The sequence below is a fragment of the Pseudomonas sp. 01L34 genome (assembly GCF_056400265.1).
In genome coordinates this window covers 858,148-972,010 of sequence record NZ_JBFTSX010000001.1, presented here as the reverse complement: position 1 = coordinate 972,010, position 113,863 = coordinate 858,148, and the positions used below count along the sequence as shown (strand labels likewise).

Here is a 113,863-nt window from a genome sequence, read left to right as displayed (position 1 = left end):
CATCTTCGAGGAGCCCAGCGAGTTCAATTTCTTCGAGCTGGTCGCCACCGAAAAACAGGTGCTGGGTGCACTCGCCTATAACGGGGAGTTCGCAGACGTGATCGCCTTTATCGCCGACGGTCGGCTGGACATCACGCCGCTGATAACCGGGCGTATTCAGCTGGAACAGATTGTCGGGCAGGGCTTTGAGCAATTGGTTAACAACAAGGAGCACAACGTGAAAATCATCGTGTCACCCGCTCGAATCCGAGACGCCTCAGAAAGCGATTGACGCGAACCGAGCCTGAACATTCCTGCCAAATTCGGGGCAGGTAATGTTCAGGCAACGTGTGGCCCACCTTTTCAGAGCTGCACCCGCCGCAGCCTGCCGCTCAACGGGACGACGGTGTTGTCTGGCATGGGCAGTGGCCGGCCGGTCAAACCCATGCCTTCGCTCACCAGTACCGCATCCTCCAGCAGACACAAGTTGGAAGGGGTATCCAGGTCGCGGGCGAGCACGGCGACCTGGGCGGTTTGCAGATTGCAGCTCAGCAGTCGCCCGGTAAAACGGGTAAAGCCGCCGTGCAGCGGTTCGCCGTTCCAGTCGGGTGGCAAGGGTTGCTGCAGGCGATCGCAGAGTTCCAGCACCAACACGTTGCCCTTCGGACACAGCGCCAGTCCGGTGGGCAGTTGCAGGCCGCGAATCAGGAGCTCGATTTGCCCACTGTCAGGCCAGACCCGAATCACCTGGCCGGCCTTCTCGGCGAAGTCGACGCCCTTGCGCGTCGGGTCGCCCTGCAACTCTCCGGAAAACAGACTGATCAGCACTGCGTCGGTCGCCGGTTCGTACACCAGGGTCACCGGGACGGCTTCCTGGCCCTGGTCCAGTTCGGGCAACCGGACCAGCACGCGTTCGTCCTGTCCGCTGGCGAATTCCACCAACTGATTGGTATCGGGCTTGACCGCCAGCCAACTGCGGCGGGTCGGGTGGTAACACAGCGCATTCAGATTGCCACGGCTGTGAAACACCGGTTCGGGCGGTGTGAATTGCAGGTCCAGCAGTTTGGAACCCTCGACGTAATCGGTCTGGCTGACCAGACAGCGCCCGTCACCGCAGGCGATGTCCGACAGCCCCATGATTTCATCGCGCAGCATGCGGGCCTGCATGTTCATGGCGCGAAAACCTTGCGCCAGTATCTCGCCGGGCAGATAGGCGCCGGGCTTGTGCGGATCCGGTCGCAGTCGACTGATACGACCGCTGAAGGGCTGCTCCGGCAGGCCCGAGCCGGCTTCGGTCAACAGCAGGCTGCCATCGGCCTGCACGCAAATGCCCCGAGGGTTCAGCAGGCCTTCGGCGATGATGGTGCTCGGGCACAGGGTTTCGCTGGGCCGCGCAGGGATATTAATGGGAATGGGCATAGGGCTCTCTCCATGAATAACGGATGGATGCGGTTACTGCGGCGGTTGCCACGGTTCACCGGAGAGATAAGCCCGGAGCAGCGCCCGCTGGCAGGGCGACATCGAGCGCACCACAGGCATGAACAGCGTGGTGCCTTTGTACGCATCCGAAGTTCGGGCGAGGATGGGGTTCTTGGCGCCCATGACCGCGTCGGGCTGATTGAGCGGGATGTAGCGCGACATGGCGGGGAAGGCCAGGTAGTGAAAGCGCAGGACGTTCGGGTACATCAGCTCCCAGGTGATGTGGGTGCCCGCGGGGATGCCGAAGTCGGTCTGTGCGTATTTGCGAAAGCTGGTGAAGTAGCCACTGCTTGGAAGGCCATTGGCTGTGTAGGTCAAGGCGACAAAACCCGCCTGGGCGGCAGAACCCGCTTTGACGGTGACCGGGAAACTGATCGCGAGCTGGCCAGGGTTAACGGTCAGCGATGCAGGAAAATCGAGGAAATCCCAGTATTGCGGTTCATCGTACACAGCAGGAGCAGCAGCCTGCAGGTCGATTTCGGTGGCTTTGGGGACCGGACCGCCCAAGTACCTGACCTGCAAGGTGATCGACAGGCCATTGGGGTAGTCCTCCAGATACACGTTGCGCTGATCGGCATACACCCGATAGGTCGATTCGGTGGCTTGCAACGTGGTACCGGCGACCTTGCCGGGCGCGTTGATCGCCAGGGCGGCGGTCTGCACTGCCTGTAGCTGGTTGGCGGTCAGGGGCAGGTCGACGATGCCGCCATACACGTAGTAGTCGAATAGAAAGCGGTTGGTCGGGTCCAGGGTGGCCAGTTCAGTGGTGCCTGCGGTGATGGTGACGGGGCCGTAGTTCGCGTTCGGTCCGATAGGGCTGGTGATATCGTCCCTGACGGCCCTGAAGGTTTGCTTCGGAATGACGTTCACCATGTCGATGCTCAGGTAACCGTTGCCGCCCAGGTCGGCATAGCCGGCATTCCCCGTACTCTGGTTGACCAGTTGCCGGCCCGGCTGGCAGTTCAGCGGCTCGTCGGCGAAGGCCGGGGCCAGTGTACCGATGACCCTGCCGATGCTCGGGTTGGGGGTGTATCGGCCGGCGGCATAATCGGCGTCCAGTTGTTCCGTGGTCATCGTGGGGCACATTTCGAACATGACGAAACGCAGGACAATGCCGGTCGCACCCGGTGCCTGGATGATCGAGCGCAGGCCACTGCTGTTCTGGTTCCAGCTGACGATGCTGCTCAAAGGGAAGGTCAGTTGAAACGTACCGCTGGCGTGGAAAGATCCCGGCGCATCCATTTTCGCGGGCAACAGCACACGTCCCGCCACGTCGAAACTGCTGCACACGGTATTACTGCGAATCAGCAACTGGATGTCGCTGTTACCACCAATCTGCAGGCCGCCGACGAATATCTGGGTGGTCGTTGAGGAGGTGGGGTCCAGGTCCACCATCATCGGGCCGGAGACGGGGCCTTGTCCGGTCACCGGATCCACCGAGCCGAGCAGATAAACCGGCTGGCCCACCATGTCGCCGGTGGTGCTGATGCTGCCCGGATTGCCCTGGGAACTGATCAAGGCGTTCTGCATGTCGACGACATGCTGCCCATAGTGATTCCAGCCGCCAGCGGTGTAGTAGTCGCCGTCGGGCGCGTTGATCATGTTGTTCAGCTGATCGTCGGTATAAGACTGAGCAGTCGGTGCCAGGGTCGAGGTGGTCAGGTCGAAGAGCGGCCATTCCTCATTGCCGTCGTAAGGAATGGTGGGGGAGTTGTTTGGCAGGCTGACGTCCGTGCGGATGCCGCCCCAGAAGTTCAGGCGTGGTCCATTGAGAATGCTCATGATCTATTCCTCGTCCTTGGTGGTTTTGCCGACAGGCGCGTTGGCGAATTTGAACATGTAGGAGAAATCGGCCTTGTAGGGACTTTTGACCGGTGTCGCCATGGAGTGGCAATTCATGCAGCTGCTGTTGGGCTGGATGTAGCTCTCCATGGTGACGTTGGCCGAGAGCGACGGGGTCGGCTGGCCCAGTGGATTGCTGGGGTTGTCCGGCATCAGCGGGCGCTGGGTGGTGATGAGTTGGTAGTACTTCAGCACGCTTCTTTGCAGGCCCGGGTCGGTGCGGTAATTGGTGTTGACGGCGTTGGTGATCTCGGCAATCGGGGTGACCCGGTTCAGCGGGTTCGGGGTCTGGAACGTGGTGCCGGGCTTGGGCACGCAGACCAGTTTTGTACCCTGAGTCTGCCAGTCGCAGGGTGACTGGTTGAGGGTGATGGCCGGGGCCGCGGGGTTGAAGTAGGAGTAGGTCATGCCGGCTGTTGGCTGATCGACCCATTGGCCATGCACCAACTCCTTGGGCGGAACGTTATCGATCTGCTCGAAGGTCGACCAGATCCACTGCGGATAGCCGTTGACCTTGGTGATGATGTGCAGGCCCACCAGGCCCAGGTAGGCCTCGGTGACACCGGTGCGTTGGCCCTGGTCGTTGAACGTGGGCACGCGCGCCAGCATGGTCAGGTAGCGGCTGGCGTTGTCACTGGTCGTGAGGATGCGCCAGCTCGACTTGACCTCGATGACCCCGTTGGGAAAGTTAATGTTGTTGGCTTTGGAAACGACATCGGCGTTATAGAAGCTGTTGTTGACGATGTAGTCGTAGGACGTCTCGTTGGCCGAAATGTCGTAGTAGGTCGGGTTACCGGCCTGGTCGATCAGCCAGCCGCCGACAGCCTGATCCACGGCATTCACCTGGGTGCTGTTCTTCAGCGCGGCGATGTTGATGATGCCCAGGCTTTTGGCGGTCTGCGGGGTGTTCCACGGGCCAGGATCTGCCCCCTTCGGCAGGAAGATTTCCTCCACGGTCTTGTAGGTTTGCCAAACGGTGTAGCCGGGGTCCCCAGGCTGTTTGGCGCAGTCGGGATCACCTCGTTGCCCATCCTGTGCGGGCCAGTTCAAAGCGATGAACATCTGCCAGCTGTATTGATCGAACTGGTCCTGACTGGCGGTGGCGACCGGCGCGGTGCTGGGGGGTTGGCAACTCAGGTTACTGGCCTGCGTCGACGGCATGGCCTGTTCTCGGGCCAGGGCCTGCTCCAGGATCAAGGCCGGCAGACTGGCCAGGCCCACTAACATCACGCAGAAACGGAATGTGGTTTTCATGGCGATCCTTCATCGTTATTCAGGGTTTGCGTTGCATGAGCTTGTTCCACTGCGCTTTTTGGCCGTTGCTCTGTGACGCCGGTGGTTCGAACAATTGGCAGGGCGGTGGATTCGCCGGGCACATGGCGGCCACTTGCGCCCAGGTCTGGGCCGGGTCCGGTTTGGCGATGCGGAAGTTGGTGTAGTTCTGGCTGACGATGGGGGCGTTGGCGACGCTGGCATCACCGGAGAAATAGAACGATTGCGGATGCCGGTAGGGCGGTTGTCCCGTGACGTTCTTGTAGAAGGCGTAGCCGAACAGGATCGGGCCTTGTGGCGAGTCGACATCCAGGGCATAGGCTTGCACGCTGCCATTGAGGTTCTGGCTGCGCGCGGCACTGTAGGGCAGGTGCTTGATGAAATCCTGCCGTGGTGGGTGGTTCATCGGCGAGAACATGCAGCAGGCCGGCATGTCCTTGGGACGGTCCTGGGGATAGGTCAGGAAGTAGGCCTTGTTGCCCAGCGACACGAAGGAGCAGGTGTAGTTGTTGTTCTTGATCGGGAAGATCGGCAGGCAGTATTTCTCGTAGTGTTCCATCATCGCGCCGAAGCCGTCGCCATCCGGCGGGATGTAGGCGGTGTCGTAGTAACTGGTGCCGCGAGAGACGGTGTAGTCCGCCGGGGTCAGGGTGGTGGGTGGATTGCTGTAGGGCGGCGGGTTTTTCTCGTAGTTGTGCATCACCCGGTACATGGTCCAGTCGCTGATCCAGTAGGCCGGGAAAAACGGATCGGAAGGCTCGCCCACGGAACGCTTGGCGATGCAGTTGCCGTTCTTTTCGTTACACCCCAGGTTGTTGTGCACCCCCATGCTGAAGTAGATGGCCTCGCTGTCCTGGGCGAAAACAGGCGGGCTGAGCAGCAGGATCAGCAGCAACAACCGGTCCAAGATGATTTTCATGGGACACCTCCTGTGAAGTGCCGGGTGGCGGACTCGCCACCCGGTAATCCGGCGTGAAACGTCAAAGGTCGTTGTAGTCGCTCATGGAGAGTTTCCTGGGTGGGAAGTTGAGTTTCACCAGGCGTTTGGCCCACAGCTGCAGCACGGCGCGGCGGCTTTGCGACAGGTCTCGGGTGATCGGCATGGCCAGGGTGCTTTCGTCCTGGTTGTCCTTGTTGATCAATATGAGTAACTGGTCGACGGCGCCCTCCACCCGCGTGCGTGAATCAAGGGGCATGTACTTGTTCATGATGGGGTAGAGGTAATAGAACGACTGCAGCACCTTTGGAAAGATGAACGTGTTCCATATTTCTTCCGGAGCTTGCGTGGAGGTGCACATGCCGTTCCAGGTGTCGATGAAGTCCTGTTGCAACTTCATGTCCAGCGGCAGGACCCGCAGCGGGGCAAGGAAGTCGACGTAGGCCTCGGAGAGCGGGAAGCTGAAGGGGATGGTCGGATCCTTATCGCCTTCCTTCACGAAGAAGCGCAGGGTGGGGAAGCCTGGCGCGACTGCCTTGCAGCCTATCTGAGCGATACCTTGGGCGTTGGTGGTGATGACGGCATAGGTGTAATTGACGGAGTTGCCCTTCTCGTCGTTCAGCGTACCGGTGCGACCGATGGGCTTGTCCAGGGTCAGGCAGGGGCGCAGGTTCACCGCGACCGGTTTACCGGAAACAGTGAGGAACTCTTGATAACCGACTGGGGTTCCAGAAGGTTCAGGCACGTCCTGCAGGTCCGTCAGTCGGCGGCCGCTGCCAGTGCTGCGGTAGAGGCCGACCGAGGGTGCGTCGGTGAACTGCGGCAGACCGGCCGTGTTCTTGCTGCGGTCCGCCGGGTTGTCGTAGAACAGCGTGAAGTCGGCGGCGTTGCTGAATGCCAGGTAGTAGTCGCTGCTGGTCACCATGTAGGGGTTGTTGTACTCGGCCACCCACAGTGTCGTGTTGGCGGCCGGCTGGCCATTGTTCTGCACCATGATGGTCAGCTTCTTGTAGTCGCCGACGTCGATGAAGCTGCCGCTTTCGATCACCTCGGCGGTCCATGTCTGCTGGGTGGCGGCGACGGTCTGGGGAGCGCTGTACAGGCCCAACCGACGTAGAATCAGGGGACCGGATTCCAATACACCCTTGGTATAGTCATCGAGGGGAACATCGAGGATACCCGAGCGCTGGTTGAAGGCCGACTGCCGATAGTCCGCGAAGTTCAAGATGACCGCCGGCTTGAATGTTCCATCCTTCTCGGCACCCAAATGGTAGGTACCGGCATTGAATTTTTCCGGGACGGGGATATCAGCCGTGGCATCCACGGGATAGCTCGGAAAGGTATTGCCCAGGTCAAGTGACAGGGTGTAGTCGTTGATCTGTGCCGAAATCACCCCCAACTTGACTTGTTGTGTCTCCTGGGAATACAGCTGGCTCATCGACACCGCCTTATTGGCCACCAGTCGCCTTCCGGCGGGCGCGGTGGGGTATTCACCGGCGAACCACAGCCCCAGGACCGCCGAGGTGCGGCTGTAGGCAGGATTGAAGAAAATCTCGTTGACGTTGTCCAAGCCCTTTCTGTAGAGGTCACGCACTTTCGCCATGACGTTCGGGTTGTTGGAACGGGTGTCGAGGTGCTGTGGGTAATCGTTGAATATCCCGTTCTTGTCATAGCAGGTCAGGTAGACGCAAAAGCGGAACATCAGGCCCTGTGCCCCTTGCTGCTCCATCTGCTGCTTCAGGTTGGCCAGCAGGGACGAGTTGCCGAGCGCCCATTCCAGATTCTCCTTGGGGAAGCAGGTCTGCCAGGTGGTGCTGACGTTCACCAGGCCACCCAGGGCTCCCCAACTGAAGTTCAGGAAACGGTCCATCATCCGGTACTTGCGGTTGAGGGTCAGGCCGCAGTTCGCGTCCCCTAACACCAGTTTGTCGAAGTACAGCGCCGTGAAGGTGTTCTGCCATGGGCTGATATCCACGAAGCGCGCCGCGGTCGGGGTATTGCTGCCCAGGGGGCTGCCGAGCAAGTGGTATTGCGCGCCGATCAGTGCATCCTTATCGATGTAGCTATTGGGCTGCACTTCGCCGCCGATAACGGTCGACTTGGTTTTCCCGTAGTTCACCAGGCCGCAACCGTTGTCGCCAAACAGATCCCATTCGGCGGGCATGTACGGGTCATGCTTCGGATTGATATTGTTTGGCACCTGCTGTACATAGGTCGGCATGCCAGCCATGTACTGCGTCGAGATGGCCCATGGCATCAGGGTGTCGGGAGCATTGTTCCGGTCGATGCCGAAGTGCGTCATGAACGACCAGTTGATGTCCGTGTTCACCGCGTCATACAGCGGGAACATGTCGTTGTTGTTGGCTGTTGGCGGGTTCCAGAACATCTGGCCGTTGAGGTAGATGCGGGGAAAATTCAATACGCTCATGTCGTGCTCTCCTTAGCGTTTCCACTGGGCGCGTTTCAGCGACCAGACAAAATCCAGTTTTTTGTAGCCGTTGAAGTCTTTGTCCGGCAGCGGTGTAGTGGGGTAGGTGAGACCGCCCTGGGTCGGGATGGCGAAATTGAAGTAACCGTCGGTCTTCGAGTAGGCGGCGGTGCCGTGGCAGGCCAGGCAGGATGAGGTGTCCTGGAACGCCGATTCCAGCTGCGAGTTCGCCAGCACCTGGGTCTTGGGTTGATATTCCACGCCGATCAACTCGTATTTCGACAGCGTCGGGTTGTTGGCCTGGAACTGCGTATTGACCGGTATGGCATCCGATGTCGGTCCGGTGCTGTTTGTCATCGGCCGGGGCGGGTGGCCCTTGGTCACGGTGTACTTTCTGTTGTTGACGTTCTCGAAGGTGGTCCAGACCCAGCTGGAGTCCAGTTTGTTGACCACATGCAAGCCACTCAACGCCGCATAGCCGACCCTGTAGTCGGTGCCCTGCTGGTAATAGGCCTGGGCGGTGTAGTAGCCGTCGTTCTCCAGCTTCTTCTTGTAGTCCATGTCCGCGCCGATCCACAGCCAGGCGGCTTTCAATTCCCAGGCCGTGGCGGGAAAGTTCAGGTTGCTCGTCAGGGCCTCCTGGCCATCTACGTTGTAGACATTGTTCTTGACGATGTAGTTATAAGTGTCCTGGGACATCAGCAGTTGAAAGCGCACGACTTGGCCTCGCTGTGCCTCAGGCACGACGGTACCGCCCATTTCCAGGCTCATCCCGTCGACCTGCTGCGTGGCATTGAGGTTGTGCAGCAGACGGTTCGCGTCCAGCCCCAGGGCCTTGGCTTGCTTGAGCACCTCGTCCGGCGGCTTCATGCGGCTGTCATACGAGCCAGGGTTGACGCCATTGGCCAGGTAGACCTGGTCGGAAGGCTTGAACGACTCCCACACGCGGTTGTAACCCTGGGCGTCGGGCTGGTTCAGGCAGACGAACCAGTTCCAGGCCATGGTCTCGGGGTGCTTGTTGAACGCCGTACGGGTCTGGTCGGCACTGATTCCAAATTGCAGGAAGTTGCTGCAGTTGAAGTTGTTGGTGTCCTGTGCCTGAGCCAAACCGGCCAAGGCACTCAGAACTGTTATAGAAATGGCTCGCCGCATGGAAGCTCCTTGGCATTGGCCGGGTCGGTGTGTGAATGCCCCAGGAAGTGTTCCAGGAGCAGTTGCTTCACGGCCGTGGCCGCAAGACGCTGGGGCAACGGCAGATCGCAATTGGTGATGAGCAGCGGGCCGGTTTTCTCGCTGTCGGGCAGGCGGCCATGGCTGCCACGGACCAGGCGGGTGTCCAGCGGAATCAGGTCCATGTAGTAGCGAAAGCCGAGCTTCTTCTGCAGCAGGCGGCGCGCCACTTTCAATTTCGGGAAGCGAATGGCCGGGTCGATGAACAGTTCCAGCGGGTCGTAGCCGGGCTTGCGATGGATGTCCACGGTGCGGGCAAAGTCAGGTGCCTTGCGATCGTCGAACCAGTAGTAGTAATCGAACCAGTAACCCGGCGCGGCCACGGTCACCAGCTCGCCGCTGCGCGGATGATCCAGTTGCCAGGCCCGTTGTTCGGCTTTATCCAGCACCTGCTCGATACCGGGCTGGCGCTGCAGCAGCGCTTTGACGCGAGGAATGTCTTGCGCCTGCTTCACGTAGATGTGCGCGACCTGATGATCGGCCACGGCAAAGGCCGCGCTGGCGCCAGGGTCGAGCAACTCCCAGGTCAGCGATTGGCGCACCTGCAACAAGCCTTCCGAGCGCAACAGCCGGTTAATCGATATGGATTGCTGTACCGCTTCGATCCCGTACTCGGACAACAGCATCACCGCCGCGCCTTGCTCCTGGGCAAAGGCCAGCAGGCGACCTACTTCACTGTCGATGGCCCGCACCTCGTCGGCAATCGACGGATGATCAGGGCCCAGTCGCTGCAGGCAATAGTCGAGATGCGGCAGGTAGACCAACTGCAGGTCCGGTCGATCGAGCTGGAATTCGGCGATGGCGCAGTCGACGATCCAGCGGCTCGATGCGATGCCGGCCGCCGGACCCCAGAAACCCGGAAACGGAAATTCACCGATCTGCTGCTCGATATGCTCATGCAACGAGGCCGGTGACGAATACAGGCCGAACATCTTGCGGCCATCGGCCGGGTAGTGCGGGCGTGGGGTGATGGCGGCGTCCACGTCCGCATACATGTTGTACCACCAGAACAGCTGGCTGCAGCGGAACCCGGGGAGCTCACGCTTGAGCGCCTGCCAGACCTTTTCTCCCTGGATCAGTGCGTTGGGTTGCAGCCAGAAACGCACTTCGGCCTGGTCGCGAAAATACCAGCCATTGCCCACGATGCCGTGTTCCGACGGCGACGCGCCGGTGAGGATCGAGGCCTGCACTGTAGAAGTGACCGCCGGAAACACGGGTTGCAGGCTGGCCATTTTCGCCGTTTTCAACAGGGCATTGATGTGCGGTGTCGCCGGCCCCAGCAGCGCCGGGGTCAGCCCGACCACGTTGATCAGCAGCAGCGCTTGGCGCGGATTTTCAGAGGGCATCGGCGTACGCCTCCCGCGTTTGGGATTGCAGCAATTGGCGTTGGCGCAGTTGCTCTTCGACCCAGTGCAGTTCCGCGGCGATCCCCTGCAGTTGGGCGTGCTCGGTGTCGGGCCGCAGTTGCGCGGGCAGCACGCCCCAGCTGTAGGTTTCCACTTCCAGCACGGGACGAAAATCCGCATGGTCTGCGAGATAGTCGAAAGTCTGCGACAGGGCGATCTGGCTGCCGCTGAGCTCAGGCAGCAGCAAGTGTTCGCTGAACAGCGGAATGTGGAAATGAATCCGCAGTTCGGGGTACTGCCCCAGGTTATTGGCGCAATCGTCGAGGGCGGCGGGCAGGTCGGCCCAGCCCGATAACCGCGCCTGTGCATCGCGGGCTTTGACTTGATGCAGGTAGGTGGTTTCGGCGAAGTCGCTCAAGGTCTTGAGCACGTGTTCGCGCCGGTTGTGGTCTTCAGCGGGCAGGTGACAAATCAGCGCGTTCGACAGCTGGATCTTGCCGACAGGCACTCGGGCCTGGCGCAGCTTTTCCAGCGACTGATAGCAGTGTTCGAAAACCACGGCCTGGTGGCAGACATCAAAACACAGCGCCAGATAGTCATGGTGCGGATCGCTGGCTTGGTAGCGGTGGAAGAAGGCGATGGCCTGGTCGGTGTTTTCCAGCACACAGTCCGGCTCCATCTCCAGGCAGAACACGATCTTCTTGCCCGTCTCCCGATGCAGCCTGGCCAGTGAAGCCGTGAGTTGGCGCAGCAGGTGTTCGGCACGCTGCTGTCGCCGCGGGTTCCAGTCGGCGGCATAGCCCAGCGGTACGGTGGAAATCACGCCTTGGGGGCAATCCGACGGCAGGGCGTGTGCCAGGATTCGGGCCAGATTCAGGCTGTACGCCAGCCGTTTCGGATCAGTCCAGTTGGGCAAATAGACGTCGGCTTTCACCGCGCCTTGATGAAATTGGCCATAGGGAAAGCCGTTAAGTGAAGTCAGCCGCAGCCCGCTGCGTTGCAGCAGGCTGAGGAAGTCCGCGCGAGCTGACGCCTGCTGTAGTTCGGCCGCGGCGAGGGCGCTGATCCACAGCCCACTGTCTTGCTCGTTCAGGCCGCGCAGGGTGCGCACACCCCGGAAATGCCATTCGATGGATGACCGTAGCCCGGCCAGGTCACGGGTCGGGTGCACATTGCTGCAATAACCGACCTGCGCGGCAGCCCAACCCGTGCCGGCACTCATTTGATCACCGGTTCCTGGCCACGCAGGGCAGAGTTCTCCTGCCACTGCCGACGCTGGTCGATGGGTAGCGGGGTGCTGACCAGGGTCTTGTCCAGTTGGCCGCTTTGGGCAAAAAAGTCCACGGGGTTGTGGAACAGCACCTGTTCGACCTGGCTTTCGCTGAAGCCGGCAGCCAGCATCGCTTCGCCCGTTTTCGGCACCTTGAGCGGGTCGCTGATGCCCCAGTCGGCAGCGCTGTTGACCACCATTTTCTCGGTGCCGTACTGCTGCAACAGGGCGACCATGCGCTGTTCCGACATCTTGGTGTTGGGGTAGATCGAATGGCCGCGCCAGCAGTCGCTGTCCAGCACCAGCGGCAGGGTCAGTTCGTTGAGGTGGTCGATGATCACCAGGTGCTCGGCAATCCCGACTTCGCGAATCACTGCCAGGGTGCGTTTGGTGCCACCGATCTTGTCGCGGTGCGGGGTGTGCACCAGCACCGGCAAATTGAATTGTCTGGCCAGCTCCAGCTGAGCGGCGAGGAAGCGATCTTCCTCCGGGGTGATGTCGTCGTAACCGATTTCGCCGACCGCCACGACGCCGTCTTTCACCAGGTAGCGCGGCAGAATCTCCAGCACTTCATTGGCCACCGACAGGTCATTGGCCTCCTTGGGGTTGAGGCCGATGGTGCAGAAATGATGAATGCCGAACATGCTGGCGCGAAAGCGCTCCCAGCCCAACAGAGTGTCGAAATAGTCGATGAAACTGCCGACGCTGGTCCTGGCCTGACCCTGCCAGAAGGCCGGTTCGATCACCCCCGTGATACCGGCGGCGGCCATGTTCTGGTAGTCATCGGTGGTGCGGCTGACCATATGAATATGCGGGTCGAAGTACTTGAGCATGGTAAATCCTCGTCAAGGAAAAGGAGTCGTTGAGTGTCAGTTCTGTGAGGTGCCGGCCAAGTACTCATGCCACTCAGGCGGCAAGCGTTGCTGCTGACTCAGGCCGGCCAGGCGCTGGTGTTGCGCCGGGCTGAGCAGGTCGAAGGCAATCACTCGGGGCAGCCCGGCGGACACCGTTCGTTCGGCGGCGAGCTGTTCGTCCAGCAGGTCGAGGGCCAGCTGGTTGAGGGTGACGCTGTGTCGTTGGGTCAGGCCGATCAGGCGTCGTATATCGAGCCCCATGCCCAGCGCCTTCAGCACCAGTTGATGGAAGGCCCGTTCGCTGTAATGGCGCGATGGATAAAGGGTGTCGAGCGCGAGGGCGGCGAACACCTGGCTGTTACTGGTACGCCCGGCCTGCAGCGCCAGTTCCACGCAAAGCCCGCGACTGTCGAGCCAGTCGAGGGCCTTCAGGGTGGCGATTTTTTCTTGATCGTCACCCCACAGGAACAGTTGGCGCAGCAACGGCAGTTGCCCTGCGAGGGGCTGTTGCTCCAGGACCTGAGCCAGCAACAATGCCCGCGCCAGTTGGACACTGCTCCAGTCGGGACTGTGGGGCAGCGATTGCTCCTTGAGGTTGCGCTTGCACTGGCTGCTGAACAGCGCCGCGGTATTGCCGTCCGGGCGTTGGGCAAGCTGCTCCTGGGCCTGGCGCCACCACTGCAGCTCGGTGTCATCGAGCTGTTGGGTGAGGGCCTGGTGTTGTTCGGCGAGGCAGTCGTGGCGTATTTCGAGAGCCGCCGATGGCGATGCAGTGACGTCCATGTTCATGTCGGTTTGATCCAGCGCTGGAAGTGTGGAAGCAGGAAAAACACCAGAACGCATAACAGGCTGCCCAGCGGCTGGTTGGCCACAGCCAGCACCAGGGCATCAAACAGTGGCAGAGCCGCCAGGCCAGCGCCGATAAAGGCACGGACTTGCCGTTGCTGCGGGTTGGCCAAGTGGTGCCAGTAATGCCAGCCCAGCCAGCCAAGCCAGAGCAGCAGCACCGGCCAGAACCAGGCGTTGTCGGAATAGATCGCCAGCGCCAGCGGGCTCAACATCAGCAGTAGAGGCAGGCGGCTGAGCAACTGGTTGTTGTGCTCCTGACGAGCCAGGTAGGTCAGGCCGCTGATGTAGACGCCAAGCAACATGGCGCACAGCCAGATCGGCTCCGGCGGCACCGCCAGGCTGGCCGCCGCCGTCAGGTAGAGGGCCGAGCGGCAGGCGCCCATCAGCCAGACGCTGTGGGCGTATTTCTTGTGCAGCACGTTGTAGCCGAGGATGCAGCCCACCAGCAGGGTGGCGCTTCCCAGCAACCAGTGCGGTTGATCGATCAACCGGCTCAGGCCCAGTACCGAGGCCGCAGCCAGTATCAGCAACAGCGCAGTAGCCAGCCCCACTTGCTGGCGGCTGACCAGGCCCAACGTGATCGGGCGCGGGTTGTGGTGCTGTTGGTCCCAGTCGGCGTCCAGCAGGTCGTTCAATAACATGCCGGCCAAATACAGCAACGACAGCGAGGCCAACAGCAGGATCCACACCAGCGACGACGGCGGCGCCAGGGCACCGGCGCTGCTGGCGAGCAGGGCGGCGGCCAAGGTGTTGGTCCACACGGTGGGCAGGTTGGATACCCGGCCGAGGGTCATCCAGGTTTTCAGGTTCAGCGGTGTCTGGCTCATTGCGCGCAGCCCTCGCTGAGGGTGAGCGCCGGATCGATGCGGGTCGACAGCCGTTGCAGCGCCTGTTCCATCCGCGCGGCATCGATCTCGTGCAGGTCCACCGACTCGCCGATCCGGCTGAGTATGGGGATGGAGAGTTGCCCGCCCAGGTGCTGGCGGAATTCCTCCAGACCGAGCAGAACCAGCGAGCGTCCCTGTGCATCTTTCAAGGTCAGTTCCGGCGGGCTCAGGCTGAAGCCGAGCTTGAGCAACAGGTTCAGCAGCCGTTCGGTGTCGGCATCGCTCAACAACCCCAGGGCATTGGCATAGAGCCCATCCAGGGCCATGCCCACCGCCACGGCTTCACCATGGCGCAGTCGGTGCTGGCTGAGGTTTTCCAGTTTGTGCGCGGCCCAATGCCCGTAATCCAGTGGCCGTCCGTTACCGCGCTCGAAGGGGTCGCCGGCACCGGTGATGTGTGCCAGGTGCAGTTCGGCGCAGCGGCGAATGGCATAGCGGCTGGCCGAGTGATCGAAGTGGGCGAGGGCGTCGGCCTGTTGTTCCATCCATTGGAAGAAGGCCTGGTCTTTGATCAGCGCCACTTTTACCGCCTCGGCCAGCCCGGCGATCTGGTCGCGGCGAGTCAGGCTGGTCAGCAGCTGGAAGTCGTTGATTACCGCGGTGGCGGGGTAGAAGGCGCCCAGCAGGTTCTTCTGGCCGAAGGCATTGATGCCGTTTTTCACCCCGATGCCGGCGTCGTTCTGCGCCAGCACGGTGCTCGGGATGCGGATCAGGCGAATGCCGCGGTGGAAGGTGGCGCAGGCGTAGCCCACCGCATCCAGCACCGCACCGCCGCCCAGGGCCAGCACATAGCAATGCCGGTCCAGCCCATGCTGCAGCATGTCGGTGTAAAGCTGCTGCAACACCTGTGAGTCCTTGCTCAGTTCGCCGGCCGGCACTGCAATCGGCGCGGCCTGCAAATGCAGGTCCGCCGCATGGGCGGCAAAGTAGGCGTCGATCTGTTCCAGCAGGTGCGGGGCGCTTTGCAGCAGTTGTTCATCGGCGAACACCAGCACCGTCACCGGGCCCCGGTGCTGTGGGGTGAGTCGTGCGGTGAGCTGGTGATGCAGACACGGATTGGACGGCTCGAACAGGTGATCGGTGAACACCACCGGGTAGTCGTAACGGACCTCGAAACGCCCGTGCAGGGAATGCTCGGCGTTTTGCTTGCGCAAGGTTTTGAACAGGCTGTACCCGGCGATAAACAGCCCGGGCAACACCATGCTGGCGAGCAGGGTCACCAGCAGCGCGTTCTGCTCGACGAGGTAGATGCCGATGGCGCTGTAGGCCAGTGCCAGACCGGCATTGGCCAGGGTGGTCACTAACACGAACGCGGGCAGCGGATAACGTTGCATCCCGGCGGCCACCACCGAGGTTTCGGCCAATACCGGCACGCCGCGCAGGCAGATCAACGACAGCGTGCCCAGCTTGTATGCCAGTTGCCCCGGCTGGCGCTGATGCAGGCCCAGGCGGCCGGACAGCAGCCGAAAATAGCCCGCCCCCAGCGCATACCCCAGCCCGGCCCCCAGGCACAGCCCCACGAAAATCACCAGGTAGCCGCCAACAGCGCCGAGCATGGCCACGGCCAGCAGCGCGACCATGCTCGAAGGCACCGGCAGCACCACGTCCAGCGCGAGCAGGGCAATCAGCAGCAATGCCAGGTTTAGTTTTTGGGTGGGAGTGGAAGGCTGGTACAGGTTGAGATGGGTCAGGAAGTCCTGGATCTGTTGTTCGAACAACAGAAAGCTGGCGATCACCAAGCCTGAGAAGCAAAGCAATGAAATCCAGAAATGACCGGCAGGCCCCCGTTGCGAGAACGCACGATACCCATGGCTGCGCTTCATCAAGCATCCCTCTTTATTTTTATGACTGATTCCGTGTCAGTAATTAAAAGCAGCGTCTGGTTGGTATTGGATCGATAGATTCTCTCGCCTGAGGGGCTGGTTTATGTACGGTTTGGTTACGCCTGTAGAGATAGTTCTGAACTTAGACGGTCGTGGTGTTTTTGCAAGGCGGCCTGATGGCGATCTGACTTTTTTCACCTGCGTGAACGCGACCCGTAGCAGCTGTCGAGCCTGCGAGGCTGCGTTCGGCGGCGCAGCCGTCGTGAATCCGGCTGACGTGGTTTGCCTGATGCACCGCGAGTTCTGGTTTTACGACTGCTGCGCAGCCGAACGCAGCCTCGCGAGCTCGACAGCTGCTACAAAAAAGCGCGTCGCGGCTATCGATGCATCTGAGTCGATGTTAAAAAATGTTATTTTAAAAAAATACTTCACATAATCTGTTCATTGATGGATTATCTGCTCAACCAGTGCCAAGCGATCGTAGCTGCCACTGTGTTGGGCGATCCGCTGGCCATGCCGCCGGTGCCCATCTCTACATCGCGGCCCGCCGCCTGCGCTTTACCGGCGTGGAACAGGCCGTTGCTTCCCTCAGGAGTACCCCATGAATAACAAGAATGTCGGTGTTGTCGGTCTGGGCGCGATGGGGTTGGGCATTGCCCGCTCACTGTTGCGCAGTGGTTTCAATGTGCATGCCTGTGATGTGCGTGCGCAGGTGACTGAACAGTTTGCCGGGGAGGGCGGCGTGGCGTGCTCTTCGCCCGCGCAGATGGCCGCGGCGTGCGACGTGATCATTACCGTGGTGGTGAACGCCGAGCAGACCGAAACCGTATTGTTTGGCGAGGGTGGCGCCGTCGCTGCGTTGCGCCCGGGCAGCCTGGTGATCGGTTGTGCCACCGTGGCCCCGACCTACGCTGTCGACCTGGGCCAGCGCCTGACCGCCCAGGGCTTGCTGTATCTGGATGCCCCGATCTCCGGTGGCGCAGCCAAGGCGGCTGCCGGTGAAATGACCATGATGACGTCCGGCCCGGCCGACGCTTACGCCAAGGCCGAAGCCGTCCTGGCCGGCATGGCCGGCAAGGTTTATCGCCTGGGCGACAGCCATGGCCTGGGTTCGAAGGTCAAGATCATCAACCAGTTGCTCGCCGGTGTGCACATCGCGGCCTCTGCCGAAGCCATGGCGCTGGGCCTGCGTGAAGGGGTCGATGCCGACGCGCTTTACGAAGTGATCACCCACAGCGCCGGTAATTCCTGGATGTTCGAAAACCGCGTGCCGCACATTCTCAAGGCTGATTACACGCCATTGTCCGCGGTGGATATTTTCGTCAAGGACCTGGGCCTGGTGCTGGATACCGCACGGGCCAGCAAATTCCCGCTGCCGCTGTCGGCCACCGCCCACCAGATGTTCATGCAGGCTTCCAGTGCCGGCTTCGGGCGTGAGGACGACTCGGCAGTAATCAAGATTTTCCCCGGCATCGAGTTGCCGACTGCCAAGACCGAGCCGGTTTGAGGAACACCCAATGAACACTACCCCTGCACGCCCATTGCTGGGCTGCATCGCCGACGATTTCACCGGTGCCACGGACCTGGCCAACATGCTGGTGCGCGGCGGTATGCGCACCGTGCAAAGCATTGGCATTCCGAGCAGCGAAGTGGCGGCCGGGCTCGATGCCGATGCGATCGTCATCGCCCTCAAGTCACGCACCATTCCAGTCGCCGAAGCGGTCGAGCAATCCCTTGCCGCGCTGGCCTGGTTGCGTGAGCAAGGCTGCGAGCAGATTTTCTTCAAGTACTGCTCGACGTTCGATTCCACCGCGGCCGGCAATATCGGCCAGGTCAGTGAAGCACTGCTGGCGGCGCTGGGCAGCGACTTCACCCTGGCGTGCCCTGCGTTCCCCGAGAATGGCCGGACGATCTTTCGCGGTCACTTGTTCGTCCAGGATCAACTGCTCAGCGAGTCGGGCATGCAGCATCACCCGCTGACGCCGATGACCGATGCCAACCTGGTGCGGGTGCTGCAGTCGCAGACCCGTCTGAACGTCGGCCTGTTGCGCTACGACACCATTGCCCAAGGCGCCGAAAAGGTACGCGGGCGCATCGCCGAACTGCGGGCTCAAGGTATCGGTATGGCGATTGCCGATGCCTTGTCGGACCAGGATCTGTACACCCTCGGCACGGCCTGTGCCGACTTGCCGTTGTTGACTGGCGGCTCGGGGCTGGCCCTGGGCTTGCCGGAAAACTTCCGTCGCGCCGGTAAATTGCGCGACCTCGATGCCTCGAAACTCCCGGCGGTGGCTGGCGGTGAAGTGGTGTTGGCCGGCAGCGCTTCGATCGCCACCAATGGCCAAGTCGCGGCCTGGCTCGAAGCCGGTCGACCCGCGTTGCGGATTGATCCGTTGGCCCTGGCGGCTGGCGAACCCGTGGTGGCCCAGGCTCTGGCCTTCGCCAAGAACAATGAACAACCCGTATTGATCTACGCCACCAGCGCACCGGACGAGGTCAAGGCAGTGCAGCAGCAGCTCGGCGTCGAACAGGCCGGCAGTCTGGTGGAAAACGCCTTTGGCGAAATTGCCCAAGGCTTGCGTCAGAGCGGCGTGCGGCGCTTCGTGATCGCCGGCGGTGAAACGTCGGGCGCGGTGGTTCAGGCGCTGGGCGTACAACTGCTGCAAATTGGCGCGCAGATTGATCCGGGTGTGCCGGCAACCGTCAGCAGCACCGATGAGCCTCTGGCCCTGGCGCTCAAGTCAGGCAACTTCGGTGGTCGGGATTTCTTCAGCAAAGCGCTGAAGCAACTGGCCCAGACCGGAGGTGCGCAATGAGTAATGAAAACGCCCTGCGCGAAGAAATCTGCGACGTTGGCCGCAGCCTGTATGAGCGCGGTTACACCGTCGGCAGCGCCGGCAATATCAGCGCACGGCTGGACGATGGCTGGCTGATCACGCCGACCGATGTCTGCCTCGGCCGCCTCGATCCGGCGACCATCGCCAAGGTCAATCTGGCTGGCGAATGGGTGTCTGGCGACAAGCCGTCGAAGACATTGGCGCTGCATCGCCAGGTCTACGACCGCAACCCGAGCGTCGGTGGCGTGGTGCATACCCATTCCACTCATCTGGTGGCGTTGACCCTGGCGGGAGTCTGGCAGCCGAACGACATCCTGCCGCCATTGACGCCGTATCAGGTGATGAAAGTCGGGCATATCCCGTTGATCAGCTACCAGCGTCCCGGCTCGCCAAAGGTGGCCGAACAGGTCGCACAACTGGCCAACAGTGTTCGCGGCGTGATGCTCGAACGGCTGGGGCCGGTGGTCTGGGAGAGTTCGGTGTCCAGAGCCAGCTATGCCCTGGAAGAGCTCGAAGAAACCGCGCGGTTGTGGCTGATGAGCAATCCCAAGCCCGAACCGCTCGATCAGGCAGCACTAGACGAGCTGCGAGCGGCTTTCGGTGTGCATTGGTAGTGCGCTGAAGTTTTTTAACACGAAAGACCGATAAAGCAGGCCCCGTTCGGGAGACGTGCAGCGACTCCCACGACCCCGGCTTGCCTGAAAAATACAATAACAAGAGGATATCCAGGCATGACTCACCTTCACTGCGGCATTTTCAGACCCGGTTGCAGCACCCTTGTGTTCACCCGGCGCGGAGGGCTTGTGGAATGAGCCCGTTAATCCTGATGGTTACCGCGGGGCTAGGGATCGCTCTGTTGTTGTTTCTGGTGCTCAAATACAAGTTCCAGCCGTTCGTGGCGTTGATGCTGGTGAGCATTCTGGTGGCGCTGGTGGCCGGGGTAAAACCGGCCGACCTGGTCGCCACCATCGAAGGCGGCATGGGCAAGACGTTGGGCCACATCGCGATCATCATTGCCCTGGGCGCGATGATCGGGCGGATCATCGAACTCTCCGGCGGTGCCGAGGCGCTGGCCAAGACGCTGATCAGCCGTTTCGGCAATCGACGCACGCCGCTGGCGTTGACGATTGCCGGGTTCATGGTCGGGGTGCCGGTGTTCTTCGAGGTCGGTGTGATCATCCTGATGCCGCTGGCCTATGGCGTCGCTCGCAGTGCGCGCAAGCCACTGTTGGTGTTTGCGTTGCCGATGTGTGCTGCGTTGCTGACCGTACACGCCTTCCTGCCGCCACACCCCGGCGCGGTGGCCGCTGCCAGTCAGTTGGGTGCCGACCTCGGTCGCGTGTTGATGTTCGGTCTGCCGATCACCGCGTTCCTCTGCTATGTCGGTTACCGCGTGGCCGGGCGCATGACCCGTCGGGTGTACCCGATGACCGACGATATCCGCGCCGAAGTCTATGGCCCGCATGTCACCAACGAAGACCTGGTCGCCTGGGCCAATGGCAACGGCAAGAGCGCTGAACGAGCTGCCGTGGCCGCGTCGCACATGGGCCTGGAAGAGTCCACCAGCGCTATCGTTTCCAAGTTGCCGCCAGCACCCGCGCCGGGTTTTGGCATGATCGTCAGCCTGATCGCGCTACCGATCATTCTGATTCTGCTGGGAACACTGTCCAACTCGTTGCTGCCTGCCGACTCGGTCCTGCGCGGCATCATGACCGTGCTCGGTGCGCCATTGGTGGCGCTGCTGATCGACACCTTGCTGTGTGCCTGGTTGCTGGGTTCGCGTCGGGGCTGGAGTCGTACTCAGGTGTCTGACGTGATCGGTTCGGCCTTGCCAGGTGTGGCCATGGTGATTCTGATTGCCGGTGCCGGCGGTGTGTTCGGCAAGGTGCTGGTGGACACCGGCATCGGTGCGGTGGTCTCCGATTTGTTGCGCACCACCGGTCTGCCGGTCCTCGCGCTGGGCTTTCTGCTGACCATGCTGTTGCGTGCGGTCCAGGGCTCGACCACGGTGGCGCTGGTGACCACCGCCGGCATCATCAGCCCGCTGATCGCGACCCTCAACCTCACGGCGAATCACATGGCGCTGCTGTGCCTGGCCATGGGCGGTGGCGGGTTGGCCATGTCCCATATCAACGACGCCGGTTACTGGATCTTCACCAAGCTGTCCGGGTTGAACGTGGCCGACGGCCTGCGTACCTGGACCGTGCTGACCACCTTGCTCGGCACGCTGGGTTTCGGTATTACCTTGCTGATCTGGCCGTTTGTCTAACCTTCTGTCCAAGGAGCTACCATGCCTCGTTTTGCTGCCAACCTCAGCATGCTCTACCCGGAACATGAGTTTCTGGATCGCTTTGCCGCCGCGGCCGCCGATGGTTTTGACGCGGTGGAGTACCTGTTCCCCTACGACTACAGCGCCCAGGAACTCAAACAACGCCTGAGCGACAACGGCCTGGTACAGGCGCTGTTCAACGCACCGCCCGGCGATTGGGCGGCGGGTGAGCGGGGCACGGTGTCGTTGCCGGGTCGGGAAAGTGAATTTCGCAGCGGTTTCGATCGCGCGCTGGAATACGCCGCCGTCCTGGGCAACTCACGCATCCATGTGATGGCCGGGCTGCTGCCGTCGGAAAACGATCGACCACGGCATCACGGCGCGTACCTGGAGAACCTGGCCTACGCCACCGCGCAGGCCGCCAAGGTCGGTGTCACCGTGCTGCTGGAACCGATCAACACGCGCGACATGCCGGGCTTTTTCCTCAACCGCCAGGATCAGGCCCAGGCCATCTGCAAGGAAGTGGGCGCCGGTAACCTGAAGGTTCAGTTCGATTGCTACCACTGCCAGATCGTCGAAGGTGACCTGGCGACTAAACTGCGTCGGGACTTCGCCGGCATCGGTCATATCCAGATCGCCGGCGTACCGGATCGACATGAGCCGGACCTGGGCGAAGTCAACTATCCCTATCTGTTCGAGTTGATCGACCAGTTGGGTTATGACGGCTGGGTAGGGTGCGAATACCGGCCCCGTGGCAACACGTCGGCCGGCTTGCAGTGGCTGCGGGACTGGAAGGCGCGCTAACGCCTTACAGGTTGTTATCGGAAGGCAACAGCAGTTCGACACCCTGCTTGCGGATGCTATCGGCCGCGGCAGGGGTCAGTGCGTCGTCGCTGAGGATGATGTCGAACTGCTCGAGCCCGGCGATCCGGTACATGCTGAACGTGCCGTACTTCGAACTGCTGGCCACCAGCACCACTTGCGAGGCCGATTGCATCGCGACTTGCTTGACCTCCACCTTCAGCGCCGACGGCGTGGTGAGGCCGCGACGCAAATCCCAGGAGCTGGTGGAAATGAAAGCGATATCGGTGACGATCTGACGCAAGGTGGCCACCGCCAGACCGCCCACGCACGATTGATTCGAATGATCCAGTTGCCCGCCGGTGTGAATCACCGTGACATGGGGCGCATCGATCAGCGCTTGGACAATCCCGAAGTCGTTGGTCACCACGGTCATTCCCGACAGCGCCTTGATGTACGGGACGATTTCCAGTGTGCTGGTCCCCGCATCCAGATAAACCGTCATATCGGCATGCAGTAGCCGCGCGGCCAGCTTGGCCATCGCCTGCTTCTGCGGCAACTCGACCACCGCCTTGAACTGATGACTGGGCTCGCTGTGGAGCTGGCTGGCGATTCGCACGCCGCCAGTGACCGAATAAGCACGGCCTTCCTGTTCAAGCAGCGCGATATCGCGGCGAATGGTCATGTGCGAGCAGTCGAACATTTCCATCAACTGATGAACGCTCAGCACCTGATGCTTGCGCAGCTGACGCAGCATCAATTCGCGGCGCTGTTCAGGAATCATCGGTGCGCCGCTTTCGGCGGCGATGTCCTTTTGACTAGGCATTCGGGCTCCAGAGTGAAGAAATCCGCCGACAAGGAAAGCGGTGCAAACATAGTAGCGAATCTACGGTAAAGGAACGAGCTGTTGCGGATCTCTGTTCTGGTGACGGCAGCCTCAATCCAGATCCCGGCGGATAGTGTCCAGGCGTTCGTCGAGCAATGGGGTGAGGAGGGCGTAGCACTGCGCCGGGGTGATGGACACGGTGGTTGTCCCGATCAGGCAGCGTTGCAGTTGTTCGAGCGCAGTGTGCAGCGAATGGGGAGCGTGCTTGAGCAAGCGTTCGTGCAGGTACTGCAATTGAATCAGCATTTCCAATGGGCAACTTCGATGGGCGGCGGCGCGTACCGACAGCCCGCGCAGTCGTCCCAGCTCTTCAAGTTCCCAGCAGCGCGCGGCGATGCTCGGGCGCGCCAGGCTGAGCGCACAGCGTTGCAGCTCGAGGTGCTGGATGGCGCCGAGCAGGTCCTGCAGCAATCGGCAATGGCCATCGAAATCCGCCGGGTCGCGGCGTAACGCGCTCCAAGCCTGGCACTGTGCGGAATACGGCCACTCCCTCCAGCGTTGGTCGAGCGCATGCCCCAATGCCTGGCAACGTTGTTGCGCCTCGCGGGTGACTTGTCCGCCGAGACCGCGATGCTGCTGTAGTCCTTGCAGCAGGTCGAGACCGAGCAACAGCGCCTGCCTTAGTCCCGTATCACCCTGTGGCAGACGGACTTGGCGGGATGGCCCATCGTCGAATGCTGTGGCGAGTGCTGGATTCATGGGCGGCTTCCGACGGTGAGCTGGTTGAGATAACGGGTCAGGTCGTGCAGCGCATTGGTTTGCGTGCTCTGTTCCTGCACCGCGCCATTGACCTGTTGCAACTGTTCGCTGAGGGCATGATTGGCTAGCTGATGCTCGCTGAGCGCCTGTTGCATGGCGCCGAGGTGTTGCAGATTGCTCTGGCTATGTTGCGCCAGGTCGTCGAGGTTGGCGGCGAGCTGCTCGCTCTGTTCACTCCCGGCGGCCAGCAGATCGCGGTGTTCCTTGACCTCGCCATCCACCTGGCGCACGGCCATGGCGATCGCCGTCGCGGCGCTGGTGATTTCGTGGGTCGCCCTGTCGGTGGCCTGGGCCAGGCTGCGGACCTCATCGGCGACCACGGCGAAACCGCGCCCGTGCTCGCCGGCACGGGCCGCCTCGATGGAGGCATTGAGCGCCAGCAACTGGGTCTGTTTGGCCAATGCCTGAATGCTGTTGACCGTGCTTTCCACGGCGGTCGTGCGCTGCAGCAACGCGTCCACGGTATGCGCGGTATTGCCCAGGCGGTGCTGAATGGCGCGCATGCTGTCGCCCACTGAGCGCGCCTCCAGGCAACCGGTTTCGCTCTGAGTGTGAGCGTTGGCGAAGGCTGCCAGCGCGCCCTTGGCCAAGGCATCGATGCTGTGCAGGGTCTGATCGATCTGTTCGCTGGCGGCGGCGATCATCGCGATACGTTGGCTCTGTTCCGCTCCTTGGTCGCGGGCCTGTTGGGCCATCTGCTCCAGGGCACGGCTGGCGAACTGTACTTCGCTGCGCAAGCGTTCGTTGTTGCGCAGTTGCAGGCTGGCGGCCACCAGCAGTGTCGCAGGGTCGGTATCCCGGGAGCTGCGCAGCAGTTGTGCCAGTTCCGTATCCCAGAATGTCTGCAGCTGGCGTTGATGACGCTCGCGAAGCTGCCAGGCGCATCCCAGGTACAGCACGCCAGGTATCAGGGCCAATGCGCTTGCGGGCTGTTCGGCCAGCGCGAGACCACAGGCGCCGAGGGCTAAACCGAGCGGTAGCCAGAAGCCGATCCTGCTGCGTTCGAGCAGGGCTCTGCCAGGTTCGAACAAGGCTTTGGCGAATGATGTGCCGGCCGGGTGCGATGTGCCGCCATCGCTGCGCAGATGAACGATGGCGTGACCCGGTGGGTGCATTCCTTGAGCGGACATGAGGATTTCCTTCTGATGCCGGGATGAAAGCAAAAACGGCGCACGCTCTCCTGCCGCAATGGGCAGGGGAGCGGACGCCGTTGTCCGAGATGTTTGCCAAACCATCGGTGTTGATGGCTCAAGCTTGAACAGAGCCCAAGCAAGTTGTTTGCCAGCCTTTGTGCTCGACAACGGATCAGCCTGTCACCCCTGCGATGGAAGGGAGGTGCATCCGATGGCTACAGGGCTGCGAAGGCAGAACAGGCGAGCAACGCACCAGTCGCGGGAATGGCAGAGCCGCCGTGCTCTGTTCTGGTTCGTGCCCATCCGCACCGGGCGCACACTTGGTAGCAGCTGCCGAGCCTGCGAGGCTGCGTTCGGCTGCGAAGCAGTCGTAAAACCAGAGCTCGCGATGCAGCCTCGCAAGCTCGACAGCTGCTACGGATCGCATTGCGGCTTACACAACGCGAGAAAATCCGGCATCGTTAGTTCATGAATTTCTGAACTAACTATTTGCTGCAGCCTATTCAATCGCTTGTCGCCCTAGCCTTAGGATTCGTCACACGGGACCGCAGCCATCAGAGCAGCGGCCCGCTGCAACTTCTTTCGACTGCCCAGTAACGCCAGCCCAGACAGCGGGTGGCCTGACGCAGCCGAGAGGAATGCATGAAGCTAGAAATTTTCCGCACGTTATGGGGCTATACCGCCAGCAAGGCTCAGGCCCTGGATGAACTGCTCGCCGCCGGCTTCGATGGCCTCGAAGCGCGCCTGCCACTGCAGGCCGATGAGCGTGGCGAGTTCGGCGCTTTCCTGCGCAGTAATCAAGTTCCCTACATCTGCACACTGTTCAGTGCCTACGATGTATTGCCCGACCAGAACGCCACGCCCACCCAACACTTGGCCGACATTGATCGCAAACTGGGCTGGGCCTCGGAGCTGACCCCACGTTTCGTCAATCTGCTGGCAGGCAACGACCGCTGGCCGCAGGCATTGCAGGTCGAATTTTTCGGCCAGGCCATGGAACTGGCCGCCAGGCATGGCGTGTTCTGCAGTTTCGAGACGCATCGCGCCCGTTCCCTTTACAGCCCTTGGGTGACCCTGGAGCTGATCCGCCAACTGCCGGGCCTGCGTTTCACCAGTGACGTCAGCCACTGGGTGGTGTGCTGTGAGCGACTGCTGGACGATCCGGCCGACGATCTTTCGGCTTTCGTCGAACGCGTGCATCACATCCAGGCGCGGGTCGGCTACGACCAAGGCCCGCAAGTCCCCCATCCCGCCGCACCGGAATATGCCCGTGAACTGGCGTTCCATCAGCGCCACTGGGAGGCCGTCTGGACCGCTCAGCGCGAACGTGGCTACCCGGTCAGCACCTTGACCCCGGAGTTCGGTGCCGACGGTTATCTGCACCACTTGCCCTTCACCAACATGCCGGTGGCCGACCTCTGGACCTTGAACCAGTGGATGGCTAGGACCGAGCGCGAACACTTCGACCGTTTCACCCGTGAAGGAGCCCGCCATGCGTAACACCTCGCCAACCCAAGCCAACTTCAACAGCATTCCGGTGGTGAACATCGCCGGGCTCTTCAGTATCGAACTGGAGCACCGCCTGGCCGTGGCCGAGCAACTGGGCCGCGCCGCCAGCGATGTGGGCTTTCTGTACATCACCGGGCACGGCATCGATCCGGCGCTGATCGAGGGCCTGCGCCAGGCGGCCAGGGATTATTTTGCGCAACCGCTGGACGCCAAGATGCGCCACTACATCGGCGCCTCGGAAAGCCACAAGGGCTTCGTGCCCGAAGGCGAGGAGGTGTATTCCAAGGGCAAGCCGGATCACAAAGAAGCGTTCGATATCGGCTTCGAAGTGCCAGCGGATGACCCGCTGTTCCTCAACCGTACACCGCTGCTGGGGCCGAACCACTGGCCCGACGTGCCGGGTTTCCAGAGCGCGGTACAGAACTACTATCAGGCGGTGTTCGCGCTAGGCCGCCGGCTGTTCGATGGCTTCGCCCTGGCCCTGGGGCTGGAGGAGGGGTACTTCGACGCGCTGGTGACTCGCCCACCCTCCAAGTTGCGGCTGATCCATTACCCCTTCGACGCCGATGTCGTCGACGCTCCGGGCATCGGCGCGCATACCGACTACGAGTGCTTCACCATCCTGCACGCCGATCAACCGGGGCTGGAGGTGCTCAATGATCAGGGGCAGTGGATTGACGCGCCGCCACTACCCGACGCGTTCGTGGTGAACATCGGCGACATGCTGGAAGTCATGACCGCGGGTGCCTTTGTGGCCACTGCCCACCGGGTGCGCAAGGTCGCGCAGGAGCGCTACAGCTTCCCGCTGTTCTACGCCTGCGACTATCACACGCTGATCAAGCCGCTGCCGGCCTTCGCCAGCGATACCCGGGAATACGAGGCGCTTGCGATTGGCGAGCACATGTGGAGCCAGGCCTTGCAGACCTACCAGTACCTGCGCAAACGCGTGGAGAACGGCGAGCTTGAGTTGCCGTCCCGGGCCCGAAAGCCATCGAGTTTCGGCCATCTGAAGAACACCACCTCTCATTCCTAAAAAAACAACCCACGGAGCTTCCCACCATGAAAAGCCACAACGCCCTGACCAAACTGAGCCTGCTCGCCGCCAGCCTGTTCTGCGCCAGCACCGCCTTCGCCAGCACCGCGACCCCCGGTGTATTGAAAGTCGGTATGGAAATCACTTACCCGCCATTCGAGTCCTACGACGCTGACAAGAATGTGGTCGGTTCCGATCCTGAGTTGGCCCACTCCCTGGCCAAGGCGATGAGCGTCAAGGCCAATTTCGTCGACACCAAGTTCCCCAATCTGATCAACGGCCTCAACGCCGGGCATTACGACGCGATCATTTCCGGCATGTACATCACCCCCGAGCGCCAGCTCCAGGCCCGCACTATCGCCTACGCCAATACCGGCGCGGCGATCATGGTGCCCAAGGGCAGTGAGTTGAGCCCGCAGGTTCCCGAGGACTTGTGCGGCCTGAAGATCGGCCTGGAGCAGGGCACCACCTGGGTCGCCAAGTTCAACCAGTTGTCCAGCGACTACTGCGTTCCGAACAACAAAGGCGCGATCACCGTCAACGAATACCCCTCGGCTCCCGAGGTGACGCAGGCGCTGCTGTCGAAGAACATCCAGGCCCAGGTGGAAATCGCCGGTGCCGCGCACATGATCGCCCAGCGCACCAACGGGCGGGTCGTGGTCAGCTCGCAGAAACTGGTTTACCCGCAGACCTTGGGCATCTACGTGAAGAAAGACGCCGAGGCAACCTATCAGGCGCTGGTCAAGGCCCTGGCTGACAGCAAAGCCAACGGCGAGTACGCCGCCATTCTCAAAAAATACGATCTGGAACCGGTCTCCGAGTAATGGCTGAAGCCGCGCCCTCGGTCGAGGGCGCGGCGAGCACGAGGTGTCTATGCAATTCGACTGGTCTTACTTTATTTCGCTGTTCTCCAAGACTGACTTCTGGGCGGCGAGTCTGACCGTCATCGAACTGAGCGCCCTGGCCTGGTTCCTGGGGATGTTGCTGGGCTTCGTCCTGGCGTCAGCCAAGCTGTCCGGCTCGCCCTGGCTGCGCCTGCCGGCGTCACTCTACGTCTGGTTCTTTCGCAGCATTCCGCTGCTGGTGCTGGTGGTCTTCATCTACAACCTGCCGCAGTTGCTGCCCGGTGCCGGGCCGGTGCTGTCGGTACCGTTCTATTCCGGCCTGTTGGCGCTGGTGGTCACTGAGGCCGCCTACATGGCCGAAATTCATCGTGGCGGGCTGATCTCGGTCGCCAAGGGCCAGAAGGAAGCCGGCCGCGCCCTGGGTATCGGCCTGCTCGGCCTGCAACGGCTGATTGTGATTCCCCAGGCCTTTCGTATCTCACTGCCGACCTTGATCAACGAATACATCACGGTGGTCAAACTGACCTCGTTGATCTCGGTGATTTCATTGACCGAACTGTTGACCGTCGGCCAGCGCCTGTATGCGCAGAACTTCCTGGTAATGGAAACCCTGGCGGCGGTGGGTGTGTACTACGTGCTGATCGTCACGCTGTTCGGCTTTGCCCTGCAGCGTCTGGAACGCTACCTGGACCTCAACCTGCGGACACCGCAAACCCTCGACAGCGCCTCGACACAAGCGCTGCGTGACAGCCTGGCGCCTGTGCTATCGAGCAAGCTCAAGCCGCCATCCAAAGGCGCCGCCCCGGCCCTGCAACTGCAGGGCGTGCACAAACGCTACGGCGATCATCATGTGCTCAAGGGCATCGACCTGAAGGTACAAAGTGGCCAGGTGATTTCGATCATCGGCCCGTCCGGCTCCGGCAAGACATCGCTGATTCGTACGGTCAATGGCCTGGAGCGCATCGATCAGGGCGAAATCCTGTTGTTCGGCGAGGGCTTCATCAATGCCTGGGACAAACCGGATAGCCGTCGGATTCGTCAGGGCGTACGGCGCATCGGCATGGTGTTCCAGAGCTTCAACCTGTTCCCGCACCGCACACTGCTGGACAACATCAGCCTCGCTCCCCGTTATCACGGTGTCGGTCGTGTGTTGAGCGAGCAACGCGCCTGCCAGTTACTCGACAAGGTCGGCCTGTTGGCACACGTCCACAAATATCCGCATCAACTGTCCGGCGGCCAGCAACAACGCGTGGCGATTGCCCGGGCCATGGCCATGGACCCGGATATCCTGCTGTTCGACGAACCGACCTCGGCGCTGGATCCGGAGCTGGTCGGCGAAGTACTCGCGGTCATCAGCCACCTGGCCCGCGAAGGCATGACCCTGCTGATTGTCACCCACGAGATGGATTTTGCCCTGTCGATTTCCGACCGGGTGATCTTCATGGAAAACGGCCACATTCAGCTGGATGCCTCGCCACAGGCGATCCGCGAGCAGCCCGAGGCTCATAGAGTGCGGCGGTTCATGGGATTGCAGGTGCCAGAGGAGGAGGGATGCCTGCCTTGAATGGGTTTAGCCGTGTGCCCTCAGAATTCCTATGGCGACAAATAGCGCTTTTGTATGCGCGCCAGGGTGCCGTCATCGCGAAGCGTTTCAACCGCCGCGCGCAAGTCTTGCACCAGTTGGGCGGAGCACTGCTTCGAGCAAGCCAGGTAGAGGTCCACACTGCTCATGACGGGGCTCATGTGCAGTGTATGTTCAGACACTTTCGGCCAGATGTATCGACTCTCCGGGACACCGTTGAACCAGGCATCGATGCGACCTTTCAAGAGCATCTGCGCGGGGTTGTCGCCAATGGTCAGGGGGTGGATCTGCTCGTCGCTGAAGCCTTGTTCGCGGAGGATTTCCTCCTGCGCACTGCCCAGGCCGACGCCGATCCCCCGGTAGGTTTGTTTCGCTTGCTCGAAGCTGCTCACCGGCCGGTCAAGGCTGAAAAAAGCACGCTCCATGGGCATGATCGGCGCGATCCAGGTGAAGCGATCCTCACGTTCTGGTGTGCGTGACAAAGGGGCGATCAGGATGTCCTGAGTCTCGCTGACATGTTTCTGCGATCTGGCCCAGGGAAGCACATGGACATGCGCGATATAGCCGGCGTTGGCAATGGCGGTCATCACGGCCTCGCCGACCATGCCGTGGCCTTTGGAGCCATCGACGAACGTCAGGGGTGGAGCGTCCGGGATATACAGTTCGAGCGGCAAGGGTGCGCCACTCGCGTGACTGGCAATCAGCAGCGAGATCGACAGGCACAACCTGCAAAGCGTCTTTGTACGGGCAGTTGAGATCCGTGAACTCCCGCTCATGGTTGATCATTCAGGCATTGAAAGTAGGGGGGAGCCACAATTCACCGGTGGTATTGATCACAGGGATGATGAGTCTGTTTTTGTATTGGATTCGGCATCGACGCCGTATTTTACGCAGACTTTGTGGCGGGACACATCTACCTCCCAAGTGAATGTGTTTTGCGGGGCCAGTACCTGTTGTGCACCCGCATCACAATGGGCGAGCAGCAGGTGGCGTCAGGATCGGGCCTGGGTATCGCGGAACAGCTTGGGCGATATGCCGAATGCCGATTTGAACTGTCTGCTGAAATGAGCACTGCTGCCATAGCCCCAGGCAAAGGCGATGTCGGTGAGTGAGCGATGGGCATGTTCCCGGCTGCGCAGATCTTCGGCGCAGCGCGACAGGCGCCTTTGCCAGATGTATTCGCTGATACTGCAGCCGAGCTCCTCCTGAAAGGCGCGGTGCAAACTGCGCACCGAGCATTGCTCGACGCTGGCGATGCGCTCGATGGTCAGGTCGCGGTCGGCCAGGTGGCGCTCGATATACGCCTTGAGGCGGTTTTGCTTGAAGAAGCGGAAATCGTGTTCGAGTTGTTTTTCTTCCTGTTTGTTCTTCAGGGCGTTATCCAGAAGCCCCACGATGCTGTTGCCGATCAGTTCGGCCGAATGATTGTTGAGCAGTGGGTACTGGCTGTACGCATCACTGATCAGATGCATCAACATGCGGCCCAATCCATTGCGCCCGTTCAGGTGAACATCGCCCGCTTGCGGTGGCTGTCGGGCCGGCCCCTTGAAGAGCAGGATAAAATGTTCGCAACCTTGAGTGCTGGTGACGCTGAAGGGCTGGCCGCTGTCGACCAACAGCATCTCGTCAGGCGCTAATGCGCTGCAGTGCCGACCTTGTTCGAAATGACTGACGCCGGCGATCTGCAGAATCAGCATGCGCGGCGTATCGGGTGAGTCGACCGCTTTGCTCAGATGGCGTGAGTAGCGATGGGCACTGGCGGTCATGCGGCAGAAGCCGAGCTGACCCAGATCACCATATTCCAGCCGGCCTTGAAAGTTGCTGTTATGCAACGGGTCGATGAATGTCGATTCCAGACGCTTGATGTAGTCCGGCGTGCGCCCCAAGTGATCGCTCATGAACTCTTTCCACTTCATCAGCCGGTCGGAGCGAACAACCTGATCGGTGGACACACAGGCTAAATGACTCATTTTTTCGCCTCTTTTCTTATTGTTTTTGTAGATTGGGCAAATGGGTCAACACTTGCCCGATTTTAGTCCGGTCAGTATCGATCAAGAATCAGAAAGGGTAGTGGTGGCTCCCCGGTTGCCAGGTGACCCAATGGGCGCGGGTGAATTCATCCAGGGCGTAGTGACCATTGAAACGCCCGAGGCCGGAGTTCTTTTCGCCGCCGAAGGGCGCATTGGGCTGGTCGTCGACGGTGATGTCGTTGATATGGGTCATCCCGGCCACGATGCCACGGGCGAAGTTCAAGCCTCGGGCCATGTCCCGGGTGAATACCGCGCTGGACAGGCCATATTCGCTGGCGTTGGCCAACTCCAACGCATGCGCTTCGTTTTCTGCGATCAGCAGCGGCAGCAACGGCCCGAAGGTTTCATCACGTGCCAGTTCCTGATCGATCCCGACTTCACCGAAGACATGCGCAGGCAACACCAACCCGGACGCTGGGCCGCCACACAACCGCTTGAGGCCCGCATTCTCGGCGGCATCGATTTTACGCAACAGGCCATCGAGCTGGTTCTGATTGACCACCGGCCCGATCACGGTGTCTGCGTGGGCCGGGTCGCCGGTCTTGAGCTTGCGCACTCGCTCCACCACCAGCGCGGTGAAGTCCGCATACAGCGAGCGGTCGACGATCACCCGGTTGACGCTCATGCAGATCTGGCCCTGATGCAGGAAACGCCCGACCACTGCTGCGTGCGCGGCTATATCAATATCCGCATCATCCAGGACCACCAGTGGAGCATTGCCGCCCAACTCCAGCGCAACGCGCTTGATGTGTTTGCCGCCAGTCGCAATCCGGCCGACATTGCGACCGACATCGGTTGAGCCGGTGAAGGAAATCAGGCTTGGCACCGGGTGTTCGACGAAGGCATCGCCGATCTCCGAACCTGCACCGACCACGACATTGAGCGAACCCTCCGGGAAGCCTGCGTCTTCGAACAAATGAGCAATCAGCAGGCCGCCTGTTACTGCCGTGTCGCTGGCGGGTTTAAGCACCACTGTGTTGCCAAGCGCGAGTGCCGGGACCACCGAACGCATGCTCAGGTACAACGGAAAATTCCATGGGCTGATCACCCCGACAACACCCAGCGGTTCACGGAAGACAAAGCTCTGTTCACCGGGCTTGTAGCTTGTCAGGATTCGTCCTTCAACCTGCATCGGCAACGTTGCGCACTCACGCACCAGGTTCAGGGTGAACTGCCATTCCATGCTCGCCTTGATGCGCGTGCTGCCGGACTCACGAATCAGCCAGTCGATGATTTCATCGCGGCGGTTCAGGATGACATGAGCGAGTTTCTCCAGTTGCGCGCTGCGCTGCGTCGGATGCAGCTGTGCCCACGCTGTTTGCGCACGATGTGCAGCCTGATAGGCATCGTCGAGATCGGCAATCGAGGCCAGTGGCATTTCCAGCAGTTGCTCGCCATTGAAGGGGTTACGGTCATCCAGGCGCCGCGAGGAACGACCTGTACGCCAGGTGCCATTGATGTATTGGTCGCCGTTGATGGCGTAGAGGGGCAAATGTTGAGTCGTCATAGTCTTACCTTTGGAGGCAGGTGGCCGCGTCGATTAAGGACATGGATGATGCAAAACCTTGTCTGAAGAAATGTGCTCAGCTTCTGATCCAGGCGCGTCCCCAGGAATTGAGCGTGTATTCCTCTTGAGGCCAGACACCGGGTTGGCGGGCGGCATCGGTTATTTCGAGTTCGGCGGAAAACTCCAGACGGTTGCGATCGGCATCGACCACCATGAAGAACAAATTGTTGCCAGGGCCATGTCGGCCGGGGCCGAAAAAGAGGGTTATACGTTCCTTGGCGAAGCGATCACCCCAGTCACGGATGTCGTTCCATTCATTGGTTTCGTAACAGTGGTGATCCCATTCGTTTTTTGAACCGCGGAAAAACGCCAGCGAATGATGCTCATCGTCGGAGCGCAGAAAACACGTCATGAGCTGGCCGGTCTGCTCGTCGACGACATTGTCCGATACCGTAAACCCGACCTTATTGACGTAGAAATCGATCATGGCTTCCAGTTCAGTGGTCTGGAATACCACGTGCTGCAAGCGGCCCGGCATGCCTTGACGGTCGACACCGGGATCAATGCGGGACACGCCAAATATCGTTTGTCGGCCTTGAGGGTCACGAAGCACAAAGGCATCCGGTTCGAGCAACGGCGAGTCGATGTCTTCGACAGCACAGCCGTTCTCGTTCAGGCGAGCGCGCAGTTCTCCCAGCCGAGCCTGATCGCCCAGGTCATAGGCCGCCGCGAGCAGGCCGCTGTGATCGGCGGGCGACACGAGCATGGCGCGTTGCGGGCCACTGAGTATCCAGCTGCCATCGGGCTGTACCAGACCTTCCATGTCCAGCATGCGCCGGTAGAAATCGATTTGTCGTTGCGGCTCTTTGCTCGCCAGATGCAGGTAGCACAGGCGTGCAGGGGTGCAGGTCTGTAGGGTTTGCATAAACACCTCCGTGGCTTTAAGAATTCAGGGAAAGACTGGCGCGATGCTTGATTCGGCTTTTTGGTTTCGCGCCTGTGCGATGCCGAACAGCAACTGCAAAGATTCGGCAGCCTTTGTTTCGCCGGCCTTATCGAAAATGGCGGCGATATAGCGATCCGGGCGCAGCAGCAAGAACGTGTTTGAATCGCCCAGTATTTCTTTGAGCAAACCCTGGCGGTCATGAAGCACCGTGCAGCCAGGCATCGAAGGGATGTTTTTGACAGGCTCGGGAAGGATCAGAATGCGCTTGGCTTCGAGGTGGAACCACAAGCCATGCTGGAGTTCGTCGATGCGTTGGCGGCTGTAATCGCCGTACTGAATCAAGGCGAAGCCGGCACCGATCGAGTCATCGAGCAGAATTTCCTGGCCTTGAGCATCGGTGAGCATCGGTTGAGGGAACATGTGTCCGCAGGACAGTTTCCCGGCTTTGCCTTCGGTCAGTACCAGCCCTTTGGTGAATCGGGGTTTAGGCTTGAAGCGCATTTGCAGGAAATAGTCCCGCAACGGCGGCAGCAGGCCGATCAAAGCAAATGCACCGCTGATCAAATGAGCGCGCAAGACAGTTGCCGGCGCCATGACCACGCCGAGGTTCAAGGCCAGTCTGATCAATGCCCAGGCGTGATCGCGACGCTCGCTTTCGTAAGACAGTAGAGCCGTTTCAGCCATTTTGCCCTTCAGCACGCCGATCAGTTTCCAGGCCAGGTTATGGGCATCGCGAACACCGCTGTTCATGCCCTGTCCGGCATAAGGCGGAGTCAGATGCGCGGCATCGCCGGCGAGAAACACGCGGTTCACTTGCCACCGTTCGGCAACCCGGGCGTGGAAGGTATAAACGGTCTTGCGCACGATGGACGCCGGGGTGTTGCCCTTGAAGGGATAAAGTAACGCTTGCAGGCGAGCATCGCCGAGTACCTGCTCATCGGTTTCGTCCGGCTTGAGCAGAAACTCGAAGCGGCGTGTGCGGTGGGGGCCGGGTACTTCAACGACGGGACGGCGTGCATCGCAGTACACACGCGTTTGCCAGAACGGATCGTCATCCTGATCAGTGTCGACCACCAGCCAGCGCGAGGAGAAGCTCGAGCCAACCATCTCGATTCCGAGTTGCTTGCGCACCGGGCTACGACCACCGTCGCAGGCGACCAGATAGGCCGCATGGAGTTCGACAGTTTCGCCGTCTGCGTCACGGATCAGTGCGCGCACGCCATGCTTATCCTGACTGAATTCCAGCAGCTCATGGCTGAACCGGGCCTTCAGGTTGGCAAAGCGCTCGAGGCCCATTTTCAGGGTGTGTTCAAACAGTGGCTGGCGAAATGCATTGCGCTTGGGGAACCCGTACAACTTGCCGGTGGGCTCGACTTTGCCGAAGCAGCGGCCACCGGGCCGAGTGAAGTAGTGCACGCCATAGCCCGGCACTACATCTCGCAACACGGCTTCATCCAGTCCGACGGCCTGCATGGTGCGCAAGGATTCGTCATCGATCGAAACGGCCCGCGGCTCGGTCACGGTGTCCGGCTTGCGATCAATGATCAAGGTGTCCACATCGGCTTGGCCAAGCAAGTTGGCCAGGGTCAGCCCGGTGGGCCCGGCGCCGACGATCAAGACGTGTGTACTGATTTTTTTGAGGGGTGTCATTGTTGTTGTTGTTGTTCCCTTCCGGATGGCTCAGTCCAATGGCTTGGGGCGGTTGGCGAGTGCAGCCATGAGTTGCGACAGGTTTTGCGCCAGGGCGAGGACCTGCTGTCCTTGCTGTTCTTCCTGAGTGCTGTCACGTTCCTGAATCGGGCGCACGCAGCTGATGCTGCCGACGACTTTGCCATCGCCATCGAAGATCGGAGCGGCGAGGCCATAGACGCCAGCGTCGACTTCGCCGGCGCTGGCCACATAGCCCTGATGACGAAGACGCTGCAGCGAGCGGCGGAACTGTTCCCAGGTCTGACCAAGGTTGCTGGCGCGCACCTCATCGGGGTTTTCCAGGAAGAGTTGGCTGTGTTGACGCGAGGTCATGTTGGCGAGGATGGCCTTGGAGGTCGCGCCCAGGAACAACGGCCTCGGTGAGCCGCGTGAGTAGCTGACCTCGCTGAACAAATCGCCGTATTGATGAATGCAGACCACCTGGTCCTTGAACAGGCGGCAGATCAGCCAGATCTGTTGCTCGCTCCAGCGTGGGAGGCTTGGTTCCAATGATTGTGCGGCGCGCACCAAAGGGTCGCTCAGTCGCAACTGACGGTCCCAGGTAATGATTCTCGCGCCCAGGGCGTAACGTCCGGCCCCGACCTGGAACAACAAGTTGGCCTCGGCCAGTTCGCGCACATAGCGGTAGATGGTTGAACGGGTAAACCCCAATGCACCGCCCATATCATCGACAGCCCAGATCGGACTCTCTTCGGTAAACAGATCGAGTACCCGCAGCATGCGCTCCAGGCTAGAACCTTTACTGTCGATATCCTGCACCGGCAATTGTTCCGATTCGCGTAGTGTGGCCATGGCTTACTGCTCGTCGACGATGCTGTTGCGCAGGATGCCGATTCGCGAAATTTCGATCTCGACTTCATCGCCCGGTTTCATCCATACCGGCGGTTCACGGAACGCGCCGACGCCGCCGGTGGTGCCGCTGACAATCACATCGCCGGGGGCCAGTTCGGTGAAGGTGGAGCAATATTCGATCAGCGCGCGGACATCGAAAATCATGTCGCTGGTGCTGGTGTGCTGCATGACTTCGCCATTGAGGCGGGTAGTCAGTTCCAGGTCCTGCGGATCGCCGATCTCGTCGCGGGTGACCAGCCAAGGTCCAAAGCCGCCGGTGTTCGGGAAGTTCTTGCCCGGCACGAATTGAATGGTGTGTTTCTGCCAGTCGCGGACACTGCCGTCGTTGTAGCAGGCGTAACCGGCGACATAGTCCAGCGCGTCGGCTTGCTTGACGTGACGCGCCGGTTTGCCGATCACCACCGCCAGCTCGCCTTCAAAATCAAGCTTGTGCGAGGCCTTCGGGCGAACGATGGGTTGCAGGTGGGCAGTCTGGCTGTCAGCGAAACGAGTGAAAATCATCGGGTAGGTCGGCATCTCACGACCGGTTTCACGTACGTGTGTGGCGTAGTTGATGCCAATGCACAGCACTTTGCCCGGGTTCGGGATGACGGGTAGAAAAGTTACTTCAGCCAATGGGATACGAGGCTGGCTCGCGAGGACCTCGTGGCTCAGTTCGGCCAGGCGATTGTTGGCGATAGCCTGCTTGAGATCGGTGCCGAAGGTTTGCTTGACCGACTCCAGATCGATGACATGCTCGCCATCGACGACGCCGTAGGTGCTACGGCCTTGAACAATAAAGCTCGCGAGTTTCATTGAGTGCTCCTTGATAGAGGATCAGCGCATGCGCAGGGAGCAAAGAAGCTCGGCACTGCTCATGCAGCTATGGCGGCAGGTAAACCGCGGCGGTTGAGGTTCAATCTAGTTGTGGAGATTAATCCTGTAAAGCGGGATTTATTAAAAATCCCAAAATGCAGGAATTATGCTTTTTTATGTATTTTTGGCAGCATTTTGCCGACCCTCCGGAACAGGCAATACGAGACAGTGACGTGTTTGGAAGGTCAGGGCAGGGGCCGTATCCCGGCCTGGTGAATCACAGGCTTCCTGTCATTTCAGTGGGCCGCCCATGGTTTCATTGTTTGCTCGGCACCCAGCAACCATGTAGCGACATGCGCATCCGGAACGGCACTTTGATTCGTGCAATGGGGCCATTCTCCATGTCACGAGAATCCAGAACTACAAGCTCGCTGCGACCGTCGGCGATGTGATTGAGAACGGAAACGACGTAGCCATCCGCCTCCTGCGCATCAGGGGAGCGCGGAATGAAAATGGGCTCCTGGAAGCATCCGCTGTCACCGGGAAACCAGGTATCGGTGGTGCCTGTTTTCAGGTTCACATGGGCCAGCAGATTGAAGAATTGAAACGGAATCGGCCCATTCGCCGGGTTGTACGGGCGCTCAGGATCGAGCGCGAGCACAAAGCCGTGCTCATATTTTCGACCGATGTAGCGGTCATCGCACCTTGGGAATTCGCAGGGGTAATCCGTCAATGGCTGCGGTTGCATGTCCTTCTGCGTGCTGGTCAGGTCGAAGGTCCAGCGCATCAGGCTGGCAGCCAGTGTTTCGGGTGGCGGGACATGACCGTCGGCCTGGGGAAAGAAGTAAAAGATATTCCCGCCGGTGACCGGCATGTCTACGTAAACCTTGTCGCCCTCATCGAACGCGTTGAGCGTATGGCCCTGGAAACCGTCCTTGGGGCCCTTGAACCATCGAACGTCCTCCGCGCGCCCATTGCGTGGTACGACGGCGAAGAGCTGAGGCAGATCGGGTTGCCATTGGAAATGCTGGCCACCTTTCTTCATACGCTCGAGGTCGGTCGTCAACGGAATCAGCGGGAACACCACGTAGTGTTCAGTCACCGCGAAATCATGAACCATGGCCGCGTACGGCGCCTGGAACCAGATTTGGTGCAACAGCTTTCCGTCGGGCGACAGTTCGAAATAGGCCAGGTCAGGTGTGCCGTCACCTTTGGCTTCGTAGCTGAAGGCCAAGAGGTTTCCTGTTACCGGGTCGAGCTTGGGGTGGGCGGTGAACGTCGCTGATTCGATCTGCCCGTCAAAATGCCACTCGCCGAGGGTTTCCAGTGTTTCAAGATCCATTGCCCAGGGCATGGCATCTTCTTTGAGTGCAAGCAGCACACCGTTATGAGCGACAACGCTGGTATTGGCGGTGGTGTTGTTCTTCGCCGCCAGTGGATCATTGGTGTAGACGTTGCGATAGATTCCATTGAGCGAGCGACCTTCGCGGCGCTGAGCCATCAACCGGTCGGTTTTTACGTAGCGACGTCGCATCGACACCTTGCCATCGGCAAAGTAGAACGCGCTGACCATTCCGTCGCCATTGAAGAAAATATCCGAGCCCAGCATCGGCGGGTATTGCGGGTCTGGCGCAACCTGATAAAAAGCGCCACGGATCGAAGCGGGAAGGGTGCCTTCAATCTCCAGGTCGAACACCTCGGCTTCTATCCGACTGGGTGCATAGAGCGCGCCGGAAAATTCAGGGGTTTGGGGAAACGGGGTGGTCATCGGCATAACCTCTGAAGATGGGTATCGATTGTTCATTGACGGGGTTCCTGTTTGATATCAGGTCAGGTCGACTGAGGCGACAGTGCTGTTGCGCAAGGCTTCGCGTCACGACGAAAACGTGCAACGAGCAGACACGAGATAACCAGGGCTGTCAGGTAGGCCGAGGCCGCCAGCCATCCGACGGCGCGGAATTGTCCTTCGCCTACCACGAGTGCCGCGCCAAACGGGCCGAGCCCCTGACCAACGAAAATCGCGGCGTTACCCAGCCCGGCCAGTCGGCCGGAAGGGTCCAGCTCGGCCGCCATGGACAGTAAGTAAGGCAGACTGAAAAACCATACTGCATGGATCAGGCAGGCAGTGACCGCAAATGCGACAGGGGTATTGCCATAGACCATGACCAGAGTCGCAATCAGCGCCGTGCCGAAGCTCAGTAGCTGCGGAAACAGCAATCCAAGGCGTCTGCCGATAAGTCCGGCCAGTGCCGCTCCAAGGGCACCGGCAAGGATGCTGCCCCCCAGTATTGCACCGATCTGTTGCGGCTCCAGGCCGATGCCTTTACCAATGCGCTCTTGATAAACCCACAGTGCGGAATGGCCAAAAAACAGCAGCGTAAAAAGCATCAGCAGTAAGACTGATGTGAGCCCGAAAGGCGGGATCGAGCCGCTCGCTGCCCGATGTGCCTCGGGATAGCTCCTCGGCACTCTCCAGCTACCAACCATCGCCAGGGCACTGGCGATGGCCAAGAGATAAAACGCCCCGGCCACGCCGAATGATTTCAGAATCACCGGCATGGAACTCACAAGCAGCATCCCCCAGAGCAGGTTGCCGATGTTTATTACCGCGAACGTCGAATCCTTGGATGTGCGCAGGGCTGCGGTGGCGTAGACAACGGCCATGACCGCGCCACCGCTTGCGCCGCATATCATTCGGCAGATCAGTAGCAACCCCTGGTTATGCAGTTGAGCACTGGCCAGATTGCCGAGTACCAGCATCAGCAAGGCAATCAGGGCAAAGCGGCGCCGGTCGACGCTGGCCATCAACATGGCGCAAACGCCGCAGGCGACGGCCATCGCAATCAGTTCTGCCGCAAAAATGGCGCCGATGGCATTCAGTGGCAAACCGAGTTGGTCGATAAAGGCTCCGCCCAGAATAGGCTGGATTTGCAACGTCCCTAAGGAAATGACCATCATCAGGCAGATAGCGGCCAATGATTTTTTACTGTCAATGGAGTCGAGCGCGTTCATGAAACATCACCTCGGGTAAAAGGGCCCGCTCATGCACGAGTGGGCGCACATCGGTCAGAATGTGTGGGCGTATCGGATCTGGACGGCGTAATCCGTTTGCGCGCGGTTCTCGACGCCGGTCTCTTTATAGGTGTTCAACCAGAAGCCCTGGCCATCGCTGATTTTCCAGAACAGGCCCGGGCCAATGCCCAACACCTTTTCCCGAGAGTTGCTCAGCCGACCTCCGTTAACCTCGTCATCTGATATTTGCCTGAAGTAGTACCCGTTGATCCCGACGGATACGTTGGGGACCACTTCATACGAGGCCGTGAAGTTGGCCCACGCCGATTGTCCTGCCCGGGTGTCGCGCACAGGCTGGCCCTCGAAAAGTTGCGTCGAACTGCTCGCCGGATCGTTGTTCTTGAAGTTGTACAGGTAGTGCAGCCTCCAGCTCACTTCCCAACGAGGCGCCGGCATCCAGGTCGCGGCCCAGTAAGGGTTCAGAGAGAAGTAGTTGGAGCCTGGGTTCAGATCTTTATGTTTATCGTATTTGCCGGTTGGAAGGATGGTGTCGAAAGCCAGACGCTGCACAAACACGGGCCTGCCGTGGGCGTCGACGATCGGGTCGAACTGGATCTGCGGCCCTACCGTGACATCACCAAGCCCTGTGCCGTTATCCTGGAGCTTGGCACCGTTGTCGCCAAAGTCACCGTCCAGGGAGATGATGGGCACCAATAAGCTCCAGCCCAGGTGTGCACCACCGCCGATGGTGTCGGGTGAGTAATAGCTCAGTTGGTTGATCAGCGAGATGACGTTGATCTTCGGATTGTCGAAGGCGCCATTATCCTTGCCTGCATTGTCCCTGATGCTGCGTGCGGTGCTGAATTTCAGATAGGTCAGGTGGGACAGACCGGGCGGCCCCGCGAAACCGTCGTAGAAACTGGTGCCGCCCAGATTGATGCCGCTGGGTTCACTCACCGACGGTGGTGGAGGGCCCTCTGCTGCTGGTACGGCAAGCGATGCGAAGCTGAGTGCCAGGCATACTGGCAGGGATTTTTTCAGGCTCATCGAAGTGGCTCTATTCTTGGAATTGTGAGCCGGGGTAGCTCCCCTGGCACTTCGACTTTAATTCCCGGACATTCGTGATGCTTGAGCACAGCGGCCAGAGTTGACTGAGAGCGCCATGATGCAAGGGGGGCAGCGCGAAACCTGTGGGGGCGGGCTTGTCCCACATTCTGCACATCGTGTCAGTGCACCAACGAAGTGGAATGCTTGCGGACTCACCGGTTCAAAAAGTCTGCCCCATGGAGAACTGGAACACTTGCGTATCAGCGTTCTCAGGCTTTTTGACCGGGAAGGCCAGGTTGAAACTCAACGGTCCCATCGGGCTGTACCACGTGACGCCGACCCCCACGGAACTGGCCAGTTGACCGAGGTCGACACCGTCGCAACCCTGGGTGGTGCTCAGGTAGCACTTGTTGGAGTAGACGCTGCCGACGTCCCAGAAAACCGAAGTGCGCAGGGACTTGTTGTCTTTGATGAAGGGCATCGGGAACAGGTATTCGACCCCGCCGGTAATGAGGATATTGCCGCCCAATGCGTCGGTGTCCCGATCCGAATAATACGCCTGGCCGGCACTGGCATAGGTGCCTGTGGCCGGGGTGTTGCGCGGGCCGAGGGTGCCGCTTTCAAAGCCGCGCACCGAACCTTCGCCACCGGCCGTGTAGTTTTCATAGAAGGGCAGGCCGTCGGTCGAGCCGTAGCTGTTGCCATAACCGAGCTTGGTGTGGAAACGCAGCGAAGTGGCGTTGCTCAGTGGCAGGAAGGTCTGCCCGGTGTAATCGATCTTGTAGAAACTCAGATCACTGCCGGGCACTGTCACCGTCAGGTTGAGGTTCTGCGAATGTCCACGGGTGGCCAGCACGCCCTTGTTCAGGGTCGATTCCGACCAACCGAGGTTGGCCTTGAAGTTGTTGAACTCCTTGCCCTCGCGTGCAATGAAATCGTAGATCTCATCAGCGCTGTAGGTGCCTGGCTCGATGTTGTCGTGTTGCACGGTCAGGCCGAAACTCAGCCGTGAGGTTTCATTGATCGGGTAGCCAAGTGAAGTGCCGGCGCCATAACTGTTGATGGAGTAGTACGAAACGCCGTCACTGTAATAATCGTTGTAGTCGGTGGCGTTGTAGAACAGGTTGTAGCCTAGGCTCACCCCGTCCGGCGTGAAGTAGGGGTTGGTAAAACCGAAGTTGTACTTGCTTTGGTAGTCCGAGCGGGTCAGGCCCAGGCTGGCGTAGTTGCCCGTGCCCAGGAAGTTGTTCTGAGTGATCGAACCTCCGAGGATCAGGCCGGAACTCTGAGAGAAACCGACGCTGGCGCTAATCGAACCGGAGGCCTGCTCTTCGACGCTGTAGTTCACGTCAACCTGGTCGTCGACGCCCGCTACAGCCGGCGTCTCGACGTTGACTTCCTTGAAGAAGCCCAGTCGTTCCAGACGGGTCTTGGATTGGTCGATCAGGTAGGTCGATGCCCAGCCACCTTCCATCTGACGCATTTCGCGGCGCAGCACTTTGTCGTCGGTCTTGGTGTTGCCACGGAAGTTGATGCGGTTGATGTAGGCCCGCTTGCCCGGGTCGACCACGAAGGTGATATCGACGGTATGGTCGTCATTATTCGGGTTGGGGACCGCGTTGACGTTGGTAAAGGTGTAACCCTCGTTGCCCAGGCGACGGGTGATCAAGTCCGAGCTGGTGGTCATCAGCTTGCGGGAAAACACCTGGCCTTGCTGAACCAGCAACAGGGAACGGATCTGGTCTTCAGGCACTTTCAGGTCACCGCTGAGCTTGACGTCACGAACGGTGTACTTCGCGCCTTCGTTGATGTTGACGGTGATATAGACGTGTTTCTTGTCCGGGGTGATCGACACCTGGGTCGAGGTGATGTCCATGTTGATATAGCCGCGATCCAGGTAATAGGAGCGCAGGCGCTCCAGGTCACCGGAGAGTTTTTCGCGGGCGTACTTGTCGTCGTTCTTGAAGAACGACAGCCAGTTACTGGTCTTGAGCTCGAACAGGTTGATCAGGTCTTCATCAGCAAAGACCGTGTTGCCCACCACGTTGATGTGTTGGATCGCCGCGACAGAGCCTTCGTCGATCTTGATTTTCAGGCCCACGCGGTTACGCGGTTGTGGGATCACTTCGGCATCGACCGACGCCGAGTAGCGGCCCTGAGCGACGTATTGGCGCTGCAGCTCGTTGCGCACGCCTTCGAGGGTGGCGCGCTGGAAGATCTCGCCTTCGGCCAGACCGGATTGCTTGAGGCCCTTCATCAGGTCTTCAGTGGAGATCGCCTTGTTGCCTTCGATCTCGATACTGGCGACCGAGGGGCGCTCGACCACCGTGATGATCAGCACGTCACCGTCGTGCCCCAGCTGGATATCCTGAAAGAAACCGGTCTTGAACAACGCACGGGTGGACTCCACCAAACGACGATCATCCGCTTCATCACCGACGTTCAACGGCAATGCACCGAACACGCTGCCGGCGGAAACCCGTTGCAGGCCATTAATGCGAATATCGGAAATTTTGAAGCCTTGGGCGTGCGCAAATGTGGCGTTGAGCAATAGTGCAGCCGAGCAGAGCAGGCGCGAAAAATTCATCAAGATCTTATCCAGAACACATCGACAAGCAGCGTAGGCGGGCGCGGATATCTCACAGCAAGACGAGTTACCGCGAAGCGAGCAGGCTGGTGGAGGTGAAGCATAAAAGCTCGGTGCGTTTGGTGCGGTTAACCAAGTGTCAAGTTAGGTAAAGGTTTGCCCGGGGCGATGACGCTGTGCAGCGCAAGGGCGATAATGCGCGGCCCCCACTCAAGAGCCCGCCATGATCTCTGTATTGCTAGTCGACGATGACCAGGAACTGACTGGAATGCTCAGCCAATACCTGGAGCGTGAAGGCTTCGAGGCGACCGCCGTGCACACGGGCGAGGAGGGCGAGATTCAAGCACTGTCCGGGCGCTACAGTATTGTGGTGCTGGACGTGATGCTGCCACGCCTGTCGGGTATCGAGGTGCTCAGGCGCATTCGCGCCGTGAGCCAGGTACCGGTGGTGTTGCTCACGGCCCGTGGCGATAACATCGACAAGATCACCGGCCTGGAACTGGGGGCCGATGACTATGTGCCTAAACCCAGTTCACCGGGGGAACTGGTGGCGCGTTTGCGGGCAATCATGCGTCGGGTGCAGCCGGCGGATCAGCCCACCACCGAAGTGATCAGGACCGGCCCGCTGGTCTTGTGGCCCGGCAAGCGCCAGGCCCAGTGGCAGGGGTGCGAGCTGGGGGTGACCAGTACCGAGTTCAGCCTGCTCGAAGAACTGGCCCGCTGTGCCGGGCAGGTGGTGAGCAAACAGGACCTGTCGCTCAATGCCTTGGGCTGTCCCTTGACCCGCTACGACCGGCGCATCGACGTGCATATCAGCAGCATTCGCCAGAAGCTCGGTCCGCGCCCTGACGCCAAGGCCTGGATTCAGAGCGTGCGTGGCCTCGGTTATCTGTTGATCGCCGAATGATGAAACCCAGTCGGCTGTTCTGGAAACTGTTCCTGGCGTTTTGGCTCGCCACGAGCCTGACGTTTCTGGTCGGGGTGGGCATTCTGGTACTGGGTAATCACGGGCCTGGCGATCCTCATTTGGAGGCCATCCTGGCCAGCGAGGAACAGCTGCTGCGACAATTCGGCGTCGAGTCGGGAAGACAATTGCTGACAGTGTGGCGGCACCCCGGTGACGAAACCATTGGTGTCTACGACAGTGCCGGTCAACTGCTGGCTGGGTCGCCGGTTCCGCGGCCAGCGTTTGAGCGAACGGTCATCAGCAAGGACGGTCTGGCCCTCTCGCTCAGATCCTCACAGCCCCTTGGTAAAGAAGGTGAGCAAGGGCCGGGGCGTTCGATCCCGTTGATCATCGGCACGGTGATGAGTGCGCTGTTCAGCGGGTATATGGCGTATTACCTGGCATGGCCGTTGGCCTATCTCAGGCGGGCGATGAGCGATGTGGCCAAGGGACGCTTCGAAACCCGGGTCAAACCGATGATGGGCGGGCGCTGCGATGAAATCGTCGATCTGGCCGGGGACTGTGACCGAATGGCCAATCAGTTGAAACTGCTGGTGGAGGCCCAGCAACACCTGTTGCATGACATCTCTCACGAACTTCGCTCACCGTTGACGCGCATGCAAGCTGCCATCGGGCTGTTGCAGCAAGAACCGGCCCGCCAGGAAATGGTGGAGCGCATCCAGCGCGAATCGGTGCGAATGGATACGTTGATCGAGGCGTTGTTGACCCTGGCGCGCATGCAGGGCCGGCCCGAGAGTATCGACCGCGAGCCACTCGACATCATCGAGTTGCTGGCGGTGATCGTCGAGGATGCTCAATTCGAGGCGGGAATGAAAGGTTGCCGGGTCAGCCTGCAGGCGTGCCCGGTCTTTGTCAGTCGGGTCAGCGGCGAGTTGCTGTATCGGTGTTTCGAGAACGTCATTCGCAATGCGGTGCGCCATACCAGACCGGTGACGGCGGTTGTTGTGTCGGCTGAGGTCAATCTCGAAGCAGACTGCCTGACGGTGCGGATTACCGATCAGGGGGCGGGTGTTGAAAACGAGCGGCTGCTGCGCATTTTCCACCCGTTCGAGCGTGGCTTGAGCGAGGCCAGTGCCGGTTTCGGCCTGGGCCTGGCGATCGCCTCAAGGGCCGTGGAAATGCATGGCGGCACGATTGTGGCGCGCAACGAGCCGTCCGCTGGGCTGACCGTGGAAATCAGCTTGCCCCGTCAGGCGTGATCTTTACACGATATTACATTGGCTTGACGGCTCTGTACGCCTCGCCTCAGTAGACTTCCCGCTCAAACTTACGCAGCGTTTGCTGATGTTTCAGCGTGGAGGTGGGCATGTTTCTGGTTCATAAAAAGGGCTTCGTTTCCGGCAAGAAAATGGTCGACGGGCTGGTGCCCTATGACTTCTTTTGTGAAGACAATCCGGCCATCAATCTGTTTGTGTTTACGGGTTCTACCGCGCAGGGCAAAACGGTCGAGGAGCAGACGCTCTGGGGCTTTACCCGGCTGGAGCGTTTCGAGGCGCTGACCAGCACCCTGGTATCGAACAAAAAAAATGATGGCTGGTTTCAAACGGTCAATGTGCTCACCGGGCCTGCCCAGAACGGCACCCAAAGCGTGAAATTTCAGCGGGTGCTGAAGATCATCAAGCATGCCGCTGTATCGAGCCGTGTCGCCAGCAAGGTGCAATACGAGATCCTCACGGATGACGGCGACACTTATTTCACCCGTCCGCCCACGACAGCAGACAGCGCGCAAACCATCATCTATGTGGCAGAGCAATAACTCGTTAGTTAATAACCGCGAAGGTGTTTACTGGAAATACATCGCACCATATAATGAGAATCATTACTACTAACTCATTGAGTGCAACGTCTTGAGCCATCCCCACCTCTTTGCCCGCCGCAAGGTTTTCATCAAACACGCGCTGCCGACACTGTCCTGCGTGATGTTCGCCGGTCCTTTGTGGGCACAGGAACTGATCGAACTGCCGACCACGGATATTCAGGCGAGCCGCGTCAGCCAAGACACCAGCTACACCACCTCTCAAGCCAGCACCGCAAGCAAAAGCGATGTGCCGATCAAGGAGGAGGCGCAATCGGTCAATGTCGTAACCCGGCAAACCCTGGCCGACTATCAGGTGCGCTCGCTGGACGACGCGATGAAGTTCGTCAGCGGCGTCAGCCAGGGCAACACCCTGGGCGGTTCCCGGGACTCGTTGGTCAAGCGCGGTTTCGGCACCAACGATGACGGCTCGATCCTGCGCGATGGCGTGCGTTCCAACCTGGGGAAAAACTTCAGCGCCACGACGGATCGCATCGAAGTGCTCAAAGGGCCTGCGTCGATGCTGTACGGCGCGCTGGAACCCGGCGGGTTGATCAACGTGATCAGCAAGAAGCCTGAATACACCCAGAGCACGACCCTGAGTGGCTCGGCCTACAGCGAAGGCGGCGGCACCATGGCCGTGGACACCACCGGGCCGCTGGGCGATACCGGCCTGGCCTATCGCCTGATTGCCGAACGCGGCCACGAGGATTACTGGCGCAACTTCGGCGTGAATGAAAGCACCCTGGTTGCACCCTCGCTGACCTGGACGGGCGACCGTGCCAGCCTGACCCTCAGCTACGAATACAACGATTACTCCAAACCCTTCGACCGTGGCACGGTGTTCACCAATGGTCATCCGGCGGACATCGACTACGACAAGCGCCTCGACGAAAAATGGGCCAAAAGCGTCGGTATCCGTGAATTGGCTACCGCGCGTTTCGAGTATCAGCTGAGTGACGACTGGAAAACCCGCGTTACCTACGGCTGGAACAACGACCGCTACAGCCTCTCGATTGCCCAGCCGAGTTCGTTGACCGGCAACAATCTGCGACGGGCTGCCAACGGTGCTCACTACGATGACGAGACCCGTTACGCCAGCTGGGATTTCATCGGCCAGCAGGAACTGTTTGGCCAGCGCCATGACTTGCTGATCGGCGCGGACACCGAAGCGTCCGACCAATTCCGTGGCAAAACCTACCGTAATACCGCGCAGTCAGGCTTCGACATCACCTCGCCGGTTTATGGTCGTCTGGCCGAGCCGAGCCTTGTCAGTGCCAGCCAAAGTGACCTGAGCAACCAGTTGAACTCCAGCTCCGTGTACTTCAAGGATAACTGGCACCTTGATGACCGCTGGATCCTGGTTCTCGGCGGTCGCCAGCAGCATTTCGATCAGTACAGCGATCAGGGCCGCGGCAGCAGCTACAAGGTCAACCGCGACGATAACGGCGATGCCTTCGTGCCGTTCCTGGGGCTGGTTTACAAAGCCACCGACAGCTTGTCGCTGTACGGTAACTACAGCCGTTCGTTCAAGCCCAATACCCAAGTCGACGATGCCGGCCATACCTTCGATCCGGAGGAGGGCCGCAGCTATGAGGTGGGCGCCAAGTACGATCCGCTGCCGGGGCTGAACATCAACCTGGCGCTGTTCGACATCGAGAAGAAAAACGTCGTGACCACCCAGACGGTCGGTGGCGTCAGCCTCTCGGAGGCGGCGGGCAAAGTCGGCTCACAGGGCCTGGAACTGGACATCACCGGGCGTGTGGCCGAGCGCTGGGACCTGATCGGCACCTACGCTTACACTCACACGGAAATCCTCGACGATCCGGATGACGAAGGTCACCGCCTCGCCGATGCGCCGAAGCACACCGCAAGCCTGTACCTTACCCATCACCTGAATGTGCCTACGGAGTTCGGGGCCTGGCATGCGGGCGGCGGTGCGCGTTATGTCGGCGAGCGTGCGGCCAACAATGCCAACGATTTCTGGCTGAGCAGCTACACCGTCGCCGATGCCTTCGTGCGCTGGGAGGCGCCGATGTTCGGGTACAAGACTTCGCTGCAGTTCAACGTCGACAACCTGTTCGACAAACAGTACTACCCGTCCTCCACTGGCAGCCAACTGGCGGTCAATGTCGGCGAGCCGCGCACGGCACGCCTCAGCGCCAGCGTGACGTTCTGATCGCACTGTCTTGATGTGCCGCCCCGTTCTGCCCGTGGAACGGGGTGGTAGTCTTCCTTCATCTCGACGACGCTTCAGGCGTCGGCGAGCTGAAACCGATAACCCACCCCATACAACGATTCAATCGGATGCTCCCCCGGGCAGGCTTGTTCGAGCTTGCGCCGCAGATTGCGGATATGGCTGTCGACCGTGCGGTCGGTGACCACCCGGTGATCGGAGTAGATCCGGTCGAGCAACTGATCCCGGGAAAACACCCGTCCCGGCGAGCGGGCGAGGGTGCTTAGCAGGCGCAATTCCAGTGGTGTCAGGTCCAGCGTTATGCCGTCGAGGGAGGCCAGGTACTGTTCTTCATCAATCTGTAGACGCGGTGGTGCGGACGTCAAAAGCTGCGGGCTGCGTCGCAGGATGGCTTTGACCCTGGCCACCACTTCACGCGGGCTGAAGGGTTTGCAGATGTAGTCGTCGGCGCCCAGGTCCAGTCCGAGCAGGCGATCCACTTCCTCGACGCGGGCGGTGATCATGATGATCGGTACGGCACTGAAACTGCGCAGTTCCTTGCACACTTGCAGGCCATCGCGTCCAGGTAGCATCAGGTCGAGCAGGATCAGCCGCGGCTCGCGGGCACGGACCGCCGGTACCACCTCCAGCCCGTTGTCCAGGCATTGGGTCGCATACCCAGCGGCGATCAGGTAGTCACGCATCAACGCGGCCAGTTTGGGCTCGTCTTCGACGATCAGGATCGGGTTGTCGTTGACCATGGTTCAGGCATTCCGTGGCAGGCGCAGGGTCAGCCAAAGGCCACCCAACGGGGAATGATCGGCACTGAGGCTGCCGCCGTGAGCGAGGGCGATGCTGTGACAGATCGCTAGCCCCAGACCGGCGCCACCACTGGCACGGTTGCGTGAGGTTTCGCCACGGTAGAAACGCTCGAACAGACGCGGCAACTGATCCGCGTCGACCCCGGGGCCGGAATCCAGGAAATCGATGCGTACGTCGTCGCCATCGCTGGCCGCACGAATACGCAGCACACCGCCTTCATCGGTATAGCGCACGGCGTTTTCCAGCAGATTGCCGAACAGTTGCTGCAAGCGCTTGGGGTCGGCTTCCACTCTTAGGGGGGGTGTCGGCAGCTCCAGCTCCAAGCGCAAGTGCCGGGCATTGCAGCGCTCCTGGAACATCGCCACGCAACTTTGCAGCAGATCGTTGAGATCGCATTCGCTTTTGCGGTAGGTCAGCGCGCCCACATCGGCCAGGGACAGTTCATACAGGTCATCCACCAGTTTGCTGAGCATGCCGACTTCGCCTTGCAGCGATTTCATCGACGACTGATCGAGGGTGCGCACACCGTCTTCGATCGCTTCCAGTTCACCTCGCAACACCGACAGCGGGGTGCGCAGTTCATGGGACACATCGGCCATGAACTCCCGGCGCATTTTTTCGTTGCGCTCCAGCGTATACGCAAGTTGATTGAAGTCGCGGGCCAACTGACCGACTTCGTCATTGGAGGACACCGCCACCCGGTTGCTGTACTCGCCTGCGGCCAATCGATGCGTGGCGGCGGCTACTCGCTTGACGGGGTCAAGCAAAGTGCGGGCGATCCACCAGGCGATCAGCATTGCCAGCAGCAACGAGAACACGCCCACGGCCAGACTGGTGCGCAACAGGTACAGGCGAAAGCGTTCACCGCCGGCTTCGGTCACGTTCTGGAACGGCGTTACCGCCAGCCAGCCGACGGTTTTACCGGCCACCTCGATCGGGCGCATCAGGGCGTCGTCGGCAATCGCCGAGTAGCCCATGACCAACTGCTTTTGCTGGTCCAACAGAGCGATGCGAAACACCGCGCCGGTCAGGTCAGACGTGGGCAGGGTCGGCTGCTGCGGGTTGGTGAAGTCTACGCCCGGCTCCGGTCGCATGAGTTCGAACCAGCGATCCGGCTGGTTGCGCAGAAATTCCCAACTGCCTTCGCGCTCATAGGCGCTGGCCAGGCGCGGCAGCACCGGGGTCATGCGCAACAGAGCCTGTTCGTTGAGGTAATCGAGAAAGCCTTTGCCGAAGCTCCAGCCGTTGGCCAGCCCCATGCTCAGGATGACAAACAGCACACTGGCCAGTACCGCGATAAACAGTTTGGTGGAGATACTCAGTTTCATGGGCTCGGGCAGGTCGGTGAATGGCCCGCCCATTTAGGCCCTGGCGCGACGAAGATTCAAGGGCGGCAGGCAATCTTCAATTTTCCTGCACATTTGCCTCGCAGTATGGCGTCTGGCTTCAGCCACCCCGTCTTGCAGAGGCATTTATGTCGACCAAAACTCTCGCCAAATCCCTGGTAACCGCCGCGGTTTTACTGTCCTTGATCATTCTGGTGGTGTTGAGCGGTTGCTCCCCCGGCGCATCCGCGCCCGTTATCGAACCGGCCAAGGTGTCAGTGATCACGGTGCAACCCAAAAGCCAGGCGCTGACCACGGAGCTGGCCGGGCGCACTCAGGCGTTCATGATCGCCGAGATTCGCCCGCAGGTCGGCGGTATCGTCCAGCAACGGCTGTTTGTCGAAGGCGCCGAGGTCAAGGCCGGGCAGGCGCTGTATCAGCTGGACGCGTCCTCATACAAGGCTGCATTGGCTGAAGCACAGGCGACCCTCGCCAAAGCTCGCGCCACGTTGAAGTCGGCCCAGGCCACAGCCAGGCGTGATGCCCAGTTGGCGAAGATCGATGCCATCAGCCAGCAGGACAACGAGGATGCCCAGGCCAGTCTGCTGACCGCCGAGGCTGAACTGCAAGTGGCCCAGGCCGGCGTGGATACGGCGCGCATCAACCTGGCCTATACCCGCATCAGTTCTCCCGTCAGCGGGCGCATCGAAACTTCGACGGTCACCCCTGGCGCATTGGTGGTGGCCAATCAGGACAGCGCACTGACCACGGTGCAGCAACTGGACCCGATCTACGTGGATATCACGCAATCGACCACTGAGCTGTTGCGCCTCAAGCGCGACCTCGCCAGCGGTGTGCTGCAAAGCAACGGCGAGGGCGAAGCGCGGATCAGTCTCAAGCTCGACGACGGCAGCACCTACGCCCATGAGGGCCGCTTGAAATTCAGCGGGGTCAGCGTCAATGAGGGCACCGGCACCGTGACCCTGCGGGCGGAAATTGCCAACCCGGACCGGCTGTTGCTGCCGGGCATGTATGTGCGGGCGGTGCTGGAGCAGGCCCGGGACGATCAAGCGATCCTGATTCCGCAGCAAGCCGTGACCCGCAGCGCCAGTGGCGTGACGTCGGTGTTGCTGGTGGTCAATGGCAAGGTCGAACAGCGCGTGCTGACCATCGATCGCGCCGTGGGCAACCAATGGTGGGTCACCTCGGGCCTGACGGCGGGTGACCAGGTGATTGTCGAGGGCGGGCAGAAAGTCCGGGTCGGCGCCCCGGTGCTGGCGCAAAACCCGGGCACTCGCAGCCGCACGCGGCAATCGGCGCCGACTGCCATTGCGCAGGAGGGCTGAGCATGGCGCGGTTCTTTATCGATCGACCGATTTTTGCCTGGGTCATCGCCATTGTCATCATGCTCGCCGGCGCCTTGTCGATCAGCCAACTGCCGCTGGAACAGTACCCGGACATCGCGCCGCCAACGGTACGGATCTCCGCCACCTACACCGGCGCCTCGGCCGAGACCGTGGAAAACTCGGTGACGCAGGTCATCGAACAGCAGATGAAAGGGCTGGATAACCTGACCTACATGTCGGCCTCCAGCAGTTCGGCGGGCAGCGCCAGCATCAGCCTGACCTTTGCCGCCGGCACTAACCCTGATGTGGCGCAGATGCAGGTGCAGAACAAACTGCAACAGGCTGAATCGCGACTGCCGCAATCGGTGCAGAGCGAAGGCCTGACCGTGACCAAGGGCGGTTCGGACTTTCTGATGATTGCCGCCCTGGCCTCGGACAACCCAAGCGTTACCGGCACCCAGATCGGCGACTACATTTCCAGCACCTTGCTTGACCAGATCAGTCGAATCGATGGCGTCGGCGACGTGCAGACCCTCGGTTCGGGTTATGCCATGCGCATCTGGCTGGACCCGGCCCTGTTGGAAAAGTATGCGTTGATGCCCTCGGACATCAGCAGCGCCCTGGAAGCACAAAACACCGAGGTGTCCGCCGGCCAGCTCGGTGCCTTGCCAGCGGTGGCCGGGCAACAGTTGAACGCCACTATCAGTGCCCGCAGCAAGCTGCAAACCGCCGAAGAATTTCGCAACGTGGTGGTCAAGTCCACCAGCAATGGGGCGGTGGTGCTGTTGGGGGATGTGGCGCGGGTCGAACTGGGCAGCGAAAGCTACGACGTGAGTTCTGCCCTCAACGGCAAACCTGCCGCCGCCATGGGCGTGCAGCTCGCCGCCGGGGCCAATGCCCTGAGCGTGGGTGAAGCGGTGAAGGCCAAACTCAAGGAACTGGAGCCTTTCTACCCTGCGCAAATGCAGCTCAAGAACGTGATCGCTTACGACACGACCCCCTTTGTCAGCCTGTCCATCGAAGAGGTGGTCAAGTCTCTGGGCGAGGCCATCGTGCTGGTGGTGCTGATCATGTTCCTGTTCCTGCAGAATCTGCGGGCCACATTGATCCCGGCGATCACCGTGCCGGTGGTATTGCTGGGCACCTTCGGCGTGCTCGCGCTGTTCGGCTATTCAATCAATACCCTGACCATGTTCGCCATGGTCCTGGCCATCGGACTGCTGGTGGACGATGCCATCGTGGTGGTGGAGAACGTCGAGCGGGTGATGAGTGAGAAGGGACTTTCGGCGCTGGCGGCGACTCGCCAGTCCATGGCGGAAATCACCAGCGCGCTGATCGGCATCGCTCTGGTGCTCAGCGCCGTGTTTATTCCCATGGCATTTTTTGGCGGTTCCACCGGGATTATCTATCGGCAGTTTTCGGTGACCATCGTCTCGGCCATGCTCCTGTCGGTGTTGGTGGCGATGACCCTGACACCGGCCTTGTGTGCGACCTTGCTCAAGCCGTCCGATGCCCAGGGCCATGGTGCGCAAAGCGGCTTCTTCGGCTGGTTCAACCGCAGCTTCGAACGCAGCGCCTTGCGCTATCAACAATGGGTCGGCGGCATTTTGCAGCGTGGGCGTAGGAGCCTGCTGGTGTACGGAGTGATTTTGCTGGCGATGGGCGCTGGTTATGCCAGCCTGCCGACTTCGTTCTTGCCGGACGAAGACCAAGGCATCCTCATGGCGCAGATCCAGTTGCCGGTGGGCGCCACCGATAGCCGCACTCAGGCAGTAATGAAGCAGTTCGAGAGCTACATGCTCGAACAATCGGAAGTCGAGGCGCTGATCAGCATCAGCGGTTTGGGCATGGGTGGCAACAGCCAGAATACCGGCCGGGCTTTCATCAAACTCAAGGATTGGAGCGAGCGTTCAGGGAAAGGGCAGGACGCGGCTTCTATTGCCCAACGTGCAACCCTGGCGTTGGCGAGCATTAGCGATGCCAACGTGTTTGTCATGCAGCCGCCGGCTGTACGTGGCCTGGGGCAAAGTTCGGGTTTCGACCTGCAACTCAAAGACCTTGGCGGGCTGGGGCATGACGCCCTGGTCGCCGCGCGGGAGCAGTTCATCGAGTTGGCGAAGAAAGACCCGCGACTGCTGGGAGTACGCAGCAATGGCCTGGACGATACACCGCAGCTCAAAGTCAGCATCGACGATCGCAAGGCCGGCGCCTTGAGCCTGAGCACCAGCGACATTAACAGCACCTTGTCCACCGCGTTGGGCGGCACTTACGTCAACGACTTCCTCAACCAGGGGCGGGTGAAGAAGGTCTACGTGCAGGGCGAGGCGTCGGCGCGGATGCAGGCGGCCGACCTGGAGCACTGGTTCGTGCGCAACAGCAAAGGTGAGATGGTGCCGTTTTCCTCGTTCGCCAGCAGCGCGTGGAGCTATGGCTCGCCGTTGCTGGAACGCTACAACGGCAACGCCTCGCTGGAGGTGGTCGGTGATCCGGCACCGGGGGTGAGCGCCGGGGTTGCGATGGATGCGGTGGAAGCGATCATCAAACAACTGCCCGAAGGCATCGGCTACGAGTGGACCGGGCAGTCATATCAACTGCGCTTGTCCGGCTCCCAGGCGCCGCTGCTGTACGGGATCTCGGTGTTGTTTGTGTTCCTCTGCCTGGCGGCGTTGTACGAGAGTTGGTCGGTGCCGTTTTCGGTAATGCTGGTGGTGCCGCTGGGGGTGGTCGGCGCGGTGCTGGCGACCCGCTTCAGTGGTTTGAGCAACGACGTGTACTTCCAGGTCGGGCTGTTGACCACGGTGGGACTGGCGGCGAAGAACGCGATCCTGATCGTTGAGTTTGCCAAGCACCTGCAAGAGCAGGGCAACAGCCTGCGGGACGCGACACTGACTGCCGTGCGCCAACGCCTGCGACCGATCCTGATGACGTCTTTGGCCTTCATGTTCGGCGTGTTGCCACTGGCATTGAGCTCCGGCGCCGGTTCTGCCGGGCGCCAGGCCATCGGTACTGGCGTGCTGGGGGGCATGTTCAGCGCCACCGTGCTGGGGATCTTCTTTGTGCCGCTGTTTTTCGTACTGATCCGTCGTCGTTTCGGTCGCGTATCCACCGCAACAACCGCCAACCCAACCGCGCAGAAAGGTGATGCATGATCAAGTTTCATTGGCCCTTGTTGGCTGCTCTGGTGTTGCTCAGCGGTTGTGTCAATCTGGCGCCGCAGTATCAGCGTCCCGAAGCGCCGGTCGCCGGGCAATGGTTGCCGTCGACCAGCGTGGCCTCAGGCGATGCGGCGGCGGATATTCACTGGCAGCAGTTTTTTACCGACAGTCGCCTGGCGCGCTTACAGACCCTGGCGCTGACCAACAACCGTGATTTGCGTCTGGCCAGCCTGAACATCGAAAAGGCCCAGGCTCAATATCGCATTCAACGGGCGGCGGCGTTTCCCACCATCGATGCCGGAGTCAGCGGTACACATAGCCGCACGTCCAGCAGCGGCACGGCGAGCACCAGTCATGAGTACAGTGCGCAACTGGGGCTGAGCAGTTATGAACTGGATGTGTTCGGGCGGGTACAGAACCTTCAGGACGAAGCGCTGGAAGACTATCTGGCACTGACCGAAACCCGGCGCAGCACCCAGATCAGCCTGGTGGCTGAAGTGGCCACGGCCTGGCTGACGCTGGCGGCGGACAACGAGCGTTTGCAACTGGCCCAGGAAACCCTGCGCAGCCAACAGGCAACCTACGAACTGACCCAACGCAGCCATGCCTTGGGCGGTTCTTCCGGCTTGGCCCTGGCCCAGGCGCAAACCACTGTGGAGTCGGCCCGAGGAGATGTGGCGGTCTACGCCAGTCAGATTCTCCAGGACCACAATGCCTTGCGCTTGCTGGTCGGCAGCGATATTCCCGATGAACTGCTGCCCGGCGCGAGCCTGCAATCGGTCGCGCTGCTGGTGCAGGTGCCGGATGAGTTACCGTCCAGTCTGTTACAACGGCGCCCGGATGTGCTGGCCGCCGAACACACCCTCAAGTCGGCCAACATGGATATCGGCGCGGCGCGGGCGGCGTTCTTTCCGAGCATCAGCCTGACCGCCAATGCCGGTTCTGCAAGTTCGGCCTTGTCCGGCCTGTTCAAGTCCGGCAGCGGCGCCTGGACCTTCGCCCCGAGCGTCAGCCTGCCGATCTTCGATGCCGGCAGCAATCGCGCGACACTGGATGCGGCCAAGGTCGAGCGTGAAATTCAGGTGCAGACCTACCAGCAAACCTTGCAGACCGCCTTCAAAGAAGTGGCCGATGCCCTGGCGGTGCGCAGCACCCTGGACCAACGCCTGACGGCCCAGCAAGCCTTGACCGACGCCAGCCGTAAAAGCTTTGAACTGGCCGACGCGCTCTATCGCGGCGGCTCGCAAAGCTACCTCGAAGCGCTGGACGCCCAGCGTTCGTTGTACAGCGCCCAACAGGACCTGATCACCCTGCGTCTGGCCGAGCAGAGTAACCGGGTGACGTTGTACAAGGTGATGGGGGGCGGCTGGAATTAATGTTCGCGATGAGGCCCGCCCCCTGGATCAGTGCCCGCCCACCACCATATGGCTAAACGGCGCCACATACGCCTGCAACGTCACCAGCCCGCCGACCAGAATTGCCAGCACCACGGAGTGGAAAAACACGTAGCGCAGGATTTCCCCTTCATGGCCGTACCAGCGGGTGGCGGTGGACGCGACCACGATCGACTGGGCGTCGACCATCTTGCCCATGACCCCGCCGGAACTGTTCGCGGCGGCCATCAGCACCGGGCTCAGGCCCAGTTGCTCGGAGGTCACCCGTTGCAAGCCGCCGAACAGCACGTTGGAGGCCGTGTCCGAGCCGGTCAGGGCCACGCCGAGCCAGCCGAGCAGGGTGCCGAACATCGGGTAGAAAATGCCCGTTGCGGCGAAGGCCAAGCCCATGGTGGCGTCGAGGCCCGAATAGCGGGTGAGAAAACCCAGGGCGAGCATCGCCACAATGGTGGTGAGCGAATAGCGCACCACCCACAGCGTTCGCAGATAATGGTGCAGCAGTTGCGGGATGGAATAACCCATCAGCAGCCCGCCGAGGATCGCCGCGAGCAAGATGCCGCTACCGGTGCTGGTGAACCAGGTGAACTTGTAGATCGCGTCCTCGGTTTTCGGCGCGGGCACCACGGGCGGGACCTTCTCGATCTGTTGATGAATCGTGGTGAAGGTCACGGTCGGGGCAAAGATCGGGTTGGCCTCGCGCATGGGCTTGCCCTGCGGATCAAGCCTGGCCGAGTGGGTTTGCGGATCCATGGCCGGGCGGGTATCGAACAGGTTTTTGAAGCTTTGGGTGCCCCAGGCGAAAACGAACACCGTGAGGATGATCCACGGCATCCAGGCGCGCATTACGGCGGGTTTTGCATCGCTGGCAAAGGTCGCGCTGGCGACGGGTTTTTCGTCATGCTCTTCGGCAATTTTGGAATGGTCGACTCGCCCTGACAGGGCGGCCGAGGTATGCACCGTGGCCGGTTTCCAGACCCTGAGGAAACCGGTCAGGCAGGCCATGGAGATCAGCGCCGCGATCACATCCACCAGCATCGGCCCGTGGTAGTTGGAGACGAGGAATTGCGGTATGGCGAAGCTGACGCCGGCAACCAGAATCGGCGGCCATATTTCCAGCATCTTGCGCCATCCGGCGAAGGCCCAGATCAGCCAGAACGGCACGATCACCGAGAAGAACGGCAACTGCCGACCGACCATCATCGACAACTCCATTTCATCCAGACCGGTCACTTTGGCCAGGGTGATGACGGGCGTACCCAGAGCACCGAACGCCACGGGCGCGGTATTGGCAATCAACGCCAGGCCAGATGCGGCCAGGGGCGAGAAACCCAACCCGATCAAAATGGCCCCGGTTACCGCCACGGGAGTGCCGAAACCGGCGGCCCCTTCGAAGAAAGCACCGAAGCAGAAGGCAATCAGCAGCAATTGCAGACGTCGATCGTCGGTGATGCGCGCCAGGGAGTCTTGCAGCACTTTGAACGAGCCGTTCTCGGTGGTCAGCCGATGCAGGAAAATAATGTTGAGCACGATCCAGCCAATCGGCAACAGACCGTTGGCGGCGCCGAACAGTGCGGCCGAGCCCGCCATGTTCGCGGGCATGCCGAAAGCGAAAATCGCGATCAGCAAGGCCGAACCCAGGGCCAACAACGCCGCCAGATGCGCCTTGATGTGGAAAAACGCCAGGGAAACCAGCATCACCACCACCGGCGTCGCCGCCATCATGGTTGAGAGCACCGGGTTACCGAAGGGGTCGTAGATTTGCTGCCAGACCATTTTCCACCTCTGCTTTTTATTGTGGGTAGCGCGGGGAAGGTGGCTTGAGTATAGGTGGCAATACGCTGCTGTCCTGGCGAGTGCTTGCCAGCCCTACGATGCGCTTTAGGTTTCTAGACCCTCCTGACGTGCGCTCCTTTCGACCATCGCCACGATCGTTTCGAAGAGTTCGTCCTGTGCCTGCTCCGCGGTGATTTCTCCGGTCGCGGCGGCATGGGACAGCGCCTCGGCGGCACCGAGCATCGCCCGAAGACTCGCTGGCGCGATATCACCGGTTCCGGCGAAGGGGAGCAGGGCGTTGCGGCACTTGCCCATGAAGATCGCTTCGTACTCGCGCTTGATCTTTTCCAGCTCGGGCGAGCTCGTCAGCGCCGCGATCACACCCGGGATCTCGCGGCCCTGAAGCAGAACGCAGTCGACATAAGACGAGGCGATGACCATTGCCTTACTGGGCAGTGTCGGTTCACTGGCTTCAAGCGCGGTATCCATGAGCGCGGTCTGACGTGCGTCGAACTCCTGATAGAGCACCGCCAGCAACCCGGGGCGGGTGGTGAAGTGATCGTAAACCACCGGTTTTGTGACCCCCGCCTGTTCGGCGAGCCGGCCAAGCGTCAACGCGTCCGTACCTTCCTCTCGAACGAGTTGCCAGGCGACATCCAGCAACTGGCGCAGGCGCTCCTCCCGCGACATCCGCCGGCGCGGTTGCGGACTGGAATCTTGCTCGGGTGTTTCGGTGCTTGACATGGCTATATACCAAAAGTAGCTTACTGAGCGTAACTTACCAAGAGTATATAAGGCTCGCCTTTCACCCTCAATCACTCATTCCGTAGCAGGAGATTTCGCCATGCACGCGCTCATCGTTGTGGCTCACCATGACCCCCAATCGCTTACCCATAGCCTCGCGAGACACGTCGCTGAAGGAGTATCCGAGGCGGATGCCGACCACTCTTTCGAAATTGCGGACCTCTGGGCGCAAGGGTTCGATCCGAGATTCGGCGCGGCCGATCTCGCCGTCCATCACCGTGAAGCACCGCCGCCCGCCGATGTGGCCGCCGAGCAGGCGCGAATCGATCGCGCCGATGCACTGGTGCTGGTTTATCCGGTTTATTGGTGGTCGATGCCGGCGCTGCTCAAAGGCTGGATCGACCGTGTGTTCGCCAATGGCTGGGCGTTCGATTTCGCGGCGGATGCCAGGTTGGAGAAGAAGCTTCGCCATCTGCGGGTTCATCTGGTGGGTGTTGGCGGTGCCGACGCAGGAACCTATGCGCGCCACGGTTATGCCGACGCCATGAAGACGCAGATCGACCATGGGATCTTCGATTATTGCGGTGCTTGCGTGGTGACGTCCGAGTTACTGCTCGAATCGGAAATCCAGGAACCGACGGTTCATCTGCAGGCTGCGCGCGCGATCGGTCGTGAGCTTTTCGCTGCCTCCGGACGCTGCGACGCGGAGCAGGATGTTCAGCGTTGCCGAGCGGTCAGCGCCGAGGCTTTTTGACAGGCAAAAAAAGAGCCTCAAAGCTCTTTGATGGGGAGGAAGTAGAGCCGAGAGGCTCAAGATGCGCATGAAACAAGGGGTGGGCTTATTGGGGTTCAGTTCACCCACCACTTACGCAACGGCTTAAACCTCCAACCGCTGCGTATCATCATCGTAGGAAGCCGCGGGTTCGGGCTCAAGTACCATTAGTCTACTGAGTCTGGCCGGCCTGCCTGGTGTTGAATCACCCTTTTGATTTTCAACTAACCCTGCCTGAACACCAACGCCTTCAACCCACACTCAACATCGGCATCGGGAAACTCCGGTGGATTTTCCAGCCGTTGCTCAAACCGCAGGCTCGGTGCTTCGCGAGTGACGCCGTCGATGAGGAAGTCCGCGCCAAAAGCCGGGTCGTTCATGCAGGCCAAAACCGTGCCCTGGGGGCTGAGCAGTTCCGGGAGACGGCGCAGCACGCGCTGATAATCCTTGGTCAGCAGAAAACTGCCTTTCTGAAAGGACGGTGGGTCGATGATCACCAGATCATAAGGGCCGCCATTGATCACTTTGCCCCAGGACTTGAACAGGTCGTGGCCGAGAAAGCTCACCTTGCTCAAGTCATGGCCGTTGAGCCGGTGATTGTCGCGACCACGGCTCAGGGCCGCGCGGGACATGTCCAGGTTGACCACATGGGTAGCGCCTCCCGCGATGGCGGCCACTGAAAATCCGCAGGTATAGGCAAACAGGTTCAGCACCCGCTTGCCGTCAGCATTGGCCCGCACCCAATCGCGGCCGTAGCGCATGTCGAGAAACAGGCCGGTGTTCTGTTTGCGGCCCAGATCCACGCGATACTGCAGGCCACCCTCGGTGATCGTCATCTCCTCGATCGGCTCCCCGAGCAGCCATTCGGTGGTGCTTTCCTGTAGATAGCGATGTTGCAGGAGCAAGGTATGTGCGCCGGAGGTTTTCCACGCAGGCGCCTGTGTGATCGCCATCAGTCGCTGCTTCAAATCGTCCAGTTGCGACGCTTGCGGCTCCTTGAACACACAGACCAGCATCACGCCCTGGAGCCAGTCGACGGTCAATTGCTCCAGCCCCGGCCAGCAGCGGCCACGGCCGTGGAACAGCCGACGGGTTTCTGCGGGGGCTGTCGCAAGCGCAGTGAGCAAATGGTCGTGGAGGATGGAGAGGGCATCTGGATTCATCGGGCAGGGTCGGTCATGTGGAAAGGGCGGCATTTTAACCACAATTATGCGCGGACAAACGGTCATGTTTAGCGTCCTGGAACGGAGAATGCCCTGGATAGGTGTATCAAAAATGAATTTTTCGCGAGGTCCGCTGTTCATACCTGTAGGTGGCGGATTTGAGCCTGCGAAACTATTTGCGCAATCAGGGAGTGGCACAGTCATGAGTCCAGCATCAACGGCGGGCGCGCGCTTGTCTGGCGGATTGATTCTTGTGGTTGAGGACGACCCGTTGATCCTGGAGTTTCTTTGCGAAATTCTTCAGGAGGAAGGCTTTGCGGTTGAACCACAGATCAGCGCGGACGCCGCATCGCAGTTTCTGGAACAGCACGCCCCGCAAGTGAGGTTATTGCTGACGGACATCACCATGCCGGGCAAACTCAATGGCGCGGACCTGGCCAATCAGTTTGGCGACCGTTGGCCAGACAAACCGATCATGATCATGTCCGGCTTCGAAACTCCGAAAAGCTCCGGAGTCAAGCATCCGGTTTCGTTCATCAAGAAACCCTGGGCGGTGGGGCAGTTGCTCGATTGTGTGAAAAACGCCTTGGAGTAGAGCCGAGCCCTGTAGCGGGTGGTGTACATTGCCTGGCAACACCTGCCTGGTTCTTACCGAAGGAAACCTCCCTTTTGTCTGTTCAAACATCCCTGCTCAACAGCTCATACCGCGCCTTCCTGTTTGATATGGACGGAACCGTCCTCAACTCCATCGCCGCCGCCGAGCGGATCTGGACAACCTGGGCGGTGCGCCACGGCGTCGATGTCGAAACCTTCCTGCCGACCATCCATGGCGTTCGCGCCATCGACACCATCAATCGCCTGGCGTTGCCAGGGGTAGATGCCGAAGCTGAAGCGGCGTGGATCACCGAGGCGGAAATCGATGATGTGGAGGGGATTGTCGAGGTGTCCGGCGCGGCGAATTTCCTCAAGTCGCTGCCCGCCCACCAATGGGCCATCGTCACCTCTGCGCCGCGGGCCCTGGCGTTGCGCCGAATGGCCGCGGCCGGTATTCCCGAGCCTGGCGTGATGGTTACCGCCGAAGATGTCAGCGCCGGCAAGCCCGATCCTGCGGGCTATCGGCTGGCGGCTGGTCGACTGCAGGTGGACCCAGCCGAGTGCCTGATCTTCGAAGACGCCGACGTCGGAATTCGCGCAGGTGAAGCGGCGGGTGCCAACATCATGGTCATCACCGCGACCCACGTTCATCCCCTTCAGACCCGGCACGCCACACTGGCCAGTTATGACTCGGTCACGAGCCATGTGGATGCCAATAACCTGATCCGCTTACACTTTTTATAATCGACACGGCCCTGATGTGGTCAGTTCAGTAGATCCCCGGAATCAATCGCCAGCTACGGGCGCAATAAGCTTCGTATTCGTTGCCGAACTGCGAGCGTAACAGCGCTTCTTCAGAGCGAATGCGGGCGATCAGCGGTATCAACATCAGCGCCACCAGCAGTAACCCGACACCGGAACGAAAGGCCAGCGCCCAGCCCACGCCATTGATCAGCAGCCCCAGGTAGCTGGGGTTGCGCACATTCCGATAAATTCCGTCGGTGACCAGGCGGTGTCCAGGTTGAATTGCCACCAATCCGCTGAAGCGCTTGCCCAGTACAAACACCGGCCACATCCGCAACGCGCCGCCGCCAATGAACAGCAGCGCACCCAGCCAACGCACGCCCTCGCCACCGAAGGTCCAGAAGTCGATCCGGTCGGTGTAGGCCGGCAGATACCCGCTCAACAACCCGAGCACCCCGAAAACCGGCAGCACCCAGCGATTGGCCCGGTCTTCACGTTCGCCAGTGCTCAAATTGCCCTCACTGAACAACGACACGATCGCCATCACCAGGGTCGCAAGCGCAATGACCACCAGCGGTGGATGCGAGAAAAACGCCGCCAACCCGCCCAGCCCGAACACCGCGAGAGCGAGGTAGGCAAGGGTGCTGACGAGGGCGAAAAACGCGAGTTTGGCTGAGATTTTCATAACTGATCTCGCAAAAAGGGCATATCACCAGTGTAGAGGGCAGTCCGTTATGAGAGCGGTAGTCGTCGAGCAGGGTGAACTAAGCTTGGATAAGGATGAGCCTGTCCGTTCACTTCCGGCCCGTTGAAAGATCTCAACGCGCCGGTGCTGTCACAAGGAGCACACGATGCTTCACATCAGAACGCCCCTGATTCTGCACCCGGGTCTGTCGACTCCGACCCGGCGAATCTGGCTCAAGCTGGAAAACCTGCAACCCAGCGGCTCGTTCAAACTGCGCGGCATGGGCCTGTTGTGCAGCCAGGCGGCGGAGCAGGGCAAGCGCAAAGTTGTCTGCCCATCCGGTGGCAATGCCGGTTTGGCCACGGCGGTGGCCGCCGCCAACCTTGGGCTGAAAGCCTGCATCGTGGTGCCGAACACGACCCCGGAAACCACCCGCGCCAGGATCAGAAAAACCGGTGCCGAGGTGATTGTCCATGGCAAGGTCTGGGACGAGGCCAATCAACGGGCGAAAGAACTCGCGAAGGGCGCAGACACCGAATACGTGCCGGCTTTCGATCACCCGGTGTTGTGGGAAGGGCACAGCACCATGGTCGATGAAATCCTCGAGGACTGCCCTCAAGTCGATGCGTTGGTGACGTCCGTGGGGGGCGGCGGTTTGCTGGCGGGACTGCTCACCGGCCTGATCCGTCATCAGCGCATGGATTGTCGGATCGTTGCGTGCGAAACCCAGGGGGCGGCGTCGTTCGCTGCCGCTATCGCTGCCGGGCACCCGGTCAGACTGCCGCGCATCGACACCGTTGCCACCTCACTCGGCGCCGCGCAAGTGGCCGCCTGGCCGGTGCAGCACATCCTTGATTTCCCGCATGAATGCGTGGTGCTTAGCGATGATGAGGCGATCATGGGCGTGGTTCGTTACGCCAACGACCTGCGCCAGTTGGTCGAACCGGCGTGTGGCGTTTCATTGGCGATTGCCTACCTCGATCATCCAGCAATTGCCGAGGCCCATGACGTGGTGATTGTGGTGTGCGGCGGCGTCAGCATCAGCGCACAGTTGGTCGCCGGCTGGGCACGCCTGTCTGCCGGGGTCGAAAAACACAGCGTTGAAGCAAGGTAGGGCTGTCACTAGCCCTACCGCTTACGTTTCAGACTTTATTGACCGGCTGGAACACCTTCTTGAACGAGGATCGCTCTGGCCAGGTCTTCATCGCTGGCCTTCAGGTCGGGATGATTCTGGCGAATTTCCTTCAATACCGACTCCAGGTAAACGCCACGGATCGTACCGCCGCTGGCGACAAAACTGGAGGCGTCATCCCGGGCGGGAATGACCATTTTGTGATCCTTGAACGTTGAGTACAGCGATGCGGATACCCCGGCTGAGGTGGCGACATCGCCCGCATCCACACGGGCCATGGCTGAGCCAAAGGGCAAGCAAAGCACGAGTGAAGATACTAAAAACAGACGGCGCATGACGGCGTCCTCCGAAGCGTGAAGCGTAAAAGAAGTAACACATAATTTAGGATGCCCGGCGGTGGTCAGGAGTTCCCTGTCGATCTACATATGCCTCACTCAATTCCAGCCAGATCTACCGTCATGCGACCCGTAGCGGGAGCATCGATGCTCTCGACCGAGCGCTCACCGGCGCGTTCGAGCAGCGGATACGCCAGGGCGGCGATGTGGTGATGCATGCGCCGGTAATCACGCAGTACCCGCTGGAAAATATCACCGGATTGCGCCCAGGTACTTTTGTCTTCCTGCAACTGGCGAAAGTGCTCGCGGCTGGCGCAGGCTTCGAGCCTTCTGACGGTCTCCTTGCGCTGGATCAGTTGATGGGCGGTGGCGATGTCTTCGCGCAGGAACACGGTGATCGCCAGGCTCAGGCTTTCCAGAACGGCGTCGTGCAGCGGGGCGATGTTGCCCAGTTCGAAGGCCGAGAACTGTTCACCCCGACGCAAGCGGCGCATGGCCAACTGCGTGAGGCTGCTGGAAAGAATGTCCGCGGCATGTTCGAGGTTGATCACGAACGTGAGGATTTCCTGGGAACGATCGGCATCGCTGTCACTGATGCCTTCCTTGCCGATGTCGGCCAGATAAGCGCGAATCGCCGCGCTGAGCAGGTCCAGGGATTGATCGATCCGCTGCACTTCATCGGCGCAGGCCGGTAGCGATGTGTGGAACAGCTGCAGCATCCGGCCGAGCATGGTCGAGAACATGTCGGTCATGCGCAACGCTTCGCGAGCGGCATTCGACAGGCCGATGTTGGCCACTTCCAGGCCGGCCTCGTCCAGATAGCACGGCATGCCAGGATCGACATCCCGCTCAGGTGCCGGCAGCAGTCGGGTGAGGGCATTGGCGAGTACGTCGGTCAGACCGATGAACACCAACGCCAGCAGTAGATTGAAACCGGTGTGCAGGCACACCACCAGGGTCGAGGGCGCGAGCGGCGCCTGAGCGAGCAACCCGGCAAACGGCAAGACCGCCAGAGCACCGACCGCACGCACCAGCAGGTTGCCCAGCGGCAGGCGTCGGCCGACGCTCGATCCGGCGTTGATGACCGAGGGCAGCGCACCGCCAATGTTCACCCCCAGCACCAGCGCGACGATGGTGCTGGCCGAGAGCATGCCAGTGGCGGCCAGCGAGACGATCAGTAACACCACGGCCACGCTGGAGTGGCACAGCCAGGTGAGGATCAGCGCCACCAGCAGCGCAATGACCAGATCGCCCTCGAGGCTCTGCATGATCAGCTGGAAGATCGGCGTGCCTTCGACTTCCGCCAATGTGGAGCCGAGCATGTGCAAGGCCAGGAGCATCAGCCCCAGGCCGATCAGTGCACAACCGACGCTTTCGTAGCGCGAGTCATCGCGCAGACGAAAGACGATCAGGCCCGCCAGCAAAACGCTGGGCGTGAGCATCGACACATCAACGCTGAGCAATTGCACCACCAACGTCGAGCCGATGTTGGCGCCGAGCATCACCGCCAGGGCCGGCGCCAGTCCCAGCGTCCCGGCGGCAGTGAACGAGGTCGCCATCAGGCTCACGGCGGTGCTGCTTTGCAAGACCCCGGTGATACCGATCCCCGACAGCAACGCCATCCAGCGGTTGTTCAGGTTGTGGCCCAGCCACTGACGCAGCGGCGTGCCGAAGCCGCGTAACAGCGCCGAAGAAATCATATGAGTGCCCCATAGCAACAGGGCAATGGAGCCGGCGAGGTTGATCAGTAGAGTAGTTCCCGACATGAGGGCTCTCCCTTGTTTCGTATTGCATTTATTGAAGGCCCGGAACCCGGCTCGTGGTATCTGAATAACACCCGTGATTGTGGTGTTACTTGATGGTCCGCAACTAATTCCAATAATTCAGATTTTTTACGGGCAATAAGAAGTTGTCGGATTCCCGTTTAAGGAAACCGTTCTGGAAGGACTTTGAAGTGCCTTCAGATCAACTGAAAATGCATGCCCCGATAGACAGGCCGAGCATCAGGCTCGCCTGCTGGAAGAGGCGCGCGATTCGCCGACTTTGTGGGTCCTGACTGTCGTCGAAGCTCCAGCGTTGCTGAAGCCGGCCCGTCGTTGGGCAGACACGCCAGTTGGCACGAGGGCGCACCTTGGCGTGGGTAGAAGGGGCGGAGAACGGGGCGCAGAGCCGAGTCGTCGGCAGACGCTCACGGCAGGGCTTGACCCGCATGGTCGATGCAAAGGCGCGTACGCCCGGCAGTACAGTGGTTTTGAAGTTCATAACATGCCTCTGGGCCGGAATGATTCCGGTGAGGCAAGTTACGGTGGAGCCTCAAGCTCTAGCGCAGCTCACCCGACCGAAAAGTCGAGGCCCGTCATTGTCTGGGTTATGTGCCAGATCCTGCGTGTGAGCAGTCATCCGACAGCGACTAGATACTGTGTCCATTGAATTCTTTTGTGAGTTGAAAAAAGCCGTTGTTATCGGCCGGCGCAATTTACTCAGGCAGGTTGGCAAAGTCAATCGCCGATAGCCGGTTAAGGTTGTGTTGAAGGGGGGAAGTTGGAAAGTGTTCAGGTCAATGACAGTTAATTGTTATTTTGAATGATCGTTAAATGGGAAATTAAACATAGAGTGTGAACGCCACGTAGCAGACCGTATGAGTTCATGCTGGCGATATCCTCCAGCCTGATCAATTATCGCATCCAGGGCTGGCTTGAATGAGTGGAGGGCAGGTGAGCGTCGATATCGAATGCGTGGTAGTCGGGGCTGGCGTGGTCGGCCTGGCGGTGGCCAGAGCCTTGGCCCGGACCGGACGAGAAGTGATCCTGGTCGAGGCGGGCGAGGGGATTGGCGTGGGCATCAGCTCGCGCAATTCGGAAGTGATCCACGCCGGGATCTATTACCCGAGCGGCAGTCTCAAGGCGCAATTGTGCGTGGAGGGCAAGCAACGCCTGTATACCTTCTGCGATGAGCGCGGTGTCGATTACCGGCGCCTCGGCAAGCTGATCGTGGCCACCGATGACCGTCAGCGCCATGCCTTGCAGGCGTTGCTGGAGCAAGGCCGGCGCAACGGTGTCGATGACCTGCAATTACTGGATGCCGGTCAGGCACGAGCGCTTGAGCCGGCGTTGTTTTGTGTTGCAGCGCTTTGGTCACCGTCTACCGGGATTGTCGATTCTCATGCCTTGATGCTGGCGCTTCAGGCCGATGCCGAAGCCTGGGGCACCTCGGTGGCCTTTCATACGCCGCTTACATCGGCCCGTTGTACCGAACAGGGTTTCGAGCTGCACATGGGGGGGACTCAGCCGATGACCTTGAGCTGTCGTGAACTGATCAACTGCGCCGGACTGTCTGCGCCAGAGGTGGCGAGCCGGATCGAAGGCTTGCCGGCGCGGCACGTGCCCAAGGCTTGGCTGTGCAAGGGCAGTTACTTCAGTTTCAGTGGCCCGGCGCCGTTCCGGCATCTGGTTTATCCAGCACCGGAAAGCGCCGGGCTGGGCGTGCACATGACCCTGGACCTGGGTGGTCAGGCCCGTTTCGGGCCGGATGTCGAATGGGTCGAGCAGATCGATTATCGCGTCGACCCCCATCGTGGCGAAGGCTTCTATCAGGCGATCCGGCGCTACTGGCCGGCGTTGCCCGATGACAGTCTGCAACCGGCCTACAGCGGCATCCGCCCGAAAATCAGCGGGCCGACCGAGCCGGCCGCCGACTTCATCATCAGCGGCCCGGACGTTCACGGCGTACCGGGTTTGGTTAACTTGTTCGGCATCGAATCGCCGGGGCTGACCAGTTGCCTGGCGCTGGCCGAACGGGTGGTGCAGCGTTTAATTCGCAATGAAACGCTGTAGCAGCTGGCGAAGCCTGCGTTCGGCTGCGCAGCAGTCGTGAATCCTGCGCACGTGGTTTATCTGACCCACCCGCAGCGTATGGTTTAGCGACTGCTGTGCAGCCGAACGCAGCCTTCGGCAGCTGCTACAAAGTCGTGCGGCGCAACCGATGATCAGGGTTTAGGCTGCAACCAGCTGCGAGGACTATTCTTGGCAATGCGCCCATCGCCATGGGAGATCTCTGATGATCAACGTACGCACTGCCCGCATGCTCGCCGATTACAAGCGCTGGGCCGATCAGCGACTCTTCGACAGCCTCATGGCGCTGCCACCTGAGGAACTCAATCGCAAACGGGTGTCGGTGTTCAATAACATGATCGGCGCCTTGAACCACACCTATGTGGTGGATTGCATCTGGCAAGCTCATCTGGAGGGCCGGGGGCACGACTTCAAGACCTCCCATGGCCTGCTCCATACCGAGCTCGCCGAGTTGCGAATGGCGCAACAGGAGATTGATCAATGGTTCTGTGGCTGGAGCTCGGCCCAGACCGAGGAGTCGCTGGATAAACCCATCGAATTCACCTCCATGTCGGGGGAAAGCGGGGTCATGAGTGCCGGCGCCATGCTGTTGCATGTGGTCAACCACGCCAGCTATCACCGGGGCTGGGTGATCCAGATGTACTTCGACATTCCGGCCATACCGCCGATCACCGACCTGTCAGAGTTTTTGCGCGAGGTTCCGGGGTATTGAGTCGAGCCCTGGCCCGATAACAGCATAAATCCGCTGTGGAAAGTGCCCCTGTGGCGAGGGGGCTTGCCCCCGTTGGGTTGCGAAGCAGCCCCAGAATCTCTGATGTACCAAAGATCTCGTGAGCGCTACGCACTCAAACGGGGGCAAGCCCCCCTCGCCACAGGGCCGCTCTCACATTGATCTTCTTTGTTATGGAGATTGGGTCAAGCCTGGGGAATCAGGTTCTGCCGGCAATCGAGCACCAACCGCGCACCCCCTAACTCACTGCTGTCCACCTCCAGCGTAAACCCATGCAGGCTGGCAATCGCGGCTACGATCGACAGGCCCAGCCCGAATCCGCTTTGCGGGTTGCCGCCTTCGGCGCGATAGAAACGCTGAAACACCGCCTCGCGCTCGGCCGGCGCAATCCCGGGGCCGGAGTCGAGCACTTCAATGCGCGTGTGCCCCGCGTCATTCACCCCACGCAAAATCACCTGGCCACCCGGCGGGGTGAATTTGATCGAGTTGCTCAGCAAATTCGCCACGGCTTCAAACAGCAGAGCGCGGTCGCCGTTGAGCCCGGGCAAGGATTCGGGCATTTGCAGTTCAAAGGTCAGTTCGCCTTCTTCCGCCAGCGGCAGATAAAAGTCATGCAACTCCCGCAGCAACGGCACCGGGTCCAGTCGCACGAACCCCGAACGGCGCTGACGATCCTCCAGCTCGGAAATCCGCAACAAGCCACGGAAACGCGCCATCAAGGTGTCCGCCTCGCCGAGCACCGAATCCAGTTGCACGGCCAGCGTCGAGCCTTCATCGGCCTGCTGCTGAATCCGGTACAGCTGCGCCCGCAGACGAGTGAGCGGCGTGCGCAGGTCATGGGCGATGTTGTCGCACACGCCCTTGACCTCATGCATCAAGCGCTCGATGCGTTCGAGCATGGCGTTGACGATGGCGGCGAGCATGTCCAGTTCGTCACGGCGATTGGACAACGGCAGGCGTCGGGTCAGGTCGCCGGCGACGATGGCTTCGGCGCTGGCCTGGATCGCCCGGATCCGCCGCAGCGGGCGCCGTCTCAATAAATGCCAGCCGGCGATGCCCGGCAAAATCGTCAGCGACACGCCCCACAACAGCGCATGCAGGATGATCCGGGTCACGGCAAACAACGAACCGTTGTCCCGCACCAGCACCAGCCAGCGGCCGTCCAGGGTTCGGGTCGCGACGGCGTCGCAGCTGTCGGCGGGCAGGGTCGGGTCGTCGGATTCGGCGCAATCGCCGAGCATGTGAATTTTGCCGTCCAGCGGCAGTTCTTCGGGGATCTGGCGCAAGGCGCCGCTGAGGTAGCGCTGCTGGTCATCGAACAGGCCATAGGCATCGATGCCGCGAATGTCGAAGGTCATGCTGGCGGCGAGGGCATCCACCAGTTGCTCGCCCTGGAAGCGTGAAAACAGATGCTGACGTTGCATCAGCGAGTGTTTGGCGAGGGTGTCGAGGTAGTTGGACACCTCGTAATACATGACCCCCATGAGAATCGCGCTCCAGGCGACGAACAGCGAACTGTAAAGCGCCAGCAAACGGCTGCTGGAGGAACGCCAGCCTTTAGAGGGGTTCAGCAATGACATAACCCGAGCCTCGCACGGTCCGAATCAGTGGGGCTTTGCCTGGCGGGTCGATTTTCTTGCGCAGACGGCCGATGTGCACGTCGATCAGGTTGGTGCCGGGGTCGAAGTGATAACCCCATACTTCTTCGAAAATCATCATCCGCGACAGAATCTGCCCGGTGTTGCGCATCAGAAATTCCAGCAACTTGTACTCGGTGGGCAACAGCGTCAGCAACTGGCTGTCGCGGCTGGCCTCATGGCTGATCAGGTTCAGCTCCAGATCGGCCACGCGCAACGTGGTGGCCTGGGCGGTCACGGTGTTCTGCCGGCGCAGCAAGACTTCGACCCGGGCGGCCATTTCATCGGTGGCGAATGGTTTGGTCAGGTAATCGTCGCCGCCGGCGCGCAAGCCACGCACGCGTTCATCGACGTCGGAGAGGGCGCTGATCATCAGAATCGGCGTGGCCACGCCCATGGTGCGCAAGGTGGTGACAATCGCCAGGCCATCGAGCTCCGGCAGCATGCGATCGAGGGTGATCAGGTCGTAGTCGCCGCTGACGGCGCGCTCCAGGCCTTCGCGGCCATTGTCGACCCAATCCACTTCGAGGCCGTGGCTGCTCAGTTCGGCGACGATTTCCCGGGCGGTCACGGCGTCGTCTTCGATGGTCAAAATACGGGTCATAGGGCTTGCCTGATAATCGGTTCAATACGAAGTTGAGGCATTTTGCCAAGAATTACATGCGGCTGATTAAATTAACTTTCATGTGGTCTCGTGAGGCTGGTCGCAACATTGATATCATCCAGCCATGACTCTAAATGGAAGCTGCACTGTGCGCACTTTAATGGTTCGTGGCTGGATGCCAATATTTGTGCTGTTGTGCCTGTTCGGTTCATCCGCCTGGGCTGCCAATACGCCGTGTTCGGGGAAGAAGGGCGGTATTGATCGTTGCGACGGCGATCTGTTCCTGTGCAATGACGGCTCCATCAGCGGTTCGAAGAAAAGCTGTTCGGCGATGTTTGGCACTAAAAGCCAGGCGCGGCCGCAGACGCTGTTACAGGAAACCGATGGCTGCGCCTGCGGTACCGGTACGTTCTGCACCGGGCCCAGAGGCGGGGTGTATTGCCTGACGCCCAGCGGCAACAAGAGTTACAAGCGCAAGTAGTTCGGTTGGCGCAATGCATAAAACCCGCCGCCAGCGTCGGCTCCTTGCAAAGTGCATGGTCCTGAGAAGTTCATTGTTTTCAACTTATTGAAATTCAAAGATTTATTTAAGTAGTGCGACTGGCACGCTGTCTGCAACGGCTCCTTTGACGAGTTGTAACAACTGCCTGGAGTACAACAACAATGAATAGATCCCCCGATGGTTTTTATCCTGTCGCCGAAGAGTCCAGCACACTATCGGGCGTCTCGTGGCCCGCAATCTTCGCCGGGGCCGCAGCGGCCGCGGCGTTGTCGCTGATCCTCGTACTGCTCGGTTTTGGCCTGGGTTTCACGGCGGTCTCGCCGTGGGCCAATGAAGGTATGAGTGCCAAGGGCCTGGGTATTTCGACGATTGTCTGGCTGGCCTTTACACAAATCGTGGCGTCCGGTCTCGGCGGTTACATCGCCGGCCGCTTGCGGGTGAAGTGGGCGTTCATGCACGGCGATGAGGTTTATTTCCGTGACACGGCCCATGGCTTCCTGGCCTGGTGTGTGGCGACGCTGGTGACCGCGACCCTGGTGGTCGGTTCGGTCAGTAGCGTCGTCAGCGGTGGTGTGCGGGCCGGGGCAGTGGTCGCCGGCGGTGCCGCCAGCGCCATGACCCAGGCTGCCGGCAGCGCTATCGGCAATCCCGCGAATGATCCGTACGGTTACTTCATCGACAGTCTGTTTCGCGATGACCGCCCGGTGGCTGTCAGTGATGACGCCACCCACGGCACCGTCACCCGCATCTTCGCGCGCAGCCTGAGCAACGACGGTCAACTGGCCACCGAAGATCGGGCTTATCTGGCGCAATGGGTGGCCCAGCGGACCAACCTCACGCAAGCAGACGCCGAGCGTCGTGTCGATGAAGTGTATGCCCGCACTCAAAAAGCCGCGGCCGACGCCAAACTGGCCGCGCAACAAGCGGCTGACACCGCCGCGAAAGTAGCGGCATGGACGGCGTTGTGGATGTTCATCGCGCTGTTGGCCGGTGCGTTTTTCGCCAGCCTCGCCGCGACCTTCGGCGGTCGTCGCCGGGATGCCGTTGAGTATCTGGAAGCCGACGCCTATGTGACCACCACCACGACCACGACGCTACCACCTGTTCGCTAACCCAGGAGAACCCCCATGCGCTCATTACTGCTGTTCTTTCTCGGCGTTCCGATCCCGATCATCATTCTGATTGCCTTGTTCATGCACTGATCCCTTCGAGGCATTTGGCCTCTGCCGCTTCTGCCTCCGGTAGAAGCGGCGTTTTACTTTTTTTGCGCTGCGGGCGGCGAAGACGGTGTTCGCAGATTAGTTCGTCGGCTCAGGTGTTTTCACTGGCCTGGATCAATATTTCCTTCGGCGATATTTCCTAACATAAAAAGATCCAGCCCCATCTCGCGGTATTGACTACATTGCTTGGACGCGCAGCTGATGCGTTGTCGAAGTACCAGTGCAGACCTTCTCGTTGTTATTAGTCAGGTGGCCCGCAAGGTGTAGTGCAGCATGGAGCTGAAGAATCTCACCTGAACCTTTCACGGATGAACAATCGCAATGCAACGCATAAACCGAACCTTCGATATCCAGCCACTGGTGCGGGCGGATATGACTGTGTGCATCAATGGCCAGACTGTCAGCGCCGCCATCGGCGAAACCGTCCTGACGGTCATTCAGTCACTGGGCATTCGCCAGGTGGCCCGTAACGATCACGATCAAATCAGCGGTGCCTATTGCGGCATGGGCGTGTGCCAATGCTGCCTGGTGAAAATCGATGGGCGCCACAAACGGCGTGCCTGCCAGACGATCGTGCGTGAGGGCATGCGCATCGAAACCCGGGTCAACCGTATCGCCGGGCAGGAGGTTTTATGAGCCTGCAACCGGTGATCGTCGGCGGCGGGCCGGCGGGTATGGCCGCGGCCATTGAACTGGCGCGCCATGGTGTGCGTTGTACCTTGCTCGAAGAGGCTTCGCGTCTTGGCGGGGTGGTCTATCGCGGCCCCTTGCGCGATAACGTGCAACTGGATTACCTGGGGCCACGCTATTCGGAAGTGCTGGCCAAACTGCATGGAGAATTCCACGAGCAGTCGGGCCTGATCGACGTGCGCTTGAACCACCGCGTGGTCGGCGCCGAAGGCACCCGGGCGTTGGTGGTGCTGGACATCAACGAGCATTTGCAGGAGGTCGAATACCCGCAGCTGCTGTTGGCTGCTGGTTGCCATGAGCGCAGCGTACCGTTCCCCGGCTGGACCTTGCCTGGGGTGATTCTGCTGGGTGGTTTGCAACTGCAAATCAAGAGCGGCGTTGTTCAACCCCAGGGGCCGGTGGTGATTGCCGGCACCGGTCCGCTGTTGCCGCTGGTGGCCTGCCAGCTACACGCTTCGGGGGTGAGCGTCGCTGGGGTCTACGAGGCGTGCGGGTTCGGCAAGATCGCCCGGGAAAGCCTCGCGCTATTGAACAAGCCGCAGTTGTTCCTCGACGGTTTGAGCATGCTCGCGTACCTGAAACTGCACGGCATTCCCATGCACTATGGCTGGGGCGTGGTCGACGCACAGGGCGAGGATGAGTTGAGTTCGGTGACTGTCGCGCCGTACTCCAGCACCTGGGAGCCAGACCTGAGCCGCGCTGAACGGATTGCCGCGCAGACCCTGGCGGTCGGCTATGGCTTCATTCCTCGCACCCAACTCAGCCAGCAAATGGGCCTGGACCATGGCTTCAGCGATGACGGCTACCTGCGGGCCAGCGCCAATGTCTGGCAGCAAAGCAGCGAACCCCATGTGCATCTGGCCGGTGACATGGGCGGAATTCGCGGAGGCGAGGCGGCCATGCTCGCGGGACGAATCGCAGCAGTGTCGATCCTGCTGCAACGTGACGTGCTGGACGCGGAGTTGGCGCGGGTCAGACGTGACCGCTACCTGTCGAAACTCAAGTCCATCGTGCGCTTTCGCGCCGCCGTCGACCGTTACACCGAACGCGGTGCCGGGCAGACCGCATTGCCGGTCGCCGACACGGTGATTTGCCGCTGTGAGCACGCGACCCGCGCCGACATCGATCGGGCGCTGGAGCAGGGTGTGCAAGACCTGGCCAGCCTGAAAATGCGCACCCGCGTGAGCATGGGCGACTGTCAGGGGCGGATGTGCGTCGGTTATTGCACCGACCGTTTGCGCGAAGCCACCGGGCGGCAAGATGTGGGCTGGTTGCGACCGCGCTTTCCCGTCGACCCGATTCCTTTTTCAGCATTCCAGTCTGTCGGCACGGAGGCTGCAAGCCATGAGTAAGTTCTACGACGTGATCATCGCCGGCGGCGGTGTGATCGGGGCGTCCTGCGCCTATCAGTTATCCAAGCGCAAACACCTGAAAGTCGCGCTGATCGACGCCAAGCGACCCGGCAACGCGACCCGTGCTTCGGCCGGTGGCTTGTGGGCGATCGGTGAGTCGGTGGGCTTGGGCTGCGGGGTGATTTTCTTCCGCATGATGTCGGCCAATCGCAAGCGCGAAGCCCAGGGCGCGGCGGTGGCGGTGGACTCCAGCACGCCGCATATCCTGCCGCAGTCGTTCTTCGATTTCGCCTTGCAGTCCAACGCGATGTACCCGGATTTGCACCGGGAGCTGCAGGACAATCACGGGATGGATTTCAAGTTCGAGAAGACCGGCTTGAAATTCGTGATCTACGACGATGAAGACCGGCTCTACGCCGAGCACATCGTGGCGTGCATTCCGCACCTGGCGGATCAGGTGCGCTGGCTCGATCAAGCGGCACTGCGCGAAGCCGAGCCAAGTGTCAGCCATGAGGCGAGGGGGGCGCTGGAGTTTCTCTGCGACCATCAGGTCAGCCCGTTCCGCCTGGCCGATGCGTACACCGAAGGCGCGCGGCAAAACGGTGTGGACCTGTACTTCAACACCAACGTCACCGGGGTGCTGCATCACGGCTCGCAGGTCACTGGCGTGCAGACCTCCGAGGCCGGTGTGTTCCGTTGCGATACGCTGATCAACGCTGCGGGTGCGTGGGCCGCCGACCTCAGCGAGCAGGCCACCGGCATTCGCATCCCGGTGAAACCGGTGAAGGGCCAGATCCTGCTGACCGAGCGCATGCCGAAGATCCTGCGCGGTTGCCTGACCACCAGCGACTGTTACGTGGCGCAGAAAGACAATGGCGAAATCCTGATCGGCAGCACCACCGAAGACAAAGGTTTTGACGTGACTACCACCTACCCGGAAATCAGCAGCCTGGTGCAAGGCGCAGTGCGCTGCATTCCGGCGCTCGCCGACATCAACCTGAAACGTTGCTGGGCCGGGTTACGTCCTGGTTCGCCGGACGAACTGCCGATTCTCGGGCCGATGAAAGGCGTGCAGGGTTACCTCAATGCCTGCGGACATTTCCGCACCGGCATCCTGACCTCGGCGATTACCGGCGTGGTGCTGGACAAACTGGTGAATAACGAGCCGTTGCCGCTGGATATCACACCGTTTCTGGCGGATCGGTTTGAAGTGACGCCGGAGGTCGAATCGAAAGAAGCGCACATGGCTTGACCTCAACCTCATCACGGACGCGCGAGCGCTGTGGTGAGGGCGCTTGTGCCGTCACTCTTTAACGCTCATGAACTCCTTGGCCCAACGAATGTAGTCCTCCGGCTGCGTATAGGTATGCGTCAGTTCGGTGGCGTTCAGGTCGGAGGCCTGGGTGAAAATCTGGCGTTGTTCGCGCAGGCTGTCGTAAGTGGCTTTGATGGCGGCGAAGTAGGCGCCATGGCCGTCGATGGTGACTCGCACGCCCAATTCGGCCAGGCGTTTGTCGTCGCGCAGCAACGGGTTGCCGTAGGTGACCAGCATCAGCGGTACGCTCAGGTGTTCGGCGATCTGTTCCAGATGATCGAAATCCTGCACGCCCACCATGCAAATCCCGTCGGCCCCGGCCTGTTGGTAATGCTGGGTGCGGCTGATGATTTCCTGGACCGGCAGGATCCCTGCGTTGGTGCGGGCGATGATCGCCATTTCCGAGTCGACCCGGGCTTCCAGCGCCGCGCGGATCTTGCCGATACCTTCGGCGACCGTGATCAGGTCGGTGGACTTGCGACCGAATTGCGCCGGCAGCAGGGTGTCTTCAATGGTCAGGGCGGCCACGCCGGCGCGTTCGAGTTCGACGATGGTGCGCATGACATTGAGCGCGTTGCCGTAGCCGTGGTCGGCGTCGGCAATGACCGGCAATTGCGCCACTCGACCGATGCGGGTGGCCTGTTCGGCGAACTCACTGAGGGTGATCAACGCAAAATCGGGGGCGCCCAATACCTGCAACGACGCCACCGAACCACCCAGGATTCCCACCTCAAAACCCAGGTCGGCGGCGATGCGTGCCGACATCGGATCGAAGACCGAGGCGGTGTGGTAGCAGGTGTTGGATGAGAGCAGTTGGCGGAAATTACGGCGTAAATCTTGGTGAGAAAGCCTGGACATACGAGTTCCACCATATAAAGGAATGGAAGGGCTTGAGCAAAAGTGTCAACGCCGAAGGAACAAAAGGCTATCACGCGGGCGGGTAAAGGATGATGACGAATTTTTTTGGCAAGGGCACATCATCTGGATTGACACCAATGCTGGTCTTCACGCGATCCTTTGTAGCAGCTGCCGAAGGCTGCGTTCGAGTGCGAAGCGCTCGCCATCAGATCAGAAGTCATGCGCAAATCAGCGATCAGTCTGAAAGACCGAATTGGCAGGTGTTACGACTGCTACGCAGGCTTCGCCAGCGGCTACAGCTCACGCCGCTACCGCTTGCTGCTGTTGGTTGCGCAGCGGCACCGCGCGTACCGAGCTGCCGGGTTGCAATTGCAGGCGTTTGGCGGTGAGGCGGTCGACCACCAGGCTATTGCCCACCAGCCGCGCCCGGGCGGTGGTGATGCGGCAGTTTTCCAGGCGACGGTTGTGGATCAGCCATACCGGGGCCTGGTCGTCGGGCGTGCCGATGGCCAGCACCAGTGATTGGCTGTCGCGCACCGCGCGGATTCTCGACACCGGGGCTTCGATCACCGGGCCTGCGTCGAAGATGTCGATGTAACCCTTATGGGCAAACCCCTCGGCGGTGAGGATCTTCAGCGCCGGTTCGGTGTTGGGGTGGGGCTTGCCGATCACCGCCTGGGCCTGTTCGGTGAGCAGGCAGGTGTAGAGCGGCTGGCGCGGCATCAGTTCGGCGATGAACGCTTTGCTGCCCAGCCCCGACAAGTGATCGGCATGGCTGAAATCCATCTTGAAGAAGTGCCGGCCCAGGCTGTCCCAGAACGGTGAGCAGCCATGTTCGTCGGCACTGCCGCGCAGTTCGGCGATGAGCTTGTCGCCGAACAGCTGGGGGAATTCGGCAACGAACAGCAGCCCCCCCAGCGACAGCAATCGACCATTGCTGCCATAACGTTGATCGTGTCGCAGAAACAACGAGCAGATTTCCGATTGCCCGGTCATTTCGTTGTTGAGGAACAACGTGGGGATCTGGCGCTGAATGCCCAGGTCCGGCGATGAACTGACCGTGAGCCCGACCCGGTAGTTGTACCAGGGCTCACGCAGACCGACGGCCCCGATCAGGGCACTGACGCCGACCACTTGCTGATCATCGTCTTCGAGCACAAACAGGTAGTCGGCATCCGCGCGCTCGACCTGCTTGGCGAAAGTCCGCTGGGCCCAGCGCACCCGGTGGGTCAGGCGCTCTTCGTTGGCCGGCAGGGTAGTGAACCCGGGGCCGGCCCGTTGTACCAAATCCAGTAAAGCGGGCAGGTCGGTCATTTGAACCGGGCGCAAAATCATGATGCAGCTCCTTCTTCGCGCCTGCTCGGGCGCTGTCGTTGGGCTCGGGGCCGGTTGCCGCTCACAGGGCGATCAGCCGGATTGCACTGGCGTCGGTCACGTTCAAGGCCGCGCACATCTCGGCGCTCAAGGCGATAGGTTGCCCGGCGCTGTAGTCCAGCTCGGCGACGATGGCGCGGTAGCCCTTCAACGAATCGTTGCTCACCAGGTAACTGCCACGGGCGTCGATGGGCGAGCCCGTCTGCACCGTGCCGGCCTGGCTCTGGGCGATGGAACGAATGCTTGAGGTGCGGGCGTACAGCGTCGGGCCGCCGTCGAACAGGTCGATGTAGCTGTTGGTCTCGAAGCCTTCGCGCTCCAGAATGTCGAAGGCCTCCTGGCCATCGGGGTGGATCCGGCCGATGCAATCTTGCGCAGCCTGCGACAGCATCGGCACGTAGATCGGGTATTGCGGCATCAATTCTGCGAGGAATGTCCGGCTCTGCAGGCCGCAAAGCCGCTCGGCCTCGACGTAAGGCAAATCGAAGAAATGCTTGCCCAGCGCATCCCAGAACGGCGATTGCCCCTGTTCGTCGCTGTAACCGACGAGCTCGGTGATCACCGCTTCGGCAAAACGTGCCGGGTGGGCGGCGATGAACAGCAGTCGCGCCCGGGACAGCAACTCGGAAAATGGCGTGCGCTCCAGTGCCGAGTCGATATGGAAACCGCGCAGCAAAGAGTGACCGCTGAGGTCTTGGCACAACGACAACGCCGGCACCCCATGCTCGATGTTCAGCTCCCGTGAGGCGCTGGTGAAATGGCGGTTGCGCAAACTGTAGAACGGTTCGCCGAACCCGGCGGTGGCGAGCACTTCCGAGCAGCCGACCAGACGGCGAGTCGTCAGGTTTTCCAGCACGAAGAAATAGTTCTCCGGGCCTTGGCCCTGGACGTCTTTTTCGAACGAAGCACAGGAATCGAGAATTTTCTCCCTCAGGCGTTCGGTGTCGTCCGGCAAGGACGTGACCCCCACCAGACTGTCGCGCGCCAGCTGCTGCAACTGGGGCAGGTCGGTTAACTCGACTGGACGTAAGACCAGCATGGACATACTCCTGTATCAAATGGTTCGGCGGCTTGCACCGAACCTGACTATCACTGTCGGTTTCCACGCGTTAAATCGGCAGTCGCCTGAAATCATGTCAGACGTTGCTCTTTTTCTTGTCAGCCGTTGCTTGGGTCGGGCAGTGCGGTGCTGGCACCCAGTTTGTTGAGGAAGAACAGATAGACCAGGCCCAGGGCAATCCAGATCAGGCCGAGTTTCTGCGCATCGACGCCCATGTTGTACATGATGGCCGCGACGATGATGAAGCCGATGACCGGGCAGATCAGGTGACGGATCACCTGGCCGGATTGCTGCCGGCGCCAGTAGTAGTTGATCACGGTCAGGTGCAGCAGCATGAAGCCGCTCAGGGCGCCGAAGTTCACCAGGGAGGTGAGGGTGTCCACCGAGTTGATGAACAGGTAGCAGATCACCAGCGACAGCACCGCCACCAGATAAATGCTCAAGTACGGTGTGTTGTGTTTCGGGTGCACTTTGGCCAGCACTTTTGGCAGTTTGCCGTCTCGGGCCATGCCGAACAGCAGTCGCGAAACCGCCGCTTGGGAGGTGATGGCGACCGCCACACCCCAGGCCAGCGCGGTGGCCACGGCGGTCAGGGTGGCCAGCCAGCTACCGGCGGCGATTTCGGCGATTTCATAGAACGCGGTGTCGGCGGACTTGAAGCCCAGGCCGGCGGCCAGGTCGGTGGCGATCCAGGTCTGCACGACGAAGATCACGCCCATCACCAGCAGCGTAATCAGCGCAGCCTTGCCGACACTGCGGCCCGGATCACCCTTGATCTCTTCGGCGAGGGTGGAAATGGCATCGAAACCGAGGAACGACAGCACCGCAATCGACACCGCTTGCATCAGCAGGGCGAAGTTGAAGGTTTCGGGGTTGTACAGCGGCGCCAGGGTCAGCTGACCGTTACCGCCGCCACTGTGCAAGGCAGTCCAGGCGTAGAACAGGAAGATCCCCAGCACCACCAGTTGCGCCAGCAGGAAGATGATGTTCATCCGCGCGGTGAAGGTGATGCCCCGCAGGTTGACGAAGGTGGCGCTGGCTAGAAAAGCCAGGATGAAGCCGACTTTCGGGATGTCCGGGTACAAATGATTCAGCGCCATCGCCGCGTATACGTAGAGCAGCGGCGGAATCAGCAGGTAATCGAGCAGCATCAACCAGCCGGCGATAAACCCGACATGTTGGTTGAGGCCGCGTTGTGCGTAGGAATACACCGAGCCCGCCACCGGAAAGGCCCGGGCCATGCTGCCGTAACTGAGGGCGGTGAACAGCATCGCCACCATGCCGATGATGTAGGCCAGCGGCACCATGCCGGGTGCTTCGGCGTTGACGTAACCATACACGCCGAACGGAGCGATGGGGATCATGAAGATCATCCCGTACACCACCAGGTCGGTCAGTGACAGGCTACGTTTCAACTCTTGCCTGTAGCCGAATTCTTCAATGTCCATGAAGCCGTTCTCCTTGATATAAGCAGCTACACGCTGCGAGTTTGAAGCTTTTGCTATAGCAGCGGCGCCAGATAGTCGGTCCAGCGACTGACGTCCTCAGAGGTGCGCAGCAGGTCGTTGCGCACCTCGATCAGCACCGAGTCCAGCCCGCGTGCATCGCCGTGAACCGGTACGGTCATGTCACCCAGCGGATCGACTTTGTATGGCTGATTACCGGCGACTTTCAATGGGTGCCGGCTCAGGCCGTCGATCATTCGCTGGGCGTACTCCGTGGCCTGGCCGTACAACACACCGACTTCCAGCGGTCGTGGCTGGCCGTAATATATCGGCGTGAAACTGTGAATCCCCACCACTCGAACCGGTTTATTTTGCTCCACACGGGCGTCGATCAAGGTTTGCAGGCGTGCATGAAACGGTTTGAACAGGCAGTGCCGGCGGTATTCACGGGTGGCCTCATCCAGATCGCGATTGCCCGGCACCTGATAAATCTCGCTCTGCAACGGAATGCTGTCCGGCGCGTGGCGCGGGCGGTTGAGGTCGATCAACAGCCGCGAATAGTTGGCCGCCAACAGGGTCGCGCCCAGCGCTTCGGCCAAACCCTCGGCCAGTGCCAGGGCGCCGATGTCCCAGGCGATGTGTTCGCGGGCGGCCTCGTCGCTCAGGCCCAGGTCGTTTAACCCGTCCGGGATAAAACGACTGGCGTGTTCACACACCAGAATCAGCGGGTGCTCGGAAGCTTCCCGGCTCAGGGTGTAGGCAGGCCGGGTGTAGAGGCCCAGTTCGGCGGATTCAGTACAGGCGCGCATAGTGCTCACAGAGGTCGGCGGGCGAGAGCTGCTCCGTCAGCGTCAGTTCCTCGGTTTTCAGGGCGAAGTAGGTGTCCAGTAACGCGCTCGGCAGGGCTTCGATCAGCGCCTCGTTGTTGCGCAGGCAATCCAGTGCCCGGGACAGCGACGCGGGCAGGGCGACGATGCCGCGGGCCTGGCGTTGCTCTTCGCTCAGGGAGTCAGGGATTTCATCGGTGATGGCGTTCAACGCCAGGCGCTGCTCGATACCCAGGCGCCCGGCGATCAGCAATGCAGCCATGGCCAGGTGCGGTGAGGCGGTGGCGTCCATGGCACGAAATTCCAGGTTGTACTGCATCGCCACGGATTTGCCGCCCAGGCTGACGGTCGGGCAAATCCGCAGCGCCGCTTCGCGGTTGCGTTGGCCGAGGCAGGCGTAGGAAGCGCTCCAGTGATGGGGCTGCAAGCGTTCATAGGAAACCGGCGTTGGCGCGGTGAACGCACAGAGCGCCGGCAAGTAATGCAGAACGCCGGCGGCCCAATGCTGGCCGAGGGTCGACAGGCCGTTGGCGGTGCCAGCGTCATACATCACCGGTTGGCCGGCCATGTCTTGCAGGCTCACGTGCAAATGCACGCCGTTGCACACGGCATGCTCGGCCGTCTTGGGGGCGAAACTCAGGTTGAGGCCCATTTGCCGGGCAATCTCACGGGTGATCTCGCGCACGTTCACCGCGCGGTCGGCGGCGGCGACACCAAGGGCCGGGCGGCAGGTGATTTCGTATTGGTGCTTGCCGTATTCCGGCAGGAACATTTCCGGTTCGACGCCGCCGGCTCGCAGTGCACTGAGCAGCCAGCCGCCGAATTCGGCGCCTTGGCGCTGGGCTTCCAGAGAGAACGCCAGGTGCTCCGCCGCGCCGCTGTCGAGGTTGAATTCGTGTTCGAACGCGGCGTTGATCTGCAAACCCAACTCGTCGCGATAGCGCTCCACTTCGTTGCGCAACAGCGTACGAGGGCAGGCGCCCCACGGACGGCCATCGGTTTCGCGAATGTCGCCGTGAATGAAGTCCAGCGCCGGGGCGTCGGCATCCGGGCCGTTGTTGACGGTCACCCGGCTGCTCAAGTCTGGAATCAGCCGTAAATCCCCATAAGCGCCCCAAGGGTTGCTGGCGGCGATGATGTCTTGCGGGGTCAGGGCGCTATTGGCCGGCACCCAGCCGCAACCGGCCACTTGATAGGCATCGAGTTCGTCGGTGGGGAAGGAACGGCCGCGTGTCACGCCGATCAGGTCGGTGGTGACAATGGTGGTCATGGGCAGGGGTGACAGGCGTTCGCTCATGGCTGCATCTCCTGCAACCGGCCAAGCACAGTCTGGGTGTCGGTGATCCAGCAGTAGCCCTTGATGGCGTTCAGGCAGGCGTGATGCCGCTGTTCGGTGTAGGTGGCGCAGGCATCTTCGACCAGCGTTACCAGATAGCCACGGTCGGCGGCGTCGCGCACGGCCATGTCGACGCATTGGTCGGTGACGATGCCGGCGATGATCAGGTGGCGGGTTTCAAGGTTGCGCAGCACGTAGTCAATGCTGGTGGAGTTGAACACCCCGGAAGAGGTCTTGGGCAGCACGATTTCGTTTTCGGTCGGCGTCAGCTCTTCGATGATTTGCGCTTGCGGGCTGCCCTTGGGCAGGTGCATGTCCGAGAGTTTGTGGTCCAGCGAACGGTCGCGGCCATCGGCGGTGAGGCTTTCGATGAGTGTGTGCAACACGTTTTGCCGTGCGCTGCGAAAGGCATCGAGCAGCCTGCGTTGATTGGGCACTACCTGCGTGCGGGCTCGGGTCAGGAAGTAGTCGGCATCCGGCTCGTTGAGGTGTGGGTCGAACTGCGGTTCGAGCCAGGCACGTTGCATGTCCACCAGCAACAGCGCGGTGTGGTCGGCGGCAAACGGCAAGTCCCGGGGCGAATGGTGGGGGAGCATGAACATCCTTATTTATCCTCCAGCAGGTGAGTGTCGAAGTCGGCTCGCAGGGCATCGATGCCTTCCAGGCGATCGGCCAGATCGGGGCTGCGCAGGGTCAGGCAGGCAATCAGTGCTTCAACCTGGGCCAGCGCCGGCACTATCGAGTCGAAGGCCGACGCCGATTCCACCGGTGCGCTGATGATCAGGTCAGCTATTTCCCGCAGCGGTGATGCGTAGATGTCGGTGAACAGCACGACACGCGCATGTCGGCTCTTCGCGGCATTGGCGACCCGCAGGGCCTGGGACTGATAGCGGCGATAGTCGAACACCAGCAATACGTCCTGACGCTGCACGTCAAACAACCGGTCCGGTAACTGGGCGTTGTCTTCCAGGGCGAAACAGCCGGGCCGCAACAGGCGCAGGTGATTGAGCAAATAGTTGGCGAGGAAACTGCTGAAGCGACCGCCAAAGCAGTGGACCTGGTGGCGGGTGTCGAGCAGCCACTCCACCAGAATCCGCACATCTTCGGGCTGGGTCAGCGCCTGGGTTTCTACCAGTGCCCGATGGCTGTCTGCCAGATAATGACTCCAGGGGTCATCTTTCTTGAGTTGGGCGCGGGGCTGCAACAGGGTGCTGGGGGAGCGCAGGCGGTGATCCATGTCACTGAGCAAGGCTTCCTGAAAATCGGCGTAACCGCTGAAACCCAGCTTTTTTACCAGCCGCACGATGGTCGGATCGCTGACACCGGCATGTTCGGCCAAGCGTGACATCGGGCCCAGTCCGTTACGCGGGTACTGGTCCAGCAAGGCACGTATGACTTTGCGTTCCGACGGCGTGAAGTCCAGGCCGGGCTCGGTGATCAGGTCTCTGAGAGGGGGCATCCGGGCTCCTGCTGGATGGGTATGTCGGTTTCATTTCATAAAACGCTAAATTAGTATTTATGTAACGTGTGCTACATGTCTAGTTAATTTTTGTGCGGATTTTGAAAGCACTAAAATGGGGCAAAACCCCCGTGCGTGCGGGGCTGAGTGGATGTCGACAGGCTTTGTAGGACATCGCCCATAGAGGTGTGAGATATCGACCCAGCTCAGGAATAAAATGGGCGTTGTGAGCCCACGCCGTAGCAGCTGCCGAGCTCGCGAGGCTGCGTTCGCTGGTAGCAGCTGTCGAGCCTGCGAGGCTGCGTTCGGCTGCGAAGCAGTCGTAAACCCTGAGTGCACAGTGTGCCTGACGGATCACAGTGCCTGATTTTACGACCGCTACGCGGCCGAACGCAGCCTCGCAGGCTCGGCAGCTGCTACAAGCAAGGCGCCCAGAGTGCGTTTCTTGCGGCACAATGAACCGATTGTTCGCGGCATCGTGCCATCTTTCATCCCATCGACAGAGAGAACCTTCGTGCAGGCAACCCGCTTGACCCTGATTTGCCACGCTCGAACCGTCGCACAGAAACTGGCGCGTTTTCCTACGAATGAACCCGTGGAAATGGATTGGCAATCGGCGAAGGGCTCGCGCTGTCGTCTGTTCAAGCGAGCCCCCCGTTTACTCTGCGGCCCTGAACGGCGGACCCGGCAAACCGCTGAGCTGTTTGGCGACAACGTGGAGATTGTCACGGCACTGGGGGATTGCGATTTCGGACGCTGGAAGGGCACGTCGATCGACGACTTGCAAACATCCGAACCCGAGACGCTTCAGACCTGGCTCAGCGACCCGACGTCGGCGCCCCACGGTGGAGAATCGGTGGCGCAGCTCGGTGAGCGGGTAGCCGCGTGGTTGAAGACCCTTGAGGCGACACCGGAGCATATCGTTGCCATCACCCATCCGTTTGTCATTCGCGCCGCGCTGATGCAGGTGTTGCAGGGTGCGGCGTTCAACCAGATCGACGTCGAACCGTTGTCGGCCATCGAATTGCGGTTCAACGGTCGCTGGCGGCTACGCTTGACGGGCATGGACCCTGAAGGAGCGCTGTGATGAAAAAACTTCTGGTCATTGGTGTCGGCGCCGGCAACCCCGACTACATCACGATGCAGGCGGTGAAGGCGCTGAACCGGGTCGACGTGTTTTTCCTCATGGACAAGGGCCAGAGCAAAGACAAACTGATCGACCTGCGTCGCGAGATCTGCGAGCGCTACATCACCGATCACGACTACCGCTTCGTTGAAGCCAATAGCCCTGAGCGTGAGCGCGGCGATGTGGACTACAACGCCAGCGTTGAAGACCTGAACCGTGCCAAGCAGCAGACGTTCGAGCGGCTGATCGATGAGGAAATGACCGACGACCAGTGCGCCGGTTTTCTGGTGTGGGGCGATCCGGCGTTGTACGACAGCACCATTCGGATCCTGCAGGCGATTCTGGCGTCCGGTCGTTGTCTGTTCGAATTCGAGGTGATCCCTGGCATCACCAGCGTGCAGGCGCTGGCGGCGCAACATAAGGTGCCGCTGAACAGCATCGGCCGCTCGATTGAAATCACCACCGGCCGACGGCTGGCGGCCGGCCAGGTAAGCGATGCCGACAGCCTGGTGGTAATGCTGGATGCGCAAGATGCCTACCATCACGTGGCTGATCAGGAGACAGACATTTACTGGGGGGCCTATCTGGGGACGCCGGATGAAATCCTGATCAGCGGCAAGCTCAAAGACGTGGCCGATGAAATTGAGCGGGTGCGCAAGGCGGCGCGGTTGGCCAACGGGTGGATCATGGATACCTACCTGTTGCGCAAGCCTTGAACGCCGCCAGCCGATCGATCAATGTTCTTTAGCTTTTCTGATCCTGATCAAAATAAACAGCAGGATGCACAGCGCGAGCGGGGTCATGGCCAGCATGGCGTCCCGCGCGGAAATGTCCGCGCCCAGGGTGTGCAGGCCCGAGTAGAACAGCTTGAACAGGCTCAGCAAATAATAGGTGATGGCGATAATCGACAAGCCTTCGACCGCACGCTGGATTTTGATTTGGGTATCGGCGCGAGCGTTCAGGCTGCTCAGGATTTCCGAGTTCTGTTCTTCCATTTCAACCTGCACCCGCGCCTGCAGCAGATCCCCGAGGTTGGCCACGCTTTTGGCCAGCTGCTCCAGGCGCTGTTCGGTGACGTCACAGTACCTGACGGTAGGTTTGAAGCGTCTTTCGATGAAGATCCCGAGTCGCTGGCAATCGCCCACGTGAGTTTCCCTGAGTTCGCCCAAACGCTCGAAAACCAGCTGGGCATACGCTTGGGTGGCGCTGAAGCGGTGTCTAGTTTTCGCGGTGCTGCTGACCACTTGCGCCGACAAACTGGCGATATCAGTCAACAACGCTTTCGCATTGCCGGTATCGGGGCCGGCGTTACGTTCCGAAAGGTTGACCAATGTCTTATCGAAGACGTTGAGCTGAGCGCTCAAGGTTTTCGCGGTGGTAAGGGAAAGCGACGCCATCATGCGGTAGGTTTCGATTTCCAGCAGACGGCGGATCATCCGGCCTTGGCGATAGGCATTCAGGCGCTTGTTGACGAACAGGAAACGGTTAGTGCCGTCCTCGCTCAGGCGAAAATCGCTCCAGACCGTCGCATCGCCACCGCCGATGCATGAGCCGCAAGGGTCTTTGAATCCATAAGCCGACAGATCGCCGGAAAACGACGCATCGTTGCGCACCACAATCTGCACGGCGTTGATCACGTGCTGCATGAAGGGTTCGACGCGGTCCATCAAGGTCTTGGGGGGCTGGCTCCAGTCAGGCTCCTGACTGGAAGAAGGCACCACCAGTGTCAGCGTCAGGAACTCAGCGTGCCGCTCCCACTTCAAGGCATGCCCTTCCAGCCTGGTGATGCCCTGGGCCGCATCCGGGTCGACGGGGCCGGGGCAGCAGCGACTCAGCAGGGTGTCGCATTGCCCGTCATTAGCCAGAAACGCCAGATGAAACACGTGGGCGGGTTCGTCGAAATACAGCGAAGGGCGCGCGTGCAACTCATTGTGCAGGGTCAGTCTTTGCGGGTGCATGCTGTCGAGGCCATGTTGGAGTTGTTTGTTCTTGGGACTGGGTGACCCATTTTCGAGTCACATACAAACCCCCTCGCCACACGAGCCCGGCACCAGATGCACAACACAGTTGTGAACTATTCTTTCCCAAGTGGGCACCTTCCATGACGCCCACAGGGGATTGATATAAATCAAGGCCCAAGAGACTTTAAGGGGGGAGTCTGGGCTGAAGCCGGGTTGTTGGCCTGGCGAAAACACCATCGCTGTCCGGAGTCAGATCATGAGCCAGTATCAACGGTTATTACTGATCATCAACCCGCTCCTGCGCCAGTCTCCCGCGCTCAACCATGCCGCTGCCGTGGCCAAGGCCAGTGGAGCGAGTTTGCATATTGCTGCGCTGATCCCCTCGTTGGACATTCTGTCGTTACTTGAAGAAGGCGACCGGAAAGTGGCTCGGGCGAGCTACCTGCAGGAACACCGCGACTGGCTCAAGGAACAGGCGGAAAAAATGCAGGGCAGGGGGATCGAGGTGACAACCGAGGTCGCCTGGGCCGACAACATGCGCCAGGACATCCTTGATCACGTCACGGAAATGCACCCCGATCTGTTGATCAAGCAAGTCCAGCATGAGCCCGTGCTCAAGCGCGCGTTCTTTACGCCGCTGGACTGGCGATTGTTGCGCCATTGTCCGGTGCCGGTCTATCTGGTGGGCGCCGAAAGCCATGCCTTGCCGCAGAAGGTGGTGGCCGCGGTTGATGTTGTCGATACCGAGCCTTCGAACAGCGAACTCAATGACCGGATCATCCTGCAGGCCTCTACCCTTGCGCTGCAATGCAATGCCGAGTTGCATCTGCTGTACGCATGTGACATCCCGGCCGCTTTTCTGGCGGATCTGGGCGGTGGCCTGACGCTATCGGAGCTTACCCGGGAATTGCGCAAGGACCTGGAAACCTCATTCCTCAAGTTGGCCGCCCGGTTCGGCGTGCCCCCTGAATGCCGGCATTTCATCACGGGGCATCCGGTGTCGGCGCTGAGTGAGTTCGCCCACGAACACCAGATAGATGTGATCGTGATGGGTAGAACACAGTACGGCAGCCTGGAGAAACTGCTCGGCAGCACGACCGAACATATTCTGTATCAGGTGCCTTGCAGCATTCTGGCGGTGTAGTGCGAGCATCCTTGGCGAAGTCGATTTGCCCGTTTCGGGAGGTTTTCAGATGAATCACAGTCCTTCATTGCAAACCATCTTGCATGACCGGGTTGATGCCGGCCGAAGCCTGGTGGAGTCGCTGCTTAAATACGCCAAAAGAGCCGATGTCATCGTCCTGGCCTTGCCCCGTGGCGGCGTACCGGTCGCCTATGAAGTGGCCACGGCCCTGGAGGTTCGCCTGGACCTGATGCTGGTCCGCAAGCTCGGGGTGCCGTCCCACCAGGAATTCGCCATGGGTGCTATCGCCAGCGGTGGTATTCAAATCGTCAATGACGATGCGCTGCGGGCTAACGGCATCGACCAGCGTACGCTCGACGCGGTGGTGGCGAAGGAAACGCAGGAAATGTTGCGTTGCGAGCAGCTATTCCGGGTATCCCGCGGGCCTTTGGCACTCAAGGATCAGGTGGTGATTCTGATCGACGACGGCCTGGCGACAGGGGCCACGATGATGGCTGCGATACAGGCCGTGCGCTTGCAAGCACCATCGCGCATCGTCGTCGCCGTGCCGGTGGCCCCCATGGAAACGGCAGAGGCACTGCGCGACGAAGTGGACGAGCTGATTTGCCCGCTCACCCCCGATTGGCTGGTATCGATCGGCCATTGGTACACGGACTTTACTCAGACGTCGGACCAGGAAGTCATCGATCTTTTACATCGGGCCTGGCAGAGAGAATCAGTGATGAAATGAGGCAAACTGCTGGCCCCCCGATCTCTGGTTCGTTGTCAAACTCGCTTTCTTTTCAGCAGGTTAGGCATTGGCGATATGCGGACTTTGGTATGGATGACTGCAACGTTTGTCCTGGTGGTTATCTCGTTTGGAGCCCAGGCAAAGGAACTGAGCAAGAACTCTCGCTATGTATGCAGCTGGGGCTCGGAAATAGCCGAGGGCGCGCAAGCCTCGAAACTTTCCGGGCTTACGCTTTACGGAGCACGCAAGAAGCTGCAATCGCGCAAGTTTCCCCGGCCGTGGATGCGCATGACGGCCATGGGCATCACGGAGCAAACCTATAACAGCCCTTCGCGTCTCAAGCCTGCCGGCATCAAGCAAACGTATTATGAGCAATGCATCCGGCATGAGTTGGCGCAACGGTAAACCGCCGGTCGCAGGGGCCGTTCCTACGACCCCCATCCCTCCCGCACAGCCTTGCGAATCCCCTTCAGCAACATCGCAAACGCCGGGTTGTCTACGGATCGCATTGCGGCCAATGACTGGTCATGCATTATCCGGCGCCTCACGAAACCGTTGTGCAAGGCGATCCGCAAACGGATAAAACGAAAACCAGGGCCTGGCTTCGTCGATCACACGCAGGAATGACGGTCGCTGTATCAACCGGTCGAAATAGGCGCTCAAGTGCTGGTAGTCGTCGGGGAACGGCACCAGTGTGCAGGCATAGAACAGCGCCGGGGCGGCGGCACAATCGGCCAGGCTGAAGTCCGGGCTGGCCACCCAGATCCTGGACGCCATTCGGCGCTCGAGCATGCCGTACGCCGTCGCAAGTGTGGCCCGTTCCCTGGTCAAATCACCGTTGGTCGCGTGTAGTCGATCACTGACAATCTGTTGGACCGGCGTTTGTAGATAATTGTCGAAAAACCGGTCCCATAAGCGCACCTCCAACGCGGTCTCCCAATCGTCCGGAACCAGGCGCTGTTCACCTGGATACAGGCGATCCAGGTACTCGATGATGACGCTGGACTCCGGCAGATTACGTTGACGAGCATGATCGCGAAGTACCGGGAATTTTCCGATTGGCCACAATGCCTGAAGCTCTGCGCGGTCGGCGGCGTCCGTGAGATCGATGATTCTTCTGTCGAACTTGATGCCGTTTTCGTAAAGCGCGATGAGCACTTTGTGGCAGTACGACGACAGCGGATGGTAGTAAAGCGTTAGCGACATTTTTCAACTCCTTGTTGGGCAGATGAAAAGGGTGGGGCAATCAACAAGCATAGGCTGATGCCGGCGAAGCGTCTGGGCAGATGCTTTCGAGCTTGTGAGCTTGCACACGGGAGAATTCCTGCTTAACTGGAAACCGCTGGTCGGGTTGTGACTCATTGGTCATGGCGTTCATCTCAGCGCCCTTGTACCGTTGTCGCTGGTTTGTGCTGTCAGGCTTGCCCGGAGGAAGCCGGACAGTCGATCACGCTGTGTGTCTGGTCCAATTTGTTCAAGGAATAGAATGAAATGATGCCGAAAACTGCCATCGTCGAGATTGGTAAGAAGTACAAGGTTTATACCGAGCACTATCTCAACGCCGCTGCTGACAAGACGATCATTCTGGTCAATGGCTCGCTGGCAACGACCGCATCCTTTGCGCAAACGGTGCGTTACCTGCGGCCACGCTTCAATGTGGTTCTCTACGATCAGCCCTACGCCGGTCAATCGAAACAACACAACCGGCATGACCAACCGATCCGCAAGGAAGACGAGGCCGAAATACTGCTGGAGTTGATCGAGCACTTTCGCGCCCAGCATGTGCTGTCCTTTTCCTGGGGCGGCGCGGCGACCTTGGTAGCGCTGGCCCAGCGGCCCCGCCGGATCGAAAAGGCGGTGATCAGTTCATTCGCCGCGCGGATCAACACACCGATGCGTGAGTATCTGGAGAGCGGGCGGCACTTTCTCCATGCCTGCGATCGGCGCAACGTCGGGCGTTTGATCAACAGCACGATCGGCAAGCACCTGCCGTCGCTGTTCAAGCGTTTCAATGAGCGCCATGTCAGCAGCCTGGACGAACACGAATACCGTCAGATGCATTTCCACGTCAATGAGGTGCTGACCCAGGACACCCACTGCTACGTGTCTTGTGCCGATGCCATCGAAGTCCCGCTGCTGTTTATCAATGGTGAATGGGACGAGTACACCTCGGTGGAAGACGCCCGTCTGTTTGCGGCGCATACCCCCAAGGCGCAGTTTCAGACCATCGAGAACACCGGGCATTTCCTCGACATGGAACACCCCACGGCCTGGCATGACACGCAGCGGGCCTTGCTGGGCTTTCTGCAGCCGCCAGTCGTGAAGACGCCAAGCCAGCTACGCAATCCGGCTTTCAGCGGCAAATCGTCAGTGATTCCGCCCCTGCAATCAGCTAACTGGCTGCGGCCTTAACTGACGCAGCAACTCGATTTGATCCGCAGGGACCAGCGTGCGCAGGGCTTTATACAGTGCGCGGGTCTCTAGCAGGTTCCAGACCCGCAGCATGGTTTCCAGGGCGTCCAATGGCTTGCTGATGAAGTCCTTGGCGCCCAGGGCCAGCGCGCGCAGGCGGGTATCGCGGGTGGCGTCGGCGGTGAGCACGAGGATCGGCAGGTATTCGCCGGCTGGAATGCGCCGGTTGAGCTGTTCGAGCACGGCAAAGCCGTCGAACTCCGGCATGTGCAGGTCGAGAATCACCAGATCCGGCTCGAAGCTGTTGAACAGGTCCAGGGTTCGCAGCGGCTGGGTGCTGCTCAGTACATTGGTCAGGCCTTCGCGGACCAGCAACTGCTCCATCAAATCGAGGTTGGGTCGTTGGTCGTCGATGATCAGAATGCGCAGGTCGGTGTTCACACGGGCTCCGGTAGGTGCTGGTCAAGATGGGCGAGGAATGAAGGAATATGAATCGGCTTGGTCAGCACCGCGGTCGCTCCTGCTTCCAGCAAGGCCTGGTGCGTGAGGTCGCTGGCATCGGCGGTGATCATCAGCACGGGCGTGGCGCGGGTGCTGGAGGACAGACGCAAGCGCTGCAGAACGTTGAAACCGTCAAGATCCGGCAGCGCCACATCCAGCAAAATCAGCTGCGGTGCATGTTGCCGGGCCAGGTCCAGGCCCATTTGCCCCTGCATGCTTGAGAGCAACTGGATGTGTGGCCGTCGCTGCAGCAGGGTTTCGATCAGAGCCAGGCTCGACAGATTGTCTTCGATGCACAGCACTTTGCCCTGGTAATCGGGGGCGGCGAGGGCGGGTGTTGCGGTTGGCGGGCTGATCAGTGCCGCAGGTGGCTCAGTGGTTGACGGCAATCGTTCGAAGGGTAGCTCCAGGGTGAAACTGGAGCCGTTGCCGGGTTGGCTTTTGACGGTCAGGCTGCCGTTCATCATTTCCAGAAGACTTTTGCTCAACGCCAGGCCGAGGCCCGTGCCTTCAACGTTCGGGTCGGTCTCCAGGCGTTCGAACGGCTTGAACAGTTGGTCCTGCCGATCAGCTGCAATGCCCTTGCCGGTATCGCAGACCGATACTGCAATTCGTTGTTGATGAACCCTGACCTCAATGTGCACCTGACCCTGGGGCCGGTTGTATTTGATCGCGTTGGACAACAGGTTCAGCAGCACCTGAACCAGCCGTTGCCGATCGGCGACGATCCCGCTGTCGGCGGCCAGCATCGGCAGTTCCACCAGTTGAATGCCGGCGTCGCAGGCCATGGGCGACACCAGCGTCAGGGCTTCTTGCAGCACCACCGCCAGGGGCACAGCCTCAACGTTGAGCGGCAGCCGCCCGGCTTCGATCTTGGCGATGTCCAGCACTTCGTTGATCAGGGTCAGCAGGTGTTGCCCGGCCCGCAGGATGTGACCGATCTGCGCCCGCTGCCCTTTGGGCGAATCCATATCCAGCAGTTGCGCGAAGCCGAGAATCGAGTTGAGCGGAGTACGCAGTTCGTGGCTCATGCGCGACAGAAACTCGCTTTTGGCGCGGCTGGCGCGTTCCGCTTCTTCCCGCGCAGTACTTAGCGCGATCTCGGCAACACGGCGATCGGTGATGTCGCGGGTGATCTTGGAGAACCCGCGCAGGGCGCCACTGCTGTCGTACTGCGCGGTAATCACCACACTGGCCCAGAAGCGGCTGCCATCCTTGCGGCAACGCCAGGCCTCCTCCATGTAATGACCATTGCGTGTGGCCTCGCGCAGCGCCATGTCGGGATGCTGCGGACATTCTTGCGGCAGATAAAACACCGAGAAATGCTGGCCGACGATCTCCTGTTCGGTGTAGCCCTTGATCCGTTCGGCGCCGGCATTCCAACTGGTGACGAAGCCGCGTGTGTCGAGGGCGAAAATACCGTAGTCCTTCACCCCGTCGATGATCAGCCGCAAGCGTTCTTCGTTGTCGCGCAAGGCTCGTTCGCGTTCGGCCAGTAACATCCCGGCCTCGACCAGGCGCGTGCCCAATTGACCGATCTCATCGTTCTCCGGCGGTTGCGGCAATAACGGCTGACCGAGTGCCAGCCGTTGGGCGTTGCGCTGAACCTGCTGCACTCGGGCGACGATGCCTTTGGACAGAAACAGCACCGCGACAATGGCGCCGAACAACCCGCAAACGGCGGCCAGCAAGGTGGAGAACAACAGGCGCTGTCGAGTGGAGGCCGCCGCTGCGGTGCGCTCGGCCAGCAGGGTGTCCTCAAGCGTGCGCATGGCGCTGATGCGTTCGCGTAATTCGTCGAGGACATGTTTGTTGTTGATCAGGATCGTGGTGATCGACTCTGGGGTTGCGTTGCGATCATCGAGCAGTTCAACCAGACCTTCGACCTTGGTGTCGATCAGCGGCGTGATCGCCTCCAGATGTTTACGCACCCGCTGATCGCGAACGTTGCGGTCGAGCCGCTGCAGGGCCGATTCGATCAGGGGCTTGGCTTGCCGGTAACCTGGCAGGAAATCCTCGCGATGGGTCAGCAGATAGCCGCGCACGCTGGCGGCGGCCTCGGCGAGCAGGGTGTGCACCGCCTGAATATCGCCTTGCACCAGCAACACGCGGCGCACGTCTTCTTCCGCGCGCGCGGTCTGCCGTTCGGTGGTGTAGATCAGCACCAGCGAGAGCAACAGAATCACCAACGGCAGGGAAATCACCACGAGGGCTTTGCCGCGTAACGGCAGATCGGCCCAGCGGCGGGCGCTTGACGCTTTCATGACTGGGTCACCAGACCCAGCGCAATGCCACGCACAGCGGCCTGGGTGCGGTCGGCGGCGCCGAGTTTGCTGATGACCCGTTCCACGTGGGCCTTGGCCGTGCCGGTGGTGATGCCGAGCTTTGCGCCTATTTCACGGTTGCTCATGCCGCTGGCCACCAGCCCCAGCACCTGGCGTTCCCGTGGGGTCAGGGTTACGGGGGCAGCGCCGCTGGCGTTGCGCTCGGTCAGGCGGCGCAGCAACTGCGCGCTGACTGAACTGTTGAGGGCCTGCTCGCCGGCGGCGACACGTTGCAAGGCGTCGATCACTTCGTGGCGACTGGCATCCTTGAGCAGATAGCCCACGGCGCCGGCGTTCATGGCGGCTTCAAGGTGATCGGGGCTGTCGTCCATGGTGAACATCATCACTTTCAGGCTCGGCAGGCGCTCTTGAAGCAGGCGTGCGGCGCCCAGCCCGTTGAGCACCGGCATGCGGATGTCGAGGATGACGATGTCGGGCAAAAGACGTTCACATAAGTCCAGTGCTTGCTGGCCATTGCACGCCTGGCCGACCACTTCGAATTGCGTCAGGCCGGCGAGCAACGAGACGAAGCCGGTGCGCGTGACTTCATGGTCGTCCGCGACCACCAGTCGTATAACGTCAGTCATTGAGGGGTTCCATTCAGGCCGGAGGGGACGGTGGCGCGCAGTTGCGTTCCGCCGTGCGCATGGCTGATGCAGGTGAACTCGCCGCCCAGCAGGCTCGCGCGTTCCTGCATCGCGGCAAGCCCCAGGTGCCGGGCGCCGCAGGTATCGAGGGGTTGTTCCATGGCAAAGCCCTGGCCGTTATCGTCCACCCGCAGCGAGGCGTGTCCGTCATGCAGTTGCAGCGCCAGCACGACGTGGCTGGCCTGCGCATGTTTGAGAATATTGTTGATGCCTTCCTGGGCGATCCTGAACAGGGCGATCTCCACCTGGCTGGGCAAACGTGCTTCGCAACGTGCACTCCAGTTCACTTTGATCCCGGCCTCGCGCAGGCGATCGGCCTCTTTGTCGACCGCTTTCAGCAAGCCAAAGTCGTCGAGCACCGTCGGACGCAGGCCACGGATCAATTGCCGGCCTTCACCGACGCAATGCTGGGCCAGTTGAAGAATCGTCTGTAAGTCCGCACCGAGTTCATCGGGCAATGGCGGGCAGCGACCGGCAAAACCTTGCAGGCGCTGATGCAGCCCGGCAAGGGTTTGTGCCAGGCCGTCGTGCAGGTCGTAGGCCATGCGTTTGCGTTCGTCTTCCTGTGCCCGGAACAGTCTGTGGACCAGATCGGACATGGTGCGCTCGCGGGCCACCAATGCGTCGAGCAAGCGCTGGTTTTCCAGGTGCGCGGCGAGCAGGGTGGCGAGCAGTTGCAGGGATTCGAGGTCTTCAGTGTCCGGTGCGCTGATGCTGACGCTGTTGGCCAGCACCAACGCACCGAAGGCGGCACCATCGCCACCGCGTAAAGGCACCCGCAACACATTGGGCAGATCCGCGCTCGGCTGTTCCTGCCATTGCGGTGCGCACATTGCGGTGTCGGCGAGGTGCTCGAGGCTGTGCAAACGATCACGGCTGCCGTGACTGGCGGTGGTCCGGACCTGCGCATCCATGTCCCATTCCAGCAGTAGCGCATGGTCCATCGCCAGGAAGGCGCAGGCCCGTTGCAGCACCCGTTGGCGCATGGCCTCGGGAGCCAGTTGGGTCAGCTCCTGGCCGGTATCCACCAGCAGTCGCAGCCGCGCGGCGCGACTTTGCGACTGCCGATATTGAGTGCGAATGGCCAGGGCGCTACCGGGGTCATGATCAGGGTTTTGCATGGGGGCAGGTTCCGGCGCGGGCACGCCCGTTCGGGCAGGGGCGTCATTAAACCTTGTTAGCAGGGCAGGGCGCTATCTGCCGAATGGCATAGGCAAATGGCTCCGGTTGGCCGATGGCGGGCCGCGTTCAGGGCGGCACAGTGTGCCCATCGACCATCATTGGAATAGCGCAATGAAATTCAAGACCTCGACCATCGCCCTGTTATTCGCCCTGACCGCCCCGTTGGCTCAGGCGTTGGAAGCGGTGCCTTACGTTTACAGCAGCGTGGCGCAGCAACCGACCAACGCAAAGGATCGTGAAATCGCCGCCCTGTTTGACCATTGGAACAGCGCGCTGAAGAGTGGCAATGTTCAGAGCGTGGTCGACCTGTATGCGCCGAACGCGGTGCTGCAACCGACGGTTTCCAATCAGGTGCGCACCACGCCGGCACAGATCAAGGACTACTTCGATCACTTCATGGCGCTCAAGCCGGTAGGGCTGATCAACTTCCGTGAGATCCGCCCATTGGGCGCCAAGGTGGCCATGGACAGTGGCGTCTACACCTTTACGTTGACCGAAGCCGATGGCAAGACCCGTCAGGTGCAGGCACGCTACACCTTCGTTTATGAGCAGGTGGGCGGTCAGTGGAAGATTCTCAACCACCACTCTTCGGCGATGCCGCAAACGCAGGTGTTGCACGCGGGGAAATAAACAAGAGGATGTGCAAAACCGACACGGCCCACACTCAGGTGGGCCGTTTGCATTGTGCTCAGTTTAACGCCAGGTCGTCTTCGGGCTGCTGCCCGCGAGCCTGTGCCGCGCGTTGCAACCGGCTGGCGATCAAGGTGTTCTTCAACAGATAGGCAATGGTCATCGGCCCGACGCCACCGGGCACCGGGGTGATCGCGCTGGCGACGGTGCGGGCGCTGGCGTAGTCGACATCGCCCACCAGACGGTTGCCGAACTCGCTGGTGATGCGGTTGATGCCGACATCGATCACCACCGCGCCGGGCTTGAGCCAACTGGCATCGATCAACGCTGGCCGGCCCACCGCCGCGACCACGATATCCGCCAACCGGCACAATGCCGGGGCATCGACGCTGCGCGAGTGCACCACGCTGACCGAACAATTGGCCTGCAGCAGCAAGGTCGCCATCGGTTTTCCGACGATGTTCGACCGGCCGATGACCACCGCGTGCAAACCACTCAAGTCATCACCGCAGGTTTCGTGCAACAGACGCATGCAGCCGCTGGGCGTGCACGGAGTCAGCACTTCGATGCCTTGCACCAGCCCGCCAACGTTTTCCCGGTGAAAACCGTCCACGTCCTTGATCGGGTCGATGGCATGAATCACTGCCTGCTCATCGATAGGGGCCGGCAAGGGCAGTTGCACCAGGATGCCGTTCACCGTGGGATCGGCATTGAGTTGTGCAATCAGTTCCAGGACCTGGGCCTGGCTGGCGGTTTCCGGCAGGCGGTATTCCAGGGAGCGGATACCGACTTCCTTGGCGCGCAGCAGTTTATTGCGCACATACACATGGCTGGCTGGGTCGTCGCCGACCAACAAGACCGCCAGGGCGGGGTAGATCTGTTGGCCAGCCAGGGCCAGAACCTCTTCCCGGACCTCATCGAGAACCTTGGCAGAAATGGCTTTGCCGTCGATATCGCGGGCAAATGTGGGGGTGCTGCTGATCAAGAGAGTCACCGTTGTCTTGATTGAATGGGGGTGAAGTGATCATCGCGGCGTCTTCACGCGCCGATGATCCATCAGAGACATGCAGGCAAGGGTGCTCAGGCTATCAGGTGAGGGCAGGCATACGCCACCGGAACACCAGCCAGCGATCAGACAGGCTGGGATCGAGCTCTCAATGCATCTTGCTGTGATCAGGCATGCCGAGCGCCTGAGTCTCGGCGTCAACGGTGATCGTCTCTTTTTCGCCCTTGGCGTTTTCCACGGTCAGGGTCAGGGGCACTTTGTCGCCTTCCTTAACCTGGGCCGTCAAATCCATCAACATGATGTGATAGCCATGGGGATCGAAGCTTACCGGTTTGCCGGCCGGCAGCGCGACGGACTCGACCTGGCTCATGCTCATCACATCGTCTTTCATGCTGGATTGGTGAATTTGCACGGTGTTCGCTACCGGCGACTGTACGCTGAGCAGTTTGCTATCGCTGTCGGCCTGCAGGGTCATGAAGGCGCCGGTCGAATGCTGACCGGCCACCGTCGCGCGGACCCAGGCGTCGCTCACCTGGGTTTGAGCGGACACCTGCCAGGCCATGCCAATCAGGGAAAGACCCAGGACCAGTTGTTTGATACCCAGCTGTTTAATACGTGGTGCGCAAATCGAAGTCATCAGCAGACCTCCATGACGGTGAGCAGGTCTTCTGCACACTCTTTAGCGGTAAGGGACGCGGACAGCCCCAGGCGCAAATTGCCTCGGGAGTCGAAAACGAAGCTGGTCGCGGTGTGGGAGAGGGTATAGGTCGAACCGCTCGGGATCTTTTCATAGAACACACCGAACTCCTTGGCGGTGGCGGCGGTTTCTTCCAGCGTACCGTACAGTGCCTCGAAACTGGGATCGAAGGCCTTGACGTAGGCGTCGAGCATTTGCGGCGTATCGCGCTCGGGGTCCAGGGTGATGAAGATCACTTGCAGGCGTTCGCCATCGCGGCCCATCAGTTTTTTCGCTTGTGCCGCACGGGCCAGCGTCGTCGGGCAGACCGCCGGACATTGGGTGAAACCGAAAAAAACCATCGGCATCAGGCCCCGATAGCTGGTCAGCATCCGGGATTCGCCCTGGGCGTCCTTGAGCTTGAAGGTACGCCCCATGATCTTGTCACTGAGGTCCTTGCCGTACTTGAACGACAGCTTGCTGCTGTCATCGCAGCCAGCGAGCAGGCCGAGGCTCAGCAGGCTCATGCCGCGCAGGACCGAGCGACGGGTATACAACGTACTCATGAACAAAAGCATCCTGTGTAGCGACCGGGAATCTACAGTGGCTGATCAATCAGACGAAAAAAAGCGCATGGATGTTAACAAACTGTTGCCCTGTAACGCTTAATCGATGGCTTGGCGGCATGCGCCAAAAGGTCGCGGCCTCGATATATCTGAAAATACAAATACGCGATGCTGCTGAAGGCAACGCTTGCCCGGGCCGGTAAGTTGAGCAGCGACGAGCTCGCTGTAGCAGCTGTCGAGCCTGCGAGGCTGCGTTCGGCTGCGCAGCAGCCGTAAGTCCGGCTGACGCGGTCTGCCTGACACACCGCAATTACTGATTTGACGACTGCTGCGCAGCCGAACGCAGCCTCGCAGGCTCGGCAGCTGCTACAGATCGGCATTGACGCTTGCCCGAATGGCACCGGGAAATGCCCGGCAGGGTGTAGCGCATGCACTTTTAAAGAGCCATGCCTGACAACATGCACCAGTGCGAAGCGGTTCCTGAGCTGTTCCTTCCTTCAGCCCCAACGTCCGCCCACCCGCTCGTGGGATCCTGCAAAGGTGACTCGTGCCTGATAAAACCCACTGGGTCGGGGTTTTTTATCAAATTCTCCCATCGTTCAGAGGTCGGTTTTCCAGAACTGAGGAAGTCATGCGCTGCAGACTGGCACAAAGGCTGCATTCTCCCTTCAGCCTCATCTGAAAAAGAGGGGCAGCCCACTCGATCAACGAAGATCGACCGGCCGGGCAGGTCGTGGGCAACATCGGTGGATCAGGCGAAGGCGCCAGGTCGAACACCGCGAAGAACAGGCAAAGACGCCTGAAACCGAGAGGTTTCAGGCGTTTTTTTTTGCTTTTTTATCCGTGATTGGCTTTGGCTGGGTGCTTACTATGAATTCCAATGTTGCCGCATTGAACAAACTGCAAACGCTGATCGTGATCGGCAATGGCATGGTCGGACATCATTGTGTCGAGCAGCTCATCGAGCGCGGCGCCCTCGACCATTACCGCCTGCATGTCTTCAGCGAAGAGCCGATGCGTGCCTACGATCGTGTGCATCTGTCCGAGTATTTCGGCGGTCGCGATGCCGAATCGCTGGCCCTGGGCGAAGCCTCCCTGTATCAAACGCCGGGCGTCACCCTGCATTTGGGTGTGCCGGTGCTGGAAATCGACCGCGCCCGGCGCCAGGTGATTACCGCGCAAGGTTGCGTCGCCTACGACAAACTGGTTCTGGCCACCGGCTCTTATCCTTTCGTGCCACCTATTGAAGGTGCCGAAGGCGACTCGCGCCTGGTGTATCGCACTCTTGAAGACCTCGACGCGATTCGTGCTGCTGCGGCCAATGCCCGGCGTGGCGTGGTGGTCGGCGGTGGCCTGCTCGGTCTGGAGGCCGCCAACGCCCTGAAAAGCCTGGGCCTGGAAGCCCATGTGGTGGAATTCGCCCCGCGCCTGATGCCGGTGCAGCTGGACGAGCAGGGCGGTCTGGCGCTGAAGGCGCAAATCGAGCGGCTCGGTGTGGGTGTGCACCTGTCCCGTGGCACGCAGTCGATCAGTGCCGGCGAGCAGTACCGCTACCGGATGAATTTTGCCAACGACGAATTTCTTGAAGCCGACCTGATCGTGTTCTCCGCCGGCATCCGTGCGCAAGATGCATTGGCCCGCCAATGCGCGCTGGACATTGGTCCTCGCGGCGGCGTGGTGATCGACGACCAGTGCCTGACCAGCGACCCGAACATCTACGCCATCGGCGAGTGTGCCGCCTGGAATGGCAGCCTCTTCGGCCTGGTCGCCCCCGGTTATCAGATGGCCCGTGGCGTGGCGTCGCTGCTGTGCAATCAAGTCGCCGAGCCGTTCCAGGGCGCCGACATGTCGACCAAGCTCAAACTGCTCGGTGTTGACGTCGGCTCCATCGGCGATGCCCATGCGCAGACGCCGGGTGCGCGCAGTTATCAGTTCATCGATGAAGCGACGGCCAGTTACCGCCGGCTGGTGGTGGATGCCGACAGCAAGCGTGTACTTGGCGCAGTGTTGGTCGGCGACAACAGCTATTACGACACCTTGCTGCAATACATGCAGAACGGCATTGCCTTGCCGTCGGAACCGGCCAGCCTGATTCTACCTTCGTCCGCCGGTGCGCCAACCCTGGGCCCGGGCGCGTTGCCCGAGTCGGCAACGGTGTGCTCGTGCCATAACGTCACCAAGGGCTCGATCTGCTCGGCCATCGATGGCGGCTGCACCGACCTGGGCCTGCTCAAGTCGCAGACCAAGGCGTGCACCGGTTGCGGCGGTTGCGCTGGGCTGCTCAAGCAAGTCTTCGAGCATGAACTGATTGCCCGTGGCGTCAGCGTCGACAAGAGCCTGTGCGAACACTTCGCCTACACCCGCCAAGAGCTTTATGCGCTGGTGCGGGTAGAAGGGGTGATCACTTTCGAAGAACTGCTGGCCAAGCACGGCCGTGGACACACCGGTTGCGACGTGTGCAAACCGGCAGTGGGCTCGATCCTCGCCTCGTGCTGGAACCAGCCGATCATGGACGCCTCGCTGGTGCCGTTGCAGGACACCAACGATACCTTCATGGCCAACATGCAGAAGAACGGCACCTATTCGGTCGTGCCGCGCATTGCTGGCGGTGAGATCACTGCCGACAAACTGATCGCGATCGGCGTGGTGGCGAAGAAATACGACCTCTACACCAAGATCACCGGCGGCCAGCGGATCGACCTGTTCGGCGCGCAGTTGCATCAGTTGCCGGACATTTGGTCCGAGCTGATCGAGGCCGGTTTCGAAACCGGGCACGCCTACGGCAAATCGACCCGTACCGTGAAGTCTTGCGTGGGCAGCACCTGGTGCCGTTACGGCGTGCAGGACAGCGTGAAAATGGCCCTGACCCTCGAAGATCGCTACAAAGGCCTGCGCTCGCCGCACAAGCTCAAGTTCGCCGTCTCCGGTTGCACCCGTGAATGTGCCGAGGCGCAGAGCAAGGATGTCGGCGTGATCGCTACCGAGAACGGCTGGAACCTCTATGTTGCCGGCAACGGCGGCATGCGCCCACGCCACGCCGAGCTGTTCGCCACCGACCTGGACGATGCAACCCTGATCCGTTACATCGACCGTTTCTTGATGTTCTACATCCGCACCGCCGATAAATTGCAGCGCACCTCGGTGTGGCGCGAAAGCCTGGAGGGCGGGCTGGATTACCTCAAGGACGTGATCATCAACGACAGCCTGGGGCTTGGCGCAGAACTTGAGTCGCAGATGCAACTGGTGGTCAACCGCTACGAATGCGAATGGGCCAATGCCCTCAAAGACCCGGAAAAACTCAAGCGCTTCCGCACCTTCGTCAACGATCAGCGCCCGGACCCGGACATTCATTTTGTCCAGGAGCGCGGTCAGCGCCGGCCGATCATGGCCGCCGAACTCAACCTTATCCCTGTCACCGAGGAGAATGCCTGATGAGCCAGTCCAATACCCAGCGTGTCGATGCCCTTGCCACCGCAGCCAATGCCCAAGCCTGGCAGGCGGTGTGCAGCCAGCAGGATCTGGTCAGCAACTCCGGCGTCGTCGTTTGGCTCGACGGCGCCCAGGTCGCGCTGTTCTACCTGCCACAAGCCGAAGGCCGCACCCTCTACGCCATCGACAACCATGATCCGCAATCTGGCGCGAACGTCATTGGCCGCGGACTGATCGGCAGTCTCAAGGGTGATCTGGTGGTGGCGTCGCCGATCTACAAGCAGCATTTCCGTCTTGAAGACGGCAGCTGCCTGGAGTACCCGGAACAGCGCCTGCGGGTGTGGCCGGTGCGCTTGAACGCCGGCGTCGTGGAAGTCGCGGCGGCTTGACCGTCGCCCTGGACCGTATCGGAGAACGTTGATGAAAACAGCCGCACAGTTGCTGAAACTGAAGATCGTGCAAAACCAGCAGGTGCACAGCATCGCACCGGATCAGATGGTGCTCGACGCCCTGAAAATGATGGCCGAGAAGAACGTCGGCGCGCTGCCCGTGATCGAAGAAGGGCAGGTGGTCGGCGTCATCAGCGAGCGCGACTATGCGCGCAAGGTAGTGCTACAGGGGCGTTCTTCGGTCGGCACGCCGGTGCGCGAGATCATGAGCGCACCGGTGGTGACTGCCGACAGTTTGCAGAGCATCGAGCGCTGCATGGAGGTCATGACCGACAGTCATTTGCGTCATCTGCCGGTGCTGGAAGGCGGGGAACTGATCGGGCTGCTGTCGATCGGCGATCTGGTCAAGGAAGCCATCGTCGAGCAGGCCGATTTGATACGGCAACTTGAGCACTATATTCGCGGGCATTGAGCCCGCGCATACCGTAGGTCGCAAAAATCGGCTGGCGTGGAAATAAACCTAAGTAACCGGTTGGAACAGTCGATAACCCCAGCAGTAGGCAATTAGCCGACCACGCACCTGCCGACAGGGGAACCATCGAGTGTCCATAAAATTACGTTTGATCTTGTTGATCGGCACTGGCTTGCTCACCGCCCTGATCGTGAGTCTGGTCAGCTATGTGGGTAACACTCGGATGGCTGAAGCGGTGAGTGACAACGAGGTCAGTATGACCGCGCTGCGCAACCACCTCGAAGCCGACATGATGCACGATGCACTGCGCGCCGATGTGCTGTCGGCGATGCTGGTAGGGTTGGGCAAGAGCCCCAGCAGCAAGGCCGAGGTGCGCAGTTCACTCAATGAGCATGCCGCGCATTTTCGCGAGATGCTCGGTGACAACCTCAAGCTGCCGGTCAACGACACCCTCAAGGCCGCGCTGGACAAGATCAAGCCAAGCCTCGATACGTACATCAGTGCCGCCGAGCGCATTGTCGGGCTGGCGCTGGATAATCCTGATTCCGCACAACAGCAACTGGGTACGTTCAATAACGCGTTCAGCCAACTGGAAAGCCAGATGGCCACCCTCAGTGAGCTGATCGAAACCAACACTCAACAGACCAGCGCGGGCACTCGGCAAACCATCAGCAGTGCCAACTTCACCCTCGGTGTCGTACTCATTGCCAGCTTGTTGCTGCTGCTCGCCCTGGGACGCTCGGTCATCCTGAGCATCATGGGGCCGTTGCAGATCGCCAGCCGGATTGCCGACAGCATCGCCCATGGCAACCTGAGCGAGCCTATCGTCGAGCCCACCCGCAAGGACGAAGCCAGCACCTTGATTCGCAGCCTGGCAACCATGCAGCGTGACCTGCGCGGCATGATCGAAGTGGTTCGCAGCAACGCCCACGGCGTAAGTGGCATGAGCCAGCGGTTGAGCAGCGGTTGCCATCAGGTCGCGGGCAGCAGCCAGCAGCAAAGCGTTGCCGCCAGCACCATGGCCGCGGCGGCCAGCGAAATGACTGCGAGCATCGAGGAAATCACCCGGCATGCCGAGCGTGCACTGAACATGGCCAACCAGGCCGAGGAACTGGCCAAGGACGGCGGTCGGGTGATTCATCAAGTGGTCAGCGACATGGACGGGATTGCCCGTTCGGCGCAGCAGTCGGCCCAGGTGATCCGCACCCTGGACAAGGAGTCCGAGGGGATTTTCAGCATCATTCAGGTGATCAAGGGCATCGCCGATCAAACCAACCTGTTGGCGCTTAACGCCGCCATCGAGGCCGCCCGTGCCGGTGAGCAGGGCCGTGGTTTCGCCGTCGTCGCCGATGAAGTGCGTAGCCTGGCGGGCCGCACCAGCGCCTCCACCCAGGAAATCGCCACCATGGTCGCGCGTATCCAGCAAAGCACCCGCGAGGCGGTCAGCAGCATGGAGGCGGGCGTCGCGCAGGTCGACAAGGGCATGGCGGTGACCGCCGACGTCGAGCGCGCCATCCGCGAAATCCTCCAGGCCACGCTCAATACCACGGAGCTGGTCAATGACATCAGCCGCACGATCGGCGAGCAGAGCCTGGCCAGTAACGAAATCGCACATCAGGTGGAAATGATTGCCGGCATGTCCGAAGGCAACAGCAAGGTGATCAACCAGACCGCCTCGACCACCGATGAGCTGTCCAGCCTGGCCGGACAGCTCTCGCAGTCGGTGGATCGGTTTCGCCTTTGAGGCATTGGCGGCCCTGATATCAGGGCCAGTCAGCTCATCCAGTTGCCGCCATCGACGTTATAGGTTTGCGCCACGATGTAATCGCTTTCGGCCGATGCCAGGAAGATCGCCATGCCGACAAGGTCATCCGCCGTGCCCATGCGCCCGTACGGCACTTCCTGTCCCGCCAGTTTTTTCTTTTCCCCGAGCGGGCGGTTTTCATACCGGGCGAACAGCGCGTCGACGCCGTCCCAATGCTCGCCGTCCACCACCCCCGGCGCGATGGCGTTCACGTTGATGCGATGGGGAATGAGATTGAGACCGGCCGATTGCGTGAGGCTGATCACCGCCGCCTTGGTCGCGCAATACACCGCGACCAGCGCTTCGCCGCGCCGACCGGCCTGGCTGGCCATATTGATGATCTTGCCACCATGGCCCTGGCGGATCATCTGCTTGGCCGCGGCCTGCAGTGTGAACAGGGTGCCGGAAACGTTGATCGAGAACAGCCGTTCGTAGCTGTCGCGAGAAATCTCCCTGATCGGCGCGAGATCAAACAGCGCCGCGTTATTGATCAGGATGTCGAGCTTGCCTGTGGTGGCGATCACCGTGGCGATGGCGGCGTCGATGGATTGCTGATCGGTCACGTCCATCTCGACCGCATAAGCATTGGGCCCCAACTCGGTTGCCGTGGCTTGGGCGCGCTCCAGGTTGATGTCGGCGATCGCGACCGTAGCGCCTTCGCGGATATAGGCTTGCGCGAACGTCCTGCCTATTCCTCTGGCGGAACCGGTAATCAGGGCGCTTTTTCCTTCTAGACGTTTCATTGTTCCCATCCAATCGTAAGAGCTAAAGAGTTGCCCAATCGAGGGCATCAAAACCAGTCGTTAGTCTGCGAAGACCCCGCAGTGATTGCGCCTAGCCGTTGCTACTTGGGATAACCGGCGCGCTTCATCTCGCGTTCGGTGCTTTGCTGCGCGGAGGCCAGGGCCTGTTCCACCGGCATCTGCCCGGTGAGCGCCGCGGATACCAGCTTGCCGACCGACGTGCCAATCGCCTGGAATTCGGGAATGGTCACGTATTGGATGCCGACGTAGGGCACGGGCTGGACCGAAGGGTGCGCCGGGTCGGCGTTCTGCATCATTTTCAGCGTGACACCGGCGAAGGGCGCAGCCTGCAAATAGGCGTCGCTGTAGGTCGACATGCGGGTGCCCGGTGGTACGTTGCTGATGCCATCCGTCTTGGCAACCAGTTGGATGTATTCCCTGGAGGTGGCCCAGGACACAAAGGCTTTGGCGGCTTCCTTGTGTTTGGATGTCGCCGGGATGGCCAGTGACCAGGCATAGAGCCAGGACGAACCCTTGTCGGTGACTTCTGTTGGCGCGGCGACGAAACCAACATCATTGGCCACCTTGCTTTGCGTTGTGTCGGTGATGAACGAGCCGGCGACGCTGGCATCGACCCAGATTGCGCATTTGCCACTGTTGAACAGGGCGAGCGTCTCGTTGAAGCCATTGCTCGACACACCCGGTGGGCCGTACTGCTTGAGGGTGTTGACGTAGAAGTTGGCGGCGGCAGTCCATTGCGGCCCGGTGAGTTGCGGCTGCCACTGCTCATTGAACCAGCGCGCGCCAAAGGCGTTGGACATGGTCGTCAGCAGCGCCATGTTCTCACCCCAACCGGCCTTGCCGCGCAAGCACATCCCATACTGTTCTTTATCCGGCTGGTGCAGCTTGCCGGCGAACTCGCCGAGCTGCGTCCAGGTCGGGTGCTCGGGCATGCTCAGGCCGGCGTTCTTGAACAGGTCGGTTCGGTAATAGGTGACGGTGCTTTCGCCATAGAACGGCAGGGCATAGAGCGTGTCGTTGACCGATAACCCTTGGCGAACCGCAGGGAAAATATCTTCGAGGTCATAGCTGGCGGGCAGGTCCTTTATTGGCTCCAGCCAATGCTTGGCGCCCCACAACGGTGTTTCGTAAGTGCCGATGGTGAGCACGTCGAACTGGCCGCCCTGAGTGGCTATGTCGGTGGTCAGGCGCTGACGCAACACGTTCTCTTCAAGCACCACCCAGTTGAGCTTTACGTCGGGGTGCAGCTGTTCGAAAGTTTTGGACAGTCGCTGCATGCGGATCATGTCGCTGTTGTTCACTGTGGCGATGGTCACCGTTTCACCCGCCTGGCAGAGCAGGGCAGAGCACAGCCCGGCGGACAGAAAAAGTGCGCTTGGAATGATCTTCATCGTGATCTCCGCTCTGCGCCTTGGGCGGCAGAAGCTTTATTGTTGTTGTAATCCACGAGGCGGGGCATAGCCGCACCGGGATGACCACAGAATTGCAGCTACCCAAGCAGCGAACAAATGAATGGCATACGCGCCGCTGATACTTTTTTGACCGTGGAAAAAAAGTATCAGTGGGCGCCATGTAACGTGCTAGGCGCCGGGCGTCGTTAGTGCGAGTCTCATGTCAGCGTCCCGAGACTTCGACTCGTCCCAGGCTTCGCGGTACCTTGATAAAACCAACAAAAACGGAATCGCCAGGGTGATGAACCATCACGTAACCGCAGACAAGCCGCCAGCGCTTGAAGTCATCCTCAACGAGCCCCAGCACAGCTTTCGTTGGTATGAGCACGACTATCCCTTCGACCTGGCGCGCTGGAACCATCATCCGGAGTTCGAGATCCACCTGATCCGCGAAGGCAGCGGTCGGCTACTGGCTGGTGACTACATCGGCGTATTCGAAGCCGGCCATGTCGCCCTCATCGGCCCGGGCCTGCCTCATGACTGGATCAGCGATCTGGGCAAAGGCGAGGTGATTACCGGCCGTGACGTCGTGTTGCAGTTCGATGGCCAGATGCTGATGCAACTGCGCGACAAGGTTCCGGAGCTCAGCGAGTTACAAAGCCTGTTTCGCCAGGCGGCGCAGGGCATCGAATTTCATGGCAACACCCGCAAAAAAGCAGCTCGACTGATGGAAGAGATCGGCCAGTGCCACGGCTTGCAGCGACTGTGCCTGTTCCTGTCATTGCTGCAACTGCTGGCATCGGCCCCTGACAGCGAGAGACAGACGCTTGCCAGCCTGCAATACGCGCCCATGCTCGACGCATTGACGGCCCAGCGCATGAGCATTGTCTTCGACTACATCCTGAACGACCTCGCTGACGAGTTGCGGATGTCGGTCATCGCCCAGCGGCTGGACATGAACGAGCCGGCCTTCTCCAAATTCTTCAAGCGCGCCACCGGCCATACCTTCGTCGACCTGACGCGCAAACTACGAGTCCAGCGCGCCTGCCGTTTGCTGGCGCAAAGCAGTTTCAGCGTTGCCGATATCTGTTTTGAGGTGGGGTACGCCAACTTGTCGAATTTCAATCGGCACTTTCGCCATGAAATGCATGAGACACCCAGCGAGTATCGGCAGCGGTTGCAGCGCGCATCTTGCGGTGGGTAGCGCTTTCTGTGGCGCTGAAGTGTTAGTCTCGAAAGCAACCGGGTAGTGGCGTTAGCGCATCTGGAATTATTTTCTTCCAGTTCTTGACATGCCTTTCGAACCAGTCCAGAATTGCGTCCATTCCTGATTCAGGAACACGAAAACCCCTTAGATTTCAAAGGGTTGGAAGCTAGATTAGAATCTTGTTTCCAGATACGAGTTTACACGTTTGATGTTGCGCTACTGAACATCAGATGTTTGAGGCCGAATAGCAAAATGGTTATGCAGTGGATTGCAAATCCACCTACGCCGGTTCGATTCCGACTTCGGCCTCCACTTTAAACGAGCTCCGTAGATCCATGATCTACGGAGCTTTTTTATTTTCGCAGTCCTGCAAGATTTAGTCTTGAAAAGGGGATTTGCGAACTTGCTTCAGCGGGGCGGGATGTATATATTTCCCCCTCTGTTGCACAAGCGTCAGAACTGCCAGATCGTTATTTGGACAGTCTTCAGACTGCTTACCGCGCTACCGCCCGAATGGCGAAACTGGTAGACGCATGGGACTTAAAATCCCCCGCTCGTAAGGGCGTGCCGGTTCGATTCCGGCTTCGGGCACCATCTAAAATCAAGGGTTTGCGGGCGAAAGCTAATGCAAACCCTTGTTTGTTTCTGGTCCGCTATTTTGGAGTTGCTCCGCAATTCACTTGATAGGAGTGACTTTCTTGCCAAGGCGATGACGGATGTATTGCTCCGTCATCACCACCGTCGTATGCCCAAGTTGATCTCTCGCCTGTAAGATGTCACCGCTGGATTCGGCTTTATCTGTACCTGCTTTGGCGCGTAAATCCCGCATCTGAAATTCAGATTTCTGGACGCCGGCCGCTTCTCTGGTCAAATCAAACCTTCTCCGCAACATCGCCACCGTCATTGGTGTGCCATCCTCTGTAACGATCAGCCGTGTCGAGCCTACCTTCTGACTTTCGGGGCATGATTCGATCAATCAAAACTTCAGCTCGCCAGTGACTTCAATCCGGCGCTTCGCCTTTGTTTTCCCCTGCAGAATCCAAATTTGCCCCTCGGCGTACGTGTCTCGTCCAGTTTCTTTATTGCCCTTGATGCCGGCACAAGGATTGGCCAGCGATGTGTAGCCTTTGTCCCGCGCGTAGTTTCAGATCGCCCTGAGGAGGGGCTTTTCACGGTTCGCTCGGACCGGCGCTGATTTGCGCCAGGTTAGGTACTGGCGAACGTGCAGAGGTTCGATCGTTTCTAGAGGGCTGGACCCTCATTCTGATACTACGACGCGTTTAAAGTGTACTTAGAGAAGTCTGACATGTTGCTTTCCTTGGTTTGAGTTGGGTCAACACCAATATCGGCAACACGCCGCTATTTCAATCCTGCTTTAGGCTTAACAGGTAACGAAATATGACAACCAAGCAACTGGGAGTCGATCGAGCGTGCCTACCGGGAAATGTCGCAGCACATCACAACCATTCCGATCTCGGTCTTGTCGGTGCTAAATGGGATCTCACCTAGTACTTCGAAGCCGAAGCCCTCGTAGAAACGCCTCGCACTGGCGTTGGTTTTGAGTACGTCGAGCCAAATGAAATGCTCGTTACGATCTTCGGCCAGTTGGCGGATGAATTGCAGAAGCTGTTTCCCGTAGCCTTTGCCTGCTTGGGTCTTGAGGAAGTAAATTTTTTGGAGCTCCGCACCGGCCTTGCCGGAAATAGGCATCGGCTTCGACCAGTTAACCTTTGAGAACCCTACCGCTCTGTCGTCTTCATCGAGTGCTATGAGCCAACAGTGACGTGCGGGTGCCCCTATCGATTCCTGAAGCGCCAGGACTGAAAAGTCTTCACTCAAGAAATGCTGCATGCCTGAGGGGGTCCATATGTCGGAGAAGTGGTCTCGATACGTCTCTATACCGATATCACTAAGTGTGTGGATATCCTCAATGGTCGCCTCTCGAATTTTGATCACTGTCTCGCTCCTTGCGTTGAGTTGATCTCGACCAATACCTACAACGCGCCAGTATTTCAAGTATTAGGTAGCCCATGAACAGGCCACGCCCTCCTATGTCACTGCTTGAACTGTCAGACCTGTCCGACTTCGGTAGCCGGCCAGGCAGAAAACCGGCGGGGCCCCTGGGGACTTGCAAAGGACACGGGGTCGGAAACCCGCGGGATCTTGTTAGTGGAAGGCCTGCCAGCTTACTGAAATTTCAATCACTGAAATCTTGAAAGGATTCATTGAGAAGCCGCTGAAAAGGAGAGCTCCTAAGCGTATTCGACTACCTGTACAAGAGCGCCTTCGCGGCACGGATCGGCAGGTCGCCGAGCACCATCACCTGGTTGAAGACGAACGGCAGGTTGGTGATCGTTATTAAGGATGCAAACGGCAACGAGAAAGAGCTCGAATACAACGACGCTGGCCAACTCGTGAAATATACCGACTGCTCCGGCAAAACCAGTGCTTGGGAATACGACGAGCGAGGCCTGATGATCTGTTTTACCGACGCGGCGGGGCAGAGCATCGAGTACCACCGCAAAAAATCTATCTCTGCTCCGCAATTCGCTACCACTGGTCATTTTGTGGGCGTGACTTTCATCCCTTTACGCATTCGAATGTACTTCTCTGTCATGCCTACGGTGGTGTGCCCAAGTTGATCGCGTGCAGCACGAATGTTGCGTGTCGATTCTTCCTTATCCGCCGCGGCCTTCGTCCGTACGCGCATTTGAAAATCAGCCTTGGGAATGCCGGCAAACTTCGGGGCATCATCAAACCACTTCCGGAGCATGCTCGGCGTCATTGGCTACACCGCCAAGGTCGGCAGCGCTGGATGATCTCGGCCGTGGCGCGGATGATGCTGCAATGGCCATTGCTTCAATGAAGTGATGACTTTATCGAAGACTGTTTTTGTTAATGGGAATCAGTGTTAATTACGAATGGTTTTGTATAGCATGCGTCGGAGTTTTTTGGCGGTTTCACTCCCTGCATTGGCCTATTCGTAAAGGTTTTTCTCTTCATGCGTCGAACCCTGCTTTCCATTTGTGTGCTGCAAGCATTGTCGTCTACCTCATGGGCTGAACAAACGGAGGTGTCACCCTCAACGCTTGAGCTGGACGCAACCGATGTTATCGGTACTGCGAATTATGAAAGGGCGGACGGCCCGGTGCAGGGTTATCTGGCTACGCGCTCGGCCAGCGCCACACGCACCGACACGTCGATCCACGAAACCCCGCAATCGATCAGTGTGGTCTCGAAAGATGCGGTCGAGGATCTGGGAGCCACCCGTTTGCAGGACGCGCTGGACTACGCTGGGGGCGTGGGGCGGGCGAACAATTTTGGTGGACAGGGTCTGACCACGTTTACCGTTCGTGGCTTTACCACTGGCGAGTTTTATCGCAACGGTTTTCCGATCAACCGCGGCTATCCGAACATGCCGGATGCCAACACTATCGAGCGACTCGAAGTGCTACGCGGTCCGGCAACCATGCTCTACGGTCGGGGTGATCCTGGCGGCACGTTCAACGTGATTTCCAAACAGCCGTTGCCCGAGCGCACCGTCACCTTGGGCAGTCAACTGAACGATCAGGGCATGAAGCGTGGCACGCTGGATGCTTCCGGCCCGCTCGACGAAGAAGGGCGCCTGGCCTATCGACTGAACGTAGTGGGCGAGGGCGGCGACACCTTCCGCGATCACGTCGAAACCGAGCGCTACGGTATCACGCCGGTGCTCACGTGGCAGGCAACCGACGCGACCAAGCTGATTTTCGAAGGCGATTTCATGCGTAACAACGCGCCTCTGGATCGAGGCGTTACACGTTACCCGAGGCAGGCAGGTACCGCCTCTCGCGACAGTTTTTTCGGCGAAAAAGACGCTGGCAAACTGCATAACGACAACAACATGGCGCAGCTGCGTTTCGAGCACATGCTCAATGACGACTGGACGCTGGGTGGTGGCTTCCAGTGGCTCGATGGTTCGCTCAAGGGCAACGCAGTCGAGGC

At 60.3% G+C, this 113,863-nt stretch carries 100 protein-coding genes, 2 tRNA genes and 4 pseudogenes (2 of these 106 running past the window's edge); 47 read left to right on the top strand and 59 right to left on the bottom strand.

Translation table 11 applies throughout. The features are described from left to right. Nucleotides 1-271, top strand: partial view of a 2,3-butanediol dehydrogenase gene (locus AC1DQM_RS04295; RefSeq protein ID WP_230139058.1) — the 3' portion only. Its footprint begins 815 nt before the window's first position; 271 of the gene's 1,086 nt are visible here — the last part of the coding sequence; its start codon lies off the left edge, out of view; it ends in the stop codon at nt 269-271. A gap of 71 nt (nt 272-342) precedes the next feature. On the opposite strand, the gene AC1DQM_RS04290 is transcribed toward AC1DQM_RS04295, so the two are convergent. The 12 genes from AC1DQM_RS04290 to AC1DQM_RS04235 all read right to left on the bottom strand — a co-directional run bounded on the left by AC1DQM_RS04290 (nt 343) and on the right by AC1DQM_RS04235 (nt 16,196). Further along, nucleotides 343-1,398 carry a hypothetical protein gene (locus AC1DQM_RS04290; protein ID WP_230139048.1) on the bottom strand — a complete coding sequence of 352 codons (1,056 nt, stop codon included), beginning with the start codon at nt 1,396-1,398 and terminating at the stop codon, nt 343-345. Nucleotides 1,399-1,431: 33 nt separating this feature from the next. Next, nucleotides 1,432-3,240 carry a hypothetical protein gene (locus AC1DQM_RS04285; RefSeq protein WP_230139049.1) on the bottom strand — a complete coding sequence of 603 codons (1,809 nt, stop codon included), beginning with the start codon at nt 3,238-3,240 and terminating at the stop codon, nt 1,432-1,434. Nucleotides 3,241-3,243: 3 nt separating this feature from the next. Beyond that, a complete protein-coding gene (locus AC1DQM_RS04280; RefSeq protein ID WP_230139050.1) occupies nt 3,244-4,554 on the bottom strand; it encodes a hypothetical protein in 1,311 nt (436 codons plus the stop codon). A 19-nt stretch (nt 4,555-4,573) separates the two neighbouring features. Continuing rightward, nucleotides 4,574-5,491, bottom strand: coding sequence for a hypothetical protein (locus AC1DQM_RS04275; protein ID WP_028940750.1), 918 nt, complete (start codon nt 5,489-5,491; stop codon nt 4,574-4,576). Between the two features lie 61 nt (nt 5,492-5,552). Continuing rightward, the gene (locus AC1DQM_RS04270; protein ID WP_230139051.1) at nt 5,553-7,937 is read right to left on the bottom strand and encodes a hypothetical protein; all 2,385 of its coding nucleotides are present in this window, start codon (nt 7,935-7,937) and stop codon (nt 5,553-5,555) included. Nucleotides 7,938-7,949: 12 nt separating this feature from the next. Continuing rightward, the gene (locus AC1DQM_RS04265; RefSeq protein ID WP_019578685.1) at nt 7,950-9,089 is read right to left on the bottom strand and encodes a hypothetical protein; all 1,140 of its coding nucleotides are present in this window, start codon (nt 9,087-9,089) and stop codon (nt 7,950-7,952) included. Further along, nucleotides 9,068-10,513 (bottom strand): alkaline phosphatase family protein, encoded by a 1,446-nt coding sequence (locus AC1DQM_RS04260; protein ID WP_230139052.1) that lies wholly within the window; start codon nt 10,511-10,513, stop codon nt 9,068-9,070. Before AC1DQM_RS04260 ends, AC1DQM_RS04265 begins: the two co-directional genes overlap by 22 nt. Then, nucleotides 10,503-11,735 (bottom strand): metabolite traffic protein EboE, encoded by a 1,233-nt coding sequence (eboE, locus tag AC1DQM_RS04255; RefSeq protein ID WP_230139053.1) that lies wholly within the window; start codon nt 11,733-11,735, stop codon nt 10,503-10,505. The genes AC1DQM_RS04260 and eboE overlap by 11 nt, the downstream gene beginning before the upstream one ends. Beyond that, nucleotides 11,732-12,616, bottom strand: a complete 885-nt coding sequence (locus AC1DQM_RS04250) for a TatD family hydrolase (RefSeq protein WP_064617525.1) — start codon at nt 12,614-12,616, stop codon at nt 11,732-11,734. The genes eboE and AC1DQM_RS04250 overlap by 4 nt, the downstream gene beginning before the upstream one ends. Nucleotides 12,617-12,652: 36 nt before the next feature. Further along, entirely contained in the window at nt 12,653-13,426 is a 774-nt protein-coding gene (locus AC1DQM_RS04245) for an EboA domain-containing protein (RefSeq protein WP_477745875.1), read from the bottom strand. Continuing rightward, nucleotides 13,423-14,313 carry a UbiA family prenyltransferase gene (locus AC1DQM_RS04240; RefSeq protein WP_230139054.1) on the bottom strand — a complete coding sequence of 297 codons (891 nt, stop codon included), beginning with the start codon at nt 14,311-14,313 and terminating at the stop codon, nt 13,423-13,425. The genes AC1DQM_RS04245 and AC1DQM_RS04240 overlap by 4 nt, the downstream gene beginning before the upstream one ends. Then, nucleotides 14,310-16,196, bottom strand: a complete 1,887-nt coding sequence (locus AC1DQM_RS04235) for a 3-dehydroquinate synthase (protein WP_442114964.1) — start codon at nt 16,194-16,196, stop codon at nt 14,310-14,312. The genes AC1DQM_RS04240 and AC1DQM_RS04235 overlap by 4 nt, the downstream gene beginning before the upstream one ends. Before the next feature lie 103 nt (nt 16,197-16,299). On the opposite strand from AC1DQM_RS04235, the gene AC1DQM_RS04230 reads away from it, so the two are divergent. The 6 genes from AC1DQM_RS04230 (at nt 16,300) to otnI (ending at nt 22,106) form a co-directional block, all read left to right on the top strand. Next, nucleotides 16,300-16,632 (top strand): hypothetical protein, encoded by a 333-nt coding sequence (locus tag AC1DQM_RS04230; RefSeq protein WP_018928931.1) that lies wholly within the window; start codon nt 16,300-16,302, stop codon nt 16,630-16,632. Nucleotides 16,633-16,797: 165 nt separating this feature from the next. Next, nucleotides 16,798-17,703: an L-threonate dehydrogenase gene (ltnD, locus tag AC1DQM_RS04225; protein WP_018928932.1), complete on the top strand. Its 906-nt coding sequence runs from the start codon at nt 16,798-16,800 to the stop codon at nt 17,701-17,703. 10 nt (nt 17,704-17,713) lie between these two features. Further along, complete coding sequence (otnK, locus tag AC1DQM_RS04220) at nt 17,714-19,012, top strand: 3-oxo-tetronate kinase (protein WP_230139072.1); 1,299 nt, start codon at nt 17,714-17,716, stop codon at nt 19,010-19,012. Then, entirely contained in the window at nt 19,009-19,647 is a 639-nt protein-coding gene (otnC, locus tag AC1DQM_RS04215) for a 3-oxo-tetronate 4-phosphate decarboxylase (RefSeq protein ID WP_007941469.1), read from the top strand. The genes otnK and otnC overlap by 4 nt, the downstream gene beginning before the upstream one ends. A 194-nt stretch (nt 19,648-19,841) precedes the next feature. Further along, a complete protein-coding gene (locus AC1DQM_RS04210) occupies nt 19,842-21,302 on the top strand; it encodes a GntP family transporter (protein WP_018928934.1) in 1,461 nt (486 codons plus the stop codon). Between the two features lie 21 nt (nt 21,303-21,323). Further along, nucleotides 21,324-22,106 carry a 2-oxo-tetronate isomerase gene (gene otnI, locus AC1DQM_RS04205; protein ID WP_230139073.1) on the top strand — a complete coding sequence of 261 codons (783 nt, stop codon included), beginning with the start codon at nt 21,324-21,326 and terminating at the stop codon, nt 22,104-22,106. A 4-nt stretch (nt 22,107-22,110) separates the two neighbouring features. Here otnI and AC1DQM_RS04200 read toward each other — a convergent pair whose 3' ends face one another. The 3 genes from AC1DQM_RS04200 to AC1DQM_RS04190 form a co-directional block, all read right to left on the bottom strand. Further along, nucleotides 22,111-22,929, bottom strand: coding sequence for a DeoR/GlpR family DNA-binding transcription regulator (locus tag AC1DQM_RS04200; RefSeq protein WP_018928936.1), 819 nt, complete (start codon nt 22,927-22,929; stop codon nt 22,111-22,113). Nucleotides 22,930-23,040: 111 nt separating this feature from the next. Further along, nucleotides 23,041-23,598, bottom strand: a complete 558-nt coding sequence (locus tag AC1DQM_RS04195; RefSeq protein WP_363319476.1) for a hypothetical protein — start codon at nt 23,596-23,598, stop codon at nt 23,041-23,043. Between the two features lie 86 nt (nt 23,599-23,684). Then, nucleotides 23,685-24,251 carry a methyl-accepting chemotaxis protein gene (locus tag AC1DQM_RS04190; protein WP_477745884.1) on the bottom strand — a complete coding sequence of 189 codons (567 nt, stop codon included), beginning with the start codon at nt 24,249-24,251 and terminating at the stop codon, nt 23,685-23,687. Nucleotides 24,252-25,523: 1,272 nt separating this feature from the next. Here AC1DQM_RS04190 and AC1DQM_RS04185 point away from each other — a divergent pair. From AC1DQM_RS04185 to AC1DQM_RS04170, 4 genes are read left to right on the top strand one after another with little or no spacing between them, the layout of a single operon-like run. Beyond that, nucleotides 25,524-26,381, top strand: a complete 858-nt coding sequence (locus AC1DQM_RS04185) for a sugar phosphate isomerase/epimerase family protein (protein ID WP_230139083.1) — start codon at nt 25,524-25,526, stop codon at nt 26,379-26,381. After that, nucleotides 26,374-27,423: an isopenicillin N synthase family dioxygenase gene (locus AC1DQM_RS04180; RefSeq protein WP_230139085.1), complete on the top strand. Its 1,050-nt coding sequence runs from the start codon at nt 26,374-26,376 to the stop codon at nt 27,421-27,423. Before AC1DQM_RS04185 ends, AC1DQM_RS04180 begins: the two co-directional genes overlap by 8 nt. A gap of 26 nt (nt 27,424-27,449) precedes the next feature. Continuing rightward, nucleotides 27,450-28,247 carry a transporter substrate-binding domain-containing protein gene (locus tag AC1DQM_RS04175; protein ID WP_230139086.1) on the top strand — a complete coding sequence of 266 codons (798 nt, stop codon included), beginning with the start codon at nt 27,450-27,452 and terminating at the stop codon, nt 28,245-28,247. Between the two features lie 49 nt (nt 28,248-28,296). Beyond that, nucleotides 28,297-29,832 carry an amino acid ABC transporter permease/ATP-binding protein gene (locus AC1DQM_RS04170; protein ID WP_230139091.1) on the top strand — a complete coding sequence of 512 codons (1,536 nt, stop codon included), beginning with the start codon at nt 28,297-28,299 and terminating at the stop codon, nt 29,830-29,832. Between the two features lie 29 nt (nt 29,833-29,861). On the opposite strand, the gene AC1DQM_RS04165 is transcribed toward AC1DQM_RS04170, so the two are convergent. From AC1DQM_RS04165 to bamA, 11 genes are all read right to left on the bottom strand, one after another. Next, a complete protein-coding gene (locus AC1DQM_RS04165) occupies nt 29,862-30,626 on the bottom strand; it encodes a substrate-binding periplasmic protein (protein ID WP_230139092.1) in 765 nt (254 codons plus the stop codon). Between the two features lie 216 nt (nt 30,627-30,842). Continuing rightward, nucleotides 30,843-31,820, bottom strand: a complete 978-nt coding sequence (locus AC1DQM_RS04160) for a helix-turn-helix domain-containing protein (protein ID WP_018928944.1) — start codon at nt 31,818-31,820, stop codon at nt 30,843-30,845. Nucleotides 31,821-31,908: 88 nt separating this feature from the next. Beyond that, the gene (locus AC1DQM_RS04155) at nt 31,909-33,387 is read right to left on the bottom strand and encodes an aldehyde dehydrogenase family protein (RefSeq protein ID WP_430953972.1); all 1,479 of its coding nucleotides are present in this window, start codon (nt 33,385-33,387) and stop codon (nt 31,909-31,911) included. Between the two features lie 76 nt (nt 33,388-33,463). Then, the gene (locus AC1DQM_RS04150; RefSeq protein ID WP_230139097.1) at nt 33,464-34,312 is read right to left on the bottom strand and encodes a VOC family protein; all 849 of its coding nucleotides are present in this window, start codon (nt 34,310-34,312) and stop codon (nt 33,464-33,466) included. 24 nt (nt 34,313-34,336) lie between these two features. Then, nucleotides 34,337-35,983 (bottom strand): bifunctional 3-(3-hydroxy-phenyl)propionate/3-hydroxycinnamic acid hydroxylase, encoded by a 1,647-nt coding sequence (locus AC1DQM_RS04145; RefSeq protein WP_230139099.1) that lies wholly within the window; start codon nt 35,981-35,983, stop codon nt 34,337-34,339. 30 nt (nt 35,984-36,013) lie between these two features. Continuing rightward, on the bottom strand, nt 36,014-36,835 hold the full coding sequence (locus tag AC1DQM_RS04140; protein WP_028940728.1) for an IclR family transcriptional regulator: 822 nt from the start codon (nt 36,833-36,835) through the stop codon (nt 36,014-36,016). A gap of 3 nt (nt 36,836-36,838) precedes the next feature. Then, a complete protein-coding gene (locus AC1DQM_RS04135) occupies nt 36,839-37,690 on the bottom strand; it encodes a fumarylacetoacetate hydrolase family protein (protein ID WP_028940727.1) in 852 nt (283 codons plus the stop codon). A gap of 316 nt (nt 37,691-38,006) precedes the next feature. Further along, nucleotides 38,007-39,458, bottom strand: a complete 1,452-nt coding sequence (locus AC1DQM_RS04130) for a carotenoid oxygenase family protein (protein WP_230139159.1) — start codon at nt 39,456-39,458, stop codon at nt 38,007-38,009. Nucleotides 39,459-39,520: 62 nt separating this feature from the next. Continuing rightward, nucleotides 39,521-40,702 carry an MFS transporter gene (locus AC1DQM_RS04125; RefSeq protein ID WP_230139104.1) on the bottom strand — a complete coding sequence of 394 codons (1,182 nt, stop codon included), beginning with the start codon at nt 40,700-40,702 and terminating at the stop codon, nt 39,521-39,523. A gap of 54 nt (nt 40,703-40,756) precedes the next feature. Then, complete coding sequence (locus AC1DQM_RS04120) at nt 40,757-41,749, bottom strand: SphA family protein (RefSeq protein WP_064617557.1); 993 nt, start codon at nt 41,747-41,749, stop codon at nt 40,757-40,759. 220 nt (nt 41,750-41,969) lie between these two features. Further along, nucleotides 41,970-44,336, bottom strand: a complete 2,367-nt coding sequence (gene bamA / locus AC1DQM_RS04115) for an outer membrane protein assembly factor BamA (RefSeq protein WP_230139109.1) — start codon at nt 44,334-44,336, stop codon at nt 41,970-41,972. 223 nt (nt 44,337-44,559) lie between these two features. On the opposite strand from bamA, the gene AC1DQM_RS04110 reads away from it, so the two are divergent. From AC1DQM_RS04110 to AC1DQM_RS04095, 4 genes are all read left to right on the top strand, one after another. Further along, nucleotides 44,560-45,243 (top strand): response regulator transcription factor, encoded by a 684-nt coding sequence (locus tag AC1DQM_RS04110; protein ID WP_230139111.1) that lies wholly within the window; start codon nt 44,560-44,562, stop codon nt 45,241-45,243. After that, nucleotides 45,240-46,502 (top strand): HAMP domain-containing sensor histidine kinase, encoded by a 1,263-nt coding sequence (locus AC1DQM_RS04105; protein WP_230139112.1) that lies wholly within the window; start codon nt 45,240-45,242, stop codon nt 46,500-46,502. The genes AC1DQM_RS04110 and AC1DQM_RS04105 overlap by 4 nt, the downstream gene beginning before the upstream one ends. A 107-nt stretch (nt 46,503-46,609) precedes the next feature. Continuing rightward, entirely contained in the window at nt 46,610-47,059 is a 450-nt protein-coding gene (locus AC1DQM_RS04100) for a hypothetical protein (RefSeq protein ID WP_230139160.1), read from the top strand. A 91-nt stretch (nt 47,060-47,150) separates the two neighbouring features. Beyond that, a complete protein-coding gene (locus tag AC1DQM_RS04095; protein ID WP_230139114.1) occupies nt 47,151-49,277 on the top strand; it encodes a TonB-dependent siderophore receptor in 2,127 nt (708 codons plus the stop codon). 74 nt (nt 49,278-49,351) lie between these two features. Here AC1DQM_RS04095 and AC1DQM_RS04090 read toward each other — a convergent pair whose 3' ends face one another. Next, the gene (locus AC1DQM_RS04090; protein WP_018928958.1) at nt 49,352-50,035 is read right to left on the bottom strand and encodes a response regulator; all 684 of its coding nucleotides are present in this window, start codon (nt 50,033-50,035) and stop codon (nt 49,352-49,354) included. 3 nt (nt 50,036-50,038) lie between these two features. Continuing rightward, nucleotides 50,039-51,457 (bottom strand): sensor histidine kinase efflux regulator BaeS, encoded by a 1,419-nt coding sequence (gene baeS, locus AC1DQM_RS04085; protein WP_086945610.1) that lies wholly within the window; start codon nt 51,455-51,457, stop codon nt 50,039-50,041. A 113-nt stretch (nt 51,458-51,570) separates the two neighbouring features. Between baeS and AC1DQM_RS04080 the strand changes: the two genes are divergently transcribed. Genes AC1DQM_RS04080 through AC1DQM_RS04070 form a run of 3 tightly spaced genes read left to right on the top strand, consistent with a single transcriptional unit; the run spans nt 51,571 to nt 57,298 of the window. After that, on the top strand, nt 51,571-52,767 hold the full coding sequence (locus AC1DQM_RS04080; RefSeq protein WP_230139116.1) for an efflux RND transporter periplasmic adaptor subunit: 1,197 nt from the start codon (nt 51,571-51,573) through the stop codon (nt 52,765-52,767). 2 nt (nt 52,768-52,769) lie between these two features. Beyond that, a complete protein-coding gene (locus AC1DQM_RS04075; protein WP_192350333.1) occupies nt 52,770-55,916 on the top strand; it encodes an efflux RND transporter permease subunit in 3,147 nt (1,048 codons plus the stop codon). Then, nucleotides 55,913-57,298, top strand: coding sequence for an efflux transporter outer membrane subunit (locus AC1DQM_RS04070; RefSeq protein WP_230139118.1), 1,386 nt, complete (start codon nt 55,913-55,915; stop codon nt 57,296-57,298). Before AC1DQM_RS04075 ends, AC1DQM_RS04070 begins: the two co-directional genes overlap by 4 nt. Before the next feature lie 27 nt (nt 57,299-57,325). On the opposite strand, the gene AC1DQM_RS04065 is transcribed toward AC1DQM_RS04070, so the two are convergent. Beyond that, on the bottom strand, nt 57,326-59,089 hold the full coding sequence (locus tag AC1DQM_RS04065) for an L-lactate permease (protein ID WP_230139123.1): 1,764 nt from the start codon (nt 59,087-59,089) through the stop codon (nt 57,326-57,328). 105 nt (nt 59,090-59,194) lie between these two features. After that, nucleotides 59,195-59,833, bottom strand: coding sequence for a TetR/AcrR family transcriptional regulator (locus AC1DQM_RS04060; protein WP_230139124.1), 639 nt, complete (start codon nt 59,831-59,833; stop codon nt 59,195-59,197). A 100-nt stretch (nt 59,834-59,933) separates the two neighbouring features. Between AC1DQM_RS04060 and AC1DQM_RS04055 the strand changes: the two genes are divergently transcribed. Then, the gene (locus tag AC1DQM_RS04055) at nt 59,934-60,587 is read left to right on the top strand and encodes an NAD(P)H-dependent oxidoreductase (RefSeq protein ID WP_064617580.1); all 654 of its coding nucleotides are present in this window, start codon (nt 59,934-59,936) and stop codon (nt 60,585-60,587) included. Nucleotides 60,588-60,829: 242 nt separating this feature from the next. Here the strand turns inward: AC1DQM_RS04055 and AC1DQM_RS04050 are convergent, their stop codons facing one another. Beyond that, entirely contained in the window at nt 60,830-61,768 is a 939-nt protein-coding gene (locus tag AC1DQM_RS04050; RefSeq protein WP_230139127.1) for a class I SAM-dependent methyltransferase, read from the bottom strand. Nucleotides 61,769-61,970: 202 nt separating this feature from the next. Here AC1DQM_RS04050 and AC1DQM_RS04045 point away from each other — a divergent pair, with 202 nt between their 5' ends. After that, nucleotides 61,971-62,363 carry a response regulator gene (locus tag AC1DQM_RS04045; protein WP_111453204.1) on the top strand — a complete coding sequence of 131 codons (393 nt, stop codon included), beginning with the start codon at nt 61,971-61,973 and terminating at the stop codon, nt 62,361-62,363. A 74-nt stretch (nt 62,364-62,437) separates the two neighbouring features. Further along, entirely contained in the window at nt 62,438-63,106 is a 669-nt protein-coding gene (locus AC1DQM_RS04040; RefSeq protein WP_111453205.1) for an HAD-IA family hydrolase, read from the top strand. A gap of 25 nt (nt 63,107-63,131) precedes the next feature. Here the strand turns inward: AC1DQM_RS04040 and AC1DQM_RS04035 are convergent, their stop codons facing one another. After that, nucleotides 63,132-63,791, bottom strand: a complete 660-nt coding sequence (locus tag AC1DQM_RS04035) for a methyltransferase family protein (protein WP_111453206.1) — start codon at nt 63,789-63,791, stop codon at nt 63,132-63,134. A gap of 166 nt (nt 63,792-63,957) precedes the next feature. Here AC1DQM_RS04035 and AC1DQM_RS04030 point away from each other — a divergent pair, with 166 nt between their 5' ends. Further along, nucleotides 63,958-64,905 (top strand): pyridoxal-phosphate dependent enzyme, encoded by a 948-nt coding sequence (locus AC1DQM_RS04030; RefSeq protein ID WP_064617590.1) that lies wholly within the window; start codon nt 63,958-63,960, stop codon nt 64,903-64,905. Nucleotides 64,906-64,940: 35 nt separating this feature from the next. Here the strand turns inward: AC1DQM_RS04030 and AC1DQM_RS04025 are convergent, their stop codons facing one another. The 3 genes from AC1DQM_RS04025 to AC1DQM_RS04015 all read right to left on the bottom strand — a co-directional run bounded on the left by AC1DQM_RS04025 (nt 64,941) and on the right by AC1DQM_RS04015 (nt 67,520). Next, complete coding sequence (locus AC1DQM_RS04025) at nt 64,941-65,258, bottom strand: DUF2388 domain-containing protein (protein WP_026286632.1); 318 nt, start codon at nt 65,256-65,258, stop codon at nt 64,941-64,943. A gap of 95 nt (nt 65,259-65,353) precedes the next feature. After that, the gene (locus tag AC1DQM_RS04020) at nt 65,354-67,024 is read right to left on the bottom strand and encodes a Na/Pi cotransporter family protein (protein ID WP_111453208.1); all 1,671 of its coding nucleotides are present in this window, start codon (nt 67,022-67,024) and stop codon (nt 65,354-65,356) included. Between the two features lie 199 nt (nt 67,025-67,223). Further along, nucleotides 67,224-67,520 carry a hypothetical protein gene (locus AC1DQM_RS04015; protein WP_018928973.1) on the bottom strand — a complete coding sequence of 99 codons (297 nt, stop codon included), beginning with the start codon at nt 67,518-67,520 and terminating at the stop codon, nt 67,224-67,226. 452 nt (nt 67,521-67,972) lie between these two features. Here AC1DQM_RS04015 and AC1DQM_RS04010 point away from each other — a divergent pair, with 452 nt between their 5' ends. Further along, a complete protein-coding gene (locus AC1DQM_RS04010) occupies nt 67,973-69,091 on the top strand; it encodes an NAD(P)/FAD-dependent oxidoreductase (protein WP_018928974.1) in 1,119 nt (372 codons plus the stop codon). A 223-nt stretch (nt 69,092-69,314) separates the two neighbouring features. Then, complete coding sequence (locus tag AC1DQM_RS04005) at nt 69,315-69,821, top strand: DinB family protein (protein ID WP_018928975.1); 507 nt, start codon at nt 69,315-69,317, stop codon at nt 69,819-69,821. Nucleotides 69,822-70,024: 203 nt separating this feature from the next. On the opposite strand, the gene AC1DQM_RS04000 is transcribed toward AC1DQM_RS04005, so the two are convergent. Together AC1DQM_RS04000 and AC1DQM_RS03995 are read right to left on the bottom strand one after the other, a co-directional pair. Continuing rightward, a complete protein-coding gene (locus AC1DQM_RS04000) occupies nt 70,025-71,419 on the bottom strand; it encodes a sensor histidine kinase (RefSeq protein WP_018928976.1) in 1,395 nt (464 codons plus the stop codon). Beyond that, nucleotides 71,397-72,080: a response regulator transcription factor gene (locus tag AC1DQM_RS03995; protein ID WP_018928977.1), complete on the bottom strand. Its 684-nt coding sequence runs from the start codon at nt 72,078-72,080 to the stop codon at nt 71,397-71,399. The genes AC1DQM_RS04000 and AC1DQM_RS03995 overlap by 23 nt, the downstream gene beginning before the upstream one ends. Nucleotides 72,081-72,240: 160 nt before the next feature. Here AC1DQM_RS03995 and AC1DQM_RS03990 point away from each other — a divergent pair, with 160 nt between their 5' ends. The 5 genes from AC1DQM_RS03990 to hcnC all read left to right on the top strand — a co-directional run bounded on the left by AC1DQM_RS03990 (nt 72,241) and on the right by hcnC (nt 77,096). After that, a complete protein-coding gene (locus tag AC1DQM_RS03990) occupies nt 72,241-72,561 on the top strand; it encodes a YdcA family protein (RefSeq protein ID WP_018928978.1) in 321 nt (106 codons plus the stop codon). 182 nt (nt 72,562-72,743) lie between these two features. Then, nucleotides 72,744-73,694 carry a hypothetical protein gene (locus AC1DQM_RS03985; protein WP_230139128.1) on the top strand — a complete coding sequence of 317 codons (951 nt, stop codon included), beginning with the start codon at nt 72,744-72,746 and terminating at the stop codon, nt 73,692-73,694. A 429-nt stretch (nt 73,695-74,123) separates the two neighbouring features. Further along, nucleotides 74,124-74,438, top strand: coding sequence for a (2Fe-2S)-binding protein (locus AC1DQM_RS03980; protein ID WP_018928979.1), 315 nt, complete (start codon nt 74,124-74,126; stop codon nt 74,436-74,438). Then, entirely contained in the window at nt 74,435-75,844 is a 1,410-nt protein-coding gene (gene hcnB / locus AC1DQM_RS03975) for a cyanide-forming glycine dehydrogenase subunit HcnB (protein ID WP_230139129.1), read from the top strand. The genes AC1DQM_RS03980 and hcnB overlap by 4 nt, the downstream gene beginning before the upstream one ends. Continuing rightward, complete coding sequence (gene hcnC, locus AC1DQM_RS03970) at nt 75,837-77,096, top strand: cyanide-forming glycine dehydrogenase subunit HcnC (protein WP_230139130.1); 1,260 nt, start codon at nt 75,837-75,839, stop codon at nt 77,094-77,096. The genes hcnB and hcnC overlap by 8 nt, the downstream gene beginning before the upstream one ends. 51 nt (nt 77,097-77,147) lie before the next feature. Here the strand turns inward: hcnC and AC1DQM_RS03965 are convergent, their stop codons facing one another. The 8 genes from AC1DQM_RS03965 to AC1DQM_RS03930 all read right to left on the bottom strand — a co-directional run bounded on the left by AC1DQM_RS03965 (nt 77,148) and on the right by AC1DQM_RS03930 (nt 85,518). Further along, a complete protein-coding gene (locus AC1DQM_RS03965) occupies nt 77,148-78,017 on the bottom strand; it encodes an isocitrate lyase/PEP mutase family protein (protein WP_230139131.1) in 870 nt (289 codons plus the stop codon). A 300-nt stretch (nt 78,018-78,317) separates the two neighbouring features. After that, the gene (gene astA, locus AC1DQM_RS03960; protein ID WP_230139132.1) at nt 78,318-79,352 is read right to left on the bottom strand and encodes an arginine N-succinyltransferase; all 1,035 of its coding nucleotides are present in this window, start codon (nt 79,350-79,352) and stop codon (nt 78,318-78,320) included. Nucleotides 79,353-79,413: 61 nt separating this feature from the next. Next, nucleotides 79,414-80,430 (bottom strand): arginine N-succinyltransferase, encoded by a 1,017-nt coding sequence (locus AC1DQM_RS03955; protein ID WP_230139133.1) that lies wholly within the window; start codon nt 80,428-80,430, stop codon nt 79,414-79,416. 119 nt (nt 80,431-80,549) lie between these two features. After that, a complete protein-coding gene (locus AC1DQM_RS03950; protein ID WP_086945596.1) occupies nt 80,550-81,899 on the bottom strand; it encodes an APC family permease in 1,350 nt (449 codons plus the stop codon). Nucleotides 81,900-81,952: 53 nt separating this feature from the next. Further along, the gene (locus tag AC1DQM_RS03945) at nt 81,953-82,705 is read right to left on the bottom strand and encodes an N-formylglutamate amidohydrolase (RefSeq protein WP_230139134.1); all 753 of its coding nucleotides are present in this window, start codon (nt 82,703-82,705) and stop codon (nt 81,953-81,955) included. Continuing rightward, on the bottom strand, nt 82,689-84,020 hold the full coding sequence (locus tag AC1DQM_RS03940; protein ID WP_230139135.1) for a type I glutamate--ammonia ligase: 1,332 nt from the start codon (nt 84,018-84,020) through the stop codon (nt 82,689-82,691). The genes AC1DQM_RS03945 and AC1DQM_RS03940 overlap by 17 nt, the downstream gene beginning before the upstream one ends. Then, entirely contained in the window at nt 84,017-84,661 is a 645-nt protein-coding gene (locus tag AC1DQM_RS03935; protein WP_064617612.1) for a cysteine hydrolase family protein, read from the bottom strand. Before AC1DQM_RS03935 ends, AC1DQM_RS03940 begins: the two co-directional genes overlap by 4 nt. 2 nt (nt 84,662-84,663) lie before the next feature. Then, complete coding sequence (locus AC1DQM_RS03930) at nt 84,664-85,518, bottom strand: MurR/RpiR family transcriptional regulator (RefSeq protein ID WP_018928989.1); 855 nt, start codon at nt 85,516-85,518, stop codon at nt 84,664-84,666. 514 nt (nt 85,519-86,032) lie between these two features. Here AC1DQM_RS03930 and AC1DQM_RS03925 point away from each other — a divergent pair. Then, nucleotides 86,033-86,605, top strand: coding sequence for a histidine phosphatase family protein (locus tag AC1DQM_RS03925; RefSeq protein WP_230139136.1), 573 nt, complete (start codon nt 86,033-86,035; stop codon nt 86,603-86,605). Beyond that, nucleotides 86,605-87,360 carry a precorrin-6A synthase (deacetylating) gene (gene cobF, locus AC1DQM_RS03920; RefSeq protein ID WP_230139138.1) on the top strand — a complete coding sequence of 252 codons (756 nt, stop codon included), beginning with the start codon at nt 86,605-86,607 and terminating at the stop codon, nt 87,358-87,360. Before AC1DQM_RS03925 ends, cobF begins: the two co-directional genes overlap by 1 nt. An 18-nt stretch (nt 87,361-87,378) precedes the next feature. Here cobF and AC1DQM_RS03915 read toward each other — a convergent pair whose 3' ends face one another. Then, a complete protein-coding gene (locus tag AC1DQM_RS03915; protein WP_019651636.1) occupies nt 87,379-88,602 on the bottom strand; it encodes a DUF3422 domain-containing protein in 1,224 nt (407 codons plus the stop codon). A gap of 259 nt (nt 88,603-88,861) precedes the next feature. Between AC1DQM_RS03915 and AC1DQM_RS03910 the strand changes: the two genes are divergently transcribed. From AC1DQM_RS03910 to AC1DQM_RS03900, 3 genes are all read left to right on the top strand, one after another. After that, complete coding sequence (locus tag AC1DQM_RS03910; protein ID WP_230139139.1) at nt 88,862-89,749, top strand: universal stress protein; 888 nt, start codon at nt 88,862-88,864, stop codon at nt 89,747-89,749. Between the two features lie 49 nt (nt 89,750-89,798). Next, nucleotides 89,799-90,479: a phosphoribosyltransferase gene (locus tag AC1DQM_RS03905; RefSeq protein WP_230139140.1), complete on the top strand. Its 681-nt coding sequence runs from the start codon at nt 89,799-89,801 to the stop codon at nt 90,477-90,479. Between the two features lie 75 nt (nt 90,480-90,554). Further along, nucleotides 90,555-90,884: a hypothetical protein gene (locus AC1DQM_RS03900; protein WP_111453226.1), complete on the top strand. Its 330-nt coding sequence runs from the start codon at nt 90,555-90,557 to the stop codon at nt 90,882-90,884. A 120-nt stretch (nt 90,885-91,004) separates the two neighbouring features. Here the strand turns inward: AC1DQM_RS03900 and AC1DQM_RS03895 are convergent, their stop codons facing one another. After that, the gene (locus tag AC1DQM_RS03895) at nt 91,005-91,685 is read right to left on the bottom strand and encodes a glutathione S-transferase family protein (protein WP_138867451.1); all 681 of its coding nucleotides are present in this window, start codon (nt 91,683-91,685) and stop codon (nt 91,005-91,007) included. Between the two features lie 285 nt (nt 91,686-91,970). Here AC1DQM_RS03895 and AC1DQM_RS03890 point away from each other — a divergent pair, with 285 nt between their 5' ends. Then, on the top strand, nt 91,971-92,891 hold the full coding sequence (locus AC1DQM_RS03890) for an alpha/beta fold hydrolase (protein ID WP_086945588.1): 921 nt from the start codon (nt 91,971-91,973) through the stop codon (nt 92,889-92,891). On the opposite strand, the gene AC1DQM_RS03885 is transcribed toward AC1DQM_RS03890, so the two are convergent. From AC1DQM_RS03885 to AC1DQM_RS03870, 4 genes are read right to left on the bottom strand one after another with little or no spacing between them, the layout of a single operon-like run. Beyond that, entirely contained in the window at nt 92,868-93,332 is a 465-nt protein-coding gene (locus tag AC1DQM_RS03885; RefSeq protein ID WP_018928998.1) for a response regulator, read from the bottom strand. The two genes, AC1DQM_RS03890 and AC1DQM_RS03885, sit on opposite strands and share 24 nt — an antisense overlap. Further along, nucleotides 93,329-95,656, bottom strand: coding sequence for an ATP-binding protein (locus AC1DQM_RS03880; RefSeq protein ID WP_138867452.1), 2,328 nt, complete (start codon nt 95,654-95,656; stop codon nt 93,329-93,331). Before AC1DQM_RS03880 ends, AC1DQM_RS03885 begins: the two co-directional genes overlap by 4 nt. After that, a complete protein-coding gene (locus AC1DQM_RS03875; RefSeq protein WP_138867453.1) occupies nt 95,653-96,303 on the bottom strand; it encodes a response regulator in 651 nt (216 codons plus the stop codon). The genes AC1DQM_RS03880 and AC1DQM_RS03875 overlap by 4 nt, the downstream gene beginning before the upstream one ends. Then, a complete protein-coding gene (locus AC1DQM_RS03870; RefSeq protein WP_018929001.1) occupies nt 96,300-97,484 on the bottom strand; it encodes a sensor histidine kinase in 1,185 nt (394 codons plus the stop codon). The genes AC1DQM_RS03875 and AC1DQM_RS03870 overlap by 4 nt, the downstream gene beginning before the upstream one ends. A 172-nt stretch (nt 97,485-97,656) precedes the next feature. On the opposite strand from AC1DQM_RS03870, the gene AC1DQM_RS03865 reads away from it, so the two are divergent. Then, nucleotides 97,657-98,175: an SgcJ/EcaC family oxidoreductase gene (locus AC1DQM_RS03865; RefSeq protein ID WP_138867454.1), complete on the top strand. Its 519-nt coding sequence runs from the start codon at nt 97,657-97,659 to the stop codon at nt 98,173-98,175. A 58-nt stretch (nt 98,176-98,233) separates the two neighbouring features. On the opposite strand, the gene AC1DQM_RS03860 is transcribed toward AC1DQM_RS03865, so the two are convergent. The 3 genes from AC1DQM_RS03860 to AC1DQM_RS03850 all read right to left on the bottom strand — a co-directional run bounded on the left by AC1DQM_RS03860 (nt 98,234) and on the right by AC1DQM_RS03850 (nt 100,423). After that, a complete protein-coding gene (locus AC1DQM_RS03860; RefSeq protein ID WP_018929003.1) occupies nt 98,234-99,160 on the bottom strand; it encodes a bifunctional 5,10-methylenetetrahydrofolate dehydrogenase/5,10-methenyltetrahydrofolate cyclohydrolase in 927 nt (308 codons plus the stop codon). Nucleotides 99,161-99,329: 169 nt separating this feature from the next. Continuing rightward, entirely contained in the window at nt 99,330-99,818 is a 489-nt protein-coding gene (locus AC1DQM_RS03855) for a copper chaperone PCu(A)C (RefSeq protein WP_138867455.1), read from the bottom strand. Beyond that, nucleotides 99,818-100,423: an SCO family protein gene (locus AC1DQM_RS03850; protein ID WP_138867456.1), complete on the bottom strand. Its 606-nt coding sequence runs from the start codon at nt 100,421-100,423 to the stop codon at nt 99,818-99,820. Before AC1DQM_RS03850 ends, AC1DQM_RS03855 begins: the two co-directional genes overlap by 1 nt. 870 nt (nt 100,424-101,293) lie before the next feature. Here AC1DQM_RS03850 and nirB point away from each other — a divergent pair. The 5 genes and pseudogenes from nirB (at nt 101,294) to AC1DQM_RS03825 (ending at nt 106,457) form a co-directional block, all read left to right on the top strand. Then, complete coding sequence (gene nirB / locus AC1DQM_RS03845) at nt 101,294-103,855, top strand: nitrite reductase large subunit NirB (protein ID WP_138867457.1); 2,562 nt, start codon at nt 101,294-101,296, stop codon at nt 103,853-103,855. Continuing rightward, complete coding sequence (gene nirD / locus AC1DQM_RS03840) at nt 103,855-104,241, top strand: nitrite reductase small subunit NirD (protein ID WP_018929007.1); 387 nt, start codon at nt 103,855-103,857, stop codon at nt 104,239-104,241. The genes nirB and nirD overlap by 1 nt, the downstream gene beginning before the upstream one ends. A gap of 31 nt (nt 104,242-104,272) precedes the next feature. After that, the gene (locus AC1DQM_RS03835) at nt 104,273-104,713 is read left to right on the top strand and encodes a CBS domain-containing protein (protein WP_018929008.1); all 441 of its coding nucleotides are present in this window, start codon (nt 104,273-104,275) and stop codon (nt 104,711-104,713) included. Nucleotides 104,714-104,843: 130 nt separating this feature from the next. Continuing rightward, nucleotides 104,844-105,599 (top strand): annotated as a pseudogene (locus AC1DQM_RS03830) (MCP four helix bundle domain-containing protein); the annotation flags it as partial. Further along, nucleotides 105,594-106,457 (top strand): methyl-accepting chemotaxis protein, encoded by an 864-nt coding sequence (locus AC1DQM_RS03825; RefSeq protein ID WP_414868093.1) that lies wholly within the window; start codon nt 105,594-105,596, stop codon nt 106,455-106,457. The pseudogene AC1DQM_RS03830 and the gene AC1DQM_RS03825, both read left to right, overlap by 6 nt. Nucleotides 106,458-106,486: 29 nt before the next feature. On the opposite strand, the gene AC1DQM_RS03820 is transcribed toward AC1DQM_RS03825, so the two are convergent. Together AC1DQM_RS03820 and AC1DQM_RS03815 are read right to left on the bottom strand one after the other, a co-directional pair. Next, nucleotides 106,487-107,260 carry an L-iditol 2-dehydrogenase gene (locus AC1DQM_RS03820; protein ID WP_138867458.1) on the bottom strand — a complete coding sequence of 258 codons (774 nt, stop codon included), beginning with the start codon at nt 107,258-107,260 and terminating at the stop codon, nt 106,487-106,489. Between the two features lie 101 nt (nt 107,261-107,361). Next, the gene (locus AC1DQM_RS03815) at nt 107,362-108,672 is read right to left on the bottom strand and encodes an ABC transporter substrate-binding protein (RefSeq protein ID WP_138867459.1); all 1,311 of its coding nucleotides are present in this window, start codon (nt 108,670-108,672) and stop codon (nt 107,362-107,364) included. A gap of 301 nt (nt 108,673-108,973) precedes the next feature. On the opposite strand from AC1DQM_RS03815, the gene AC1DQM_RS03810 reads away from it, so the two are divergent. From AC1DQM_RS03810 to AC1DQM_RS03800, 3 genes are all read left to right on the top strand, one after another. Beyond that, a complete protein-coding gene (locus AC1DQM_RS03810; RefSeq protein WP_064617637.1) occupies nt 108,974-109,876 on the top strand; it encodes a helix-turn-helix domain-containing protein in 903 nt (300 codons plus the stop codon). A gap of 241 nt (nt 109,877-110,117) precedes the next feature. Then, nucleotides 110,118-110,191: transfer RNA gene (locus AC1DQM_RS03805), tRNA-Cys, on the top strand. Between the two features lie 195 nt (nt 110,192-110,386). Then, a tRNA-Leu gene (locus AC1DQM_RS03800) sits at nt 110,387-110,473 on the top strand. Nucleotides 110,474-110,555: 82 nt separating this feature from the next. Here AC1DQM_RS03800 and AC1DQM_RS03795 read toward each other — a convergent pair. Next, a pseudogene (locus tag AC1DQM_RS03795) lies at nt 110,556-111,131 on the bottom strand (tyrosine-type recombinase/integrase); the annotation flags it as partial. A 182-nt stretch (nt 111,132-111,313) separates the two neighbouring features. Continuing rightward, a complete protein-coding gene (locus AC1DQM_RS03790) occupies nt 111,314-111,835 on the bottom strand; it encodes a GNAT family N-acetyltransferase (protein WP_138867460.1) in 522 nt (173 codons plus the stop codon). A gap of 314 nt (nt 111,836-112,149) precedes the next feature. On the opposite strand from AC1DQM_RS03790, the pseudogene AC1DQM_RS03785 reads away from it, so the two are divergent. Both AC1DQM_RS03785 and AC1DQM_RS03780 read left to right on the top strand, forming a co-directional pair. After that, nucleotides 112,150-112,233: pseudogene (locus AC1DQM_RS03785) on the top strand (terminase small subunit); the annotation flags it as partial. Then, entirely contained in the window at nt 112,228-112,521 is a 294-nt protein-coding gene (locus AC1DQM_RS03780) for an RHS repeat domain-containing protein (protein WP_230139155.1), read from the top strand. The pseudogene AC1DQM_RS03785 and the gene AC1DQM_RS03780, both read left to right, overlap by 6 nt. Here the strand turns inward: AC1DQM_RS03780 and AC1DQM_RS03775 are convergent. After that, nucleotides 112,440-112,667, bottom strand: a pseudogene (locus tag AC1DQM_RS03775) (site-specific integrase); the annotation flags it as partial. The gene AC1DQM_RS03780 and the pseudogene AC1DQM_RS03775 sit on opposite strands and share 82 nt — an antisense overlap. Nucleotides 112,668-112,880: 213 nt before the next feature. Between AC1DQM_RS03775 and AC1DQM_RS03770 the strand changes: the two are divergent. Then, on the top strand, nt 112,881-113,863 hold the 5' portion of the coding sequence (locus AC1DQM_RS03770; RefSeq protein WP_138867461.1) for a TonB-dependent siderophore receptor. 1,144 nt of this gene lie beyond the right edge of the window; only the first 983 of its 2,127 coding nucleotides appear in the window; the start codon lies at nt 112,881-112,883; its stop codon lies beyond the right edge, outside the window.

Excerpts from the sequence above, each read along its gene's own strand:
- otnI (WP_230139073.1), top strand. The coding sequence starts at position 21,324 with ATGCCTCGTTTTGCTGCCAACCTCAGCATGCTCTACCCGGAACATGAG.
- AC1DQM_RS04100 (WP_230139160.1), top strand. The coding sequence starts at position 46,610 with ATGTTTCTGGTTCATAAAAAGGGCTTCGTTTCCGGCAAGAAAATGGTC.
- AC1DQM_RS04265 (WP_019578685.1), bottom strand. The coding sequence starts at position 9,089 with ATGCGGCGAGCCATTTCTATAACAGTTCTGAGTGCCTTGGCCGGTTTG.
- nirB (WP_138867457.1), top strand. The coding sequence starts at position 101,294 with ATGAATTCCAATGTTGCCGCATTGAACAAACTGCAAACGCTGATCGTG.
- AC1DQM_RS03875 (WP_138867453.1), bottom strand. The coding sequence starts at position 96,303 with ATGACTGACGTTATACGACTGGTGGTCGCGGACGACCATGAAGTCACG.
- AC1DQM_RS03940 (WP_230139135.1), bottom strand. The coding sequence starts at position 84,020 with ATGAGCGAACGCCTGTCACCCCTGCCCATGACCACCATTGTCACCACC.
- AC1DQM_RS04055 (WP_064617580.1), top strand. The coding sequence starts at position 59,934 with ATGCACGCGCTCATCGTTGTGGCTCACCATGACCCCCAATCGCTTACC.
- eboE (WP_230139053.1), bottom strand. The coding sequence starts at position 11,735 with ATGAGTGCCGGCACGGGTTGGGCTGCCGCGCAGGTCGGTTATTGCAGC.
- AC1DQM_RS04280 (WP_230139050.1), bottom strand. The coding sequence starts at position 4,554 with ATGAAAACCACATTCCGTTTCTGCGTGATGTTAGTGGGCCTGGCCAGT.
- AC1DQM_RS03895 (WP_138867451.1), bottom strand. The coding sequence starts at position 91,685 with ATGTCGCTAACGCTTTACTACCATCCGCTGTCGTCGTACTGCCACAAA.
- AC1DQM_RS04135 (WP_028940727.1), bottom strand. The coding sequence starts at position 37,690 with ATGAAACTCGCGAGCTTTATTGTTCAAGGCCGTAGCACCTACGGCGTC.
- cobF (WP_230139138.1), top strand. The coding sequence starts at position 86,605 with ATGAAAAAACTTCTGGTCATTGGTGTCGGCGCCGGCAACCCCGACTAC.
- nirD (WP_018929007.1), top strand. The coding sequence starts at position 103,855 with ATGAGCCAGTCCAATACCCAGCGTGTCGATGCCCTTGCCACCGCAGCC.
- AC1DQM_RS04150 (WP_230139097.1), bottom strand. The coding sequence starts at position 34,312 with ATGCAAACCCTACAGACCTGCACCCCTGCACGCCTGTGCTACCTGCAT.
- AC1DQM_RS04125 (WP_230139104.1), bottom strand. The coding sequence starts at position 40,702 with ATGAACGCGCTCGACTCCATTGACAGTAAAAAATCATTGGCCGCTATC.
- AC1DQM_RS04185 (WP_230139083.1), top strand. The coding sequence starts at position 25,524 with ATGAAGCTAGAAATTTTCCGCACGTTATGGGGCTATACCGCCAGCAAG.
- AC1DQM_RS04090 (WP_018928958.1), bottom strand. The coding sequence starts at position 50,035 with ATGGTCAACGACAACCCGATCCTGATCGTCGAAGACGAGCCCAAACTG.
- AC1DQM_RS03985 (WP_230139128.1), top strand. The coding sequence starts at position 72,744 with ATGAATAGATCCCCCGATGGTTTTTATCCTGTCGCCGAAGAGTCCAGC.
- AC1DQM_RS04000 (WP_018928976.1), bottom strand. The coding sequence starts at position 71,419 with ATGTCATTGCTGAACCCCTCTAAAGGCTGGCGTTCCTCCAGCAGCCGT.
- AC1DQM_RS03945 (WP_230139134.1), bottom strand. The coding sequence starts at position 82,705 with ATGCGCGCCTGTACTGAATCCGCCGAACTGGGCCTCTACACCCGGCCT.
- AC1DQM_RS04160 (WP_018928944.1), bottom strand. The coding sequence starts at position 31,820 with ATGAGTCATTTAGCCTGTGTGTCCACCGATCAGGTTGTTCGCTCCGAC.
- AC1DQM_RS04210 (WP_018928934.1), top strand. The coding sequence starts at position 19,842 with ATGAGCCCGTTAATCCTGATGGTTACCGCGGGGCTAGGGATCGCTCTG.
- AC1DQM_RS04170 (WP_230139091.1), top strand. The coding sequence starts at position 28,297 with ATGCAATTCGACTGGTCTTACTTTATTTCGCTGTTCTCCAAGACTGAC.
- bamA (WP_230139109.1), bottom strand. The coding sequence starts at position 44,336 with ATGAATTTTTCGCGCCTGCTCTGCTCGGCTGCACTATTGCTCAACGCC.
- AC1DQM_RS04245 (WP_477745875.1), bottom strand. The coding sequence starts at position 13,426 with ATGAACATGGACGTCACTGCATCGCCATCGGCGGCTCTCGAAATACGC.
- AC1DQM_RS04155 (WP_430953972.1), bottom strand. The coding sequence starts at position 33,387 with ATGACGACTCAACATTTGCCCCTCTACGCCATCAACGGCGACCAATAC.
- AC1DQM_RS03865 (WP_138867454.1), top strand. The coding sequence starts at position 97,657 with ATGAAATTCAAGACCTCGACCATCGCCCTGTTATTCGCCCTGACCGCC.
- AC1DQM_RS03995 (WP_018928977.1), bottom strand. The coding sequence starts at position 72,080 with ATGACCCGTATTTTGACCATCGAAGACGACGCCGTGACCGCCCGGGAA.
- AC1DQM_RS04180 (WP_230139085.1), top strand. The coding sequence starts at position 26,374 with ATGCGTAACACCTCGCCAACCCAAGCCAACTTCAACAGCATTCCGGTG.
- AC1DQM_RS04030 (WP_064617590.1), top strand. The coding sequence starts at position 63,958 with ATGCTTCACATCAGAACGCCCCTGATTCTGCACCCGGGTCTGTCGACT.
- AC1DQM_RS04110 (WP_230139111.1), top strand. The coding sequence starts at position 44,560 with ATGATCTCTGTATTGCTAGTCGACGATGACCAGGAACTGACTGGAATG.
- AC1DQM_RS04270 (WP_230139051.1), bottom strand. The coding sequence starts at position 7,937 with ATGAGCGTATTGAATTTTCCCCGCATCTACCTCAACGGCCAGATGTTC.
- otnC (WP_007941469.1), top strand. The coding sequence starts at position 19,009 with ATGAGTAATGAAAACGCCCTGCGCGAAGAAATCTGCGACGTTGGCCGC.
- AC1DQM_RS04045 (WP_111453204.1), top strand. The coding sequence starts at position 61,971 with ATGAGTCCAGCATCAACGGCGGGCGCGCGCTTGTCTGGCGGATTGATT.
- AC1DQM_RS04035 (WP_111453206.1), bottom strand. The coding sequence starts at position 63,791 with ATGAAAATCTCAGCCAAACTCGCGTTTTTCGCCCTCGTCAGCACCCTT.
- AC1DQM_RS04140 (WP_028940728.1), bottom strand. The coding sequence starts at position 36,835 with ATGGCCACACTACGCGAATCGGAACAATTGCCGGTGCAGGATATCGAC.
- AC1DQM_RS04290 (WP_230139048.1), bottom strand. The coding sequence starts at position 1,398 with ATGCCCATTCCCATTAATATCCCTGCGCGGCCCAGCGAAACCCTGTGC.
- AC1DQM_RS03935 (WP_064617612.1), bottom strand. The coding sequence starts at position 84,661 with ATGTTCATGCTCCCCCACCATTCGCCCCGGGACTTGCCGTTTGCCGCC.
- AC1DQM_RS03900 (WP_111453226.1), top strand. The coding sequence starts at position 90,555 with ATGCGGACTTTGGTATGGATGACTGCAACGTTTGTCCTGGTGGTTATC.
- AC1DQM_RS03880 (WP_138867452.1), bottom strand. The coding sequence starts at position 95,656 with ATGAAAGCGTCAAGCGCCCGCCGCTGGGCCGATCTGCCGTTACGCGGC.
- AC1DQM_RS03810 (WP_064617637.1), top strand. The coding sequence starts at position 108,974 with ATGAACCATCACGTAACCGCAGACAAGCCGCCAGCGCTTGAAGTCATC.
- AC1DQM_RS04130 (WP_230139159.1), bottom strand. The coding sequence starts at position 39,458 with ATGACCACCCCGTTTCCCCAAACCCCTGAATTTTCCGGCGCGCTCTAT.
- AC1DQM_RS04080 (WP_230139116.1), top strand. The coding sequence starts at position 51,571 with ATGTCGACCAAAACTCTCGCCAAATCCCTGGTAACCGCCGCGGTTTTA.
- AC1DQM_RS03905 (WP_230139140.1), top strand. The coding sequence starts at position 89,799 with ATGAATCACAGTCCTTCATTGCAAACCATCTTGCATGACCGGGTTGAT.
- AC1DQM_RS03915 (WP_019651636.1), bottom strand. The coding sequence starts at position 88,602 with ATGCACCCGCAAAGACTGACCCTGCACAATGAGTTGCACGCGCGCCCT.
- AC1DQM_RS04050 (WP_230139127.1), bottom strand. The coding sequence starts at position 61,768 with ATGAATCCAGATGCCCTCTCCATCCTCCACGACCATTTGCTCACTGCG.
- AC1DQM_RS04005 (WP_018928975.1), top strand. The coding sequence starts at position 69,315 with ATGATCAACGTACGCACTGCCCGCATGCTCGCCGATTACAAGCGCTGG.
- AC1DQM_RS03990 (WP_018928978.1), top strand. The coding sequence starts at position 72,241 with ATGGTTCGTGGCTGGATGCCAATATTTGTGCTGTTGTGCCTGTTCGGT.
- AC1DQM_RS04275 (WP_028940750.1), bottom strand. The coding sequence starts at position 5,491 with ATGAAAATCATCTTGGACCGGTTGTTGCTGCTGATCCTGCTGCTCAGC.
- hcnC (WP_230139130.1), top strand. The coding sequence starts at position 75,837 with ATGAGTAAGTTCTACGACGTGATCATCGCCGGCGGCGGTGTGATCGGG.
- otnK (WP_230139072.1), top strand. The coding sequence starts at position 17,714 with ATGAACACTACCCCTGCACGCCCATTGCTGGGCTGCATCGCCGACGAT.
- AC1DQM_RS04060 (WP_230139124.1), bottom strand. The coding sequence starts at position 59,833 with ATGTCAAGCACCGAAACACCCGAGCAAGATTCCAGTCCGCAACCGCGC.
- AC1DQM_RS03820 (WP_138867458.1), bottom strand. The coding sequence starts at position 107,260 with ATGAAACGTCTAGAAGGAAAAAGCGCCCTGATTACCGGTTCCGCCAGA.
- AC1DQM_RS04260 (WP_230139052.1), bottom strand. The coding sequence starts at position 10,513 with ATGCCCTCTGAAAATCCGCGCCAAGCGCTGCTGCTGATCAACGTGGTC.
- AC1DQM_RS04250 (WP_064617525.1), bottom strand. The coding sequence starts at position 12,616 with ATGCTCAAGTACTTCGACCCGCATATTCATATGGTCAGCCGCACCACC.
- AC1DQM_RS04190 (WP_477745884.1), bottom strand. The coding sequence starts at position 24,251 with ATGCGCGCCATTCAGCACCGCCTGGGCAATACCGCGCATACCGTGGAC.
- AC1DQM_RS03930 (WP_018928989.1), bottom strand. The coding sequence starts at position 85,518 with ATGCCCCCTCTCAGAGACCTGATCACCGAGCCCGGCCTGGACTTCACG.
- AC1DQM_RS04020 (WP_111453208.1), bottom strand. The coding sequence starts at position 67,024 with ATGTCGGGAACTACTCTACTGATCAACCTCGCCGGCTCCATTGCCCTG.
- AC1DQM_RS03825 (WP_414868093.1), top strand. The coding sequence starts at position 105,594 with ATGCAGCGTGACCTGCGCGGCATGATCGAAGTGGTTCGCAGCAACGCC.
- baeS (WP_086945610.1), bottom strand. The coding sequence starts at position 51,457 with ATGGGCGGGCCATTCACCGACCTGCCCGAGCCCATGAAACTGAGTATC.
- AC1DQM_RS04105 (WP_230139112.1), top strand. The coding sequence starts at position 45,240 with ATGATGAAACCCAGTCGGCTGTTCTGGAAACTGTTCCTGGCGTTTTGG.
- AC1DQM_RS04065 (WP_230139123.1), bottom strand. The coding sequence starts at position 59,089 with ATGGTCTGGCAGCAAATCTACGACCCCTTCGGTAACCCGGTGCTCTCA.
- AC1DQM_RS03965 (WP_230139131.1), bottom strand. The coding sequence starts at position 78,017 with ATGTCCAGGCTTTCTCACCAAGATTTACGCCGTAATTTCCGCCAACTG.
- AC1DQM_RS03950 (WP_086945596.1), bottom strand. The coding sequence starts at position 81,899 with ATGGACATTGAAGAATTCGGCTACAGGCAAGAGTTGAAACGTAGCCTG.
- AC1DQM_RS04015 (WP_018928973.1), bottom strand. The coding sequence starts at position 67,520 with ATGAACTTCAAAACCACTGTACTGCCGGGCGTACGCGCCTTTGCATCG.
- AC1DQM_RS03855 (WP_138867455.1), bottom strand. The coding sequence starts at position 99,818 with ATGACTTCGATTTGCGCACCACGTATTAAACAGCTGGGTATCAAACAA.
- AC1DQM_RS03910 (WP_230139139.1), top strand. The coding sequence starts at position 88,862 with ATGAGCCAGTATCAACGGTTATTACTGATCATCAACCCGCTCCTGCGC.
- AC1DQM_RS04285 (WP_230139049.1), bottom strand. The coding sequence starts at position 3,240 with ATGAGCATTCTCAATGGACCACGCCTGAACTTCTGGGGCGGCATCCGC.
- AC1DQM_RS04070 (WP_230139118.1), top strand. The coding sequence starts at position 55,913 with ATGATCAAGTTTCATTGGCCCTTGTTGGCTGCTCTGGTGTTGCTCAGC.
- AC1DQM_RS03835 (WP_018929008.1), top strand. The coding sequence starts at position 104,273 with ATGAAAACAGCCGCACAGTTGCTGAAACTGAAGATCGTGCAAAACCAG.
- AC1DQM_RS04075 (WP_192350333.1), top strand. The coding sequence starts at position 52,770 with ATGGCGCGGTTCTTTATCGATCGACCGATTTTTGCCTGGGTCATCGCC.
- hcnB (WP_230139129.1), top strand. The coding sequence starts at position 74,435 with ATGAGCCTGCAACCGGTGATCGTCGGCGGCGGGCCGGCGGGTATGGCC.
- AC1DQM_RS03955 (WP_230139133.1), bottom strand. The coding sequence starts at position 80,430 with ATGCTGGTCTTACGTCCAGTCGAGTTAACCGACCTGCCCCAGTTGCAG.
- astA (WP_230139132.1), bottom strand. The coding sequence starts at position 79,352 with ATGATTTTGCGCCCGGTTCAAATGACCGACCTGCCCGCTTTACTGGAT.
- AC1DQM_RS04240 (WP_230139054.1), bottom strand. The coding sequence starts at position 14,313 with ATGAGCCAGACACCGCTGAACCTGAAAACCTGGATGACCCTCGGCCGG.
- AC1DQM_RS04025 (WP_026286632.1), bottom strand. The coding sequence starts at position 65,258 with ATGCGCCGTCTGTTTTTAGTATCTTCACTCGTGCTTTGCTTGCCCTTT.
- AC1DQM_RS03870 (WP_018929001.1), bottom strand. The coding sequence starts at position 97,484 with ATGCAAAACCCTGATCATGACCCCGGTAGCGCCCTGGCCATTCGCACT.
- AC1DQM_RS04165 (WP_230139092.1), bottom strand. The coding sequence starts at position 30,626 with ATGAGCGGGAGTTCACGGATCTCAACTGCCCGTACAAAGACGCTTTGC.
- AC1DQM_RS04235 (WP_442114964.1), bottom strand. The coding sequence starts at position 16,196 with ATGAAGCGCAGCCATGGGTATCGTGCGTTCTCGCAACGGGGGCCTGCC.
- AC1DQM_RS03890 (WP_086945588.1), top strand. The coding sequence starts at position 91,971 with ATGATGCCGAAAACTGCCATCGTCGAGATTGGTAAGAAGTACAAGGTT.
- AC1DQM_RS04145 (WP_230139099.1), bottom strand. The coding sequence starts at position 35,983 with ATGACACCCCTCAAAAAAATCAGTACACACGTCTTGATCGTCGGCGCC.
- AC1DQM_RS04120 (WP_064617557.1), bottom strand. The coding sequence starts at position 41,749 with ATGAGCCTGAAAAAATCCCTGCCAGTATGCCTGGCACTCAGCTTCGCA.
- ltnD (WP_018928932.1), top strand. The coding sequence starts at position 16,798 with ATGAATAACAAGAATGTCGGTGTTGTCGGTCTGGGCGCGATGGGGTTG.
- AC1DQM_RS03980 (WP_018928979.1), top strand. The coding sequence starts at position 74,124 with ATGCAACGCATAAACCGAACCTTCGATATCCAGCCACTGGTGCGGGCG.
- AC1DQM_RS04175 (WP_230139086.1), top strand. The coding sequence starts at position 27,450 with ATGAAAAGCCACAACGCCCTGACCAAACTGAGCCTGCTCGCCGCCAGC.
- AC1DQM_RS04200 (WP_018928936.1), bottom strand. The coding sequence starts at position 22,929 with ATGCCTAGTCAAAAGGACATCGCCGCCGAAAGCGGCGCACCGATGATT.
- AC1DQM_RS03815 (WP_138867459.1), bottom strand. The coding sequence starts at position 108,672 with ATGAAGATCATTCCAAGCGCACTTTTTCTGTCCGCCGGGCTGTGCTCT.
- AC1DQM_RS04230 (WP_018928931.1), top strand. The coding sequence starts at position 16,300 with ATGTACGGTTTGGTTACGCCTGTAGAGATAGTTCTGAACTTAGACGGT.
- AC1DQM_RS03850 (WP_138867456.1), bottom strand. The coding sequence starts at position 100,423 with ATGAGTACGTTGTATACCCGTCGCTCGGTCCTGCGCGGCATGAGCCTG.